This is a genomic window from Cupriavidus sp. CuC1 (genome assembly GCF_044627735.1).
Taxonomy (GTDB): domain Bacteria; phylum Pseudomonadota; class Gammaproteobacteria; order Burkholderiales; family Burkholderiaceae; genus Cupriavidus; species Cupriavidus ulmosensis.
In genome coordinates this window covers 1-92,118 of sequence record NZ_JBIUHC010000019.1, presented here as the reverse complement: position 1 = coordinate 92,118, position 92,118 = coordinate 1, and the positions used below count along the sequence as shown (strand labels likewise).

The window sequence follows — 92,118 nt, the reverse complement described above, 5'->3', positions numbered from 1 at the left end:
CCGCGCGGCTATTTGATGCGCAGCAAGCGGGCATTCGGCTTCCAGACCGGTGATATGGTGCGGGCCGATGTCCCGTCAGGAAAGAAGGTCGGTAGGCATATTGGGCGGCTGGCGATTCGCGCCACCGGATCCTTCAACATTCAGACCGTCGATGGGGTCGTCCAAGGCGTTTCTCACCGCTACTGCAAGATCATTCAGCGCGGCGATGGATATGGTTATTCACTCGTAGCGCAATCCACGAAGGAGAGCGGGCACAGGGGCGACGCTTCGCGTCGCGCGCTATCCCTCACCGGCCTGAAGGCCGATGTTTCCCGCGCGAACTGATGAAATAAACGAGATCAAGGAAAGCTAGGATTATTTCTTACACGGTCCTCGACTTGATTTAATTCTCAATGGCATCGGTCAATCTGTATTGATTCCGATGTGAATTTCCTATTTCCTTGAGATACAGGTACCTATATATCTCGCACGCCGGTTATAAGCGTGTCGCGAAATAGATAGCCCCGGCCATTTCCTCCATTTACCCCCATTTGATGGGAAAGCGCTCGCCAAAAACCGCTCGCACGCGCCGGCCGGCCAGCGACAAGGCATGGCACTACGAGTGCATTTCGATGCGATCCTGCTATCTCGCTGCGGAGCTATCAATGCGCCATTTCGGTTTCATTACTCCATGCGGGTAACCACCTAATTTTCCGAAAGCTATTTGCAATGCTCCGGAAGGGAAATTGAAAGCTTACCCTGTCATAACGGTTGCAAGTAGCGATGGGAGTGTTCATGATTAAAAAACCAACTAATAGAAAAGTTGGAGCAGCCGTCATCCTGGTCTTTTCGGCTCGGGTCGCATGGGGTGTTCAACTGAGCGGAGATACCGATCCGGTCCCGCTTGTTCCGCCTGTACAAAAGGCGCCTGCTGCCGGCAAAGCGCCAGCCAGCGGGTGGGATCAGGCAGCACCGCGCGGCGCTGGCGCAAGCGCCACGCCAGCGGCCACGCTCAGTGCCGAAGAAAAGACCAAGGGCCTCGTTGGCCCGGGGTTCTCCTTGTGGGAGCTGTCGGAGGAACTGCGCGCCAACAACCCGCAACTGATCCAGGCCCGCTCGCTCTATATGGCGGCCAAGGCCACCGTGCCGCAGATCGCCGCGCCCAACAACCCGCAGGTGGGCTTTATCTGGGGCAACCTGCCCAAGAACAGCCCGCTGGCGCTGGCGCGCGCCGAGAGTTTCAGCTACACGCTCACGCAGTCGATCCCGTTCCCGGGCAAGAAGGCGCTGGCCGCCGACATAGCCAACACGCAAGCCGAATCGATCGACGCGCAGCGCGACGCGCTGTACCTGCAGCTCTACGCGCAACTGAGCACGACCTACTTCCAGGCGCTGGCGCAGAAGGCGCAGCTCGATGTGCTGCGCCTGAACCTCAAGCGGCTGGAGCAGGTCAAGCAGGTCGCGCGCATCCGCTACGCCAACAACGCGGCGGGCTATGTGGACTACCTCAACGCCCAGGTTGCGCAGAGCAGCGCGCAGAACGATATGTTCAGCCTGGAGCGCCAGCATGACAACGCGCTCAAGACCATCAACACGCTGATCGGCAAGAACCCCGAGTTCCCGCTGGAGCTGCGCCCGGACGCCAGCGCGGTGCGCCTGCCGCCCACGCCGCTGCCCGAGCTGGAAGACATGGCGCTGCGCGAGCATCCCAATGTGCGGGCATCGCGCTTCCTGGTGGAGGCGGCCGAGAAGGGCGTGCGCCTGGCCCGCAAGGCCTACCTGCCGGACTTCCAGATCATCGGCACCTTCAACGGCAGCAACCCGCCGCTGGGCTTCAAGCCGGCCAGCTACGGCATCGAGTTCGACGTGATCATCCCGCTGTTCTTCTTCACCAAGGAGAAGTACGGCGTGGACGAGGCCGTGGCCAACAAGGTGGCCTCCGACGCCAATGACCAGTCAGTGCGCCAGCAGACGCTGCTGGCGGTGGATACCGCGCACAACAACCTGCGCCAGTCGGTGAACCAGGCCGAGTTCCTGCGCCAGCGGCAACTGCCGGAGGCGATGACGGCCTACAAGATGGCCTTCACCAACTACGCCAACAACAACGCCGATTTCACCGACCTGCTGACCGCCAGCTCCGCGCTCAAGAATGCCGAGCTGGCCGTGACCCAGGCCGAATCCGATGCGCGCCAGGCGTATTACACCCTCGCCGCCGCGGTGGGACATGAGAAATTCTGACGGTCGCGAGGCCTTGAACCTATGAACAAGAATCTGATGATCGGTGCCGGTTTTGTGGTCGTCCTCGCCGGCGGTATCTGGGGCGGGAAATACTGGGCCCAGGCACAACAGCTACAACAGCCACAGCAGGCGCAACAGGGGGAGCAAGCCGGCAAGGCTGGCATGGCCGCGCCCTACGCCAAGCCCGAAGCGGCGAAACCGCGCCGCGTGCCATCGCTGCTGACCCTGCCCGAAGGCGGCTTCGACCCGAACGCGGTCAAGTCCGCGGTGTTCAGCACGCAAGCCGTGACAGTCGACACGCCCACGCCCGGCAAGCTGGCCTACAACGTGCAGCAGGCCAAGCTGGCCTCGGCCCGCGTGGCTGGCCGCGTCGAGCGCATCCTGGTATTCGAGGGGGCCGTGGTGCGCGCCGGCCAGCCGCTGGCCGAGCTGTACTCGCCCGAGTACATCTCCGCGCAAAACGAGTTCCTGCTCTCGCATAACGCCTTCAAGACGCTCAACAACAGCGACCTGAAGGAACTGGTGGACGATGCCCGCCTGACCATGCAGTCGTCCGAGAACAAGCTGCGCGTGCTGGGCGCGACCACGGAGGACATCGCCCGCATCCGCGAGCGCGGCGTGGCCTCCGACACGCTGACCATCCGCGCGCCGATCGGCGGCACCATCGTCAAGCGCGACATGGATCCCGGCTCCTACCTCAATGTCGGCGACTCGCTGATGAGCATCATCGACACCCGCTCGATCTGGTTCACCGGCAACCTCTACGAGAACGACATCAAGAACGTGCGCCTGGGCCAGGTCATCGAGATCGAAACCCCGGCCTACCCGGGCCGCCACTACCGCGGGCGCGTCAGCTTCATCGCGCCCAATGTCGACGCCGATACGCACACGCTGCAGGTGCGCTGCGATGTGCCCAACCCCGACGGCACGCTCAAGCCGGAGATGTACGCCACGGCGCGCATCGTCACCGGCAGCACGCAGGCGCTGGTGGTGCCGCAATCGGCCGTCGTCAAGGACCAGGGCAAGCTCTACCTGATGACGCAGCCCGACGACAAGCACATCGAGCGCGTGGCGGTGCAGGGCACGCCGCGCAGCGACGGCACCTTCCAGGTCACCGAAGGCGTGCCGGCCGGCGCGTCGGTGCGGGTTGTGACGCAGGGCGGCATGCTGCTCAACGAAATGCTGCTCAAGCAGGAGGCCTGAGATGGTCTTCTCGCCAATCAGAAGCATCCTCAAGCGGCGCCTGGTCATCGTCTTCCTGGCCATTGGCCTGCTGGCGGCCGGCGTGCTGAGCTTCCTGCAGTTGCCGCTGCAGGCGTATCCCGGCGTGGCGCCGGTCACGGTGCAGGCCATTACGCAGTGGCCGGGCCGCAGCACGGTGGAGGTCGAGCAACAGATCACGATTCCGGTGGAGAACGCACTGGCCAGCGTGCCGGACGTGCAGTCCTTCCGCTCGGTGTCGCTGTTCGGGCTGTCTGTTGTGACCGTCAAGTTCAAGGAGGGCGTGGATAACTTCAAGGCCCGCCAGAACTTCGTCACTTACCTGTCGCAAGCCAGCCTGCCGCCGGGCGTGCAGCCCAACCTGTCGCCGGACGGCGACGCCACCGGCGAAATCCTGCGCTACCGGATCGAGGCCGACGGCATCGACGTGACCACGCTGAAGACCTACCAGGACTACAACGTCTACAAGGAGATCAAGCACGTCCCGGGCGTGGCCGATATCACTGCCTTCGGCGGCAAGGTCAAGCAATACCAGATCGTGCCGACGCCGGAGAAGCTGCAGGCCTATGGGCTCTCGCTCAAGCAGGTGGTGGATGCGGTATCGAACGCCAATGCCAACGCCGGCGGCGGCCTGATGAAGGCCGGCGAGCAGCAGTTCGTGGTGCGCGGCGTGGGCCTGTTGCAAACGCTCGACGACATCCGCAACGTCACCGTGTCGGTGTCCAGTGGCGTGCCGGTGCGGGTGCGCGATATTGCCGAGGTGCGGGTGGGCAACACGCCGCGCCTGGGCATGGTGCAGTTCGACCAGCACGACGACATCGTCGAAGGCATCGTGCTGATGAAGCGCGACGAGAATGCCACCGAGGTCCTGGCGCGGGTGCGCGACAAGATCGCCGACATCAACCAGAACGTGCTGCCGAAGGGTATCGAGGTCAAGACCTTCTACGACCGGCAGAACCTGCTCGACATCACCATGGGGACCGTCGAGCACGCGCTGTTCGTCGGCATCTCGCTGGTGCTGATCGTGCTGTTCATCTTCCTCGGCAGCTTCCGCGCCGCGGCGGTGGTGGCGGCGGTGATCCCGCTGGCCTTGTGCGTGTCGTTCATCAACATGGCCCACTTCAAGGTGCCGGCCAACCTGATCTCGCTCGGGGCAATCGACTTCGGGCTGATCGTGGATGCGGCGGTGATCGTGATGGAAAACATCATGCGCCACCTGGAGGAGGGCGAGACCAACGTCGAGGATGGCATCGTCAAGGCCACCAGCGAGGTCCAGCGCGCCATGATCTTCTCCACCGGCATCATCATCGTGGCCTACTCGCCGCTGTTCTTCATGGGCGGGGTGGAAGGCATCATCTTCAAGCCGATGGCCTTCACCATGGGCTTCGCGCTGCTGGCCTCGATCGTGCTGGCGCTGACCTTCGTGCCGGCGGTGACCTCCTTTGTGTTCCGCGGCTCGCTGCGGCCGCACTCGCCGAAATTCATCGCGGTGATCCTGCGCGGCTACAAGCCGCTGCTGCGCAAGCTGCTGAAGAAGCCCGGCCTGGTGTTCCTGGCCGCCTTCATCGGCCTGGCCGGCACGCTGTACAGCTCGCGCTACCTGGGCACCGAGTTCCTGCCCACGCTGGAGGAAAACAACCTGTGGCTGCGCATCACGCTGCCCAACACCGTCGATCTCGACTACTCGGCCTCCGTCGCACGCGACCTGCGCGGCTTCTTCCGCGAGCAGCCCGAGGTCAAGACCGTGTCGGTACAGATCGGGCGCCCGGATGACGGCACCGACTCCACCGGCGTGTTCAACCAGGAATACGCGCTGTACTTCAAGCCCCCGGCCGACTGGCCCAAGGGCGCCACCAAGCAGCAGGTGGTGGAGCGTTTGTCCAAGCACCTGAACCGCATCCCGGGCATCGAGTACAACTTCTCGCAGTACATCCAGGACAACGTCAACGAGGCGCTGTCCGGGGTCAAGGGCGAGAACTCCGTGAAGATCTACGGCTCCGACCTGGTGACGCTGCAGGACAAGGCCAAGGAGGTCGAATCGATCCTGAAGAAGGTACCGGGCCTGGCCGACGTCGGGATCTTCAAGGAGCTCGGCCAGCCCACGCTGAACATCACGGTGGATCGCGAGAAGAGCGCGCGCTTCGGCATGAACGTGAGCGACATCCAGTCCGCCGTGCAGTTCGCCATCGGCGGCGACGATGTGACCAACATACTGGAAGGCGAGAAGACCTTCGGGCTGTCGGTGCGGCTGCATGACCAGGCACGCAACAACCCGGACGTGATCGGCCGCCTGCTGGTGGATACGCCCGACGGCCAGCGCATCCCGCTGTCGATGGTGGCCAAGGTGGAGGCGACAGACGGGCCGTTCTTCGTCTACCGCGAGACGGGCAAGCGCTATATCGCCATCAAGTTCGGCGTGCGCGGGCGCGACCTGGGCAGCGCGGTGGCCGAGGCGCAGGACAAGGTCAACGGGGCGGTGACGCTACCGGCGGGCTACAGCATCTTCTGGGATGGCCAGTTCAACCAGATGAAGATCGCGCAGAAGAAGCTGGCGGTGATCGTGCCGCTGACCATCCTGGTGATCTTCCTGCTGCTGTACAGCACCTTCGGCAACTTCAAGGATGCGCTGATGGTGGTGCTCAACGTGCCGTTCGCCGCCATCGGTGGCTTGCTGGCGCTGCATATCGCGGGAGAGACCTTATCGATCTCGGCGGGCATCGGCTTCTTGTCGCTGTTCGGCATCGCGATCCAGGACGGGGTGATCCTGATCTCCTACGTCAACCGGCTCGCACAATCCGAGGATCTGCATGAAGCCGTGGTCGAGGGCGCGGCGCTGCGCCTGCGCCCGGTGGTGATGACGGCCATGCTGGCGGGCCTGGGGCTGTTGCCCGCGGCGCTGTCGCACGGCATCGGCTCGGAAGCACAACGGCCGCTGGCGCTGGTGATCGTGGGCGGCATGGTGACCACCACGCTGCTGACGCTGCTGGTGCTGCCGGTGGTGTTCGCCTGGGTCAACCGCAATCGCGGGCGCAAGGGCGGCCCGGACGCGGCCTCGCTGACGCCGGCCGAAGGTATTTGAACCTGAACCAACCAGTGGCTGGTCCGCCCGGAGGCGGACCAGCCACGCAACGGGAGTCAACCATGAGCATGCGAAAGAATGCACCGGCGGCACTACTCGCCATCCTGCTTTGCGCCAGCGTCGGGGCAGCCGGCGCCGCGTCGCAGAAGACGTCGGGTAGCGGCAAGGGACAGTCGGCGCAATCGGGCCAATCCGCCAAGCAGTCCAGCCGGAACTCGGTGCTGCCGTCCAACGTGCGGAAGTAACCAGCCGGCGCGCTTCAGGCGCCGAGGGGAATCAAGCCCTGGTTCCCGTCGGCGCCGGCCTCGAACACTTCGCGCAGCCACTGCGCGAACACCCGCACCCGCGACGATAGCTGGCGGTTCTGCGAATACAGCACGGACACCGGCATCGGCGGCGGCGGCAGGTCCGCCAGCACGACCTGCAAGCGGCCCTCCCGCAGCTCCCCCGCCACACGATAGCGCGGCACCTGGACCAGTCCCAGCCCGGCCACCGAGGCGCCGGTGTAGAGATCGGCGCCGGTGACCGAAATCGCCGCCGCCAGCTGCACGGTCGTCACGCGGCCGGCTACCGTAAATTCCAGCGGCACCGCCTTGCCGGTGCCGCTCGAGATGTAGTTGACCGCGCGATGCGCCGACAACGCCTCAAGGTCCGCCGGCTCGCCATATCGGGCCAGGTAGGCCGGGCTGGCCACGGTCACCTGCTCCAGCAGCGCAACCCGGCGCCCGACCATCGACGAATCCTGCAGGTTGCCCGCGCGCAGCACGCAATCCACCCCCTCCCGCACCAGGTCGACCAGCCGGTCGTCCTCGCCGATATGGATTTCCAGCTCGGGATAGAGCGCCAGGAAATCCGGCAGCACCGGCACCACGAAATGCCGGGCCAGCGTCCCCTGCAGGTTCACGCGCAGCAGGCCCTTGGGCGCGGTATCCCTGAATGATCCCTCAGCTTCTTCCAGGTCGGCTATCAGGCGCACGCAGCGCCGATAGTGCGCCTCGCCGTCGTGCGTCAGCCGCACCGTACGGGTGGTGCGCTCCAGCAGCCGGGCGCCGAGGCGCTGTTCCATGCGCTTGATCAGGTTGGTGATGGTGGCGCGCGGGATCTGGAGATCCTCGGAGGCCTGGGTAAAGCTCTGGCGCTCGGCGATGCGCACGAAAGCCTGCATTTCCTGGAAACGGTCCATGCGTAGCTGAACGGGGTGGGAGTGGGCAATGAAAGACGCAGGGGCGCCCTATTGTTAAAGTAAACGGAGCAATGATATCAAAATGCCACCAATTATCTTTGCTTAGGAATGGTCCATTATCCGTTTCACCAACCCACCACCTGAAAGGAAACGGATCATGAGCAACGCCCTCCACACCCAGGTCGCCATCGTCACCGGCGCATCCCGCGGCATCGGCGCCGCTGTCGCCAGGCGCCTGGCACAGGACGGTTTCGCCGTCGCCATCAACTATGCGGCCGGCGCGGCCCAGGCCGAGGCCCTCGTGGCCGAACTGAAGGCGGCCGGCGCATCGGCCATCGCGGTGCAGGCCGATGTGTCCAAGGCCGACGACGTGCGCCGCCTGTTCGAGACCACCGAGCAGCAACTGGGCAAGGTCGACGTGCTGGTCAACAACGCCGGCGCGCTCAAGACGGTGCCGCTGGCCGACACCAGCGACGCGCTCTACGACCAGACCTTCGACATCAATGTGCGCGGCACCTTCAACACCCTGCGCGAAGCCGCCGCGCGGCTTGCCGACGGCGGGCGCATCGTCAACTTCTCCAGCACCACGCTGGCGCTGAACATGCCCGGCTACGCCGTCTACAACGCCACCAAGGCAGCGGTGGAAGCCTTCACGCACGTGTTCGCCAAGGAACTGCGCGGCCGCAACATCACGGTCAATGCGGTGGCCCCCGGCCCGATTGCTACCTCGCTGTTCCTCGACGGCAAGACCGAAGAACAGATCCAGGCCTTCGCCAAGATGCCCCCGCTGCAACGCCTGGGCCAGCCGGAAGACATCGCCTCCGTCGTGGCCTTCCTCGCCGGCCCCGACGCCGGCTGGGTCAACGGCCAGATCCTGCGCGCCAACGGCGGCGTGGCCTGATCCCGATTCACCACGGAGTGCCATCCAACACGACGCAAGGGGACCATCATGCAGAACGCCAATCAACAAGTCATTGTCGTCACCGGCGCCGGCACGGGCATCGGCAAACTGAGCGCGCAGGCGCTGGCTGAAGCAGGCCACATCGTCTACGCCACGATGCGCGATGTGCAAGGCCGCAATCGCGACCGCGCGGACGAACTCCGCGCGCTTGCCAAGTCCAGGCACATCCAGTTGCATCCGCTCGAGCTCGATGTGCTGTCGCAGGAATCGGCCGACGCCGCCGCGGCTGCCATCGTCCGCGAACAAGGCCGCATCGACGTAGTGATGCAGAACGCGGGGCACCTGGTGGTCGGACCCGCCGAGGCCTTCACGCCCGAGGAGATGATGCGCGTGTTCGACACCAACCTGTTCGGCGCCCAGCGCGTGAACCGCGCTGCCCTGCCCTATCTGCGCAAGCAGGAAGCCGGGCTGATGCTGTGGGTCAGCAGCACTACCACCAAGGGCGGCTTCCCCCCGTTCATGGGGCCGTACGGCGCGGCCAAGGCGGCCATGGATTCGCTGGCGGTCACGCTGGCCTACGAGATCGCACGCTTTGGCATCGAGACCTCGATCGTGGTGCCGGGCGCGTTCACCCGCGGCACCGCGCACTTCCCGAGCGCCGGCAAGCCGGCCGATTCGGCAACGGCCGCCGCCTATCGCCGCTATGACGGGGTGATGGACCAGATCGGCGAACGCCTGAGCGCGCTGACACCGGACCACGCCGACCCGAGGGCCGTGGCCGATGAGATCGTGCGGATCGTGGGCCTGGCCGCCGGCACCCGCCCGATGCGTTCGGTGATCGATTTTGTGGGTGACGGCGCGCGCGAGGTGCTGGAAGTCTCGGAGCGCGTGCGGATCGAGTTTGCCAAGCGCATCGGCATGGCAGACCTGCTGCAGGCCAAGGTCACACGCTAATCACCAATCACCAATCACCAATCACCAGGCATGGGCCCAGCGCGGCCCTTGCTCACCGTCAGGAACGACGATGAAACGATGGATCCAACTTGCGTGCGCCGCAATGCTGCCGGCCTTGCTCCCCGCTTGCGAAGCGCAACCGCCGCGGCAAGGCGACGCCGCCATCAGCCAGGGCAAACCCATGAAAGCCTCTAAGACCTATCTTTACCTGCTGAAGAAGACCCCGTTCTTCACCGGCCTGAGCACCGCGCAGCTACGCTGGACCATCGATCATTCGCGCGAATGGGAGGTGGAGCCGGGCACCGTCATCACCCAATGCGCAGGCGCCGCCGCCGCCGATGCCTGGGTGCTGCTCGACGGCGGCTGGCAACTCGAACACGACGGCCGGGCCTACCCCGCCGGCCATGCCGATCCGGGCAAGTGGTTCAGCGCGCGCCAGGCCAGCGGTACCTGCCGCCTGGTGGCGACCGGGCATAGCTACGTGATGCAGATCGCCCGCGCCGAATTCGACGCGATGCTGGCCCAGGGCTTCGCCTTCGGCAAGCATCTGGACGCGGGCTACCGCTACTACGCCGAGATTTTCGGCAACGTGCCGTCCGGCGCGGCCAGCAGCCCCGGCGCGCCAGGCCCCCAGGCCGTGCCCTAGGCTGGCGCTGCCGCGAACGGCAACACGCCGCGCGCACAAAGGCCCGGGCCGCTGCCTACAATGGAAACAATAAAAACAATGACGGCGACCATCGGGCAATCGATCATGACCTCCCAACTGGCTTTGACGCATTCCACCCGCAAGATGGCGCCTCGCGCGCACGCGCTGGCCGGCCTGCTGGCCTGCGGCCTGCTGCTGGCGCACGCTGCGCCGGCCGCGGCGCAGGCATCGGCAGCATCGGCGCCGGCAGCCGCCGCCCCCGGCGCCGCCTTCTCCGCCGGCACGCCCGGCGGCCCGTTGCCGGCCGGATGGAAGAACCTGCCGGTGGCGCACGGCAAGACGTTGACCCACTACAGCCTGGTGGCGGACGACCACGCCACGGTGCTGGAAGCCGACGCGCCCGCCTCCGCCTCCGCGCTGATGCACAAGGGCAACAACCTGAACCTGGAGGCGACCCCGCAGGTCAGCTGGCGCTGGAAGGTGGAACACCCGATCGACGAAGCCGACAACAGCGTCGCCGCCAAGGAAGACGCGCCGGCGCGCCTGGTGTTCGTGTTCGATGGGGATACGGACAAGCTATCGCTGGGCGAGCGCACCGCCATGAAGCTGGCCAAGGCGCTGGCGGGCGAGGAGCTGCCCTATGCCACGCTCATGTACATCTGGTCCAATACCGCGCCGGTCGGCACGGTCATCGACAACCCCCACACCTCGCGGGTCAAGATGATCGTGGTGTCAGGCGGGTCCGACGCCACCGGCAAGTGGCTCACGTTGAGCCGCAACGTGGAGCAGGACTTCGAGCATGCCTTCAAGGAAAAGCCCGGCAAGCTGACCGCCTACGGCCTGCTCACCGATACCGACAACACGGGCGGGAACGCGCGCGCCTGGTATGGGGATATCCGGTTCGGGGCGGTGAAGTAGTGAAAACGAGGGCCACCGCGTCAGGTCCGCCTTGGCCCTCGCCGACGTCACTTCGCCACAATGTCTTCAGCTAGTCGGCTCAAGTGCAGCGCGCGAAATCGGCATCCTCACCAACGTCCGGCATGCTCGCAAGTACTTCGGCCAAACTATTTCGCGTTGTTTGTCTCAGCGCCTGAATGAGAATCTCGCGGTGTTCCGCCTCTTCGCTTCGCCCATTTGCAGCAGCCCGCTCGCGCAGTTTGTGCACCAGCAATTCGTCAACACCGCGAACCACAAGTTCGGCCATGCTCATATCCCCCTGATGCGTTGGCAAAACCATAGCAGATTTTGCCCAGCACACATCCTGCCAGGGTAGCGGGAGGAGATAGTTGAGTGGCCAGTCCTAGACCCGGCTGTCATGCTATCGGCGTTGCAATCGACGCGCGACTGCGTGAACGGCGTCCGGCAGGCCTCAGCCTGCCAAAAACCCGCAAACCGCTTGCGCAAACCCCTCCGGCTGCTCCCAGTTCGACAAGTGAGCCCCATCCAGCTCCACATAGCGCGCCCCGGCAATCCCTTGCGCCACTTCGCGGCCTTGCGCCGGCGTGGTGGCCAGGTCGTGCGTGCCGGCAATCACCAGCACCGGGCAGGAGATGCGCGGCAGCAGCGCGCGCAGGTCGGCGTCGCGCACGGCAGCGCAGTTGGCCGTGTAACCTTGGGGCGATGCGTCCAGCAGCATCTGGCGCACCGGCGCGATGCGCGCCGCGTCGCCGGCCAGCCAGGCGGCGCTGAACCAGCGCGCCAGCACGGCATCGACGATGGCGGCCATGCCCTGGCTGCGTACCGTCTGGATGCGCGTGTCCCAGGCGCTGGCCGGGCCGATCAGGGCGGCGGTATTGGCCAGCACGAAGCGATCGAACCGCTCGGGGTGGCTGGCCGCCAGCCACATGCCGGTCATGCCGCCCATCGACAGCCCGCAAAAGTGCGCGCGCTGGATGCCGGCGTGATCCATGATGGCCAGCACGTCCTGCCCGAGTTCGGCAAACCCGAATTGCGCCGAAACCGAAGCCGATAGCGGGGCCGGCAGGCCCGAGCCGCCGTGGCCGCGGGTGTCGTAGCGCAGCACGCGAAAGCGCGACAGCAGGCTATCGATCTGCGGCGCCCACATCTGCAGGTCGGTGCCCAGCGAGTTGGACAGGACCAGCACGGGCGCGTCCGGCGCCCCCGCGATCTCATAGTGCAGCGCGATGCCTTGGTGGAATACGGTGGCCATGGTGTTCTCAGTCAGCGCGGATGCCGCGTTCGCGGATCAGCTTGCCCCATTTGTCGGTTTCAGCAGCGAGGTGCTTGCCCAGTTGCGCGGGCGTGCTGCCGATCGGCTCGGCGCCGATGGCGGCCAGGCGGGTGCGCACCGACGGCTTGGCCAGCGCGTCCACCATGGCTTGGTTCAGGCGCGCGACCACGGCGGGCGGCGTCTTGGCGGGCACGAACGCGGCGAACCAAGGCGACAGGTCATAGCCCTTGACGCCGGCTTCGGCCAGGGTCGGCACATTCGGCAGCGTCGAGGAACGCTTGGCGGTGGTCACCGCGATGGGCGTGAGCTTGCCGGAATCGATATGCGGCTTGGCCGAGGTGATGCTGTCGAACATATAGTCGACCTGGCCGCCCAGCAGGTCCGTCATGGCCGGGCCGCTGCCCTTGTAGGGCACGTGCAGCATCTTGACCCCGGTGAGCGAGGTGAACAGCTCGCCGGCCAGGTGGATCGAGGTGCCGTTGCCGGCAGAGGCATAGGTGTACTTGTCCGGCGTGGCGCGCGCCGCGACGATCAGGTCGGGCACCGTGGCGGGCAGCTTCTTGGCCTTGCTGGTGACCAGCACGTTAGGCACCACCGCCAGCAGCGAGACCGGCGCGAAATCCTTCACCGGGTCGTAGCTGAGCCGGCCGTACAGCGCGGGGTTCACCGCCATGCCGTTGGCTACGATGATCAGCGTGTAGCCATCCGCGGGCGAACGCGCCACCATCTCGGCGCCGATATTGCCGCCGGCGCCGGGGCGGTTTTCCACCACGATGGACTGGCCCAGGCTGCGCGACATTTCCTCGCCCAGCGTGCGGGCGATATTGTCCATCGCGCCGCCCGCGGGGAACGGCACGACCCAGCGGATCGGGTGATCGGGATAGGTGTCGGCGTGGGCGGACGGCAGCACGGCCAGGGTGGCCAGCGCACAGGCGCAGGCGGCCCACGCGCGCAGGAATGGCAAGCGCATCAAAGTCTCCTCCAGTTGGATTCGGAGTTGGTGTTGGAGTTGGAACGCGGCAATCGGGGGCCGCGGCGGTATTCAGGTATTCAGGTATTCAGGTATCGGCGGGTCGGCCGGCTTACTTGATCGACGACGGGTGCCTGGCCAGCGGCGTGACATGGATCTCCATGTACGGGAACAGCGGCAAGCTGGAGAGCATGGTGTGCAGTTCGTCGTTGGACTCCACGTCGAACACGCTGTAGTTGGCGTATTCGCCCACCACGCGCCACAGGTGCGGCCACTTGCCCTGGCGCTGCAGGTCCTGCGAGTACGCCTTCTCGCGCGCCTTGATCTCGTCGGCCTGCGCGGCCGGCATGTCCGCGGGCATCTTTACGTCCATTCTCACCAGAAACAACATGCTTGATTCCTCGGGTTAATCTTGGGTCCAGGCCGGCCCGGGCGCGCCTCAGGCGGCGCGGCGGTAGTGGGCCAGCTTGTCTTCGTCCAGCGTCAGGCCAAGCCCCGGGCCAACCGGCAGGTGCAAGGCAAAGTCACGGTACTCGGGGCGCGCCGTGACCACATCATCCTTGAGAAGCAGCGGGCCGAACAGCTCGGTGCCCCAGGCCAGCCGCGGCAGCGTGGCAAAGCCGTGGGCGGCGGCAATGGTGCCCACGCTGCCTTCCAGCATGGTGCCGCCGTACAGCGCGATGCCGGCAGCGTCGCCTACCGCCGCGGTGCGCAGCATCTCGAAGATGCCGCCCGACTTGGAGATCTTCAGCGCGAACACGTCCGCACCGGCGATACGCGCCAGCTCCATCGCGTCCTCGGGACCGCACACGGACTCGTCGGCCATCACCGGCACGACGAAACGCGCCGCCAGCCGGGCCAGCGCACCACGCTGCTCGCGCGGCACCGGCTGCTCGATGAGGTCGATGCCGGCGGCTTCCAGCATGGCAATGCCGGTGGCGGCATCGGCTTCGTTCCAGGCCTGGTTGACGTCCACCGTCACGCGGGCACGGTCGCCCAGCGCGCGCTTGATGGCGGAGACATGGGCCACGTCGTCGCGCACGCTGCGCCGGCCGATCTTGAGCTTGAAGGTATTGTGGCGGCGTGCGGCGAGCAGGGATTCGGCCTCTTCGATATCGCGGCCGGTGTCGCCGCTGGCGAGCGTCCACAGGCAGGCCAGGTTCGGCCGCACCGCGCCGCCCAGCAGTTCGGACAGCGGCAGGCCCAGGCGCTTGCCCTGCGCGTCGAGCAGCGCGGACTCCAGCGCCGACTTGGCAAAGCGGTTGCCGCGCGCCACCGAAGCCAGACGCTGCATGGCGGCGTGGATATTGCACGCGTCGAGGCCGGCCAGCGCGGGCGCCAGGTAGGTATCGATGGTCAGCTTGATGCCCTCGGGGCTTTCGTCGCCGTAGCTCAGGCCGCCGATGGTGGTAGCTTCGCCAATCCCCTCGATGCCGTCGCTGCAACGCAGCCGCACGATCACCAGGGTCTGACGCTGCATGGTGGTCATGGCAAGCTGGTGTGCCCGGATGGTGGGCAGGTCGACCAGGATGGCTTCGACGGAGGTGACGGTTGCTTTCATGCTGGGTATCTGCCAAGTATGGAATACGTTGAGAGGGAGTATGTGGCTTGACATCCAGGGTGTCCAAGACCGAGTATGTCCCGATCAATACCTTTGAAGTATGAAAGGACGGACGTCATGGAGCTTCGTCACCTACGCTATTTCCAGGCGGTCGCGGCAGAACTCAACTTCACCCGCGCGGCAGAGCGCCTGCATATCGCCCAGCCGCCGCTGTCGCGCCAGGTCCGCCAGCTGGAGGACGAGCTTGGCACCGTGCTGCTGGACCGTTCCTCGCGCACGGTGCGGCTGACCGAGGCCGGCCGCTTCCTGCTGGAGCAATCGCTGCAGCTGAACCAGCGCATCGACGAGATCGTGGAAGGCACGCGGCGCATCGGCCGCAATGAAAAGCGCTGGTTTGGCATTGGCTTCGTGCCGTCGGTGCTCTACGGCTTCCTGCCCGAGCTGATCCGCCAGGTGCGCGGCTCCGACGCGGCGCTGGAGGTGGGCTTGTCGGAGCTCACCACCGTGCAGCAGATGGAAGCGCTGAAGGCCGGCCGCATCGATGTCGGCTTCGGCCGCATCGTGCTGGACGACCCGGCCATCACCCGCACGGTGGTCATGGCCGAGACGCTGGTGGCCGCCGTGCCCAGTGGCCACGCGGCGCTGAAGGGCCCGCCCATGACGCCGGCGCAACTGGCCGCCCACCCCTTCGTGCTCTATCCGGCGCGGCCCCGCCCCAGCTATGCCGACCATGTGCTGGCGCTGTTTCGCACCCAGGGCCTGCAGCTGCGCGTGGCGCAGGAAGCCAATGAGCTGCAGACCGCCATCGGCCTCGTGGCTGCCGGACTTGGCATCTGCCTGGTGCCGGCATCGGTGCAGCGCCTGCACCGGGACGACGTGGCCTACATGCCGATTGACGCACCCGGCTTTACCTCGCCGGTGATGATGAGCTATCGCAGCGACGACAGTTCGGCGCTGCTGGCCGAGGTGGTCAGGCGCGTCGGTGAACTGGCAGGCACATCCCCGCCCACGTGAAATCCCGCGCCAGACTTGAGAAAAACCCCCGGCATCCCATGATTGGGTGATGCGCGATCTCCCCTCGGTTTGTAGAGTGGACTGACAAATGGATACGGGGAAATCGTGCCACCGATGCACTCAGGGTCACTATCGGGCCATGCCGCGCCTGGCCGCGGCGGCAGACCAGCCAGGCAACGACCGGGCGGCCTGCTCATCGCGGTGCTTGAAGCGTGCGCCGACACGCTGCGCAAGGTCTGGAGCGGGGCGCAAGGTGAGGTAGCACTCACCTTGCGCCACCCTTCCATGTCGCGCAACACCCTCGCCAGCCAGGCGCCGGACTGCGCCTTCCGCCTGCAACTCACCTACGCCGACACGCCGCTGACACCCGGCGCGACCCGGGTCACCGCCACCGCCGCGGTGCTGCGGGCCGACGGCACCGACATCACCGCGTCCCTTCCCCCGTCCGCATGGACCTGGCGCCAGGCTTGCGGCCTGTCGATGCGGGCCGGCTACGGCGCGGTCACGGTCGATACCGAGGGCCAGGGGCGTGCCGTGTGCGTTTGCCCGCGGGGCGCCAGCGTGTCGCTCTCCGGCAACAGCCGCGCGGCCTGCCAGGCTATGGCATTGGGGGTGGAAGTGACCGTTGTGCTCGGCAACGGCGAGCGGTTGAGCCAGTGCTTCCAGCCGGGCCTGGCCGGGCTGGAGTAACTCCGGTAAGTCAGGTAAGTCAGGTAAGCCGGGACGGGGCAAGAGAGCAGGCTGCAAATCGGCAGCAGCCGGTCACCCCTTCAGGTACATGTTCAGCCGCTTGGCGGCGTTGCGCAGATGGGTTTCCGCTGCCTGCGCCGCGCGCTCGGGATCGCCCGCCGCGATCGCGTCGTAGATGGTCTTGTGCTCGTCCTGCACGGCCTCGACCATGTCCGCGTGATGACTCTTGGTATTGCTCCTCGCCTGCCGGATCACGCGCCGCGCGCCGTGCTCCAGGTGTTCGCTCAACGCCTGGAAGTGCGGATTGTGGGTGGCCTCGACAATGGCCTGGTGAAAGGCGAAGTCCTCTTCATCGCCCAGCCTGTCGTTGGCGATCTCGTACTCCATGCCGATCAATGCGCGCCGGATCCGCTTGAGGTCATCCGGCGTGCGGCGCATGGCCGCGAACCGGGTGGCCGCCACTTCGATCGTTACCAGCAACTCCATCACCATGGCCAGCGAGTCTTTCTCGTCGATGGCCACATCCTGCATGCGAAACGCCTGGCGCTGGCTGCGCTCGGTCACGAACACGCCGCTGCCCGCCTTGGGCGCAACCAATCCCTCCGACTTGAGCTGCGACAGGGCCTCGCGCACGACCGCGCGGCTGACCGAGAACTGCTCGCACAGCAGGCGCTCGCTGGGCAGGCGGTCGCCGACCGCGAACTCGCCCGTCTGGATCGACTGGATCAGGCGCCTGGCGATCTCGTCCGGCAGGTGTTTGGGCTCGGGATGGAACATGGTTCCCTCCGGGCGCGGCGTGGGCGGCGGCGCCGCGGCACCGGGCACTGTCTTGTTCAATACTGGCTCCCTGGCGCCAGACAGCCTCCGGCTGGCGCTCGATCTGAAAAGTGGTCTTACAGGTCAATGTAGCACGTCTGAGCGCGCATGAAACGTGTGGAATGTACCAGCACGAGACGGGGCCGACTCCCGTTATTCGTCCGTAAGCCAATCCCCACAAGGGTATAAGCCCCTCATTCCGATACGCGGATACACGTCCGATCGGGCTCTCGGTAGAAACCCTCATGGCGCGCAAGTCGCCGTTGACGATCGCTGTTCGTCTCCCTATAGTAAACCTGTCAGACCACTTTAACCACAGGTCAGACCACTATGACGGGCCAGTTCGGCGCCCGCCAGATGAATCCAAACAACAGCCAGGAGACACCCATGAGCGGTAGCCGCATTACCCGTCCCTTGTTCGCAGCCGCGGCACTCTCCGTGCTGGCCGGCACGGCATCGGCGGCGCCGGTAAAGATTGCGCTGGTCGAGACGCTGTCTGGCCCGCAGGCATCCACCGGCCTGATGTTCCGCGCGGCGGCGCGCTATGCAATCGACAAGATCAACGCCACCGGCGGCTGGAACGGCCAGCCGCTCCAGCTGGTCGAGTACGACAACCAGGGTGGCCCGGCAGGCGCGGCAGACAAGCTGAAGGCGGCCGTTGCCGATGGCGCCCAGATCGTCATGCAGGGCTCGTCGTCCGCCGTGTCCGGCCAGATCACCGAGGACGTGCGCAAATTCAACCTGCGCAACCCAGGCAAGGAAATCCTCTTCATGAACGTCGGCGGCGAAGCCATGGAGCTGACCGGCGAGAAGTGCCACTTCTACCATTTCAAGTTCGCCACCAATGCGCAGATCCGCGTCAAGGCACTGGTCGGCGCGATGAAGCCGCTCCATGCGCTGGGCACCCGCGCGTACTCGATCAACCAGAACTACTCCTGGGGCGTCGACATGGAAAAGGCGATTGGCGACTACGCCGGCACCGGCGGCTACACGGTGGTGGAAAAGACGCTGCATGACGTGAACAAGGTGCAGGACTTCTCGCCCTACGTGGCCAAGATCGCCGCGGCCAAGGCGGACAGCGTGATCACCGGCAACTGGTCCAACGACCTGCTCCTGTTGATGAAGGCCAGCAAGGCGGCCGGCCTGAAGACCCGTTTCGCCACCGTGTTCCTGGACCAGCCGGGCAATATCGGCAACGCCGCGGACGTGGCGCTCGGCCACTATGTCGCCCACCCCTTCAATGCCGAGGCGGGCGGCGCGGAAAGTGAGCGCTTCGCCAACGACTTCAAGGCCAGGCAGGGCCATATGCCCGCCTACATCGAGCCGCAGACGGTATTCGCCGTCGCGATGCTGGGCGAGGCGCTGAAGACCGTGAAGCCGGAAGGCGGCAAGCTCAACACCAGCGCACTGGCCAAGGCGCTCGAAAACGCCAAGGTCAAGTCGCCGCTGGGCGAGATGAGCATGCGCGCCGCCGATCACCAGGTACTGCTGCCGATGGTGGTGTCCGTCGTCGCCAAGGATGCCAGGTTCAAGGTCGACGGCACCGACATGGGCTTCAAGCCGGTCAAGACCTTCTCCGCCGCCGAGGCCGCCACCCCGGCCCAGGCCAGTTGCAGCATGCAGCGCCCCGGCTGACCCCCCTGCCATTGCCGTAGCAATACCAGCCAGGTCCTCGCCACGCCAGCGCGAACCTGGCAAGCGCGGCCACGCCCCGGCGGGCCGCGCGCCATATCGCCGCGCAGGCTCGTTCCAAGGAAGCCTTCATGGAATACCTCATCGTCTCACTGCTTAACGGCGCCATCTACGGCCTGCTGCTGTTCATGGTCTCCGCTGGCCTGACCCTCATCTTCGGCATGATGGGCGTGCTCAACTTTGCCCACGCGTCGTTCTACATGCTGGGCGCCTACTTTGCCTACACGCTGCAAGGCACCATCGGCTTCTGGCCGGCCATCGTGGTCTCACCGATCCTGGTCGGGCTGGCCGGCGTGGCGGTGGAGCGCTTCTTCCTGCGCCGCGTCCATCGTCACGGCCACGCGCACGAGCTGCTGCTGACCTTTGGCCTGTCTTTCATCATCGCCGAGCTGATCAAGCTGTTCTTCGGCAATTTCCCGGTGGACTACCGCATCCCGGCGTCGCTGGACTTCGCGGCCTTCCACCTGGGCGTGTCCTCGTATCCCTTCTATCGCGTGTTCATGGGCGGCGTCGCGGTTGCCATGTTCGCCGTGATCTACCTGCTGCTCACGCGCACCCGGGTCGGCATCGTGGTGCGCTCGGCCATCTACAAGCCGCGCATGGCCGAGGCGCTGGGCCACAACGTGCCGCTGGTCTTCATGGGCGTGTTCGGCATCGGCGCGGCGCTGGCGGGTCTGGCCGGCGCGGTGGCAGGCGCGTTCTACACCACCAACCCGAACATGGCGCTCGAGCTTGGCGTGATGGTCTTCGTGGTGGTGGTGGTGGGCGGCCTGGGCTCGCTGGAGGGCGCCATGCTTGCCTCGCTGCTGATCGGCCTGATTACCGCGTTCTCGGTCGGCATCGACCGCAGCCTTGCAGACTTGCTGGCCGTGTTCGGCGCGCGCGCCTGGGCCGAGGAAGTGGGCGGGCTGCTGACCCTGAAGCTGTCCAGCCTGGCCGGGACGATCCCGTTCGCGCTGATGCTGTTGATCTTGCTGGTCCGCCCCTCAGGCTTGATGGGCGAGAAGGAGTAACCATGACTAACCTCTCCAACACGCAAAAGACCTTGCTGCTGCTCGGCGTAGGCGCGCTGCTGGGATTGCCGCTGGTGCTGTCGCAATCGCTGGTCAATGCATCGATCCAGATGCTGATCGCGGTGCTGTTCGCGGCCTCGTTCAACCTGCTCAGCGGCCAGGGCGGCATGCTGTCGTTCGGCCATGCGGCGTACTTCGGCATCGGCAGCTTTGCCACCGTGCACGCGATGAACGCCTTCGGCGGCAACGGCCTGCTGCCCACGCCGCTGCTGCCGCTGGCCGGCGCCGCCCTGGGCCTCGTCGCCGGCCTTGCCGCCGGCTGGTTCGCCACCAAGCGCACCGGCGTCTACTTCGCCATGATCACGCTGGCGCTGGCCGAACTGCTGCACTCGCTGGCGCCGCACCTCAAGGGCTGGTTTGGCGGCGAGGCGGGCTTGTCCACCATGCGCATGCCGGCGTGGGGCCTGAGCTTCGGCGACAGCAACCAGGTGTACTACCTGACCTTGTTCTGGGTGCTGCTGTCGCTCGCCCTGCTGTATCTGTTCACGCTGACCCCGGTGGGCCGCCTGACCCTGGGCCTGCGCGAGAACGCCAACCGCCTGCGTTTTCTCGGCTATGACACGCACCGCCTCGGCGTGCTGGTGTTCGCCGTCTCGGCCATGTTCGCCGGCATCGCGGGCGCGCTGCAGGCGCTCAACATGGAAGCGGCCAACTATGTGGTGTTCGAGTCCTCGGCCTCCGCGGCGGTGGTGCTCAACAGCTATATCGGCGGCGTGAAGACCTTCCTCGGTCCCGCCCTGGGCGCGGCGGTGATGACCTTCTTCGGCTATGCCGTGTCCGACCTGACGCGTTCGTGGCTGCTGTACCAGGGCATCGTCTTCGTGCTGGTGATGATGTTCATGCCGACGGGCCTGGCCGGGCTGGTCAAGTCCTTCGCCACGCACAGCAAGACCTATGGCCTGCGTCCGTTGCTGCCTATCGCGCTGGCATTCGTCATCGGCACGCTGCTGCTGGCGGGCAGCACGGTGTTCACGGTGGAGATGCTGCAACGCGTCTTCTCGCAAGATTACCGCTCCATGGCGGCCTTGAACGGCGGCGGCTGGCCCCCGATACCGCTGTTCGGCCGCGACTGGGATCCCATCTCGCCGCTGACCTGGCTGGTGCCCGCCGCACTGCTGGTGGCCGGGATCTCGGCGGCGCGCCTGGCCAATGGCCGCTGGCTGCGCCTGAAGGATGCGGCACCGGCGGCAGAAGCCACCAACGCTGCCGTCACCACCAACGTCCGGAGGAACCCGGCATGAGCACGCAAGCGATTCTCTCCCTGCGCGGACTGCGCAAATCCTTCGGCGACGTCGACATCATCCGCGGCGTTGACCTCGATCTCGTGGCCGGCGAACGGCACGCGCTGATCGGCCCCAACGGCGCCGGCAAGTCCACGCTGTTCCACCTGATCTCCGGGCGCCTGCCGCTGACCAAAGGCGAGATCGTGCTGAACGGCGAGCCGATCCAGGGCCTGTCGCCGCAGAGAATCAACCATCGCGGCCTGGCGCGCTCATTCCAGATCACCAATATCTTCGCGGGCCTCACCGTCTTCGAAAACCTGCGCCTCGCCGTGATGCGGCGCCACGGCCTGCAATACACGCTGTGGAAATTCGCCCACAAGGTGCGCGTGGTGCGCGACGAAACCCAGCACCTGCTCGAGCAGGTGCGGCTGGCCGAGCGCGCGCAAACCATTGCCGGCGAGCTGTCGTACTCGGAGCAGCGCTCGCTGGAAATCGCCATGACGCTCGCCTCGGACCCGAAGGTCATCATGCTCGACGAGCCCATGGCCGGCATGTCGCAGGAAGAAACCGACTACACGGCGGGCCTGATCCGCGAGATCGCGCAGGGCCGCACGCTGATGATCGTGGAGCACGACATGGACGTGGTGTTCTCGCTCAGCGACCGCATCAGCGTGCTGGTCTACGGCGAAATCGTCGCCACCGGCACGCCCGACGAGATCCGCAACAACGCACGCGTCAAGGAAGCCTATCTGGGCGAGGAGGTCAGCGTATGAGCACACAGTCCATGCAAATTGCCGACCCACTGCTGAGCGTGCAAGGGCTGCATGCACACTACGGCAAGAGCCACATCCTGCATGGCGTGGATTTCCAAGTGGGCAAAGCCGAAGTGGTGAGCCTGCTGGGCCGCAACGGCTCGGGCCGCTCCACCACGCTCAAGGCCATCATGGGCCTGGTCCCGCCAAGCGCCGGCCATATCAGGCTGCGCGGGCGCGATCTGGCGGGCGCGCAATCGTATGCGATCTGCCGCAAGGGCATCGCCTACGTGCCGGAAGAGCGCGAGGTCTTCGCCAACCTGACGGTGGACGAAAACCTGCGCATGGGCGAGCAGCGCGCTACCGAAGGCGCGCCGCAATGGACGTTCGAGCAGATGTTCGACTACTTCCCGCGCCTGAAGGAGCGCCGCAACACCAAGGCCGGCAGCCTCTCCGGCGGCGAGCAGCAGATGCTGACGATGTGCCGCTCGCTGCTGGGCAACCCGCTGGTGATCCTGATCGACGAACCCACCGAAGGCCTCGCGCCCAAGATCGTGGCGGTGGTCGGCGAGGCCATCCAGGACATTCATCGCCGGGGCGTCTCGGTGGTGCTGGTGGAGCAGAAGCTCGCCATCGCGCTGAAGGTATCGAGCCGCGTCTGCGTGATGGGCCACGGCCGCATCGTCTTTGAAGGCACGCCCGAGCAACTCACTTCCAATACCCAACTTCTGAAGGACTGGTTAGCCGTATGAGCACCTCTTTGCCTATTGGATACCCGAACGCGCAACCGTTTGCGCGCGCCAGCTACCCCGGCCTGTCCGGCAAGGTCGTGCTCAACACCGGCGGCGCCAGTGGCATCGGCCGCGCAATGGCGCATGGCTTTGCCCGGCATGGCGCCCGCCTGATGCTGCTGGACCTGGATGCGGCGGGCCTCGCCGACACCAAGGCGGAGCTGGAAGCCGCCTACCCGGAAGTGGAAGTCGAAATCGTGAAGGCGTCGATCACCGATCCCGATGCCGTGGAGCAAGCCTGCGCCGCCACCGAGGCCCGCTTTGGCCGCATCGACATCCTGCTCAACAACGCCGGCATCTCGATGAACAAGCCCGCGCTGGAACTGACGCCCGACGACTGGCGCCGCGCCATCGACATCGACCTCTCCGGCGTGTTCTTCTGCACGCAGGCGGCGGCGCGCCGCATGGTGCGCCGTGGCGGCGGCTCCATCCTGAGCACCGCATCGATGTGGGGCCTGGCCTCGTCGGCCCGGCGCCTCGCCTACTGCGCCGCCAAGGCGGGCGTGGTCTCGCTGACCAAGTCGCTGGCGGCGGAATGGGCCGAGTACAACATCCGCGTCAACGCCGTCTGCCCGGGCTACACCAGCACCGCGCTGATGGAAACGCTGCTGGCCAGCAAAGCCATCGACGGCGAGGCGCTGCTGGCGCGCACGCCGCTGCGCCGCTTCGGCGCGCCGGACGAGATGGCGGAAGTCGCCCTCTTCCTGGCTTCGGATTCGGCCGCGTTCATCACCGGCCATGCGCTGGTCTCCGATGGCGGCTGGACCGCCGACGGATTCTGAGCACGCAGTACCCACCACGATTGAAAACACCATCGACCGGTCATCAAGGATTCTCAAATGTCTGAACGTAGCGCCCTGCGCCCCGCCGCCGAATGGGTGGAACTGCGCACCACCGATGAAGACTGGGCCAAGGCGGACCCGGCCCTGCTCGGCACCCTGCTGAGCCACCTGCACCTGATCCGCGGCTTCGAGGAAGCCGTGCTCGAACTCGCCGCCGAAGGCCTGGTCCACGGCCCGGCGCATTCCAGCATCGGGCAGGAAGGCGGCGCGGCCGGCTCCATCGTGCCGCTGACCGGCGCCGACCAGATCAATGGCTCGCACCGCGGACACCATCAATTTATCTCCAAGGCGCTGGGCTACCTCGCGCCCAACGGCATCGATCCGCGCGCGCCGCTGTCGGCGGATGTGCAGACCCTGCTGCAACGCACCCTCGCGGAAATCCTCGGGCTGGCGCAGGGCTATTGCAAAGGCCGTGGCGGCTCCATGCACTTGCAGTGGGCCGAGGCCGGCGCGCTGGGCACCAACGCCATCGTGGGCGGCGGCGTGCCGATGGCCGCGGGCGCAGCGTGGTCGCACCGGCATGCCGGCACGGATGCGGTCGCCATCACCTACTTCGGCGACGGCGCGGTCAATATCGGCTCGGTGCTGGAGACCATGAACCTGGCCGCCGCGTGGAAGCTGCCGCTGTGCTTCTTTATCGAGAACAACCGCTACGCCGTGTCCACCACGGTGGAAGAGTCCACCGCCGAGCCACGCCTGTCCGCGCGCGGCATGGGCTTCAACATCCCCAGCTGGAAGGTCGATGGCATGGACCCGCTGGCGGTGTACCTGGCCACGCAGGAAGCGCTGGCGCATATGCGCGCCGGCAAGGGGCCGACCGTGATCGAGGCGGACCTGTATCGCTTCTTCCACCAGAACGGCCCCTTCCCCGGCAGCGCCTTCGGCTACCGCACCAAGGAAGAAGAGCAGCAATGGCGCGCGCGCGATCCGCTCGAACTGATGGCGCGCCGCATGCAGGAGCGCGGCCTGATCAGTGCCGAGGAGATCGCCGCGCTACGCGAGCGCATCAAGCAAGGCATGCGCGACGCCATGGCCGCGCTGACCGAGGCCGATCCTTCCGGCAAAGCCGGCAAGCGCCGCATCCGCCCTGAACTGTGGCCGAGCCCGGACTTCCGCGACGTGGGCATCCGCGGCGACCTGAGCGAGCTGCAAGGCCTGCGCTGCGAGGACGAGGCCGGCTTCTCCGGCAAGCTGGACAAGCGCAAGTTCATCGACGTGGTGGCGGACGTCATGCACCGCCGCATGGAGACGGACGCGTCCGTGGTGGTGATGGGCGAGGACGTGCACCGCCTCAAGGGCGGCACCAACGGCGCCACGCGCGGCCTGCGCGACAGCTTCCCCGACCGCGTGCTGGGCACGCCGATCAGCGAGAACGCGTTCGTGGGCCTGGGCGGCGGGCTGGCGCTGGATGGTCGCTACAAGCCGGTGGTGGAGTTCATGTATCCCGACTTCATGTGGGTAGCTGCCGACCAGGTCTTCAACCAGATCGGCAAGGCGCGCCATATGTTCGGCGGCGAGAGCGATGTGCCGCTGGTGCTGCGCACCAAGGTGGCCATGGGCACGGGCTACGGCTCGCAGCACTCGATGGACCCGGCCGGCATCTTCGCCACCAACCCGGGCTGGCGCATCGTGGCGCCCTCCACGCCGTTCGACTACGTGGGCCTGATGAATACCGCGCTGGCCTGCAAGGACCCGGTGCTGGTGATCGAGCACGTGGACCTGTACAACGCCTCGGGCGTGGGTCCCGTGGATGACTTCGACTACCACCTGCCGGTCGGCAAGGCAGCGGTGCGCCGCAACGGCAACGATGTCACTGTCATTACGTACCTGTCGATGGTCGGCCATTCGCTCGAAGCGGTGGAGCAGACCGGCATCGACGCCGAGGTGATCGACCTGCGCTGGCTGGACCGCGCCAGCCTCGACTGGGACACCATCGAGGACAGCGTGAAGAAGACCAACAACGTGTTGATCGTGGAGCAAGGCGCGCGCGGCACCTCTTATGGCGGCTGGCTGGCCGACGAGATCCAGCGCCGCTGCTTCGACTGGCTGGACCAGCCCGTGCAGCGCGTGACCGGCGCGGAAGCCGCGCCGAGCATCTCCAAGGTGCTGGAGCGCGCCGCTGCCGCCCGCACCGAGGAAGTGGCGCAGGGCCTGCGCCAGGTGATGCGCGACAAGGGCGCGGCGTAAGCCCGGTGCTTACCCGACAAGCCAATTGAACGAATCCAAGGAAAACCAATGACCCTGAACATGATTGTTCCCCTGGAGGTCGGCATCGCCGTGCGCGACCTGCCGCGCATGCGCCGCTTCTACGAGCAGGTGCTGGGTTTCGCCTTTGTCAGCGAAGTGGCCGTGCCCGCCGCGAACGCCGTGCAGGCGGCGATGCACGCGGGCGGCTACACCGCCGTGCGCCTGCAGACCCCCTACGGCGAGCGCATCAAGCTGCTGGCCCCGGTGCAAGCGCCGGCTGCAGCGCCCGTGCCCGAGTACATTCTCGACAAGGCCAACGCCACCTACCTGACCTTTATCGTGGACGACATCCAGGCCGCGGTCGACAAGCTGCTCGCCGCCGACGTCGAATTCCTGACCGGCCCGGAACGCATCGAAGTGCGCCCGGGCACCTACCTGGCGTTCTGCCTCGATCCCGAAGGCAATGTGCTCGAGATCGTGCAGTACACGGATATCGCAGCCTATCGCCCCGACCTGCAACCGAGGACCGCCTGACATGGCCACCCTGCTACGCATGCCCGAGGTGGCCGCCAATGCCACCCAGGCCACGCTGCAAGCGTGGACCAAGAACGAAGGCGATACGATTGCCGTGGGCGACTGCATTGCCGAGATCGAGACCGACAAGGCCGTGGTCGAACTCAATGCCGACACGGCCGGCGTGCTCGGCCGCCGCCTGGTCGCGGCGGGCCAGGACGTGGAAGTGGGCGCGCCCATCGGCGTGCTGCTGGTCAATGGCGAAACCAGCGTGGATATCGATGCGCTGATCGCCGCGGCCGGTGGCAGCGTGCAAGCACCGCACGCTGAGGCGGCATCTGCTGGCGAAGCCGTGGTGGCTCCCAAGGCGGCCAGGCCGCAAGCCGCGCGCATCTTCGCCAGCCCGCTGGCGCGCCGCCTGGCGGCGCAGCGCGGGCTGGACCTGGCGGCATTGCGCGGCAGCGGCCCCAATGGCCGCATCGTCAAGCGCGATATCGAGCTAGCGGCCACGGTCGCTACTCCGGCTGCCGCCAGCACGCCTGCCGTGGCACGCCCATCCACACCGCAAGCGCAGGCCGCCGAGGCGTTCACCGAAGTACCGCACAGCAATATGCGCCGCACCATCGCGCGCCGCCTGAGCGAGAGCAAGTCCACCATCCCGCATTTCTACCTCACGGCGGATTGCCGCATGGAGCGGCTGCTGGCCCTGCGCGCGGAAATCAACGCCAATGCGCCGCGCAAGATCTCCGTCAACGATTTCATCGTGCGCGCCGTGGCCGTGGCCCTGCGCGAGGTCCCGGCAGCGAATGTCGGCTGGACGGACGCAGGGATGCGCCATTACCGCCAGGCCGATATCGCGGTAGCCGTCTCCACCGATGCCGGCCTGATTACGCCCATCGTGCGCGGGGCCGACCAGAAGCCACTGTCGTGCATCAGCGCCGAAATCGCCGACCTTGCCACGCGTGCGCGCGCTTCGCAACTGCGCCCCGAGGAGTACCAGGGCGGCAGCTTCAGCGTGAGCAACCTGGGCATGTTCGGCGTGTCCGAGTTCTCCGCCATCATCAATCCGCCCCAGGCCGCCATCCTTGCCGTGGGCGCCACGCAAGCCGTGCCGGTAGTGGAAGACGGCGAGCTGAAAGCCGGTCAGGTCATGCGCTGCACGCTGTCGGTGGACCACCGCGCCATCGACGGCGCGCTGGCCGCGCAATGGCTGGCCGCGTTCAAGCGCCTGCTTGAAAACCCCCTGTCGATGCTGATCTAAGGACCATGACGTGGCGAACTCCTCATTTGACCTGATCGTCGTCGGCGGCGGCCCGGGCGGCTACGTGGCCGCCATCCGCGCCTCGCAGCTCGGCATGAAGACCGCGCTGGTCGAGAAAGAGCACCTGGGCGGCATCTGCCTGAACTGGGGCTGCATTCCCACCAAGGCGCTGTTGCGCTCCGCCGATGTGCTGCGGCTGGTCAAGGATGCAGCTGCCTTTGGCGTGCGCGCCGCGGCGCCCACCGCCGACCTGCCGGCCATGGTGGCGCGCTCCCGCTCGGTGGCCGCGCAGCTTAACAAGGGCGTCGCGCACCTGATGAAGAAGAACGGCGTGACCGTGCTCAACGGCCACGGCAGGCTCGCCGGCAGGGGCAAGCTGGAAGTCACCGCGCCGGATGGCGAAACGAGCACCGTATCGTCGGCCCACATCCTGCTGGCCACCGGCGCGCGCGCCCGCCAGTTGCCCGCGCTGCCGGCGGACGGCAAGACGGTCTGGACGTACCGCGACGCGCTGGCGCCGCCACGGGTGCCAAAGCGCATGCTGATCGTTGGCGCCGGCGCCATCGGCATCGAATTTGCCAGCTTCTATCACGCGGTGGGCGTCGAGGTGACGGTGATCGAAATGGCGGAGCGCATCCTGCCGGTGGAGGATGCCGACATCTCCGCGCAGGTGGCGAGCAGCCTGACCCGGGATGGCATCGTGCTGCATACGGGCACCGGCATCCAGGGCGCCGAGCGCAACGGGTCGGGCTGGTCCGTCGCACTGCAAGGCGGCAGGTCCGGTGGCGCGAAGGTCGACGTCGACGTCGTGCTGGTGGCGGCGGGCATTGTCGGCAACGTGGAAGACCTCGGCCTTGAGAAGACCGCCATCAAGGTCGAGAAGACGCATATCGTGACCGATGGCTTTGGCCGCACCGGCGAGCCGGGCGTGTACGCGATCGGCGACGTGGCGGGCCCGCCTTGGCTGGCGCACAAAGCCAGCCACGAAGGCGTGATCTGCGTGGAGCGGATCGCCGGGCTGCAACCGCATGCGCTCGATGCCTCACGTATTCCGGCCTGCACCTACAGCCATCCGCAAGTGGCGAGCGTGGGGCTCACCGAGGCACAGGCCAGGGAGCGCGGCCATCAGGTCAAGGTCGGCAAGTTTCCTTTCGTCGGCAACGGCAAGGCCATTGCCATGGGCAGCACTGCCGGCCTGGTGAAGGTGGTGTTCGACGAAGGCAGCGGCGAACTGCTCGGCGCCCATATGGTGGGCGACGAAGTCACCGAGATGATCCAGGGCTACGCCATCGCGCAGACGCTGGAGACAACCGAAGCCGATTTGATGTCCGCCATCCTGCCCCACCCGACCATGTCCGAGGCCATGCACGAAGCGGTGCTCGCGGCCTACGGGCGCGCGTTGCATATCTGAACACTCCCGGAGAGAACATGTACAACTTCGATCAACGCACGCTGCTGCTGACGGGCGCCAATGGCGGCATCGGGCGCGAAACGGCCAAGCTGTTCCTGGCGCACGGCGCCAACCTAGTCCTGACCGATCTCGACGAAGCCGGCCTCTCCGGCTTTGCCCGGGAGCTGGACCCGAGCGGCGAGCGCACCGCCACGCTGCGCATGGACGCCGCCAACCCCGACGATTGCGCCCGCGCCGTGGCGCTCGCGCAGGACCGCTTCGGCGGCATCGATTTCCTGGTGCCGTCGGCGGGCTTGTACCAGGCCCAGCCGGTGGCTGAGATGAGCGACGCACAATGGCGGCAGACACTGTCCATCAATCTGGACGGCGTGTTCTATCTTGTGCGCCGCGCCATCCCCGCGCTGCGTGAGGGGAGCGCCATCGTCAACCTCACCTCGGTGGCCGCGCACCGGGGCGCTTACTACAATGCGCACTATTCGGCCTCCAAGGGCGGCCTGCTCAGCCTCACCCGCAGCCTGGCGCGGGAACTCGGGCCGCGCACCCGCGTCAATGCAGTATCGCCGGGCGTGATCGAAACCCCCATGACCACCGACCTGATCCAGAAGCGCGGCGCAGACTCCGTCGAGCAGACGCCGCTCAAGCGGCTCGGCCATCCGCGCGAGATCGCCACCGCCATCGGTTTTTTGTGCAGCGACGCGGCCAGCTTCGTGACCGGCGAGGTGCTGCACGTCAATGGCGGGCTGTATATCGCAGGCTGAACGGCTGGAACGCACGGCGCGGCGGCCAAACGAGATCGCCGGATCCTGCTAACCTGCCGTCAACGGCGCTGCGCCGACTCCCCCCAACATCGCTACGGAACCGGAACCAGATCATGTTGCAACTCCAAGACCCCTCCCTTCTGCGCCAGCAGTGCTTTGTCGATGGCCGCTGGATCGATGCAGAACGCCATATCGAAGTGACCAATCCCGCCACCGGCGAGCGCGTCGGCCAGGTACCTCTGCTCGGCGCCGACGAGACCCGCCAGGCCATCGAGGCCGCCAACCGCGCCCTGCCCGCCTGGCGCGCACGCACCGCCAAGGAACGCTCCGCGCTGCTGCGCAAGTGGTTCGAACTGCTGCTGGCCAACCAGGACGACCTGGCCCGCATCATGACCGCCGAGCAAGGCAAGCCCTTTGCCGAAGCGCGCGGCGAGATCGGCTACGCGGCCTCCTTCATTGAGTGGTTCGCCGAGGAAGGCAAGCGCGTGTACGGCGAGACCATTCCCGCGCCGGTGAGCAACCAGCGCATTGTCGTCACCAAGGAACCGGTGGGCGTTTGCGCGGCCATCACGCCGTGGAATTTCCCGGCGGCCATGATCACGCGCAAGGCCGGCCCGGCGCTGGCGGCCGGCTGCACCATGGTGGTCAAGCCCGCCTCGCAAACCCCACTGACCGCGCTGGCGATGGTGGTGCTGGCGGAGCGCGCCGGCATCCCGGCCGGCGTGCTGTCGGTGGTGACCGGCTCGGCCGCCGCCATCGGCGGCGAGCTCAGCACCAACCCCCTGGTGCGCAAGCTCACCTTCACCGGCTCCACGGAGGTCGGCCGCACGCTGATGGCGCAAACGGCATCCACCATCAAGAAGGTATCGATGGAACTCGGCGGCAACGCCCCCTTCATCGTGTTCGACGATGCCGACCTGGATGCCGCGGTGGAGGGCGCGATCGTGTCGAAGTACCGCAACGCCGGCCAGACCTGCGTCTGCGCCAACCGCCTCTATGTACACAGCAAGGTCTATGACGCCTTCGCCGAGAAACTGGTGGCAGCGGTGCGCGCGCTGAAGGTAGGCGACGGCATGGAAGACGGCGTGCGCATCGGACCGCTGATCGATGACAAGGCGGTGCTCAAGGTCGAGGAACACATCACCGATGCCATCTCCAAGGGCGCCCGCGTTCTGCAAGGCGGCAAGCGCCATGCGCTCGGCCAATCGTTCTTCGAGCCCACCGTGCTGGCCGACGTGAAGCCCAATATGCTGGTTGCGCGCGAAGAAACCTTCGGCCCGCTAGCGCCGCTGTTCCGCTTCGAGACCGAAGACGAAGTGGTGGCCATGGCCAACGACACCGAATTCGGCCTGGCGAGCTACTTCTATGCGCGCGATCTCGGCCGCGTGTGGCGCGTCTCCGAGCGGCTGGAGTACGGCATGGTGGGCGTCAACACCGGGCTGATCTCCAACGAAGTCGCACCCTTCGGCGGCGTCAAGCAATCGGGCGTGGGCCGCGAAGGTTCGCACTACGGCATCGAGGACTACCTGGTCATCAAGTACACCTGCATGGCCGGCATCTGAGCCATCGCCATGACTGGCGGGACGGAACGCATCCGTCCCGCCGTCTCACGCCCCCCTCCCGCATCCCTCTTTTACCTTACTCAGAATCCGCAATGCAGATCGACGGCAATACCCAGCTTGTCGGCATCATCGCCGCCCCCATCGCGCACGTGCGCACGCCGCAACTCTTCAACGCCTCGGTAGCCAGGCAAGGCCTGAACGCCGCCTGCGTGCCCTTCCATGTGGACTCGGCGCAACTCCAGGCATTCCTCGCCGGCGCGCCCGCCTCGCAAAACCTGCAAGGCCTGGTCGTTACCATCCCGCACAAGGAAGCCGTGGTCGCCGCCTGCGGCGAACTGACCGAAACCGCCCGCCTGGTCGGCTCCGTCAACGCCATGCGCTCCGACCGCGAGAAAGGCCACTGGACCGGCGGCAATTTCGATGGCGACGGCTTCGTCGCCGGCCTGCGCGAGCGCGGCCACAGCCTTGCCGGCAAGCGCGTGCTGCAGCTCGGCGCCGGCGGTGCCGGCAAGTCGATGGCCTACGCCATCGCCCGCGAGAACCCGGCCGAGCTGGTCATCTACAACCGCTCCGCCGACAAGGCGGCAGAATTGGCCGCGAGCCTGAAGAAAGCGCTGCCGTCCCTCTCGATCCGCGCCGGCGACGGCAACCCCGCCGGCTTCGACGTAGTCGTCAACGCCACCGCGCTCGGCCTGCGCGATACCGATGCAATGCCGGTGCCGGCACAACTGCTAAGCGCAGGCACCCTGGTCTGCGAGGCCGTGGTGCGGGATGGCGATACACCCCTGCTGAAAGCCGCGCGCGAGCAGGGCTGCACGGTGCACCACGGACAATGGATGCTGTACGGACAGATCGTAGAGATCTCGCGCTTCCTCGGGGTGCCGCTGGCGCCGGAGTTTGTCGAGCGGATTCTTGGGCCCGCGGGCTAAACACGGCAGAGGCTGGTGCGGCTTGCTCCCCTCTCCCACTTGCGGGCGAGGGGAGGCCACTGCTCGTACCCAACTTTTTCGGCAATCTGCGCTGCAGCGCAGGCTCAGATGGCTCCGCAGCTTCGCAACGTGTCGATCGCCTCGACGCCTATACCCCAGTCGCGCAGCACCGCTTCGCTGTGCGCGCCGGGTTCGGCCGGCGCCTGGGGCACGGCGGCCGGCGTACGGCTGAAACGCGGCGCCGGGGCCGGCTGCATGACGCCGTCGATTTCCAGGAAGGTTTCGCGCGCGCGGTTGTGCGGATGCTGCGGCGCCTCGTCCCAGTCCAGGATCGGGGCGAAGCAGGCATCGCTGCCTTCCAGCAGCTCGCACCACTCGGCGCGCGTACGGGTGAGGAACAGCGTGGTCATGCGGGCCTTGAGCTCGGGCCAGTGGCGCTTGTCGAGCTGCTTGTCGAAGAGCGGATCGTCCAGGCCGCAGCGCTCGCGCAGCAGCGCGTAGAACTGCGGCTCGATGGCGCCCACCGCCACGTACTTGCCATCGGCGCAGGCATAGGTGTCGTAGAAATGCGCCGCCCCATCCAGCAGGTTGTCGCCGCGCTGGTTGGTCCAGCGCCCGGCGGCCTTGAAGCCGTACATCATGGCCGACAGCAAAGCAGTGCCGTCAGTCATGGCCGCGTCCACCACCTGCCCCTCGCCCGAGTTGCGCGCCTCGTTGACCGCGCACATCACGCCAAACGCCAGCAGCATGCCGCCGCCGCCAAAGTCGCCGACGTAGTTGAGCGGCACCACGGGTGGCTGCCCCGGTCGGCCAATGGCGTGCAGCGCGCCACCGATGGCGATGTAGTTGATGTCGTGGCCGGCAGCCTGAGCCAGCGGCCCGTGCTGGCCCCAGCCGGTCATGCGGCCATATACCAGCGCCGGGTTGCGCGCCAGGCATACGTCCGGGCCCAGCCCCAGGCGTTCCATCACACCGGGGCGAAAGCCTTCGATCAGCACGTCGGCCTTGGCGATCAGGTCCAGCACGACCTCGGCCGCGCCGGGCTTGCGCAGGTCGATGGCCAGGGAGCGCCTGCCGCGCGCCGTCACGTCGCAGCGTGCCTTGCCCGCGCCGGTGGCCGGCGCTTCGCCGGGCTGGGCCGGGTGGGGCCGGTCGATGCGGATCACCTCGGCGCCCTGGTCGGCCAGCATCATCGCGCAGAACGGCGCCGGGCCGATCCCAACCATTTCCACCACTTTCAGTCCCGCCAACGGTCCCGCCATGTCTTGTCTCCGGTTGCTTGTTCGGTCCGGGGTGTCCCCGAAGCGTCTCGCCAGACAGTTTGCCACGCTCGCCCGGGCGTGGAATCGTCAATACCGACGAATCCACGCCCGCACTGTCTTACGGCCGATCGATACCAGGCACTGGCTTGCGCCGAGAGCCGATCCTTCGGTGGCGGCACTGTGCGAGCGGCCACCCCTGCTACGCGCTTCGACCCTCCGTTTTCGCCGCCTCCATTGCCGCTTGAAAACCTTGCAATGCCGGCAAGCCGCCACTGGCCACCAGTTCGAGCAGCCGAAGGTGCCGCAAGCGGAGAAAGCTCCCGGCATTGCGGCGATGGGAAGACATTTCAGTATTCACGATTTCGTAATGCTCACGCGGCTAGCGTGGCGCTAAGGGACAACCACAAGCTGGCTTACTACGTCGAAGTTGAGGAAGACGGCGTTGGCGGTGTCGGGTACATCAGTTCGCTGGTGGAGATTGCCGAGTAATTGAAACGGGTTCTTAAGGCTGGGGCGGTGCCGCGAATCGAGGCGGGGTTGCATCCAGCGCCCCACGAAGTGCTTGCGCGGTCAGGTTGGCCAGGCCCGCCGGCACCGGCTGCCCGCTTTGCGCCAGCGCCTGGGCCACGCTGACTACCTTGTCGGCACGGTACCGGCGAGCGCTGCCGATGGCATCCTCGAAATCGTTGGCGCGGCGGTTGATTTCCTGCGGATCGGCGCTGACCAGCAACACGGCGTGGGCCAGCACCACATGCAGGCTGGGGTCCCCGGCACCCGCCACGCGGCGCCAGTACTGCGCCGTGCCGGCAATCTTGCGGGCGTGTTCCAGCGGGCCCCAGGCCAGGTTGAATCGGCCATCGCAGAACGAGCCGTCCACGGCCTGCCAGTGTGTCTGCAGCCCTAGCGTCTCCAATGCGCCAGCCAGCACCTCGCACAGGTGCAGGTAGACCGCCTCTGCATAGGTGCCGGCACCGCCGCGCACGGGGTAGGCCAGGCTCAGGTTGAGGATGCCCGGGCCCTGCGGCACCAGGCCGCCGCCGGACAGGCGCAGCCAGACCGGGCAGCCGCGCGCGGCAAAGTCGGCGCGCGCGGCCTCCAGTTGCGCATGGCGCAGGTAGCTGCGCGGCACCACCAGCGAGACCGGCGCCTGCCACAGGTGCGCCAGCCAGCGGCCAGCGGATGCCTGCTCCAGCAGCGCCTGCTCGGCGTGCAGGGGGTCCGGGTCGGTGGGATCGGGAGAGAGGGTTTCAAATGGCATGGCATGGCCGGTAAGCGCCGGGGCGGGATGCGCGTATTCCGGGCCGCGCCGCGGCCCGGTGCCGGTCAATGGAAGGTGAAGCCACCGTCGACGTTGACCGACTGCCCGGTCACATTGTCCATGGTCGCGAAGAACAATGCCATCCGTCCCATGTCTTCCGGGGTCTGCGCCCGCCCCTGCGGGATCAGCGTGAGCTGGTGGCGGGCCCAGGAATCCTCCACCGACTCGCCTTGCGCCTTCCATTCGTCGGAGAGGCGATCCCACATATAGGTGCGCACGATGCCGGGGCAGATCGCGTTGACGGTGATGCCGTCACGCGCGACTTCCTTGGCTAGTGCGTTGGTGAAGCCGACCACCGCGAACTTGGAGGCGCTGTAGTGGGCGAGGTTGGGGAAGCCTTCCTTGCCGGCGATGGAGGCGACGTTGATGATGCGGCCCTTGCGCTGGGCTTTCATGTGTTCCAGCGCCGCCTGGCAGCCAAGGAAGGTGCCCTTGGCGTTGACGTCCATGACGAAATCCCAGTCGCGCTCGCTGAGGTCGTCGACCGGATGGATGCTGATGACGCCTGCGCAATTGACCAGGACGTCCAGGCCGCCTAGCTGGTCGAGTGCTTGCTTCACCATGGCGCGGTGCATCTCGGCCTTTGTCACGTCGACCTTGAGGGTGCTCACCCGACGGCCGAGCGCGCGCACTTCTTCCGCGGTTTCGCGCATGGCGTCTTCGAGCAGGTCGGCGATCAGGATGTCGGCGCCGGCTTTGGCAAGTGTGAGGGCGATGCCGCGGCCGATGCCGCGGGCGCCGCCGGTGATAATGGCGACTTGGCCGGATAGGGGTTCGGTCATATGGGTCTCCTTTTGAGTGTTTTTCTGGAAGTTGGGGCGGCTGGAGCTACAACTGCAGCTACAACTGCTTAACGTCAAAAGCTTAAAGTCAAAGGCAGTTTCACCACCCCTGCGGGGCGGCGACCTACTTTCTTGTCTTGCCAAGAAAGTAGGCAAAGAAGGCGCGCCGGATGGGGCGACACCCCCTCTGGATTTCACGAAAAGAGCGGCCGGGACCCAAACTCGCATCGCCTTAAGGCGATACTCAAACATGGGTCCCTCTTTTCCGCTCTTTTCGTGAAATCCAGAGGCGCCCCATACGGCCTGGTGAACCTTCACGGCTCGCTTCGCATCGCGCTTAGGTGTTTCCCGCCTTCTGGGCGGGAAACACGGCTAAGCCGAAGTGTCGAATCGGGGTTAGCCACTTACATGCCGCTTGAGCAGAGCATTGACTTCGTTGGCCTTCTCCATCTGGCTCATATGGCCCGCATCGTCGAACACCTTCACCGTGGCGCCGGCAGGTGCGTTGCCTGCGTGCGACGCGGGGATGATCCGGTCCTGCGCGCCCCAGATCACCAGCACTGGCTTGCCGGTGTCGGCGAGCTTGCGGCCAGGCAGTTCGGTTTGCCTGCCGCCGCCGAACAGGCTGGCGCCCAGCGCGCCAAGCGCCTCGGTTACGCCATCGAGCCGCTTGTACTTGAGCAGGTCGTCCAGCATCTGGCGGCTGACCAGCCCGGCATCGGCGAACAGCAGTTCCAACACCGGCTTGAGATCGCGGCGGGATTGCGCGTTGACGAAGCCTTCGGTGTATTGGCTGTTGACCTCCTCGCCAAGGCCGGCCGGCGATACGAGCGCCACCGAGCGCACGCGTTGCGGCGCGTCCACCGCCAGTTGCGCGGCTACGCCGCCGCCCATCGAATGGCCCACCAGGTGGGCCTGGCCGATGTCGAGCGCGTCCATGAAATGCGCGACGAATCCGGCAAGCGATGCAAGCGTGGTGCCCGGCAGCCTGGGCGTGGAGTGCCCGTGCGCCGGCAGGTCCAGCGCAATGACGGTGTGCGCGTCGGCCAGAGCGTCGAGGTTGAACAGCCAGTTGTCCAGGTCACCGCCGAAGCCGTGGATGAACAGCACCGTGTCCGCGCCCTCGCCGCGCTTTGCGTAGCGCACGCGGATGCCGTCGACCTCGATGAACTGGTAAGCCGAGGCAGCGGCGTCCTCATCGCCTTCATCAGCGGCGGGCGTTTCATAGGCGGCGACAAAGGCGTCGATGTCCGCGTCGCTGACCTCGGGCGGCGCCAGTACGCCGAGCAGCGCCTTGACCGGCAGGATGTCGCCCACGGCGGCTACCTTGCGGCGCAGGGTGCCGGCGTCCGGCGCTTCCACCGCATTGGCGATCTTGTCGGTCTCCACATCAAGGATCGGCATGCCTACCGTGATCTGCGCGCCCTCCTCGACCAGCCAGTCGTTGATCGTGCCTTCTTTCATCGACAGGCCCCATTTGGGCATGACGATAGGAGTGATCTCGGCCATCAGTGTTTCCCTCCTTTCACGGTCTTGCGCGCGGCTTCGGCGATGTGCGCCGCGCTGGGGATGTACAGGTCTTCCAGCGCGGGCGAGAACGGCACCGGCGTGTGCGGCGGGCAGACCATCTCGATGCCAGCCTTGAGCGCGCCGAACGCGCGCTGCGCCACCTGCGCGGAGATGTCGGTGGCGATATTGCAGCGCGGGCTGGCTTCGTCCACCACCACCAGGCGGCCAGTGTTTTCCACCGACTCCAGCACGGTGTCGATATCCAGCGGCGAGAGCGTGCGCAGGTCCACGATCTCCGCTTCGATGCCTTCCTTGGCCAGCGTGGCCGCCGCCTCCAGCGCACGGTGCACCATCAGGCCGTAGGTGACGATGGAGACGTCCTTGCCGTCGCGCACGATATTGGCTTCGCCGAAGGGGATTGCGTAAGAGTTCTCCGGCACCTCGCCTTCGAAGCCATAGAGATTCTTGTGCTCGCAGAAGATCACCGGATCGTTGTCGCGGATCGCCTGGATCAGCAGGCCCTTGGTGTCGTACGGCGTGCTGGGGCACACCACCTTGAGGCCGGGGATATGCGTGAACAGCGGCGTCAGCATCTGGCTGTGCTGGGCGGCTGCGCGAAAGCCAGCGCCCACCATGGCGCGGATCACCACCGGCGTCTCGGCCTTGCCGCCGAACATGTAGCGGAACTTGGCCGCCTGGTTGAAGATCTGGTCGAAGCACACGCCCATGAAGTCGATGAACATCAGCTCGGCAATCGGGCGCATGCCGCAAGCTGCCGCGCCGATGGCCGCGCCCACATAGGCGGATTCGGACAGTGGCGTGTCCAGCAGGCGGTCGCCGTGCTTGGCGTACAAGCCCTTGGTCACGCCGAGCACGCCGCCCCAGGCGTCTTTCTCGCCGTCCGCGCCGGCGCCGCCGACGATGTCTTCACCGAGCATGATCACGCTCGGGTCACGGGTCATTTCCTGGTCGATCGCTTCGTTGATCGCCAGCTTCATGCTTAATTTGCGGGACATGGTGTGGTCTCCTGATCGTGCTCTATTGGTGCTTGGTCTTCGTTATGCCGTGGGATTCGGGATGCCTGGCTGGCTGTGCTCAGTAGCTGACGTACACATCGGTCAGCAGGTCGGCGGGCGAGGGGAACGGCGCTGCCTTGGCCTGTTGCACCGCGTCCTCGATCAGTGCGGCAACCTGCTCGTCGATGGCCTTGAGTTCGTCCAGCGCGATCACGCCGGCCTGGGTCACGGTGGCGGTGAACTTCTTCAGGCAGTCCTTGTTGGCGCGGATGTCGTCGAGTTCGCCGGAGGCGCGATAGGTTTGCGCGTCGCCTTCGAAGTGGCCGTAGAAACGGACCATCTTGCATTCCAGCAGTGCCGGGCCGCCGCCTTCACGGGCCCGCTTGATGACTTCGCCTGCCGCCTCGTGCACCGCGAAGAAATCGGTGCCGTCCACCGTCACGCCGGGAATGCCGAAGCCGGCGGCGCGGTCCACATAGCTGTCCACGGCCGTGCCGTAGTCGCGCGCGGTGGATTCCGCATAGCCGTTGTTCTCGATCACGAAGATCACCGGCAGGTTCCATACCGCGGCCAGGTTCAGGCTCTCCAGGAACGTGCCCTGGTTGGAGGCGCCGTCGCCGGCAAATGTAATGCCGATCTCGCCCTTGCCGCGGAACTTGGCGGCCAGCGCGGCACCGCAGATCAGTGGCGCGCCTGCGCCCAGGATGCCGTTGGCACCCATCATGCCCTTGGACAGGTCGGCAATATGCATCGAGCCGCCCTTGCCATTGCAGGAACCGCCCTTGCGCCCGTAGATCTCCTTCATCATCGCCACCGGGTCCACGCCCTTGGCAATGCAGTGGCCGTGGCCGCGGTGCGTGCTGGCGATGCGGTCGCCGTCGCCCAGGTGGTGCAGGATGCCGACCCCGGCGGCTTCCTCGCCGGCGTAGAGGTGGACGAAGCCCGGGATGTCGCCGCGCCCGAAATCCACGTGCAAGCGCTCTTCGAAATCGCGGATGGTGCGCATCCTGCGATAGACGGCGAGCAGTTCCTGTTTGTCGAGGGGCAGCGTGTTCCCGGTGGTACCGGATGCGTTGGCTGTCATGTCTGTCTCCTTCAAGGTTTTGTGGTGGCGGTAAAAAGCTCGGTGAGTGGCTGGGGTGGGGGTTGCTGTTGCTGCGGCGGCGCACGCCCGCTGCGCATCAGCCCGGCGGCGGCGGCATAGCGCATGCAGGCCGCCACGTCGATGCTAAGGAAGGCGTGTTCGCGCAGCGTCACGGTGACTTCGTCGTGCGGGCCGAACACCAGCTCGCGCTCGCCGTCCAGCGCAACGATGCCGGCGCGCTGGCGCACGCGGTGCGCAACGCCGTCGGTCAGGCGCTCCCAGCCCGCGATGGGCACCGCGCGCAGCAGGCCGGGCGCAATCGGCGCGCGCAGCTCGAAGCGGCCTTCGCCGGGCGCGGCCAGCTCGATCGCCAGGCCGCCGGATTCATGCCTGCCCACTGGCTCCAGCAAGCCGCCGATGGCGGACAGGCCAATTGCCTGCGGGTCGGCAAAGGACACATAGACGGCGCCCAGCGTCTCGGTCTTCCACAAGGCGCGCGCGCCGATGAAATGCTCGTGCGAGATCACGGCGTCGACCAGCGCGATGTCGTGGCGCACCTCGCCTTCGCCGGCAATCGTGATGTCGAGCCGTTTGTTGCCGGCCAGCGCCTGCGTGGCGGGAATGCGGCCGCTGGCGAACAGGCCCGTGGCCAGCCCGGTGATGGTGGGCTCGCGCATTTCGGGATAGGCGTTGTTGGTGCCGGTGGAGATGCCGGCAATCGGCACGCTGCCGCATTCGCGCACCACCGCGCGGTGGGTGCCGTCGCCGCCCAGCACGATGATGGCGGCGACGCCCGCCTCGCGCAGCATGCGTGCAGCCAGGAAGGTGTCGTCGACGCGCGCGGTGACCGGCATGTCGAGGTACTCCACTTCCGGCAGCGCGGCATCCGGCCCCTGGCGGCGCGACAGGTGGCGCGCCAGCAGCACGCGCATGCCCTCCCGGTCCGGCATCATCAGCACGCGGCCCACGCCGCAGGCAGCCAGCGCGGCCAGCAGGCGCAGCACGATATTGACGCGATCGGCCAGTTGCAGCGTGTTGGCGTTGGCGATCACGCGGCGGATATCGCGCGCGGAAATCGGGTTGGCGATGATGCCGACCAGCGGCCGGTCGGCCAGCGCTTGCTCACCCATGCCTGTCTCCTGTCTTTCTGGTTATGACAGGCATATCGCAATGGGCGTGCCAACCCGCATAGGCACGTCGGAAGCGGGAAAAACTCGGGATTACCCCAAGAAAACGCGGGGCGCGCCGGGACATTGCAGGCTGTGCGCAGGCCGCAGCGTGACAGGTGTCACAGCATCAGGTGTACAGGGCGTGAACAGGTGTAGCGGGGAGCTTGAACCGGGTTGAGAAGGCGGCGCGGGCGAGCCGCGCCGCCATGTTCGCTGGCTTGCTAGTGCGCCGCGTCGCGCTGGTTGGGCGACGCGATGCCGTAGCGCGCCATGCGGCGGTACAGCGTCATCCGGCTCACGCCGATCTGGCGCGCCACCGCGCTCAGGTTCCAGCCGGCCGCGCGCAGGTATTGCATCAGCAGCATGCCTTCCGGCGGCAACTGATGCGGGTCGAAGCCCGAGGCCGGCAATGCCGGCGCGCAGGCGGCTTCGACGGCCGCGCTGCCCGGCGGGACGCTGGCGGAAACGGGAAGCAAACCCTGTTGGGGCATCCCCTCGCCAATGCCTTCCGGGAGATCCTCCACCTCGATGTGGCCGTCGTCACAGACCGCCCGCGCGTACTCCAGCGCATTGCGCAGCTCCCGCAGGTTGCCGGGCCAGCGATGCGCATGCAGCCGCGCGCGCGCCGCGGGCGACAGGGTCACGGTAGCTGGCTTGCCGCCAGCGTCCAGCATCTTGCCGATCAGCCAGTCCCGGTCCGTGCGCTCGCGCAGCGGCGGCAGCATCAACCGCGCGCCGTTGAGCCGGTAGTACAAGTCCTCGCGGAAGCGCCCGCTGCTCACCAATTGGTCCAGCGGATGGTGCGTGGCGGAAATCACGCGCAGGTTGACCGGCACCGGGCGCGCCGCGCCGATGGCAAGCACCTCGCCCTCGGCCAGCACGCGCAGCAGGCGCGACTGCAGCTCGCGCGGCATGTCGCCGATCTCGTCGAGGAACAACGTGCCGCCGTCCGCCTCCTGGATCAGCCCGCGCTTGGGCCGCGAGCCGGCGCCCGAGAAGCTGTTGGGCAGGTGGCCGAACAGCTCGCTCTCGATCAGGGATTCGGGAATCGCCGCGCAATTCACCGCCACGAAGGGGCCGTCGCGGCGCGAGCTGGCCTGGTGCAGGGCCTTGGCCAGGTACTCCTTGCCGCTGCCGGTCTCCCCGTTGATCAGCAGGTTGATGGGCGAATCGACCAGCTTGGCGGCCCGCAGCAATTGCTGCTGCAGTGCGGCATCGCCACCGCACAGCGCGGCCAGCGGCGCCTGCAGCGGCGTGGCCCGCTCGGTGGTGTCACGCGCGCGCTGCCAGCGCAGAGCCGGCGGCATCACGCTCAGGTAAAGCCGCGCGCCGGTGCGGGCCAGCGCCAGCGCGCGCTGCTCGCTGGGGCGCGAATGCATGAAGCGGCCCAGCTCGTCGAGCCGCGCCTCGAACAGCGACTCGAACGGCATGCCAAGCAGCGGCGCGCCGCCCGGGGCCACGCCCAGCTCGGCCTCCAGCATCTGCTGCGCGCGGCGGTTATGGCCAACGATGCGGCCCGACGCGTCAAGCGCGAGCAGGTATTCCGGGTTGACGTCGACAAACTCCGGGGCCGCATTGAGCTTGAGGATCCAGTCTTCGCGGTGACTGCGCACAAAGCTGGCGTTCTCGATCCGGCTGGCGTAGATGCGTACCATCTGCAGTGCCAGGCCCTGGCTGTCCTTGGCTTGCGGCGAGGTCAGCGCGGAAATGTCGAGGATGGCGCAGAGGCTGCCGTGCGAATCGAACAGCGGCGCGGCGGTGCAGGTCAGCGGGATATGGGTGGCGTCGAAATGATCCGCCTGGTGCACGGTCAACGCCTGGCCGGTGGCCAGCGCGGTGCCGACCGCGCAGGTGCCGGCGCCGGACTCGCTCCACTGCGCGCCCAGGTACAGCCCGGCGTGGCGCAGGCGGGCATCGGCGTTGGCGTCGCCCAGGTAATCCACCGTCACGCCCTGCGCGTCGGTCAGCAGCACGACATAGCCCATGCCGGCCACCTGGCTATAGAGCGTCTGCAGCCCGTGGCGCGCGATCCGCGCGAAATCGTCGATGCGCTGCTGGTGCTCGCGCAGCCGGGTCTGCGGCAGGATGTGCGCCTCTTGCATGCGCGCCGGATCCAGCCCGTACTGATGCACGCAGCGCCGCCACGAATTCTGGATGATGGTTTCCGGCGCACGCACCATCGGCGCGCTGGCGCGGGTGGTGAGCTGGACTACCGTGTCGATGTGCTCGCGTTGCCGCAGGTCCATCGTGGTCTCCTTGTCGTCTCCTGGCGCGCCGCCGTGCCGGCGCGCGCCAACTCCCGGCTCTGGCGTGGCCTCTGTTGCGCCGCAGGGTTGCGGTATGGGCGGCCGGGAGTCCTAATGTATCCGACAGGGAGTGGCTTGGGCAAACCCGATCGCACTGGCCGGACGCGCGCCATGTGCAGCGCAAGGCCGCAAAGGCAGGCTTTCCCAGGCCGATGTGCGCTAGTTAGCGCACGCAGGCGCTCAAACGCCCAGCCGCTGCGCCAGTTCCGTCAAGCTGCTCACCACCACATCCCAGTCCGACTCGGCCGCTAGATCCTTGGACTGGTTCGGGCCATACTCCGTAGGCCGGTTGACATAGGCGGTGCGCATCCCATGCGAGCGGCCATGCCGCAGGTCATTATTGTGCGCCGCCACCAGCATCACCTCCTGCGGCTCCAGGTCGAAGAAGGCAATCACGCCCCGGTAGATCTCCGCCTCCGGCTTGAAGTGGCGCACGATGTCCGCGCTGAACACCGCGTCCCACGGCAGGCCGGCATGCTTGGCCGTGTCGACCAGGCACTGCACGCTGCCGTTGGAGAAGGTGGAAATGATGTACCGCTGCTTTAGCCGCGTGAGGCCCGGCACGGCATCCGGCCATCCGGAAAGGCGGTGCCAGGCGCGGTTGAGGTAGTCCTTCTCCGCTTCGCTGAGCTCTTCGATGCCGAACTGGTCGAGCAGCGCATCGAGCCGCTCGCGATGCAGCACGTCGATATTGGCCCACGGCCGCTCGCCCTTGCGCACGCGCTCCATGCCGGGCACGTAGCCGGCGCGCCAGGCGTCGGCGAAGGCGGTCCAGTCGGCCTCGATGCCCTTCTCCTGCCCGAATGCGGCCAGGTCCGCGATCACGCTGGTGCGCCAGTCCACCACGGTGCCGAAGACATCGAACACCAGCGCCTTGACCGCGCTCAGGTCCGGCGTGTTGCCGCCCGCGCTGTTGCCGTGGCTCATTCTCTTCTCATGCATCCCTTGATTCCTCCAGGGTAAGCGCGCTCAGGCGCTGGCTTGATCCAGCAGCGCGATTTCGTCGGCGCTCAGCTGCAGGCGCGTAGCGGCGATCAGGTCGTCCAGCTGCGCCAGCGAGGTGGCGCTGGCAATCGGCGCGGTAATGCTGGGGCGCGCGATCTGCCAGGCCAGCGCTACCTGCGTCGGGTTGGTGGCGGTGCGCGCCGCGACCTCGTCCAGCGCCGCCAGGATGCGCAGGCCGCGCGCATCGAGATAGGCCTTGACGCTCTGGCCGCGCGCGCCGCTCTTGTCCAGGTCGGCCTCGCAGCGGTACTTGCCGCTCAGGAAACCGCTGGCCAGCGCATAGTAGTTGAACACGCCCAGGCCTTCGCGCAGCACCAGCGGCTCCAGCTCGGCCTCATACTCGCTGCGGGTATAGAGGTTGTAGTGCGGTTGCAGGCTTTCATAGCGCGGCAGGTTGTGGCGGCGGCTGGTTTCCAGCGCCTCGGCCAGGCGCGCCGCGCTGTAGTTGGAGGCGCCGATGGCGCGCACCTTGCCGGCCTTGATCAGGCGGGCGTAGGTGTCCAGCGTTTCTTCCAGGGGGGTATCCTGGTCGTCGGTATGCGACTGGTAGAGGTCGATGTAGTCGGTCTGCAGGCGCTGCAGCGACGCGTCGACGGCGCGTTCGATATAGGCGCGCGACAAGCCCTTGCGGCCCTCGCCCATGTCCATGCCCACCTTGGTGGCCAGCACCACCTCGGCACGCTTGCCGCTGCGCTTGAACCACTTGCCGAGGATGGCCTCGGACTCGCCGCCCTGGTTGCCCGGCACCCAGCGCGAGTACACGTCGGCCGTATCGATGAAGTTGAGCCCGGCGCCGACAAAGGCATCGAGCAGCTTGAAAGAGGTGGACTCGTCGGCACTCCAGCCGAACACGTTGCCGCCAAATGCCAGGGGCGAGACTTCCAGCCCGGACCTGCCCAGTTTGCGTGTGGTGATGCTTGAGGTCATGCGTTTTGCTCCGCGGGTTGCGTTGAGCCGCCCGTCATCCAGGCGCGGCTTAAAGCACATTGTAGGCAGAGATCGGAAACCTTGCCGATCCAGGGCTGGGTTTACCTTAGGTCACTTCATCTCCACCCATTCAAGTCCCAACGGTGGTGGGTCGTTAACCGGCTGTGGCCAGGCTATGCGCAGCGAGCGGAATCGTGTCGCCTGTGCCTGTCTGTCAACACCAAGGTCAGGCCGATGCCGCGCCGCCGGCGCGAACGGCTGCCCGTTCCCGGTAAGCATGATCATGAATCGAATTTCGTTGAACGCCAAACTCTGGGCCGCGCTGGTGGCAATGTGGCTGGCCCTGCTCGCGCTGGGCACCTGGAGCGCCGTGGACACCCGTGCCACCATGATGGCCGAGCGCCGCGCGAGCCTGCAGTCGCTGGTGGCGACCGCCGAAGGCATCGTCAAGCTTTATGTAGACCGCGCCGCCAAGGGCACCATGAGCACTGAGGACGCGCAGGTCGCGGCCAAGGATGCGCTGCGCGAGATGCGTTTCGGCGACAAGGGCTACCTGTTCCTGCTCAACTCCAAGCCGCAAGTGGTGCTCAACCCGGGGCTGCCGCAGATGGAAGGCAAGGTCGTGGGCGACTTCAAGGACCCCGACGGCAAGCTGGTGTACCAGAGCATCGTCGATGCCGGCAAAGCGGGCGCGCGCGCCGGCGCCAGCCCCGACAACAGCTTCACCACCTATCGCGGCCGCATCCCGGGCACCGAAACGCCCGCGCTCAAGCTGACTTACGTGCGCTACGTGCCGGCCTGGGACTGGCACGTGGCCACCGGCGTGTTCCTCAAGGACATCGAAAGCAGCTTCCGCGACAACCTGATCTCCGCGGCCATCAGCACCTTGCTGATCGGCGCGCTGGTATCGGCGTTCATGCTGGCCATCATGCGCACCGTGCGCAAGAGCCTGGGCGGCGAGCCGGCCTACGCCACCGAGGTGGTCACGCGCATCGCCGACGGCGACTTCACGGTGCCGGTACGCATCCGCGCTGGCGACGAGCACAGCCTGCTGGCGGCCATGCAGCGCATGCAGCAGCGCCTGTCCGGCACGCTCGGCGAGATCCGCGGCGCGGCGGATTCGATCGCCTCCGCCACGCAGCAGATTTCCGCGGGCAATACCGACCTGTCGCAACGCACCGAGGAACAGGCCTCGGCGCTGGAGCAGACCGCATCGAGCATGGAAGAGCTGACGGGCATCGTGCGCCAGAACGCGGACAATGCGCGCCAGGCCAGCTCCCTGGCGGTCAACGCCTCCGATATCGCGCATCGCGGCGGGCAGGTGGTCAACCAGGTGGTGACCACCATGGGCGAGATCAACGGCGCCTCGCGCCAGATCGTCGACATCATCGGCGTGATCGAAGGCATCGCCTTCCAGACCAATATCCTGGCGCTGAATGCCGCCGTGGAAGCAGCGCGCGCCGGCGAACAAGGCCGCGGCTTTGCCGTGGTGGCGGGCGAGGTGCGCAGCCTGGCCCAGCGCTCGGCCACCGCCGCCAAGGAGATCAAGGGCCTGATCGACAACTCGGTGGCCCAGGTGGACAACGGCTCCGCGCTGGTCGCCAAGGCCGGCCAGACCATGCAAGACATTGTTGGCGCGGTCAAACGCGTGACCGACATCATGGGCGAAATCAGCGCGGCATCGAACGAACAGAGCGCCGGCATCGAGCAGGTTGGCCAGGCGGTCAACCAGATGGACACGGTGACCCAGCAGAACGCGGCGCTGGTGGAACAGGCCGCCGCCGCGGCCGAAGCACTGGCCGAGCAGGCGCAATCGATGATGCGTTCGGTGGCGTCGTTCCGGCTGGCTGCTTAAGGTAGAGCGACTTCCAAGCGCCGAACGAAGCTGACAGGGATGGGCCAAAGCCGTTGGCCATGACGACGGCAGTCACTCCCCCAGCCCCTCTCCCACAAGTGGGAGAGGGGAGCAAACCGGCGGCAAGATCAACCAATTGTGGTAGCCGTGATTTCCGCCGCCCAGGCGGAAATCGCCCAAGCGCGATGCGAAGCGAGCCGTCAAGGTTTGAATCTCCCGTTATGCGGCGCCTCGTCGGCAAGCCAAAAGAGCGGAAAAGAGGGACCCATGTCTGAGCATCGCCCTAAGGCGATGTGAGTTTGGGTCCCGGCCGCTCTTTTGGCTTGCCGACGAGGAGTCTTTCGCCGCATCCGGGTCGCCTTCTTTGCCTACTTTCTTGGCGAGACAAGAAAGTAGGTCGCCTCCCCGCAGGAGAGGTGAAACTGCCTTTGACTTTAAGCAGTTGAGCTTTTGACCTTTTGACCTTTTGACGTCAAGCAGGCCAACACCACATCCAACGCCCGCCCTCTCCCCCGACCCCACTTGACACGGTTGCTCTCCCGCACGCGGGAGAGGGGAGCCACCCAGACAGCAAGAGTGAGCCCGCGCCACACCGGCAGCGGGCTTTTTTCTTTCATGCTGACGCCAAGGTTCTGATCGCCGCGGCATGCCTGAGCCCTTTGTTCAGCGAAGAAGGGCCGCTCCTGCTGACAAGGCAGCCCGTTGAAAGCCGGCCCCTTGACAGCCAAGTCCCTGTGCTGGAGCCTTGACCGGCACCGACCCAGCACCGACCCTCGCGCATGCGGGCACGCCGGCCTATCACCCGATGGCAAGTGTTCGCGTGGTGGCTCTTCTCCGATGAATCGGATGACCGGGATGACCGAACACATCACCGTGCGGCGTGCCGGCGCCGGTGAAGCCGCCGCTTGCATCGAGCCGCTGGCCGACGTGCTGATCGATTGCGTGGAGGGTGGCGCGTCGGTGAGCTTCATGCTGGCGCTGCCGCGCGAGAAGGCCACGCAGTTCTGGCGCGGCGTGGCCGATGGCGTCGCGCGTGGCGAGCGCGTGCTGCTGATCGCGCAGGACGGCGAAGGACAGATCCTTGGCACCGATTATTCTGTCGATGCCTGTCAACCAGCCTCACCGCGGCGACGTGTTCTTCTACAAGCACCTCTGAGAGGTTCCGCGCAATCCGCGCTTCAGATCGTGACCCTGGCCGGCAATTCCACCGCACGCATGGCCTGCGCCGCGATCTCGAAGGAGCGCAGGCGGGCTTCATGATCGTAGATCTGCGCGGTGAGCATCAGCTCATCGGGTTGCAGTTCCTCGACGAAGGCGCGCAAGCCGTTGCGCACGCCTTCCGGATCGCCCACCACCGAGCACGCCAGCGAGCGCCGGATATGCGTGGCTTCGGTTTCCGTCCACAGCAGCTCGATATTGTCCACCGGGGGCCGGATCGGGCCAGGGCTGCCGCGCACCAGTGCCAGGAATTGCTGCTGCAGCGACGTGAACAGACGCCGAGCCTGCGCATCCGAATCCGCCGCGAACACATTCAGGCCCAGCATCACATGCGGCTTGGACAGTTGCTCGGACGGCTGGAAGGTCTTGCGATACAGGTCCACCGCCTGGCGCATGAAGCCCGGCGCGAAGTGCGAGGCAAACGCGAAAGGCAGGCCCATCGCGGCCGACAACTGCGCGCTGAACAAGCTGGACCCGAGCAGCCACAACGGCACCTTCAGGCCCGCGCCGGGCACCGCACGCAGGCGCTGGCCGGGACGCGGATCGTCGAAGTACGCCTGCAACTCCTCCACGTCCTGCGGGAAGGCATCGGCCGTATCTTGCGTGGCGCTGCGGCGCAGCGCCCGCGCGGTGGACTGGTCGGTGCCCGGCGCGCGGCCCAGGCCAAGGTCGATGCGGCCGGGGAAGAGCGACGCCAGCGTGCCGAACTGCTCTGCCACCACCAGCGGTGAATGGTTGGGCAGCATGATGCCGCCCGAACCCACGCGGATGGTGGAAGTGCCGTTGGCGACATAGCCGATCAGCACCGCCGTGGCTGCGCTGGCGATGCCAGGCATGTTGTGATGCTCGGCCAGCCAGAAGCGGCGGTAGCCCATCCGCTCGGCGTGCTGGGCAAGCGCGAGCGAATTGCGCATGGCCTGGCCGGCGTCGCCGCCTTCCACGATGGGCGACAGGTCAAGCAGGGAATAAGGGATCATGGCGAGCGACTGCGGCGCAGCAATTTATTGAACGATCACTATACTAATCACCACTGGCGTCACTGGCAACGGAAAAATATAATGACCACTATGAAAAAGAGTGTTTCCGGTGCGGGCCGCGGGCGGCCCAGGCAGTTCGATCGCGACGAGGCGCTGGGCCAGGCCTTGTCGCTGTTCTGGCGCTATGGCTATAGCTCCACTTCGATCTCCGCGCTCACCGAGGCCATGGCAATCACCGCGCCCAGCCTGTATGCCGCGTTCGGCAGCAAGGAGCAATTGTTCTACGAAGCCGTGGACCGCTATGCGGATACCCACGGCGCGCTGCTCTACGCGCCGCTGCAAGGCGCTGGCAGCGCGCATGACGCCGTGCACGGCCTGCTCGCCGGCGCGGCCGCCTTGTTCAGCGCCAAGGGCAACCCCGCCGGCTGCTTCCTGATGACCGGTACCAGTTGCTCGGCCGACTGCGCCTATATCGAAGACACGCTGCGCGAGCGCCGCAAGGAAAAGGAGCAAGCCATGCAGGCCTGCATCCAGCAGGGCATCCAGCGCGGCGAACTGCCGGCCGGCACCGATGCGTCCGCGCTGGCCAAATTCTTCAACACGGTAATGCAGGGGATGTCGATGCAGGCGCGCGATGGCGCGTCGCGCGCCGCGCTGGAATCGCTGGCGGCTACCGCGATGCTGGCGTGGCCGGTGAAGGCGGCAAAGAAGGCCAGGCCGCGCGAAACACAGACCGCGTAGGGCGCTTGGGGCGCTTGGGGTGCATTGGGCGCGGCGCCCGTATCAAGCCACCGGCTCGGGCCGGCGCCACAGCCACACCAGCACGCAAGCCATGCAGGCAATCGCCCCGTAGGCCAGCCAGGGCCGATGCATGCCGAACAGCAGCACGGCGCTGCAGAGGCTCATGGCCACCGTGGCGCTCCACTTGGCGCGGCGGCTCACCATGCGGCCGTTGTGCCAGTTGTAGAGCATCGGGCCAAACACGCGATGGCCAAGCAGCCACGCATGCAGGCGCGGCGACCCCTTGGCCGCGGCCCAGGCGGACAGCAGGATGAATTCGGTACTGGGCAGGCCGGGCACGAACAGCCCGAGGATGGCTACGCCGAGGCTCAGCAGCGCCAGCGCGGTCAATAGCGCGCGTGCCGTGCGGGTGCGCGCCAGCCGCAGCGGCGGGTCGCTCGTGTTGGGACGAGGCATCGGCGAAGCAGCGTCGGCGTCATCCAAGATCGATATCCCGCTGGAGCAAGTACGGCGCCGCGACAAAGCTGGCATAGCCGGCCCGGCTGGCAAACGGCCTGGCGCGCTCCGTCAGGCCGTGCATGCGCTCGCGCTCAAGGCGCTGCGACAGGGAATGCTTGCCGGAGGTGGCGGCAACAGCTACGGCTACGGCAACGGCGCAAGGCATGCGGCAATTCTCTCGGTTCTGACAGAGGGCAAGGCTAGCCCCATTGTCCACGCGGGAGATGCAGGTGGTCAACGCCTCGATGAACGTGTCAACGCCCGGCGCACGGGCACGCGCCATGGCGCGGATCCCGGCAATGCCGGCTCGCCTTCAATTGCCTGCGAGGGGTTGCATGTACACGAACAGCAAGCCTGCCTTGCCGTTCAACGCGAGGGTATGCAGACTGACGTGGCCACGCAGGCGTGCCGCCGCGCTCCGGACAATAGCCAGCCCAAGCCCGCTTCCCGGCTGCCCCGACCCGACAACCCGATAGAACGGGTCAAACACGCGGGCAAGCTCCTCTTCGGGGATGCCCGGCCCCGTGTCTTCCACTTCGAATATGGCGGCGTCGGCCATTCGATACAGCCGTACATCAACCTTGCCACCAGGTGGTGTGTACAGGACCGCATTGTCGATGGCATTGCGGACCAGCACGCGAAAGTCTTCCTGATTCCCGCGAATCGTCAGCGCCTCACCGACCTCCAGGCCAAGGTCGATATCCTTGGAATCCGCGAACGGGAATATCTCCCCAAGCGCATCGATGACCACAGCCTTGGTGTCGATGTCGTGACTGACCGTTGGCGGCCCTGCATCCTGCTCAGCCAGCAACAACAATTGTTCGACCAGGGAGCGCATGCGCGAAATGCTCTTCCCCAGAGGCGCGAGGCGAGCCAGGGCTGCGTTGGTAGTGTCTTCGACAGTCAGCGCATTCTCAAGCTGGAGCGTCATCGCCGTCACCGGCGAGCGCAGTTCGTGCGCCGCGTCGGCGACGAACTGGCGTTGCTGCGCAATGGCCGACTGCAATCGCCCGAGCAGCCTGTTGGTCGCACTGACAAACGGCAGGATTTCCGATGGCACGGCCTGCGCGACCAGCGGCGCCAGATCCGTGTCGCCCTTCTTGTCGACCTCCGCAGCGAGTTGCTGCACTTTCCCTAGCAGGATCCGGATCAGGATTGCCGCCAGAAGTATCAGGACAGGGATCACGAATAACAGCGGAATCAGCGTGCGCAGCGCACTGTCGCGCGCAATCTCGTCTCGCGCCGAGGTTCGCTGCGCGACTGCCAGGCCATATTCCGCGCTCAGCGGCCTGACGTAGATGCGCCACGATTCCCCGTGCGAATCAATGGTGTGCAGACCATCGGATAGCTCGCCTGGCAGGGTCAGCGACAGGTCCGGCGTGACCACGCGGGTGGCTAGCTTGGATACCTTCAGCACCCAGATGCGCATCTCTGGCTCATCGGCCTGCGCAAACCCGCCTTGCGAAGACAGCGCCTTGGCATCGCCCGGCGAGACCAGCCAGGCGATCTCCCTGAGCTCGTCATCCTGCAGGTCGCGCGCCTCCTCTAAGGCGAACCAGAACGACGCCGCCGCCGCCACGAGCCCGATGACCAGGATCGTGCCGCAGATCGAGACGGACAACATCCATAGGAGTGAACGGTTCACCCCGCCTTTGGCACCATCCATCCCACCCCCCTGATATTCTTGATGACGCCCGCGTCGAGCTTTTTGCGGATCCCATGGATGAGGAATTCGATAGCGTTACTTTCGACTTCCTCGTTCCAGCCGTAGAGGCGCTCTTCGAGTTCATTGCGGGAGCGGATGACGCCGGGTCGGAGCAGGAACTCGCGCAGGAGCGCAAATTCGCGAGCCGACAGCTGGCGTTGGATCCCCTGGTACCAAACCTCGTGACTGGCCTGGTCCAGCGAGAGCGTGCCGTTGCAAAGGATTGGGGAGATCTCCTGGCCTTGCCGCCGCGTGAGGGCACGCAGCCGGGCCAGCAACTCGCCGATGTGAAACGGCTTGACCAGATAGTCATCCGCGCCGAGGTCCAGGCCGGCAATGCGGTCTTCTACCGCGCTGCGTGCCGTGATGACGAGGACCGGTACCGCATTTCCGTTCCTGCGTGCCTCGCGCAGTACCTCGAGGCCATCTTTTCCGGGAAGCCCCAGGTCCAGCAGAACCACCTCGTAGCGCTGGGTGCATAGCGCCGTAGCGGCCTGTCGGCCATCCGTCGTCCAGTCCACCGCATAGCCCGCGTCCCGCAGAGTCTGGCAAATGGCCTCTCCGATGAGGGGGTCATCTTCTACCAGTAGCGTTCGCATCCGCTCCCCATTTTCAATTGGTTGTCCATGCATGCCCGTGCGCAGCGTCTCAGTGCAGACTTAGCGGGGACTTAGCGGAGACTTAGCGGGCACTACCGCATAAGTCACTTCGATTTGCCCCCAGCTAAGTCCTCGCTAATTTTCGCTCCATATTCTCGCCCCCGCTTGTTGCCAACCACCATCCCGAGACCAACACCCGCTCACCTCATGGGGGTCTGAATCGGACGACCGAATCGACCAGAGGAGCCGAGGAATGAATGACGCAAATGCCACGCAGACGGCACGACCGGGCTCGATGCCCCGGATTCTAGCCTCGTCCCGGGCATGGCTCCTCCCGGTATGCTGCGCGATCCTTTCTGCTTGCGCGTTCGACCACTATGACGCACGCCCAATCTCTGCCAGCTCGATTGCCAACACAATTGACGAGCGTTCACTAGCATCGGCAGGCTTGCGCGACTTCATTGCGCGGCATTCCCCGCCCTCAAGCGCCGGCCGGCCATCACCCCGCTGGAACCTGGATACCCTGACTCTTGCCGCCTTCTACTACAACCCGGACCTGGACATCGCGCGTGCCAGGCTGGCGAGCACGGAAGCCAGCATGACGACCGCCGCGCAGCAGCCAAATCCGTCGCTGCAGCTGCCGTTGCAGGGCACCCTGAATCCCAAGGACGGGGACTCGCCATGGACGCTAGGCATTGCGCTGGACATCCCGATTCAGACTGCCGGCAAGCGCGGCTACCGGATGGACCAGGCGACGCACCTCGCAAGCGCGGCGCGCGACGACGTGGCAAATGTGGCCTGGAGCGTGCGAAGCCAGCTACGGACCCAGCTGTTGAACCTGTGGTTTGCGACTGCGCGCACGACGCTTCTCGAGCAGCAGCTGGCACAGTTCCAACGCATGAATGCCATCCTGGACAAGCGCGTCCATCTGGGCGAGGCCTCGGCATGGGAGCTGAATCAGCAGCGCCTGGCTCTTATCCAGGCCCAGGTGGACCTGCTGGACGCGCAGCGGCAGGCTGTCGCCGCCAGGATCCAGGTAGCCAATGTGCTTGGGTTGCGGCCGGGCGCGCTCAATGGCCTGGATATCGACCTTGCGGAGTTCGGGACACCTCATGCATCGGTCCCGGCCCCGGAAATCCGGCTGCAGGCGTTGCTGAACCGGGCCGACTTGCTATCCGGGCTAGCGCAATACGAGGCCAGTCAGGCCGCGTTGCAGCTGGAAATCGCCAGGCAATATCCGGACATCCATCTCGGCCCTGGCTATACCTTTGACCAAGGCCTGCACAAGCTTGGCTTCGACTTTGCCAATCTCGTGCTGCCAATCTTCAATCGCAACGAAGGGCCGATCGCAGAGGCGCGGGCGCGACGACTGGAAGCCGAAGCCCAGCTCAAGCGGCTTGAAGCCCGGGCGCTAGGCGAAACCGATGCCGCCATCGCAGCCTATCAAGCCACGCAGCGCATCGTGACAAGCAATGCGGAGCAGGTCAGTGCGCAAGGCCGCCAGCTCCGTGCAGCACGACGCGCCTTCGAAGCCGGACAGATTGACCGCATGGCGCTAACGCTTGCCGAACGGACTGAGCTTGCAGCGCGGCTTGCGCAGCAGGATGCCGAACTCCAGATGCAGCAGGCCATCGGCCGTCTGGAAGATGCTATCCAGCGTCCGCTCGCCGCTCCCGATGCGATCGCCAACCCGAACTACCAGGTCCAATGAGCATGACAAGAAAAACAATACTCAAGGGCATCCTGCTCTTGTCGCCGGCGATCCTGGCCGCGCTTGTGCTGGGTGGTTTCCTGCTGAGCAAGGGCGAGCAGGACAAGGAAGCGCAAAGCGAGGCGCCGGTCCCGAGCTCGGTCCGCGTCACGATGGCAGATGGCTTCACCACGCTGATGGTCGACGCTGCCATGCAGGCACGCAGCGGCTTCCAGGTGGATGCGCTGGCGCCCGCCGGCGCGACGACCGGACCCACTGCCTATGGCATTGCTCTCGACCTGCAACCCCTCATGGAAATGGCGAGCCGCTATGCCTCCGGCGTTGCCGAGCTGAACGCCGCCCAAGCTTCGCTCGACGCGTCGCGAGCTGACTATGAGCGTCTCCAGACGCTCAACGCAGACGCAAGCAATGTGTCGCTCAAGACAGTGCAAGCAGCGCGCGCAGTGCTTGCTTCGGCGACGGCAAGAGTCAATGCGGCACGCGCGGCAGTCGCCACCATTGCCAGCGCAGCTAGGCAGCAGTTCGGACCGGCACTTTCGGCCTGGGCATCGACGCCAGAATCTCCGGAGCTTGCCCCCTTCGTGGCACGCCGCCAAGTGTTGTTGCGCGTCGCCTTGCCGGCCGGGCCATCCGGAGCAGCCCCCGCGCTACTGAAAGTGACCACGGATGGCATGCCCGCGTTCGACGCTCGGCTGGTTTCGCCATCACCCCAGGCCGACCCCAGCATCCCGGGACAAGCTTACTTCTATCGCGCCGCCGTATCACTGGCTACCGGCATGCGCGTGACCGCAAACGCCCCGGCATCGTCGGCACAAAGAGACGGCCTGCTGGTGCCCGCTGGCGCCATCGTCTGGTATGGCGGTCAACCCTGGGCCTACGTCCAGTCCGACACTACGCACTTCCAGCGCCGGCCAGTCGACCCGCGCTCGCCGCAGGATGGGGACTTTGTCGTCACCGAAGGATTCAAGCCCGCCGACCGGGTCGTGGTCCGGGGCGCGCAACTATTGCTTTCCGAGGAATCCCGCGCACAGTTGGCGGGCCAGCAAGGTAACGACGCACGCTGACCCGATATGCTGACCTCCATTGCCAATTTCTCCGTCCGCCTGCGCGGCGTCATCTTTGCGCTCGCCTGCCTGCTCCTCGGCTACGGCATCTATGCCTTGCTCCAGAGCAAACTCGACGTCTTTCCGGAATTCACGCCACCGCTCGTTACCGTCCAGACGGAAGCCCCGGGGCTCTCGGCGGAGCAGGTCGAGCTGCTGGTCACCCAGCGCGTGGAGAACGCCTTGGGCGGCTCGATTGGGCTCGAATCCATGCGGTCCCAATCGATACAGGGCGTATCGGTCGTTACCCTGACGTTCAACGGCCAGACCGATATCCGCCGCGCCCGGCAGTTGGTGGCGGAGCATCTGGCAACCCTCACGGGCGAGCTGCCAGCGGGAGTACGCGCGCCGAAGATGACCCCTTTGAGCTCGGCGACCAGCATTGTGCTTGGGATAGGGCTGACGTCGGACACGCGTTCGCCCATGGAACTGCGCACTTTCGCCGAATGGACGCTAAAACCCCGGCTGTTGAGTCGCGCCGGGGTCTCGGACGTAAGTATCTACGGGGGCGAAATCAAGCAATACCAAGTCCAGGTCGACCCGCAAAAGCTGGTTCGGCTTGGATTGTCGCTGCACGACGTGGTCAGTGCGACGCAGCGCGCAACAGGCATCCGCGGTGCGGGCGTGCTCGAAACCCCGAACCAGCGCATTGTCCTCAACACCGTCGGCCAGACCACGACCGCCGAGCAGTTGGGCCAGGTTGTGCTGCTACAGAAGAACGGCGCCGTGGTCCGGCTCGCGGATGTCGGCAAGGTCGTACTTGGCCAGGAATTGCCGGTCAGCGGCGCCAACGTCCAGGGCAAGGCGGGCGTCGTGCTGATGGTCAGCAACCAGTACGGCGCGGATACCGTGTCGGTGACCAAGAACGTCGAGGCAGCGCTGGCAGCCTTACAGCCAATGCTGGCGGCCAATGGTATCCAACTGCACGCTGACATCTTCAGGCCCGCCAACTTCATCGTCGCCTCGACCGACCACTTGCGCACTGCGCTCGTTGTGGGAGCGGCGCTGGTGGTCATCGTCCTATTCCTATTTCTCTTCAACGTACGCACCGCCTTCATCTCAGCCACCGCCATCCCCCTCTCGCTGCTGGCCGCCGTCGTGGTACTGCACCACTTTGGCGTTGCACTGAATACGATGACGCTGGGAGGACTGGCCATCGCGCTGGGCGAGGTGGTGGACGATGCCATCATCGACGTCGAGAACATTTATCGTCGCCTGCGCGAAAACCGCCACTTGGCGACGCCGTTGCCCGCCATCACGGTTGTCGTCAACGCATCCACCGAGGTGCGAAGCGCGGTGATATACGCAACATTTACCGTCGCCACCGTCTTCCTGCCGGTGCTGAGCTTGTCCGGCGTTGCCGGCAAACTGTTCGCGCCACTCGGGATGGCCTACATCCTGGCCATCCTGTCGTCGCTGATCGTTGCGCTCACGCTGACTCCGGCGCTGTGTTACGCAATGCTGGCCAACCGGCCCAGCGACGCGCAGGAGCCCCACGTCTACCAATGGCTCAAGGCCCGTTACGCAGCCATCCTCATCCAGGTAGAGCAGCACTGGATTGCCGTCGTCGTGGCATTCTGCGGCCTGGTGCTGGCGACCCTGGCAACGCTTCCCTTCTTCAGCACGGAGTTTCTGCCGGAGCTGCGCGAAGGGCATTTCATCGCCCACATGCAGGCGACACCAGGCACGTCGTTGCAAGAATCTCTGCATATCGGGGAGCGCGTCAGTCATGCGCTACTGGAGGTGCCGAAAATACGGAGCGTGGCGCAGCGGGTTGGACGAACCGCGCGCGGCATCGATGTCTTCGGCCCGCAATATAGCGAGTTCGAAATCGACCTGAAGCCTGGCCTGGATGCGGAGGCACAGGAACAGACGCTGGCCGATTTACGGGACAAAATGGCGGGCTTTCCCGGCTTGACCTTTGCGACCGAAACCTTTCTGACCGAACGGGTCCAGGAAACCATTTCCGGCTACACGGCACCGGTCATCGTCAACGTGTTCGGCAATGACCTCGATATCCTGGACGGCCTGGCGCGACAGATGGCGCGCACGCTCAGCGCCACGCCGGGCGCGACCGGGGTGACGGTACAGTCTCCTCCCGAGATCCCCCAGCTAACCATCCGTCTGCGACAGGACCAGTTGACCCGCTGGGGCTTTGCACCGCTGGATGTGATGGAAGCCATCCAGACCGCTTACCAGGGCGCCGAAGTCGCCCAGGTCTATGAGGCAAACGCCGTCTTCAATGTGGCGGTGGTGCTCGCCAGCGAATCTCGCCGCACGCCGGCCCAGGTGGGCGGCTTGCCCCTGCGCAATGCCGACGGCATCATGGTGCCGCTAAGCCGCCTTGCGGACATCACGCAAACGACCGGCCGCTACCTCATTCTGCACGATGGCGGCCAACGGTTGCAGACCGTGACCGCGCATCTCAACGGTCCTTCGCTCGGTCAGTTTGTCGGTGAGGCTCAGCGACGCATTGCCGCCGACGTGAAGTTTCCGAAGGGCTATTACTTCGCCCTGTCGGGCGAGGCGCAGGCCCAGGCGCAAGCACAGCGGGACTTGCTGGTCTATTTCGTCATTGCGGCCGCCGGCATCGGCCTCCTTGTCTATCTGGCACTGCGCAGTTGGCGCGGCCTGGTCCTGGTCATGGCAAATCTGCCGTTCGCGCTGGTGGGTGGGGCGCTTACGGTGTTTGCCACGGGCGGATTGCTGTCACTGGGGTCGATGGTCGGCTTCGTGACCCTGTTCGGCATCACGCTGCGCAACTCAATCATGCTCATCTCCCACTACCAGCATCTGGTGCAGGTCGAGGGCCACACGTGGAATTTGGAGACGGCAACGTTGGGCGCGACTGAGCGGCTGGCCCCCATCCTGATGACTGCGCTCGTTACCGGGCTTGGACTGTTGCCACTGGCGCTCCAGTCCGGCGAGCCGGGTAACGAGGTCGAGGGACCGATGGCGATTGTCATTCTTGGCGGGCTCTTCACCTCGACCGTGCTGAACCTGCTGGTATTGCCAACCCTGGCGCTTCGCTTCGGCAGATTTGACCGCCAGGAGCATGATGGCCAAGGCCCTCGCAGCCGTGAGGAACGCGGCGCTCATCCGCAGGTGCGAGGTCAGGTGTAAAGCGCCAGGTCACCGCCGTGTCCGAAAATTGTCATAGAGGCTTGCTACAACCGTCTATGGACAACTCGGTTGCGAGGATAGCCATGCCTGTAAAAGTGAGGGGATACTTGTCGCCAACGCTGGTCTTGCTCGCCTTTGACTGGCCGGAGGGCAAGGATCGCGACGATTTTCTGGGGTTCGCCGTCAAACGCACACCTGGCTTCTGGTCGGCGGAGGGCACAACACGCGAAGCGGCGAGCTGGCTTCCAAATCGGAACACGTTTCACGGCCCTGTACCGGCAGGCCAGCCCGACGTGCCGTCCAAGGACGCACCCATCCAGAAGTTCATGTGGTGGGACAATCGCATCGAGTCCGGTAAGCAGGAAGACCGCGCCGGCACTTTTTCCTACGTGGTCTATCCGGTCGTCGGCACGCCGGCAGCGCCAATGCTGCTGGATGGCAGAAGCGCCATCTGCGAGCTTAAGCTGCCGGCGCATGTTGAAGACGGTGTGGGCACGTGGTTCAACCGCGCTGTCATGCGCTCCCAAGCATTCAGTCGCAAGGTCCTGGCCATGGGGTTGGCGTCAAATCAGCCTCCGCCGCCTGACAAAGACCTGGAACTCAGAACGTGGCTGGCGAACGGGATGGAAAGAGCGATTCCCTCCGTATTGGACGGCGCCACCGTCGCAGTGGGTGCTGCCTATCATCTGACCGACAAGCTCTGGATCATTCCCCAGCTCCGTCAGTTCTCGTCCGACCATGGTCATGAGGCAACGCTCGTCTACGATGCCCACCCGGTCAAGCAAGGGAATGCGCCGGCAAAACCGACGCCGAATGCGGATGCCGTCCGTGAGCTGGGCCACGATGTTGAGTTCTGCCCGCGGGACAAGACGAACATCATGCATGACAAGATTCTGGTCACGAACACAGGGGCCAGCAAGCCAGCCAGGGTACTGATGGGCTCTGCGAACTTTACGACCGAGGGTCTCACACAGCAGGCGAATCTATTACACACCTTCGCGTCGGAGGAGTTAGCTGCCCTCTACGACGAGCGGCTCGCGGCCATGGCTTCCAACCCTGGCCTTGCCGCAACTGCCAGTCTGACCCAGGATTGGTCGCCCTCCATCCAGGTAGGCAGCGTGACCAAAGTGCGAGCCATCTTCTCACCCGAGCCGACTGGCAGCCAGGTTCAGACCGAGACCATCATCGCGGCAATCGGCGCTGCGCAGCACTCGGTTCTCTTCTGTATGTTCTCCCCAACGGATGAACCACTCATCAACGCGTGTTTCAGGAAGGGCGACGAGGGCAAGATGATGTTCGGCCTCGTGAACCGCCTCAGCCGGAACACCGGTACCATACACTTGAAGGCAAACGCCTCTGGCAAGCCGGTTACGCAGGCACAACTGGCTGCGATCGAGCTCTACCATCGTTCGAAGACCAAGCGGGACGTGGTTGACGGCATGTACTTCACCAAGGACGCGGTACCGGACGGCTACGAGCCTGAGCTTCCGGTCTATCCGGGTGAACAGCCCCCGCCTTATCCGCCGGTCATCATCCACCACAAGTTCATCATCATCGACGCCGAGGGTGCCGACCCCATCGTCTACACCGGCTCGGCCAACATGAGCGAAAACTCACTGCACCACAATGACGAGAACTTGCTGGAGATCCGCAGTCCGAAAATTGCTGCCATCTACCTGGCCGAGTTCATGCGGCTGTATGAGCATTTTCGCGCGCGGGCCATCGCGATTGAAGTCGGCAAGGATCCCGCACGCAAGCTGGATTTGACCCTCGCGCCCGATGCAAGGTGGGCAAGGAAGTACTACATGGAAGGTAGTCCGGAATCCAAGGCGCGTAAGGCGATGGCCCAGTGACACAGGTCGGGGGTCGGGGGTCGGGGTAGACCTGACCGTGCGTGCGTCGAGACGCTAGAGCTCCACCTTCAGGAGTTCGTGCTGCTTCCAGCTGTCACGGAGAACTCCGCAGACGCTCGTAATTCCAGTGGTAAAGCAGCCAGCTCGACTGGCGCGAATCCAAGCCGCGAGAAGTAGCGATTCGCGTCGAGGACAAAGCGCGGCAAGCACGCCAGGCCCACTTCACGCAAGTCCACAACCAATACAAAAGAGCCATCCCTCAGGATGGCTCCGGCAACCCCGCGACAATACGTCCACCGAACCGAGCACCTGAAGCCGAACACTCTGTGGCATCCGTGCCGTCTTGAAGAAATGCCGCTGTTGGACGTGCAATCAAATCGGCGTGTGGCCCACCCCAATGGTCCAAACGCAGAAATGCTTCTTCAGAATTCTTTAGCTGCGATTTGATGCGGGCAAATGATAGTGCCCCTGTATTGCAGCAATAAGACATTGCGCAAGGCACCATTCGCGCAACCGCGCGAATACCAGCGGTCGCGCGTGCTTTATGCGATGCACTCTCAGCCACGTTCTGCGGCGAGCAAAATTGTGCGCATGACGCGACTTGTACAACCCGCTCCGGCTCTCGCCCTTTGCCGCGGACAAGACCCGGAGGCTTGCAAGGTCATCCTACCCTGCTCGGCAAATAACATATACTCCCCCATACTATCTTTGAGGAGAAGCCATGAGCCACACAATCCGCGAGAAACAAAAGCTGCTGAACCGGGTGCGTCGTATCCGTGGCCAGATCGATGCCATTGAACGCGCACTCGAGGAAGAGCAAGGTTGCGTGGGCGTGCTGCAGCAGATCACGAGCTGCCGTGGGGCCATGAACGGCCTCCTGGCGGTGGTACTGGAAGACCACATCCGCACGCACCTTGTCGAAGCCGAACCTGCCCATGGTGACGCCGAGGGCGACGCCAAGGAACAACTGATCGAGGTTGTGCATAGCTACTTTAAGTGAGCCTGCGATGAGCAATTTCTACGACGCCCCGTTTGGGGCAGGCCATGACCACGTGTTCCTGGGCGCCGGACACGAGAAGAACGAGCGCAAGACGTGGGCCGTGATTGTCCTCTGTGCCCTCATGATGATTGTCGAAATCGTCGGTGGCAGCGTGTTCGGTTCACTGGCCCTGGTTGCGGACGGGCTGCATATGTCGACGCATGCCGGCGCCATGCTGATCGCCGCGCTTGCCTACACCTACGCGCGCCGGCACGCCAATGACTCGCGTTTCGTTTTTGGCACCGGCAAGCTGGGCGACCTCGCTGGCTTCACCAGCGCCATCATCCTGGCCATGATTGCCTTGCTGATTGCCTATGAAGCCGTCGCACGATTCTTCTCACCCGTTCCGATTCACTTTGACGAAGCCATTCCCATTGCTGTCGTCGGATTGCTGGTGAATATCGCGAGTGCCTGGCTGTTGAGCGGCGGCGACCATCATGGGCACAGCCATGGCCATGGACACGCGCACGGCGACGAGCATGGCCATGATGATGAGGAGGTAAAGCATATCTCCACGCCGGCGGGCGACTTCGCGCTCGCCATCTTCGAAGATGGCGTGCCACCGGTATTTCGCCTCAGGGCAGAAACGGCAAGCGTGGCGCTACCGGTCAACGCGGTGACCGTGACCACCATCCGGCCAGACGGTAGCCGGCAGGAGTTTGCGTTATTGCGCAAGGCCGGCTACCTGGAGTCCGCGACTGAGATTGCCGAGCCGCATGTTTTCATCGCGGTGGTCGGCGTTGCCGGCAGTGAGCACACCGTAGAATTCGAAGAGCACGACCACGGCCACGAAGATGGGCACGGCGCACACCACCGAGACCACAACATGCGTGCCGCCTACATCCACGTTGTCGCCGATGCAGCCGTCTCCGTGCTGGCTATCATCGGCCTGCTGCTGGCCAAGACATTTGGCTGGCTCTGGATGGACCCGCTCGCCGGTGTCGTGGGCGCGCTGGTGATTGCCAACTGGTCCTATGGCCTTATCCGTGACACCGGCGGCATCCTGGTCGATCTCAACCCGGACCAGCGCATTGCGGGCAAGCTCAAGGCGGCAATCGAGGCCGATGGCGACAGGCTGGTCGACCTGCACGTCTGGCGCGTTGGCCCGGGCCATCTGAGTGCCGTGGTCTCCGTAGTCACCACCGCGCCCCAGCGCGGGCCGCAGTACTACCACGCCCGCCTAAGGCAATTCCGGAGCTTGTCGCACATCACCGTCGAAGTGAACGCTGCGGTTACTGCGTGATGAAACTGGCGCACAAGCCCGTGCTCGAACATCGCGGAACAACGCATCGAACGCCACCCGCCCACGCGCACGTGCTGCGTTCGATACCGCCAAGGCATGCATGACTATTTCGTATGACGGGCCAGTTCTTATGTCCACATCGGCACCCTATACTTCCTGCTGAGAAGGTGGGGGTTCTCTGGTGTGAATGCAGGAGAACAACATGAAACCGTTGAAGAAGGCAGTAGTAGCAGTTGCATCGTTTGCGGCGCTTGGTGCCGCCGCAGGTATTGCAAGCGCAGGGGTACGGCCGGTTGACCCATACACGGACGGCGCCAGGCTTGGGCAGATCCAGGCAAACGCAGGTTCCGTCCCCGCAGGCATGCACAGGCCGGACGGGTGCTCCGACGGGGCGTACACGTCCACGGGTCCGCACTCCCCTTTTACTGATGCTAGCAACGGGGCTTCGGTGAGCGCTGGCCGGGTGGCCGCAACCCTCCCCGAGCTGCTGGCAATAGCCAGGCCAAAAGACTGCGCCCCGAATTGTGGTGGTGAACGGCAAGTTGAAGGCACCGAAGGTACCTGAACACGGGCCGCGCACGGCACGGGGTCCCGGGGCAGGACCCGAGCGGAGCCGCACGCGCAAAAAACCCGCCGCGCGCGGCCCCACTCGGTATACTCCCAGGCACGTTTATCTCATGCCTGCAGACCGCCCATCGTGTCCAACTCCTCCGCGCGCAAGACCGCCGCGCAAAAACCCGCCGCCGCCGATTACGATTTCACCGAGCAAGTGGGGCACCTGCTGCGGCGCGCCTACCAGCGCCATGTGGCGATCTTCCAGCAGACCATTGCCGATTCGCAGCTGACCGCGGCGCAGTTCGTGGTGATGTGCGCGGTCAACGAGCGCGGCTCATGCTCGCTCAGCGAGATTGTGCGGGCCACCGCCATCGACCAGGCCACCGTGCGCGGCATCATCGAGCGCCTCAAGGCACGCGAGCTGGTGGCGGTTTCGCACGACACCAACGACCGCCGCAAGGTGGTGGTCACGGTGACGCCGGCCGGCCATGCGCTGATCGAGGAAACCGTGCCGTTCGCGCACAAGATCTCCGAGCAGACCTTTGGCGACCTCAATCCCGCCGAGCGGGTGGCCATCACCTACCTGCTGCGCAAGATGAGCGAGTTCGACGAGCGCGACGAGCGCGGCAATGCACCGGACGGCGAGCCGGAGTAGCCTGCCTCAAGCTGGCTGGCCGAGCTTGCCGGCCAATGCCGCGAGGACCGTCTCCGGCGTGAAGGGCGCGCGCCGCAGCCGCACCCCCGTGGCATCGAACAGCGCATTGGCAATCGCCGGCGCACCCGGCAGCGATGCGGATTCGCCCGCGCCCATCGGCGCCTCCTCCTGGCGCGGCATCAGCAGCACCTCAATGGGCGGCAGCTCGGGGAAAGTCAGCAGCGGATAGCTGCCCCATTCGCGGCTGGCCACGCCGGCGGCGTCAAAGCGCACCTGTTCCTTGAGCACGCGGCCAAGCGCCTGCACCACATTGCCCTGCACCTGGTGGCGCACGCCGTCGGGGTTGACCATCATGCCGGTGTCTTGCGCCACCACCAGCCGCTCCACCACGATCTGGCCGGTATCGGGTGCCACCGTCAGGTCCACCACCCAGGCGGCCCAGGCGGCGCCGAAGCCCGGGAATTTGCTGTGGATATAGCGGGCATAGGCCACGCCGCGCCCGCGCAGCAGCCCATCCGCATCCGGCTGGCCACGCGTGCCGCGCGCGCCTTCGCGCCAGCCGGCATGCGCCGCCAGCGCGCGCAGCAAGTCCGTGGCGCGCTCGTCGGGCAGGTGGCGCAGGCGGAAGGCCAGCGGATCGGCGTCGGCCTCATGCGCGAGCTCGTCGATAAAGGATTCGTGCGCGAACACGTTGGGCAAGGCCGAGACGCCGCGCAGCCAGGAGGCACGCACGATGGCGGGCGTGTCGTCGCAGCCGATCCGCGTGGCGGCGTAGCGATAAGGTGGCACTGCGGTGCGGTCGCCCATTTGCAGCATGCGTGGCGCGTTGTCGACCACGCCGGTCAGCAGCAGCGCCAGCGTGGGTGCGTCGTTGGACGGATAGCGACTGACAAAATCGTAGGCAAGCAACGCACCATCGGGGCCGATGGCGCCGCGCACGTCCATCAGCTGCGCCGCGCCCTTGGGCTCCCAGAGATGTTCCTGCTCGCGGCTGAGCTGCACGCGCACCGGGCGCCCCACCGCGCGCGACAGCAGCACGGCATCGGCACAAACGTCGTCGGCGCAATTGCGGCCATAGCAGCCGGCGGCTTCCATCCGCACGATCTCGATGCGGCCTTCGTCCAGGCCGGTCAGGCGCGCCAGGTCGATGCGCAGTACATGCGGGTTCTGCGTGCCGGACCAGACGGTGAGTCCCCCCTCCCGATAGTCCGCCACGGCGCAGGACGGGCCGATGGACCCGTGCATCTGGTAGGGCCACGCATAGCCGCGCGACAGCACGCGGCCCGCACTATCCGTGCTATCCGCGGCATCGAACGCGCCTTGCGCATCGCCCTCGTCCACCAGCGTGCGGCGTGTCGCCGGATTGGCGCGCAGCGCGGCCTCGGCGTCTTCCGGCTCGGTGAGCAGGGGCAGCGGCGGCACTGGCTTCCAGTCCACGCGCAGGCGGCGCGCCGCCTGCATGGCTTGCTCCTCGCGCTGCGCGACCACGCCGATGAAATCGCCCTGCACGACCACGTCGACGACACCGGGTACGTCGCGGATCGATGCGCGGTCGACGCCGCGCAGGCTGGTGCCCACAAAGACTCCGCTATCGCGCCCCGCGTAAGGCGGGCGCACCACGCGGCCGTGCAGCATGCCGGGCACGCGCACGTCGTGCACGAAGGTGAGTTGCGCCGTGGCCTTGGCGGGAATATCCACGCGCGGCGCGGCGCGCCCGACCACGCGGTATTCGCTGACCGGCTTGGTGGCGGTGGCGTCGGCCAGCGGCAGCTCGATATGCTCGCCGGCCAGCAGGTCGCCGTAGGCGAGGCCTTCGGCTTTGTCATTGCCTTCAATGCGCAAGCGCAGGCGGCCGTCTTCGGCGATCAGCGCTTCGGGCGACACGCCAAGACGCAGCGCCGCGCGCTCGCGCAGCCAGGCCATGGCCTGCGCCGCAGCGCGGCGCAGCGGCAGTGCGGAGATCTGGATGGTGGCGCTGGCAATGGTGGGGCCCTGATTGGGCGTTGCCTCGGTGTGGCCCAGCGTCATCGCCACGCGCGCCGCCGGCACCTCCAGTTCCTCGGCCACGATCTGCGCCAGCGAGGTGCGGATGCCGGTGCCCAGGTCAACGTGCCCGTTGAAGGCCAGGATCTCGCCGGTGTCCCGCACCGCCACGAAGATGTCCGGCTGCGCGGCGATGTAGTCGGAGGCCGCGCCGGGCTGGCCGGGCGCGGGCCGGGGCGCGGCCTGCGGCGAGCGCGTCACCAGCAGCACGCCGCGAGCCCGCAGCAGGGCGTCGCGCTGCGCGCGGGGGGAGATCGGCGCCGTTGCGGGAGGAGACGCGGACTGGGGTCCGTTGCCGGGGGTCGTTTCCATTCGTTCCATGTCTCAGGTGGGCACGCTGGCGGACTGCCGGATTCCGGTGCCGCCGGCCTTGGCCGTTATACTGCCAGCCTCGAACAAGCAATACGTATCAAACATATGAGCACCCCGACCGCTAAGAAAAGCGCGGCAGCCGGAACCCGGGCCCGGCAAGCTCAGGACACCCGAGCCAAGATCCTCAAGGCAGCCATCAAGGTCTTCGCCTTGCGCGGCTACGAAGGCGGGCGCGTGGAGAAAATCTCTTCGCTGGCCAAGACCTACGACCGCATGATCTATTACTACTTCGGCAGCAAGGAAAAGCTGTTCGTCGAAGTGCTCGAAACCATCTACATCCAGCTCAACGAGGCCGAGCAGGCGCTCAAGCTCGACCCCGAGGACCCGGTGCGCGCGCTGACCCAGCTGATCGACTTCGTCTGGGGCTATTACCTCGAGCACCCCGAGTTCGTCGCCATCCTGTCCAGCGAGAACATGAGCCAGGGCAAGCACGCCAAGAAGTCGAGCAGGCTGCGGGAGATCTCCAGCTACGCCCTCTCGGTACTCGATGGCATCCTGGCGCGCGGCAAGGCTGCCGGGCTGTTCCAGCCCGATGTGCTGGCCCGCGATATCTACCTGGTGATCGCGTCGCTGGGCTACTTCTACAACTCGAATCATCATACGCTCAGCGCATTCCTTGGCGAGCCCATGATGAGCAAGCCGGCGCTGGAGCACTGGCGCAATGTGATCCAGCGTACGGTGCTGAGCACGGTCTGCGTGCCGGGCACCGGCACCGCCCCGGCTGGCGAGACGCTGGCCGAAACCGACGCGGCGGCACCCGCCGCCCGCAAGAAGCCGGCGCGCGCCAAGCGCGCCTGAGCCTCGCATCCGGCGGTCATCGCGCATCGCCGGATGCCTTTCCATCAGGCGGTCGGCGCCCGCGCCAGCAACGCCAACGCTTCGTCACGCGGCATCACGGTGGCGTTCTTCTGCGCCATGTCGAACAAGTTGGCATCGTGCGGCCCGATGGCGCGGTCGCCCACGCAATCGGACAGCACCAGCGGCCGGAACCCGTACGACATGGCATCGACCACGCTGGCGCGCACGCAGCCGCTGGTCACGCAGCCTGCCACCAGCAGCGTCTGCACGCCGCGCTGGTTCAGCCACGCGGCCAGCGAGGTGCCGAAAAAGGCAGATGGCACGGTCTTGCGCACCACTAGTTCGCCGGCACGCGGCGCCAGTTGCGTGACGATGGCGCTGTTATCGCTGTCTTCCTTCAGGCCCAGCAGGCCGGGCACTTTCAGCGTGAAGATATTGTGGTCGCTGTCGTCGTCGGCAAACACGATGCGGCTGTGCGCCACCGGCCAGCCCTGCTCGCGCGCCGTGGCCAGCAGGGGCCCGGTATTGGCGATGGCCTCGGGGATATTGCCGCCGCCAAAGACGGCCGGGTCGGCGAAACCGTTGACGAAATCGATGATCAGCAGGCCGTAGGGCGCCTTGGGTTCCAGCGTGGCGCCGAAGCCCTGGCGCTGGTAGGTCTTCACTTCATCATGCATGGATGGCTCCCTTGGCATCTCGTTGCTGCTCTTGCTGGTACTCGCGATCCAGCACCTTCCCATGTTCAACCACCGCCTCGCCGTCCAGCCGCACCGTGCAATGGCGCACGGGGATATCGATATGGCACGCCGTGGTGCGGCTGCCGCCGGCTTCGTTATTGGGGCCGAAGGAACACAGGAAGTTGCCTTCGAACGCGCGCGCATCCATGCCGATGGTGGCCTCGCGGTCATACATGGCAAGCGTGGACCAGCGCGCGCGCGGCTGCAGCCCCCAGCCGATATGCGACATGGCGTAGGCCTCGGGATCGTTGAACGAGGCCATGTAGTCGCTCAGCAGCTCGGCATCCAGGCCGCCTTCGATGCTGGTGACGTAGCCCTTGTTCACCGTGATGTCGATCGGCTCCTGCACATAGGATTTCATCGGCAGCAGGATGTCGCCGCGATCCAGCACGATGCGCCCGCTGGTGCCGCCCTCGTCCGGCCAGGTCAGCACGAAGCCGCTCGGCCAATGGTCCCAGCGGCCCGGCTCATCGACAAAGCCGTACTCGCTGATGGCGGGAAACTCGCCCAGCGCGCAGCGCAGGTCGGTACCGGCATCCGAGGTGATGTGCATCTCCCGCGCGCGCGCCAGCCGCGCCGTGGCGGCTTTCACGCGAGTGCGGTCGGCTTCGGTGGGCACCAGCCGCACCAGCACCTCGGGCGGCTCCACTGCCAGCAGGATCTTGGTGCCGCCGGAGAGGATCTCGTGCTGCTCGGGCGAGAACAGCAGCGTCATCAGGTCCAGCACCAGGTCGCTGGCCTTGAGCGCGGCGATGGCAGCCGGGTTGCCCGTCAGTGGCGTGGTGCCGAGATATGCCAGCGCGTCGCGGCTCAGCGCCTTGTCGCCGTTGACGGGCGGCAGGTCCAGGCGATTGACGATGGCGCCCATCGCGGTGGCCGCCAGCTGCGCGGTGCGCAGCGTTTGCGGATGGGTGGCGGCGCCGGTCAGCACCGTGACGGTCTGCCCGGGCTGCAGCCTGGACAGCGTGAGCACCTGGCGCCAGGCCTGGGTCAGGTCGTGATCGCTTACTGGCATGTTCTCTCCTTTCTCATGAAGCAGGCGGATCAGGCCGCAGCCTGGTCCTGCAGCAGCGGCGCACCGAGGAAATCGCCGAAGGCGCGGTAGAAGCCCGCCTCGTCGTCCCACGGGATCATGTGGCCGGCGTCCGGCACGCGCGCTACCTGCACGGCGGGCAGCAAGCCGCGAATCTCTTCAATGTCTTCGGCGCGGATCACGTCACCGCGGCCGGCCACCATCAGCAGCGTGGGGACCTGCACCGACGGCATGTCCGCGTGCACGTCATCGCGGTGAAAGTCCTCGAAGCTCGTGACGATGGCGCGCTCATCACAGGTATGCAGCCACTCGGCGCGCAGGCGCAACTGCTCTTCCGTCCAGGTCGGGCAGAAGCGGCGCATGCCTTCGGCGTCGATGCCCTGGCGCGCCAGCCGGATCGAATCCACGTACCACGGCAGTTGCGAGGGATAGGCGCGCCGTCCCGGGCCGGAAACGGGCGGGTCCACCATCACCAGCCGGGTCAGCCCGGCGGGATTGCCGCGCGCGGCGCGGATGCCGATGCGCGCGCCCATGGAATGGCCGACGATGGCATAGCGCGCCAGGCCGAGCGCACGCGCGAAGGCGGTCACATCCGCCGCCTGCGCGTCCAGCCCGTAGTCCAGCGCATCGCCGGCCTCGGACAAGCCGCGTCCGCGAACATCCAGGATGTAGGTGTCGAAGTGCTTGCCGAACTGCTCGCCGACAAAGCCCCAGGTGACCGCCGGGCTGGTGATGCCGGGCACGATCACCACGGCGTCGCGCCGCGCGCGCGCGCCGGTGTCGCCGCCGTAGCGCAGGTAATGCTGGCGGATGCCGTTGGCGAACACATTGCCGCCGTGGAGAAACTGGCTCATTGCTGGACTCCCTTTGCCGAAGGCATGATCAATAAGCACCCGACAGCAGCGCGCCCGCGCCGGGCACGACCGGCTCCAGGTCGAGCTGCTTGAGGATCGCGTAGGTGGTGGCGATGGCGGCGGTGATCACGGGCTTGCCGGTCATGGCTTCCACCTTGGCCACCGCCGGCAACGACGGCATCTGCACGCAGGCGGACAGCACGATGGCGTCCACGTCCTTGGTGTTCATCTGCGCGACGATGCCGGGCAGCCTGGCGGGGTCGTGGCGGCCCACTTCGAGGTTGTCGGGGATTTCCAGCGCGCGCCAGTCCACCACCTCGTAGCCTTCATTGCGGATGTAGTCCACCACCAGCTCGGTGAGCGGCTTCATGTACGGCGCGACCACGGCGATGCGCTTGGCGCCGATCACCTTGAGCGCGTCGATCAGCGCACCGGCGCTGGTGATCACGGGCGCGTCCGCGCCGTTGGCGGCGGTATGGGCCTGCAAGCGCTTTTCGGAGACGCGGTGGTAGCCGTGGCCCATGGCCATGATGGCCACCAGGCAGGCGTAGCCCAGCACGTCGACGCGGGCGTCGCTCAGCTCCAGCGCGCAGCGGTCGGACTCGGCGTCCATGGCCGCCAGTTCTTCCTTGACCACCTTCTTCATGCGCATGCGGCTGGAATGGAAGGTGAAGCGTTCGGGGCGGACCTGCTGGCGCAACGTCAGCATCGCCGGGATCTCGGTTTCCATGGTGGTGTTCGAGCTCGGCACGATCTGGCCGATACGGAAAATTTTCTGCACTGTCGACTCCGTCATCTGTCTGTTTTTGTCCACCCGCCCTGGCGCCCGTCCTAGCGGCAAGCACCCTGCACGGCCGGACCGGAGCCTTCAGCGGTCTCCGTGTCCTGCGAACGATTGTAGTGTACACATGCTATTTTCACAATAAGGCACTGGACGGCGGACGGCGCACCATTTCAGTGCCTACTTAATGAATAAACTCATCATATGGTGCATATTTTCACGGTTTATGAGCATTAAATCGAGTCAGTCACTTTGATATCAGGGTTTTCCATAGGAGTGCAACGTCATTTCTTTACAAGCAAATTTCTCGTGTGTACACTCGATTTACCGATTGGCCAGACGGCCTCTTCAGACCCACATCACACCGCCAGGAGAAATATCGTGCAAGGCAAACCACGGATCGCAGTGATCGGCGCCGGACTGGGGGGGACGGTTGCGGCCGCCCTGCTGCAGCGCGCCGGATTCCAAGTCAAGCTGTATGAGCAGGCACCGGCGTTCTCGCGCCTGGGCGCCGGCATCCACGTCGGGCCGAATGTGATGAAGATCATGCGCCGCCTCGGCATCGAAGATGCGCTCAACGACATGGGCTGCCACCCGGACTTCTGGTACAGCCGCGACTGGGAAAGCGGCGAAGTGGTTGCCAAGATCCCGCTTGGGGATTACGCGTTGTCGCACTACGGCGCCAGCTACCTGACCGTGCACCGTGGAGATTTCCACGCCCTGCTGACCGAGGCGGTGGCCCCCGGCACGCTGCTGTTCGACAAGAAGCTGGCCAGCGTGGAGGACCTGGGCCACGTGGTGCGCCTGAGCTTTGCCGACGGCACGGTGGATGAAGCCGATATCGTGATCGGCGCGGATGGCGTGAACTCCCGCATCCGCGAGACCCTGCTGGGCGCCGAGCCGCCCAAGTACACCGGCTATGTGGCGCACCGCGCCGTGTTCCCGATCTCGCGTGTCAAAGGCTTCACCCACGACCGCTGTACCAAGTGGTGGTCCGACGATCGCCATATGATGGTGTACTTCGACACCAGCAAGCTCGACGAGATCTACTACGTCACCGGCGTGCCCGAGCCCACCTGGGACATGGCCAAGAGCTGGCTGCCCAGCAGCATCGAGGAAATGCGCGCCGCGTTCGACGGCTGGCACGAAGGCGTGCAATCGCTGATCGAAGGCACGGTGGAAGTGACCAAGTGGCCGCTGCTGGAGCGCGATCCGCTGCCGGTGTGGAGCCGCGGCCGCCTGGTGCTGCTGGGCGATGCCTGCCACCCGATGAAGCCGCACATGGCGCAGGGCGCGGCCATGGCCATCGAAGACGCCGCCATGTTGACCCGCTGCCTGCAGCAAACCGGGCTGTCGGACTTCAGCGCCGCGTTCTCGCTGTATGAAGCCAACCGCGCCGAGCGTGCCGGCAAGGTGCAACTGGTTTCGCACAACAACACGTGGCTGCGCACCAACGAGAACCCGGACTGGTGCTTCGGTTACGATGTGTTCAACGAGCCGCTGGTGGAAGCCGGGCGCGTGGCCGTCGCAGCCTGAGCCACGCCCCAGCCAGACCGCCGGGTGCCTTTGGGCTCCCGGCCAAGCGAGTGATGTTCTAAAACGCCCCAGCCCCCGATGAACACGCCCCGCCCCCTGTGCCTCCGGGTCAACCGGACTACATACCAGCTCGATGCCGAGGTCGATCCCGACACGCCGCTGCTCTATGTCCTGCGCAATGACCTCGCCTGCAACGGGCCGAAGTACGGCTGCGGGCTGGGCCAGTGCGGCGCATGCACGGTGCTGGTGGACGGGGTGGCGGCGCGCTCCTGCGTGATTCCCGTGAAAGCGGTGGCGCAACGCGCCATCACCACGCTCGACGGGCTGGGCGCGGCCGGGCAGCCCGACCCGGTGCAGCAAGCCTTTATCGATGCGCAGGCCGCGCAGTGCGGCTACTGCCTGAACGGCATGATCATGACCGCCAAGGCACTCCTGGCGGAAAACCCCGACCCCGATGAAGCGCAGATCCGCGAGGCCTTGCGCTTCAACCTTTGCCGCTGCGGCACGCACGTGGAGATCCTGCGCGCGGTGCAACGCGCCGCCGTGCTGCTGCGCCAGGCCGCCGGCCAGGATGGCGCGGCATGAGCGGGCGCGACGACCTCGTCATGGCGCAGGCCGGCCCAGCCGCATGGCAACCGCCGCCCGAGCGGGAGCGGCTGGCAGGGCACGTCATCCGCCCGCCCGTGCTGGCATGGCAAACAGGCACGCTGCGCAGTGCCCGCCTGATCGATTGCGATGAGGCGGCCGCGCGCGCCCTGCCAGGCATTGCCACGGTATTGCGCCGTGGCGACTTTCTCGGCGTTGCGGCCGATACCGCGCCGCAGGCGCTGCAAGCCGCCAGCGCGCTGCGCGCCCGCTGGCAGGCGCCGCCGAAAGCAGCATCCTCGCGCATGCCGCTTACCCGCCGCATCCTTGCCGAATACGGCGACACCGCGCAGGCCATGGCGAATGCTGCTGGCCAGAACGCGCAGGACTATCGATGGCCACTTGCCGGCCTGCAAGCCGCCGGCTGCACCGCGATAGCCGACTGGCGCGGCGGTACGCTGCGCGTGTGGCTGCCCAGCCGCAGCCCCGGCGCGCTGCGGGCGGAGCTGGCCGCCTTGCTCGGCATCGGCGAAGACCGCGTCGCATTGATCTGCTGGCAAGGCGCCAGCCGCGTTGAGGATCCCCTGTACGCCCACCACGCCGCCGCCGATGCCGCCCTGCTGGCGCATGCGGCCGCGCGCCCGGTGCAGGTCCGCGTGGAGGCCTTTGAGCTTGGCGCCACGCAAGCGGTGGTCAACACGCATATCGAAAGCGCATGGACGCGCGATGGCGATATCGCCGCCCATGCCGTCAACGCGGCAGTGGATGCACGCGGCAGCGCGGCGCTCAGGCACGCGCCGCCGCTGGCCTTGTGGCTCACCCGCACCACAGCGCCGGTCAGCGAGATCGAGCCCCAGGCAAGCGCCCCGCACGACGCGGCCGATGCTGCCATGCTGCCACCCTACCGCTTTGACAGCCTGAGCGTGACGCAGGCCGACCTGCCGGGCCAGCCACGCGCGCCTGGCACGCCAGCGCAGACGGCGCGTGCCTACGTCTTCGCACATGAGTCGCACCTGGACGAGGTGGCAGCTGCCAGCGCGCAAGATCCCGTGGCCTTGCGGCTGCGCCATCTCGACGACGCGCGCGGCGCAGGCCTCGTGCGCCGGGTCGCGGCGCAGGCCAACTGGCAGCCGCGCGGCGAACGCCCGCTGGCGCAACAGAACGTAAAGCGCGGACGGGGCTTTGCGTACGCCAGCACCATCGAAGCCGGCCAGGCCGATGGCGGCCAGCCCGTGCAGAGCTGGTCCGCATGGGTGGCGGAAGTCGAGGTGGATGCGAGCACCGGCGAAGTCCGCGTCACCGGCGTCACGCTGGGACACGACAGCGATGCGGGCGAACAAGGCGGGGCCGATGCCCTGGCCTTGCAGCAGGAAGCCGCGCACGCCGCACAGCAACTCACCGTCGACGCCAGCCGCTTCGATAGCTGGCCCGCCGCCAGCGTGCCAGCCCTGCGCGATGCGAGCCTGCCGGCACTTGCCACCGCGCAGTTGCCGGAAGTGCGCATTGCCGGCGCGCTGGGCCCCGCCAACGCCACGCTCGGCACGAGCGCGGCAGCCACCCTGCCCGCCGCGCCGGCCGTGGCCAATGCCATCTTCGACGCCACCGGCGTGCGCCTGCGCGAGCCGCCCTTCAGCGGCGACCGCATCCGGCTTGCGCTGGCCGCGCAGGCCAATCCCGAAGGCACGCTCAAGCGCGGCGCCGCCCGCAAGCGCAACTGGCTGCTGGCCGGCGCCACCGCAGCGGCCGGCTTGCTTGCCACGGCCATGCCGTGGCGCGCGCCCATTGCGCCCGTGGCCCCGCCCGAAGCCGGCTTCTACTCGGCCGCCACCATCGAGCGCGGCCGGCTGGTAGCGGCCGCCGGCGATTGCGCGGTCTGCCACACGGCGCCCAACGGCGTGCGCAATGCCGGCGGGCTGGCGCTGGACACGCCATTCGGCACCATCTACAGCACCAACATCACGCCCGATGTCGAGACCGGCATCGGCAACTGGTCCTACGCGGCTTTCGAGCGCGCCATGCGCCAGGGCATCCATCGCGATGGCCGGCATCTCTACCCGGCATTCCCCTACACCGCCTTCGCCAAGACCAGCGATGGCGACCTGCAAGCGCTCTACGCTTACCTGATGGCCGCCGAGCCAGTGCGCGCCAAGGCGCCCGAAACCGCGCTGGCCTTCCCCTACAACCTGCGCCCGCTGATGGCCGGATGGAACCTGCTGTTCCACAGCCCCAAGCCCTTCGAGGCCAATCCGGCCCGCTCGGCGCAGTGGAACCGCGGCGCCTACCTGGCCGAGGGCCTGGGCCACTGCAGCGCCTGCCATTCGCCGCGCAACGCGCTGGGCGCCGAACAGGGCGGCCGGCGCTATCTTGGCGGCGGCGAGGCCGAGGGTTGGGAAGCGCCCGCGCTGGGCAAGCTGTCGCACGCACCGGTGCCGTGGACAGAACAATCGCTGTTCTCCTATTTGCGCACCGGCTACGCCCCGCATCACGGCGCGGCGGCCGGGCCGATGGCGCCGGTGATCGAAGAACTGGCGCTGCTGCCCGAGGACGATGTGCGTGCCATCGCGCACTATGTGGCGTCGCTTGGCGACACGCAGCCCGACGCGGCGGCGGCCAGTGAGCAGGCGCGGCAGCTTGAGCAACGCAGCGCCGATGCCGCGCGTACGCTTGGCGGGCCCGCCGCGCGCCTCTACCAGAATGCCTGCGCGGTCTGCCACCAGGGCGACCAAGGCATCAAGCAATTCGGCATCAAGCCGTCGCTCGCGCTCAATACCAACCTGCACGGCGACAAGCCCGACAACCTGATCCGTGTGCTGCTGGACGGCATTCCCGCACCGGCGGCGAGCGACCTGGGCTATATGCCGGCCTTTGGCGAGAGCCTGGACGACCGTCAACTGGCGCAGCTGGTGCATTACCTGCGCGCCCGCTTCGCCCCCGACAAACCCGCCTGGGGCAACGTGGACGACACCCTCGCACGGCTGCGCGCGGCTTCCACGCATTAAGCAGGCACTGAACAAAACCAGGCCGGCCTGAAGCCATCGGGCCGCCATTTTTCCGGCAAGCCACCTTGCCGCCGCCCCTTGCCGCACATACCCCTCGCGGCAAGGGGAAAACCCCGAGGAGAAAACCGCCGCCACGCTCTTGCTAGCTCGTTTTATGTAGCTTACGCTGAACGATCATGTAGCAGGCACTACATGAGTGCCGGATGAAGGATAGCGGTGCCGCCCCTGCACAAGGACAGCGCGCGGCACCCCGGAGAGCCGGCCTGAAACCATAAAAAACAGCCCATCCATCACTGAACAGGCCTGGCCCGCTGCTTGCATAAGAAACAGCACAAGCCAGCCGCCCGCAGCGGTGGCAAAGACACACACACGGTAGACAACGGTAAACAGTAAAGGAGTGAACATGTCGTATCAGTATCAAGACGGCGCGGCGGGGGTACTACCCGCGGCGGCCGAGCCAGACATCTACCGCAAGGTGACCTGGCGCCTGATCCCGTTCTTCTGCGCCTGCTATCTCGCCGCCTATCTCGACCGCATCAACGTCGGGCTGGCCAAGCTGCAGATGCTGAACGACCTGCACTTCAGCGAGACGGTCTACGGGCTGGGCGCGGGCCTGTTCTTCGTGGGCTACATCCTGTTCGAGGTGCCCAGCAACCTGGTGCTGCAAAAGGTGGGCGCGCGGATCTGGATCGCCCGCATCATGGTGACGTGGGGCCTGCTGTCCGGGGCGACCATGTTCGTCAACACGCCAACCCAGTTCTACGTGCTGCGCTTCCTGCTGGGCGCGGCCGAGGCCGGCTTCCTGCCCGGCGTGCTGCTGTACCTGACCTACTGGTTCCCCACCCACAAGCGCAGCAAGATCATCGCGCTGTTCATGATGGGCCTGCCGCTTGCCAGCATGATCGGCAGCCCGGTGTCCGGCTGGATCATGACCGCGTTCGCCGGCATGCATGGCTGGGCCGGCTGGCAGTGGCTGTTCTTCCTGGAAGCCATTCCCTCGGTGCTGCTGGGCGTGATGGTGTTCTTCTACCTGCCCAACGGCATCAAGGACGCCAAGTGGCTGCAGGCTGACGAAAAGCGCACGTTGCAACGCAACCTGGATACGGACGTGCTGGTGGAAAGCAGCCACTCGCTCAAGGCGGCCTTTACCGACCGCCGCGTGTGGATGCTGGGCCTGATCGACATGTGCCTGCTGATGGGCACGTACTCCATCGGCTTCTGGATGCCCACCATCATCCGCGACTCCGGCGTGGCCAGCCCGCTGCACATCGGCCTGCTCACCGCCATCCCGCACGCCGCGGCGGTGATCGGGATGCTGCTCAACGGTGCGCACTCCGACAAGACGCGCGAGCGCCGCTGGCACATCGTGCTGCCCATCCTGGCTGGCGCCGCCGGACTGGTCGGCAGCACCTTCGTCACCGGCTCCACCTCCGCCACCTTGCTGATGCTGACGGTGGCCAACGTGGGCATCGTGGCGACCTTCCCGGTGTTCTGGTGCCTGCCATCCACCTTCCTGAGCGGCACCGCGGCCGCCGCCGGCATTGCGCTGGCCTGCTCCATCGCCAACCTGGGCGGCTTTGCGGCCACCTACCTGCTGGGCTGGCTGAAGGACACCTTCCACAGCCCGAGCGCCGGCCTGATCCTGTTCGCCGGCTGCCTGGTGGCCAGCTGCTTCCTGGTGCTGGCCATGCCGGCCAAGGTGGTCAACCGCTAGCGTATGGCCAGGCCATCCGGCTTTCGTGCGCTGAGGGCACGGCCGGCTTAAGCGAAGAGGCAAAGGGCTCTCGAGGTATCGGGAGCCCTTTTTTTTGTGGGTTTTAACGCACCTCACCACTTAGCTCGTCCGCAAAAACTTCTCGTCAATGAGCAGATTCTGAAAGCCATTTCCCTGATGGTTAAGCCGGTTACCGGCATTTCCTGTGATAGAGTCACTCTCAGTACAAATCTGACCCGGCAGGTAAGCCATGAAACTGGAAGATCGAATCAACCGCTCGCTTTCGCGGCGCGCGGCGACTGTCGTCCTGCGCTCTGAGCTTGCCAAGATGGGAAGCACCGCGCAGGTTGGCCGTGTGCTAGCCCGTCTCGTGGACGAGGGCAAGCTGGTCCGCGTGAGCAAAGGTGCGTTCGCCAAGACGCGCATCAACAAGTTCACTGGAAAGCCGACGCCCGCCGGCACGTTGGAGGACATTGCAGCCGAGCTTTTCCAAAAGCTCGGTATCGCGGTCTCCCCGAGCCAGCTCGCTGAGGAATACAACAGCGGCAGGAGCACCCAGATCCCGATGGGAACCATTGTCAACACCGGGCGCCGGCGCATCAGCCGGCAAATCACGGTAGGCGATCGGACCATCCAATATGAAAGCCATCACCGCTGAGCTCAAGTCTGACATTGAAGACGCTGCCACCGCAGGCCTGTTGAGCAGCTTGCCGCCCGCGGTGGCGGAAAAGGACATCCACATTACGGATGCGCTGATTGCACTTTCCAAAATCCGGATTACGCACATCGCGCATCGGCAAGAGCGCAGGAAAGGCGACACGCGCCCGGCCCAGGTAGTACTGAAGAGCCAGCTCGTCTTCGCTGGCGGCACGTGCCTGTCGAAGGCCCACGGCCTCATCGAGCGGATGTCGGAAGACATCGACATCAAGGTTCTGCTGGAGGACGTCCCGGATGGCTATGCGCTGCCCAAAGGACATTCGACTCGCAAGCGTCTAGGCGACATCCAGGCCGAGCTGGAGGAGCGCCTGACCCAGGCTGGTTTCGTCTTTGCGAAAATCAAGGACGAGAACAATCCCTTCTCCAACGACAACCGTCGCTACTACAGGCTCGCGGTTGAGTATGGTCCGCAGTTCAAGGATGTATCGGGCGTCTTGCGTCCAGAGCTGAAAGTCGAGCTCATCCATCGTCCGCCGAAGCTCCCGGTCGAAGCGCTCGAGATGGGCTACTGGCTGGACAGCGTCATTTCCCGTGCAGCGCCGGTCCGCTTTGAGATGGTCACGATCTCGGTCGCCGAAACCCTCGCGGAGAAGGTGCTTTCGCTCTTGCGACGCTGCGCCTGGAAGTGGGATGGGCACCAGCGTGGCGAGTCCGATCCGGCGCTGGTTCGCCACGTTTATGACGTCTGGCGTATCCACGCGGCACGACCCGACGCGATCGAGCCCGCTCGCGATGTCTTTGCTTCACTCGTGGCAAAAGACCTTGAAGAGTTCAGGGGCCAGCATCCTGGGTTCGATGCCACGCCCTACGTCGTCCTCAGCGGCGCCCTGGAGCGCGCCCGTAGCGACGAAGGCCTGCGGCAAGATTTCTCGCAGCGTCTGCTTCCTCTCCTGTTCGCCAAAGAGAGGCCTGACTTCGAGGCCTGCTTTGCGTCTTTCGCCGCAATCGCGGAGCACTTCCTGACAACGGCGAGTGTGACCAAGCCCGGCTAGCGCCCCCCGACACCGGGCCTTCTCGACAACAAAGATTGAGCCGCGCGCCGCTTATCCGTACCATGCTGCCCATGCAAAGCAGGATATCGGTATGACTCTCAAGACTCTGGACGGCGCGCTCGCCTTGCTGACCTACTTCACGGTGCGCCAGCCCACCTGGGGTGTGCGCGAGCTGGCCAAGCACAGCGGCGTGCATCACGCGGTGGTGCACCGCGTGCTGGCCACCTTCGCCGCCAACGGTTTCCTGGTGCAGGATGCGGCCAGCGGCAAGTACTCGCTCGGGCTGCGGCTGTTCGAGCTGGGCCAGGTGGTGCGCAAGACCTTCTCGCCGGCCGAGGTTGTGCAGCCCGTGCTGGAAAAGCTGGCCGCGCAAAGCGGCGAGACTGTCTTCCTGTCGTGGCTGGACGGCCATGAAGGGCTGTGCGTCGGCATGGTCCAGAGCCAGCATCAGCTGCGCTTCTCGATTGAACTTGGACAGCGCTTTGCGCTGCACGCGGGCGCGCACGCCAAGGCCATCCTGGCCTTCCAGGACGACGCTTTCCGGGCCCGGGTGCTGGAAAACGCCAGGGCGCACGCGCAGGACCAGCCCACGCTGGCCGCGCCCGATCCCGCCGTCATCGAGCCCCAGCTTGCCGAGATCCGCGAGCAGGGCTGGGCCCACACGCGCGGCGAGGCCGCCGCCAGCGTGGCGGGGCTGGCCCTGCCGCTCTGGTCGCGCGACCAGACCGAGGTGGTCGGCTCGCTGGCCATCGCCGGCCCGCAGCAACGCCTGAATGAGGAATCGGTCCCGCGCATGCTTGAAGCCCTGCGCGAGGCCAGCCGCCGGCTGGAAGAGGTGGTGGGCTTCGGGCGCTAGTGCCGCTAGCGCGCCCACAAGGCCCGCGCCACGGCATCGCCGCTGGCGCCGCCGCCGAACACAAGCTGGCCGATGGCGAACCCCAACTCGCGGTAGCTCTCCCACTGCGCTTCATTGAAGAACTGCTCGATGGTGGGCTCCTGCGGAAAGTCCGGATGGCCGGCGCCGTATTGCTGCACGTCGACCGGTGCCGGGGCAATCTGGCAAGGCTTGAGCAGCACGATGCGCGATACGGGGCGACGCATGGCGGCGGGTTCGTCAGCGCGGAACACGTTCAGCAGCATCGCGCACTTGTTGCCCGCCGACGGGTTCTCGCTCTGGCGAGCCGCCGGCAGGAAATCCTCCTGCGTGCCGAACACGCTGCCGAGCACCGCATCGCCGGCGGCCGCGGCATCGACCACGATCTCCAGCCCCATGTCGATGCGGGCCAGCCGGATCAGGTTGGCGAGGTCGCCGAACCGGTAGTCCGGGTCCGCCCCGCAATCGCACAGCACGATCAGCCCCACCCCGCGCTCGGGCCGCAGCAGCTCGTACACCGCGGTGTTCTCGAAATGCCCGCCGTCCGATAGGTATTGCCAGCCACGCCGCGTGCCGTGAAAGCGCGCGCTCAGTTCGCAGGCCAGGTAATACTGCGTGCGCAAGAGCGTGATGAATCCGCCCAGCCAGGGCGACCCGGCAAGATCCGCCTGCACGCGGTTGCGGTCGGCGCCGCCGGCACGCGGGGCGCTGCCGGCGTCCAGCGGATACGACGGCCACCACGTGCCCAGCCGCAGGTTGGCCAACCCCAGCAAGAGCGACGTGCCCAACGTGGTGGAGCGCCCCAGCCCGGTGGAGACCGCCGCGCCCGAGGTCGCGATCCAGTCGCCCAGCGTGCGCGATTGCGAGAGCTCGCTGCCGCCCGCCTTGTGCGTCTCCGGAAAATAGTGCTGCCCGTCCACGGTGAAGCGCACGAAGGAGTCCTCGGGCAGGGTGCGCGTGGCCGTCGCGGGCAGCATGAACGGGCCCGGTGCCACGCACAGCGGCTTGCCCTTGCGGTCACGCTGCACCAGTTGCTCGGCGGGATCCACGGTGAGGTTGAGCGTGACGTTGATGAGGTGCAGCGGCGCCAGCATGGCGGGATCGAAGTAGGTGTTCAGGCTGAGCGCGTCGCCCTGCGCGGGCTCGGCCACGCTGAGCCTGGCGCGCTGGCTGGCATGCTGCTGCGCCGGCCCCGTGCCGCTGCCGGGCATGAAGCGCTTGCCGTTGGAGCCGCCGAGGTAAGCGCGGGTCAGGCGGGCCGAGTAGAACGGCTGCAGCGTCGACAGATTCAGGAAGCCGGCGAAACGCCCGGCGATCAGCGTAAGCCCGAGCGCCAGCACGATCAGCGTGCACAGCACCGGCGTGGTGTAGGCATTGCCGAACGTGAACCAGTCGAGCGGCTCGCCGCCGTTCCAGCGCACCCACAGCACCAGCCACGACCACAGCACGAAGACCAGCAGCGCCACCACAGCGGCGGCAATGCCCGCCAGCAGCGACAGCGGCAGGCGCGAGCGCCACGTACCGCCCTTGCCATTGCCATTGCCATTGCCACCATTGCCGCCCTTGCCATCGACCAGCCCAGCGCCATAGCGGATCAGCCAGACCAGGGCGCCCAGCGTGCCCGCCGGCACCAGCGTGCTCCATGGCAGGTGCGAGGCCTGCGTGTAGAGATAGAAGGTGCGCGCCGCGGTGTCCGCCACGCCCAGGGCTGCGAGCCACAGCGCGACGCCGATGGCCTGGCTCAGCATGCGCGTGGCGCGCACCCGGTAATCCTGCACGGTGGCGGGCGGCACCCGGCACAAGGCAAAGCAGCAAGCCACGCCCAATAGCGTCAGCACCGCCATCGCCAGCAGCAGGCAGGACAACACCAGCCCCGGCCCCAAGTGGTGCAGGGCCGCGGCCAGGACCAGCATCGCCACGCCGGCCAGTGCGGCCAGGCGCGTGGCGAGGCTGTCGAAGCGCAAGACCGGCTTGTCATCGCCGCGCGGATAGACCAGCCAGTAGGCCAAGCCCGGCGGTACGGCAAACAGCAGCAGCGCCGCCAGCGGCAGCCACAGCAGTTCGCTCCACCAGATCGCCAGGCCGCCCTCGTTGAACACCTGGCGAGCATCGTGCAGCAGGTCCATCTCATGCCGGCCCAGGTCGAGCCAGGTACCGATGGCGAGATGGCGCAGCAGCGCCAGCACCGCCAGCAGCAACAGCAGCGCGCTGCCAATCACGTATTGCATGGCAAACCAGTTGCGCACCACCAGCGAAGCCGCATAGAGCGAATCGCCGGCGCCGGTCGGGGTCAGGTAGCGGCCGTTCTCGCGCAGCCACGCCACCGCGGCGCGCCCCGGGTCGGCAGCGTAGGACGCCGAGGAGTGGATGCGCCCCGGCGGCTCATGCTGCAGCGTGCGGTAGGCGAGCGCCGCGGCCTCCGGCGGCGTGGTGCCGGGCTTCAGCCGGCCCGGCACGAACAGGCTGCAGAAGAAGGCGCCGATGTAGCCGCCGCCGCTGACGGTGGAGAGGTAATCGAACTGGCCGAGCAGGGATGTCGTGGCTGGCGCAGGGGCGGGAGTGATGGCATCCGGTCCATCGCCTTCCTGCACAGTGCCCGGCGGCGCCTCTTTGGCAACCTCGTGTAGCGCGGGACCGGCCACCGGCGGCGTGGGCGCCTTGGCCAGCGCCTGCATCACGCCCAGGCAGAAGGTAGCGCTGCGGATCCCGCCGCCGGATAGCGCCAGCGCCCAGTGGCTGTCGCCATCGCGCACGCGCCTGGCGATCCCGAGTTGCCGGCGCCGGCGCGCAATGCGGGCCAGCTCGTCATCCGAAGGCTGCTCTTGGACTGGCATGCGGGCCCTCCCTTTGCACATTCCCGCCCAAGTATAGGCGGCGCCACGGCGTGGCGAAGCGGGCACGCGTGCGCCGTTGCGCCGCAGCGTTCGGTGTTTACCCTGATTGTTGGATGCCATGGCGAGGCCTAGCATTTTACCAATACAGAGACAGTGTCTCTTATATAGAGACAAAAAACGCCAAGCCCCGACGATTCCATGCTCAAGACCCTCAACGGCGCCCTCGGCCTGCTGACGCATTTCACCGTGCGCCAGCCGAGCTGGGGCGTGCGCGAACTCGCCAAGCACGCCGGCATTCACCATGCCGTGGTGCACCGCGTGCTCGCCACCTTCGCCGCCAACGGCTTCCTGGTGCAGGACGCGGCCGGCCGCTATGGCCTGGGCCTGCGCTGGCTGGAGATGGGGGAGGCCACGCGCAAGACCTTCTCGCCGAGCGAAATCGTGCAGCCCGCGCTGCAAGCGCTGGCCGCGCAGAGCGGCGAGACCGTCTTCCTGTCGTGGCGCGAGGGCTTTGAGGGCTTGTGCACGGACATTGCGCAGAGCCAGCACCAACTGCGCTTTTCCATCGAAGTGGGCCAGCGCTTCCCGCTGTTTGCGGGTGCGCATGCCAAGGCCATCCTGGCCTTCCAGGACGAGGCCTTGCGCCGCGATGTGTACCACGCGGGCGGCTGGCAGGACGCGGCGGTGGACGCGCTGGAGGCGCAGCTCGCGCGCATCCGCGCCGACGGCTGGGCGCATACCCGCGAGGAAGCCGCCGCCACGGTGGCCGGGCTGGCGGTGCCGCTGTGGTCGCGCGACGGGCGCGCGGTGGTGGGCTCGCTGGGCATCGCCGGGCCGCTGCAAAGACTGGACATACAGGCCGTTCCCCGCCTGCTGGACGCGATGCGCCGGGCCAAGGGGCCAATCGAGGAGGTTGCCGGCTTCATCCGCTAACAAATAACGTGCGGAGAACAGTGGCAGGACAGATGATGAAAGGTAGAACCATGAAAGCCCCGGCAGCAATGAACCCATCCCTGGTGGCCAAGCCCGCCACACGAGCGCGCATCACCGAACCCTTCCTGCTGCTGGTATCGGTGGGGCTGTCGGTCTTCGGCGCGATGATCGGCATGCAGCTGATCGTGTCGCTCGGCATCTCGGCCAATACGTCCATCATCGGCGCGCTGATCGCCATCGTGTTCTCGCGCATCCCGCTGGAGATCACGCGGCGCTTTCGCGTGCTGGAGCGGCAGAACCTGGTGCAGACGGCGATTTCCTCGGCCACCTTCGGCGCCGCCAATTCGCTGATGATCCCGCTCGGCGTGCCCTACGCCATGGGCATGCCGGAGCTGGCCACGCCCATGCTGATCGGCGCGGTGATCGCCATGTTCGTCGATGGCGCCATGCTGTATTTCCTGTTCGGCAGCAAGATCTTCCCGGCCACCGGGACCTGGCCGGCGGGCATCGCCACGGCTGAAGCGATCTGGGCGGGCGACCGCGGCGGGCGCAAGGCGGCCTTTCTGGGCCTGGGCATCGCGGTAGGCGTGGGCGGGGCATGGCTGGGCATCCCGATGTCGGCGTTCGGCGCCGCCTTCCTCGGCAACCTGGCGGCGCTGACCATGTTCGGCGTGGGGCTGCTGACGCGCGGCTATTCGCTGCCGCTGCTTGGCATCGACATCGCCAAGGCGTATATCCCGCACGGCCTGATGATCGGCGCCGGGCTGGTGGCACTGTTCCAGGTGGCACGCGAGATTCACAAGTCGCGCAACGCCCCGGCCGCCGACGCACGCACCATCGAAGTCCCGGCGTCGCGCGCCAGCCGCATTCTCTCAGGTGGCTTCCTCGTCTACCTGGCCATCGCGTTGCTGATCTCCGTGCTGGCCGGCCACGTCTCCGACATGTCCCCGGGCATGCTGGTGGCGTTCGTGCTGTACGCGGCGTTTGCCGCCTATGTGCATGAGCTGATCGTGGGCATCGCCGCCATGCACTCGGGCTGGTTCCCGGCCTTTGCGGTGGCGCTGATCACGCTGACCATCGGTATCCTTATCGGCTTTCCGCCGACGGCCCTGGCGGTGCTGGTGGGCTTCTCCGCTGTCACCGGACCGGCCTTTGCCGACATGGGCTACGACCTCAAGACCGGCTACCTGCTGCGTGGCGAAGGCCGCGACATGGAGGCCGAGCTCGCCGGGCGCAAGCAACAGTTCTTCGCCGCGATGATCGGCTTTGCCGTGGCGGCCGTGGTGGTGCTGGTGTTCCACGGCACCTTCTTCTCGCAGGGCCTGCTGCCGCCGGTGGACCGCGTCTATGCCGCGTCGATCAAGGCCGGCTCGTCCGCCGAGATCGCGCGCAACCTGGTGATCTGGGCCATTCCGGGCGCGCTGCTGCAGTTGCTGGGCGGCTCCAAGCGCCAGCTCGGCATCCTGCTGTCCACCGGCATGCTGATCGCTTCGCCGTTGGCCGGCTGGGCCGTGCTCGCCGGGCTGCTGATCCGTTTCGTGCTGCTGCGCCTGCGTGGCGAGCGCGATATCGCGGAGATGAGCGCCTTCGCCGGCGGCGTGATCGCGGGCGATGCGCTGTTCAGCTTCTTCGGCTCCGTCACCAAGCTGCGCAAGTAAGCGCTACCGAAGCACCCTCTTTCCTGCCTCACCCCGAGAAGTTCCATGGATATCCAAGCAATCCGCGCCGACACCCCGCTGACGGCCACAACCATCTACCTCGATACCGCGGCGGCCTCGCTGCCGCCGGACGCCGTGCTCGACGAAGTGCGCGCCTACCTGCTCGATACCGGCCACGTCGGCATCTACCTGCCGGCCTTCCGCAAGGCCACCTATGCCCGCGTGGAAGCCGTGCGCGCACAACTGGCCGGCCTGCTGGGCGCTGCCGCCGACGAGATCGCCTTTACCAAGAACGCCACCGAGAGCATCTCCATCGTGGCGCGCGGCATCGCCTGGCAAGCGGGCGACGAGGTGCTGGTGGCGGACACCGAAATGCTCAGCAACCTGCTGCCGTGGAAGCGCCTGGAGCAAACCCACGGCATCGTGGTGAAGATGGTCGCGGCCGATGCACAGGGCCTGTTGTCCCCCGAAAGCTTTGCCGCCGCCGTGACGCCGCGCACGCGCCTGCTGACGTTCTCGCACCTGCCCAACTCCACCGGCGCGGTGCAGCCCGCCGCCGCCATCTGCGCTGTGGCGCGCGCGCACGGCGTGCTGTCGCTGGTGAATGCCGCGCAAAGCGTGGGCATGCTGCGCTCGGACGTGCAGGCGCTGGATTGCGATTTCCTGGCGGGTTGCGGGCGCAAGGCGCTGCGCGCTACCGAAGGCTCGGGCTTCCTCTATGTGCGCCGCGCGCATATCGAGGCGATCGAGCCGGCCCTGGTGGGCTGGTGGAACGGCAGCTATGACCGCGCCACCGGCGCGCTGTCGCTGGTGCCGGGCGCGCGCCGCTTCGAGGCGGGCTGTCCGATCGTGCCGGCCATCCTTGGGCTGGGCAGCGCCATCGGCTATGCCGAGCGCATCGGCATCGATGCCATCGAGGCCCGCGTGCGGGATCTCACCGCCTACGCGGTAGCGAAGCTGTCCGCCATCGCCGGCTTCGAGCTCTACGGGCCGGCCAACGCCACCGAGCGCATCGGCATCGTGCCCTTCAATGTGCGCGGCGTGGATCCGGCAAAGATCGTCGCCGCGCTGGAACAGCAGCAGTGCATCATCGAAGCCGGCAACTTCATGGCCGATGCCATCCTGGCGCGCTACGGCGTGTCCACCATGGCGCGGGTCTCGCTGCACTACTTCAACACGCATGAGGAAATCGACCGCGTGGCCGCGCTGATCGCCGCCGCCGTCGCCTGAGCCTCGATATTCGACTGCACTACCGGAACCCCAGACATGAACCAACGCATCCTGCTGATGAGCAGCTCCCGCAAGGACAACCTCGGCTACCTCGAACACGCTGACGCGCAGATCCATACCCTGCTCAAGCACGAGCCGCGCAAGGTCCTGTTCATCCCCTTCGCCGGCGTGACCTTCAGCTTCGATACCTATGAAGGCATGGTCAAGCCGGTGTTCGAGCGCCTGGGCTACGCGCTGGAATCCATCCACCGCAGCGCCGACCCGCGCCGCGCGGTGGACGAGGCCGATGCCATCGCGGTAGGCGGCGGCAATACCTTCGCGCTGCTCAAGCGCATGTACGACGCCAATCTCGTCGACGCGATCCGCGCCAAGGTGCAGGCAGGCACGCCGTACGTGGGCTGGAGCGCCGGCAGCAACGTGGCCTGCCCGACCATCCGCACCACCAACGACATGCCCATCGTGCAGCCGCCCTCGTTGCGCGCGCTGCGCCTGGTACCGTTCCAGATCAACCCGCATTTCATCAGCGGCAAGCCTGCCGGCCATAACGGCGAGAGCCGCGAAGAGCGCCTGGCCGAGTTCCTGCACATCAACGCGCCGGAGCAGGTCCTCGCGCTGCCGGAAGGCTCCGCGCTGTTCTCCGATGGCAGCAACGGCACGGTGCTGGGCGAGCGCCACGCGCTGCACTTCACCGCCGAGGGGCAGGTAGAGACGCTGCGCGAGGGCGAGACCTTCCCCTTGTCGCGCATCTCCGGGCCGGCCGGCATGGACGGCTGGCAAGACTTCCGGGCCTGACTCCGGGATTGATTCCGGGCTTGATTCCGGGCACTACCCCCGGCGCCTCGCGGCGCTAAACCACCCACGCCATACCCCCGACGCAGGGCGAAAGACCCCTGCGCAGGCCCCCTATTACCCTTGGAGGAGGAAACACCATGACCAACAAGCACTGGCTTGGCGCGCTCGCATTGAGCCTGCCCGCCGCCGCCATGGCGCAGAGCGGCGTCACGCTGTACGGCGTGCTCGACACCGCGCTCACCTACCAGACCCATTCGGACCCTAACGGCAACGCGCAGGTTGGCCTGCAACAGGGCGGCGAAGGCTTCTTGTCCGGCAGCCGCTTCGGCTTCAAGGGCAGCGAAGACCTGGGCGGCGACCTGTCGGCGGGCTTCGTGCTGGAAAACGGCCTGCTGGCGGATACCGGCAAGCTCGACCAGCAGGGCCAGCTGTTCGGCCGCCAGGCCTATGTGAAGATCGGCAGCAAGCGCTATGGCGAAGTGGCGCTGGGCCGGCAGTACACCACGGCCAACACCATGCTGTACCACGTGGACCCGCTCGGCGTGGGCGCCGCGCCGTCCAATGCGTGGATGGTCTTCCTGACCGGCCAGCGCTACGACAACGCGGTGAGCTACACCGGCAACTACGGCCCGGTGGCGGTGATTGCCGAGTACGCGCAGGGCGAGACCGCCGGCAAGGGCTCCGCGCTGTCATCGATCTCGCTGGGCGTGAAATACGCCTCGGGCCCGCTCGTGGCCGTGGGCGACTTCCAGCAAACCCGCGACAGCATGAGCCGCGCCGCGCGCATCTACCTGGCCGGGCTGAAAGCCTCGGTGGGCCGCGCCAGCCTGTTCGCCAACTATATCTACAGCGACCGCGACGCTGGCTTCGATTCGTCCAAGGGCGGCACCGATACCGCCACCATCACCAGCATGTCGACCGCCGCCACCGCCACCAACCGAGCCGCTTTCAACTCGGTGTTCGGCAGCAGCCGACGCGACGACTTCTTCACCGTGGGCGCCAACTACACGGTCACCCCCGCCGTGACGCTGACCGCCAGCGTGATGCACGACCGCACCCGCGCCGACGCCTTCAGCGGCAACCGCACCACCGCCTACGGCTTGGCCGACTACGCCTTCAGCAAGCGCACCGACGTGTATCTGGCGCTGGCGTACGACTGGGTACATGGCGACTGGTCCGGCCTGTTCGGCAACGGCACGACCAACTGGACCGGCGACAGCGGCAAGAAGCTGGACGGCCGCAATAACCAGACGACCGTGATGCTGGGCATGCGCCATCTGTTTTGAAGGTGCGGCAGGCCAATGCGGATTGGAATGACGGCGGCATATCGGTCGCCCGCCCTCTCCCCCAGCCCCTCTCCCGCAAGCGGGAGAGGGGAGCAAACCGGCAGGAGAATTGAAGCATCGATCCGGTTCGGCCGTGATTCGCGCCCCCAGGCGGGAATCACCCCAGCGCGATGCGAAGCGAGCCGTGAAGGTGTGCCAAGGCCGTATGGCGCGCCTTCTTTGCCTACTTTCTTGGCAAGACAAGAAAGTAGGTCGCCGCCCCGCAGGGGTGGTGAAACTGCCTTTGACTTTAAGCCTTTGACCTTAGGCCTTTGAAGTTGACTTTGAAGTTGGCTTCAACCCAACCCATCCAAGGAGAACCCCATGGCCCTGCAGCAAACGCTGGTCATCCACGAAGCCCTCGACACCCCCAACGCCAACGGCGCAGTAGTACGCGAACTGTTCGACGCCTACGCCGCCTCCGGCGTAACGGTGGAAGTCGTCACCATCAATAACGCCCCGCCGGAACCCACCGCGAACACGACCGACTTCATCACCATCGTCATCCCCGGCACACAAGGCAAGCGCAGCGGCGGTAAAGCCCCCACGCTGGGCGTGATCGGCCGCAACGGCGCCATCGGCGCGCGCCCGGAGCTGGTAGGCCTGGTGTCCGACGCGGATGGCCCGATCGGCAGCCTGGCCGTGGCGCTCAAACTGGCGCAGATGAAGCACAAGGGCGACCACCTGGCCGGCGACGTCATCGTGACCACGCACTTGTCCACCAACGTATCGATGCAGCCGCACGATCCGGTGCCCTTCATGGGCATGCCGGTATCGTCCGACACCATGAACGACTACCAGGTGCTGCCGGAGATGGATGCGATCCTGTCGCTGGATGCATCCAAGGGCAACAGCATCATCAAGCACCGTGGCTTTGCCATCTCGCCCACCGCCATGCAGGGCTATATCCTGCGCGTGAGCCCGGACCTGGTGGCGACGATGGAATCCACCACCGGCTGCCCGGCAGTGACCTTCCCGATCTCGCAGCAGGACATCACGCCCTACCATAACGGCCTGTACCACTTCAACAGCATCATGCAGCCGCATGTGGCCACCGCCGCCCCGGTGGTAGGCGTGGCGCTGACGGCGCAGTCGGTGGTCTCGGGCAGCGCCACCAGCGCCAACCACGAGATCGACATTGCCGAGGCGGTGCGCTTCTGCGTGGAAGTGGCCAAGCGCTTCGGCGCTGGCAAGTGCCAGTTCTTCAACGCGTTGGAATGGGGCAAGATCCGCGCGATCTATCCCGACATGACAGGTTTCCAGCGCGCCGGCACGGCGCACTAAGACGAGGCGCAGCCGTGCCCGGACGTGCGGCAAGCCACACGCGGGCATTTTCAGCGGGCGCGCTTCGGTGTATGGTTGCGCTCCTGACGCAGTCCCCGCCTTAGCGGCTATTCTTGCAACATGCTCCGCCAAAACGACACCGACAGCCCCGCGCTGTCCCGCTGCCTGTCCGCCCTCGCCGCCTGCGCCGCGCTCGCAGCGCTGCCTGGCTGCGAACGCAATGAACCGGCTCCGGCCGCCCCCGCCGCTGCCGCATCGGATGCGCAGGCGGCGCGCGCCGAAGGCGCTAGCGCGCCGGACGACGGGCCCAGCTTCGCACCCGCGCCGCTGGCCCGCCCGCTGGTGGCCTTGCGCGGGCTGACCAGCATGGCGGACGTGCGGGCAGCGTGGGGCAAGCCGCCCGACATCACGCCCAACCAGGATGAATGCGGCACGGCGCTCGACGAAGAGCACCTGATGGACTACCACTACCCCGATGCGCTGATCGAAGTAGGCCGCAGCGGCGACGCCGTGATCCGCGCCCTGCACGGCATCCCCGCCGGGCTGACGCTCAAGCTGGAAAGCCAGGACGTGACCGCGGCCTCCACGCTGACGCAGCTCAACGCGGCCCTGCGCAAGAACCCGCACTGGAAGATGGCCGAGGCGCCGGGCAAGGTGCGCAGCCCGGCCGACCGCGACGAGGGCGACCCGCTCGAACAACTCGCCTACACCACGCTCTACACGCTGGATGGCGACGGCGACCAGTACCGCCTGTACTTCCTCGGCGACCGGCTGGTGGGCTACGCCTACTGGGTCGGCTGCTGATCCCCCGGGGCCTGGCGCGCAATGCCTGCGCCGGCTGCCATGCTGGCGCAGAAGAGCCAGGCTCCGGATAGCGCCAAGGTTTAGCGCAGCGCGCCAGGACCGCCCGCGTGTGGCGCAAGCGCCGCTGCGGTAACGTCCTCTGTGGCAGCGGCCGGCAACGTCTCGCCGTGCTGGCGCTTCCATTCGTCGAAGCCGCCGGCCAGCGCCCAGGTATTGGCGTAGCCGGCAGCCTTCAGGCGCTCCGCCAGCACCGCGGCCGACACCTCATGCGGGCAAGCGCAGTAGACAACAATATCGATGCTGGTCGGATGCTCGGAGAGTAATTCCAGCGGCGCATTCAGGTCGATGGTCATCGCGCCGGGGATCCGCTCCACCGCGTCGCTGCGCACATCGAGCACCAGCGGGAAGCGATCGCCTAGCCGGCGCGCCTCCAGTTCCCCCACCGACATGCGGGGCACACGGCGGGTGCGGCGCAACAGGCGCACGCGCCGCCAGAACTTCCACGCGACGAAGGCGGCGAAGGCGCCCAACACCACCATGACGGCCACCGGGCCATAGGTGCTGAAGGCGCTCAGGATGACTTCGACAAAATCGGTGAACACCACGCCAACCAGCAGCGCGCCGCCGGCCCACACCAGCGCCCCGATGGCGTCGTAGAACAGGAATACCGCGAACGGCGTGGACGTCATGCCGGCCATGGCGGTGGACAACGCGCCGGCGCCCGGCAGCAGCTTGGCGAACACCAGCGAGCGCGGGCCCACGCGCAGGTACAGCGACTGGGTCTGGCGGATGCAGCTATCGGGCGAGATGGAAACGCGGCAGATGGTGCGCAGCATGGGTTGCCCGAGCCGCTTGCCGGCGAAGTACCAGGCCGTATCGGCAATCAGGCAGGCCAGGATAACGGCCGCCAGCACGGCCCCCAGCGCCGGGCCGCCCTCGCGCATGCCAAGCGCGCCGGCAACGAACAGCATGGGAACGGCCGGCACCGGCAGCCCGGCCTGCTCGGCCAGCACATTGAGAAACACAAGCATCACGCCGTGGCTCTCCAGCAAGGACTGCAATTCACCCACACCGATCTCCCGCGCTATTGCCGTTTTCGCCCCGTCAAGGTAATCGGCGCGAGCGAGGATGCTCGCGCCGACGGGCATAGGCAGTAGTGTGCCACCAAGGCGGCGCGGTTGCCGTGCGTTGACTTGCATGCCAGCTTCAAAAACCCTGAACGAAGCGCCCGCCGGGCCGGGCCGGGGGCGATCCGCTCCGGCTATCGCTCCACTATTGCTCCGATAGTCAGGCGTGGGCGCCGTCCTGATAGGTATCGAACTTACGCGCGGGATCCGCGGAAGGGCCGCTACGGTCCATGCCGGCCAGCTTCTGGGCACCGTCCTGGAAAGGATCGGCCTTGCGCGCCGGATCCGAGGAAACGCCGCTACGGTCCATGCCGGCCAGCTTCTGCGCGCCGTCCTGGAAAGGATCGGCCTTGCGCGCCGGATCCGAGGAAACGCCGCTACGGTCCATGCCGGCCAGCTTCTGCGC

The 92,118-nt window shown here is 66.4% G+C and carries 76 protein-coding genes and 3 pseudogenes; 49 read left to right on the top strand and 30 right to left on the bottom strand.

The genetic code is table 11. The features are described from left to right. The 5 genes and pseudogenes from ACGLHR_RS11185 to ACGLHR_RS11165 form a co-directional block, all read left to right on the top strand. Positions 1-324, top strand: a pseudogene (locus ACGLHR_RS11185) (HNH endonuclease); the annotation flags it as partial. A gap of 714 nt (positions 325-1,038) precedes the next feature. Next, the gene (locus ACGLHR_RS11180; protein ID WP_400093822.1) at positions 1,039-2,217 is read left to right on the top strand and encodes a TolC family protein; all 1,179 of its coding nucleotides are present in this window, start codon (positions 1,039-1,041) and stop codon (positions 2,215-2,217) included. A gap of 21 nt (positions 2,218-2,238) precedes the next feature. After that, positions 2,239-3,420 carry an efflux RND transporter periplasmic adaptor subunit gene (locus ACGLHR_RS11175; protein ID WP_400093821.1) on the top strand — a complete coding sequence of 394 codons (1,182 nt, stop codon included), beginning with the start codon at positions 2,239-2,241 and terminating at the stop codon, positions 3,418-3,420. A gap of 1 nt (position 3,421) precedes the next feature. Then, positions 3,422-6,517 (top strand): efflux RND transporter permease subunit, encoded by a 3,096-nt coding sequence (locus ACGLHR_RS11170; RefSeq protein ID WP_400093819.1) that lies wholly within the window; start codon positions 3,422-3,424, stop codon positions 6,515-6,517. A gap of 62 nt (positions 6,518-6,579) precedes the next feature. Continuing rightward, positions 6,580-6,762, top strand: coding sequence for a hypothetical protein (locus ACGLHR_RS11165; protein ID WP_400093817.1), 183 nt, complete (start codon positions 6,580-6,582; stop codon positions 6,760-6,762). Positions 6,763-6,776: 14 nt separating this feature from the next. Here ACGLHR_RS11165 and ACGLHR_RS11160 read toward each other — a convergent pair whose 3' ends face one another. Continuing rightward, the gene (locus tag ACGLHR_RS11160) at positions 6,777-7,700 is read right to left on the bottom strand and encodes a LysR family transcriptional regulator (protein ID WP_400093816.1); all 924 of its coding nucleotides are present in this window, start codon (positions 7,698-7,700) and stop codon (positions 6,777-6,779) included. Positions 7,701-7,857: 157 nt separating this feature from the next. On the opposite strand from ACGLHR_RS11160, the gene ACGLHR_RS11155 reads away from it, so the two are divergent. From ACGLHR_RS11155 to ACGLHR_RS11140, 4 genes are all read left to right on the top strand, one after another. Beyond that, on the top strand, positions 7,858-8,601 hold the full coding sequence (locus ACGLHR_RS11155; protein WP_400093814.1) for an SDR family oxidoreductase: 744 nt from the start codon (positions 7,858-7,860) through the stop codon (positions 8,599-8,601). 48 nt (positions 8,602-8,649) lie between these two features. Next, a complete protein-coding gene (locus ACGLHR_RS11150; protein ID WP_400093813.1) occupies positions 8,650-9,555 on the top strand; it encodes an SDR family oxidoreductase in 906 nt (301 codons plus the stop codon). Positions 9,556-9,625: 70 nt separating this feature from the next. Continuing rightward, entirely contained in the window at positions 9,626-10,201 is a 576-nt protein-coding gene (locus tag ACGLHR_RS11145) for a hypothetical protein (protein WP_400093812.1), read from the top strand. A gap of 78 nt (positions 10,202-10,279) precedes the next feature. Next, positions 10,280-11,119 (top strand): DUF3047 domain-containing protein, encoded by an 840-nt coding sequence (locus ACGLHR_RS11140; RefSeq protein ID WP_400093811.1) that lies wholly within the window; start codon positions 10,280-10,282, stop codon positions 11,117-11,119. A 79-nt stretch (positions 11,120-11,198) separates the two neighbouring features. Here ACGLHR_RS11140 and ACGLHR_RS11135 read toward each other — a convergent pair whose 3' ends face one another. From ACGLHR_RS11135 to ACGLHR_RS11115, 5 genes are all read right to left on the bottom strand, one after another. Then, a complete protein-coding gene (locus tag ACGLHR_RS11135) occupies positions 11,199-11,405 on the bottom strand; it encodes a FitA-like ribbon-helix-helix domain-containing protein (RefSeq protein ID WP_400093810.1) in 207 nt (68 codons plus the stop codon). Between the two features lie 165 nt (positions 11,406-11,570). Then, positions 11,571-12,371 carry a 3-oxoadipate enol-lactonase gene (gene pcaD / locus ACGLHR_RS11130; protein WP_400093809.1) on the bottom strand — a complete coding sequence of 267 codons (801 nt, stop codon included), beginning with the start codon at positions 12,369-12,371 and terminating at the stop codon, positions 11,571-11,573. A gap of 7 nt (positions 12,372-12,378) precedes the next feature. Beyond that, entirely contained in the window at positions 12,379-13,362 is a 984-nt protein-coding gene (locus ACGLHR_RS11125) for a tripartite tricarboxylate transporter substrate binding protein (RefSeq protein ID WP_400093807.1), read from the bottom strand. Between the two features lie 112 nt (positions 13,363-13,474). Beyond that, complete coding sequence (gene catC / locus ACGLHR_RS11120) at positions 13,475-13,753, bottom strand: muconolactone Delta-isomerase (RefSeq protein ID WP_318235707.1); 279 nt, start codon at positions 13,751-13,753, stop codon at positions 13,475-13,477. Positions 13,754-13,801: 48 nt separating this feature from the next. Then, complete coding sequence (locus ACGLHR_RS11115) at positions 13,802-14,923, bottom strand: muconate/chloromuconate family cycloisomerase (RefSeq protein ID WP_318235706.1); 1,122 nt, start codon at positions 14,921-14,923, stop codon at positions 13,802-13,804. Between the two features lie 117 nt (positions 14,924-15,040). Between ACGLHR_RS11115 and ACGLHR_RS11110 the strand changes: the two genes are divergently transcribed. Both ACGLHR_RS11110 and ACGLHR_RS11105 read left to right on the top strand, forming a co-directional pair. Then, a complete protein-coding gene (locus ACGLHR_RS11110; RefSeq protein ID WP_400093806.1) occupies positions 15,041-15,937 on the top strand; it encodes a LysR family transcriptional regulator in 897 nt (298 codons plus the stop codon). A 114-nt stretch (positions 15,938-16,051) separates the two neighbouring features. After that, a complete protein-coding gene (locus ACGLHR_RS11105; protein WP_400093804.1) occupies positions 16,052-16,627 on the top strand; it encodes a hypothetical protein in 576 nt (191 codons plus the stop codon). A gap of 72 nt (positions 16,628-16,699) precedes the next feature. Here the strand turns inward: ACGLHR_RS11105 and ACGLHR_RS11100 are convergent, their stop codons facing one another. Then, complete coding sequence (locus tag ACGLHR_RS11100) at positions 16,700-17,404, bottom strand: FadR/GntR family transcriptional regulator (protein WP_318235716.1); 705 nt, start codon at positions 17,402-17,404, stop codon at positions 16,700-16,702. A gap of 426 nt (positions 17,405-17,830) precedes the next feature. Here ACGLHR_RS11100 and ACGLHR_RS11095 point away from each other — a divergent pair, with 426 nt between their 5' ends. From ACGLHR_RS11095 to ACGLHR_RS11035, 13 genes are all read left to right on the top strand, one after another. Continuing rightward, positions 17,831-19,078: a branched-chain amino acid ABC transporter substrate-binding protein gene (locus tag ACGLHR_RS11095; RefSeq protein ID WP_318235703.1), complete on the top strand. Its 1,248-nt coding sequence runs from the start codon at positions 17,831-17,833 to the stop codon at positions 19,076-19,078. Positions 19,079-19,206: 128 nt separating this feature from the next. After that, entirely contained in the window at positions 19,207-20,148 is a 942-nt protein-coding gene (locus tag ACGLHR_RS11090) for a branched-chain amino acid ABC transporter permease (RefSeq protein WP_400093802.1), read from the top strand. Between the two features lie 2 nt (positions 20,149-20,150). Next, positions 20,151-21,449 carry a branched-chain amino acid ABC transporter permease gene (locus ACGLHR_RS11085; RefSeq protein WP_400093800.1) on the top strand — a complete coding sequence of 433 codons (1,299 nt, stop codon included), beginning with the start codon at positions 20,151-20,153 and terminating at the stop codon, positions 21,447-21,449. After that, positions 21,446-22,204, top strand: coding sequence for an ABC transporter ATP-binding protein (locus tag ACGLHR_RS11080; RefSeq protein WP_400093799.1), 759 nt, complete (start codon positions 21,446-21,448; stop codon positions 22,202-22,204). Before ACGLHR_RS11085 ends, ACGLHR_RS11080 begins: the two co-directional genes overlap by 4 nt. An 11-nt stretch (positions 22,205-22,215) precedes the next feature. Continuing rightward, the gene (locus ACGLHR_RS11075) at positions 22,216-22,935 is read left to right on the top strand and encodes an ABC transporter ATP-binding protein (protein WP_400093823.1); all 720 of its coding nucleotides are present in this window, start codon (positions 22,216-22,218) and stop codon (positions 22,933-22,935) included. Then, positions 22,932-23,756, top strand: a complete 825-nt coding sequence (locus tag ACGLHR_RS11070; RefSeq protein WP_400093797.1) for an SDR family NAD(P)-dependent oxidoreductase — start codon at positions 22,932-22,934, stop codon at positions 23,754-23,756. Before ACGLHR_RS11075 ends, ACGLHR_RS11070 begins: the two co-directional genes overlap by 4 nt. Positions 23,757-23,813: 57 nt before the next feature. After that, a complete protein-coding gene (locus tag ACGLHR_RS11065) occupies positions 23,814-26,003 on the top strand; it encodes a thiamine pyrophosphate-dependent enzyme (RefSeq protein WP_400093796.1) in 2,190 nt (729 codons plus the stop codon). Between the two features lie 48 nt (positions 26,004-26,051). Then, positions 26,052-26,537, top strand: coding sequence for a VOC family protein (locus ACGLHR_RS11060; protein ID WP_400093795.1), 486 nt, complete (start codon positions 26,052-26,054; stop codon positions 26,535-26,537). A 1-nt stretch (position 26,538) separates the two neighbouring features. Then, positions 26,539-27,777: a pyruvate dehydrogenase complex dihydrolipoamide acetyltransferase gene (locus ACGLHR_RS11055; RefSeq protein WP_400093794.1), complete on the top strand. Its 1,239-nt coding sequence runs from the start codon at positions 26,539-26,541 to the stop codon at positions 27,775-27,777. Positions 27,778-27,787: 10 nt separating this feature from the next. Then, positions 27,788-29,188: a dihydrolipoyl dehydrogenase gene (gene lpdA / locus ACGLHR_RS11050; protein WP_400093793.1), complete on the top strand. Its 1,401-nt coding sequence runs from the start codon at positions 27,788-27,790 to the stop codon at positions 29,186-29,188. A 17-nt stretch (positions 29,189-29,205) separates the two neighbouring features. Beyond that, complete coding sequence (locus ACGLHR_RS11045; RefSeq protein WP_400093792.1) at positions 29,206-29,946, top strand: SDR family NAD(P)-dependent oxidoreductase; 741 nt, start codon at positions 29,206-29,208, stop codon at positions 29,944-29,946. Between the two features lie 113 nt (positions 29,947-30,059). After that, complete coding sequence (gene gabD / locus ACGLHR_RS11040; RefSeq protein ID WP_318235693.1) at positions 30,060-31,508, top strand: NADP-dependent succinate-semialdehyde dehydrogenase; 1,449 nt, start codon at positions 30,060-30,062, stop codon at positions 31,506-31,508. A 92-nt stretch (positions 31,509-31,600) separates the two neighbouring features. Further along, positions 31,601-32,437, top strand: coding sequence for a shikimate dehydrogenase family protein (locus ACGLHR_RS11035; protein WP_400093790.1), 837 nt, complete (start codon positions 31,601-31,603; stop codon positions 32,435-32,437). Between the two features lie 104 nt (positions 32,438-32,541). Here the strand turns inward: ACGLHR_RS11035 and ACGLHR_RS11030 are convergent, their stop codons facing one another. From ACGLHR_RS11030 to ACGLHR_RS10985, 10 genes are all read right to left on the bottom strand, one after another. Continuing rightward, a complete protein-coding gene (locus ACGLHR_RS11030) occupies positions 32,542-33,699 on the bottom strand; it encodes a CaiB/BaiF CoA transferase family protein (protein WP_400093788.1) in 1,158 nt (385 codons plus the stop codon). A 502-nt stretch (positions 33,700-34,201) separates the two neighbouring features. Then, positions 34,202-34,957, bottom strand: coding sequence for a lipoate--protein ligase family protein (locus ACGLHR_RS11025; RefSeq protein WP_400093786.1), 756 nt, complete (start codon positions 34,955-34,957; stop codon positions 34,202-34,204). A 65-nt stretch (positions 34,958-35,022) separates the two neighbouring features. Further along, the gene (locus tag ACGLHR_RS11020) at positions 35,023-35,799 is read right to left on the bottom strand and encodes an SDR family NAD(P)-dependent oxidoreductase (protein ID WP_400093784.1); all 777 of its coding nucleotides are present in this window, start codon (positions 35,797-35,799) and stop codon (positions 35,023-35,025) included. A 396-nt stretch (positions 35,800-36,195) separates the two neighbouring features. Further along, positions 36,196-37,308 carry an acetoin dehydrogenase dihydrolipoyllysine-residue acetyltransferase subunit gene (locus ACGLHR_RS11015; RefSeq protein ID WP_400093783.1) on the bottom strand — a complete coding sequence of 371 codons (1,113 nt, stop codon included), beginning with the start codon at positions 37,306-37,308 and terminating at the stop codon, positions 36,196-36,198. Continuing rightward, on the bottom strand, positions 37,308-38,324 hold the full coding sequence (locus ACGLHR_RS11010; RefSeq protein ID WP_318235684.1) for an alpha-ketoacid dehydrogenase subunit beta: 1,017 nt from the start codon (positions 38,322-38,324) through the stop codon (positions 37,308-37,310). The genes ACGLHR_RS11015 and ACGLHR_RS11010 overlap by 1 nt, the downstream gene beginning before the upstream one ends. Positions 38,325-38,403: 79 nt before the next feature. Then, the gene (locus ACGLHR_RS11005) at positions 38,404-39,408 is read right to left on the bottom strand and encodes a thiamine pyrophosphate-dependent dehydrogenase E1 component subunit alpha (RefSeq protein WP_400093781.1); all 1,005 of its coding nucleotides are present in this window, start codon (positions 39,406-39,408) and stop codon (positions 38,404-38,406) included. An 11-nt stretch (positions 39,409-39,419) separates the two neighbouring features. After that, positions 39,420-40,538: an ATP-NAD kinase family protein gene (locus tag ACGLHR_RS11000; RefSeq protein WP_400093780.1), complete on the bottom strand. Its 1,119-nt coding sequence runs from the start codon at positions 40,536-40,538 to the stop codon at positions 39,420-39,422. A 260-nt stretch (positions 40,539-40,798) separates the two neighbouring features. Continuing rightward, on the bottom strand, positions 40,799-42,823 hold the full coding sequence (locus ACGLHR_RS10995; protein WP_400093779.1) for a sigma-54-dependent Fis family transcriptional regulator: 2,025 nt from the start codon (positions 42,821-42,823) through the stop codon (positions 40,799-40,801). A 240-nt stretch (positions 42,824-43,063) separates the two neighbouring features. Beyond that, on the bottom strand, positions 43,064-43,825 hold the full coding sequence (locus ACGLHR_RS10990; protein ID WP_400093777.1) for a haloacid dehalogenase type II: 762 nt from the start codon (positions 43,823-43,825) through the stop codon (positions 43,064-43,066). A gap of 27 nt (positions 43,826-43,852) precedes the next feature. Next, a complete protein-coding gene (locus tag ACGLHR_RS10985) occupies positions 43,853-44,815 on the bottom strand; it encodes an aldo/keto reductase (protein WP_400093776.1) in 963 nt (320 codons plus the stop codon). A 283-nt stretch (positions 44,816-45,098) separates the two neighbouring features. Here ACGLHR_RS10985 and ACGLHR_RS10980 point away from each other — a divergent pair, with 283 nt between their 5' ends. Further along, entirely contained in the window at positions 45,099-46,670 is a 1,572-nt protein-coding gene (locus ACGLHR_RS10980) for a methyl-accepting chemotaxis protein (RefSeq protein ID WP_400093775.1), read from the top strand. Positions 46,671-47,525: 855 nt separating this feature from the next. Continuing rightward, positions 47,526-47,805, top strand: a pseudogene (locus tag ACGLHR_RS10975) (GNAT family N-acetyltransferase); the annotation flags it as partial. Positions 47,806-47,848: 43 nt separating this feature from the next. Here the strand turns inward: ACGLHR_RS10975 and ACGLHR_RS10970 are convergent. After that, complete coding sequence (locus ACGLHR_RS10970) at positions 47,849-48,865, bottom strand: LLM class flavin-dependent oxidoreductase (protein ID WP_400093773.1); 1,017 nt, start codon at positions 48,863-48,865, stop codon at positions 47,849-47,851. A gap of 81 nt (positions 48,866-48,946) precedes the next feature. On the opposite strand from ACGLHR_RS10970, the gene ACGLHR_RS10965 reads away from it, so the two are divergent. Then, positions 48,947-49,606, top strand: coding sequence for a TetR/AcrR family transcriptional regulator (locus tag ACGLHR_RS10965; protein WP_318236791.1), 660 nt, complete (start codon positions 48,947-48,949; stop codon positions 49,604-49,606). Between the two features lie 42 nt (positions 49,607-49,648). Here ACGLHR_RS10965 and ACGLHR_RS10960 read toward each other — a convergent pair whose 3' ends face one another. Genes ACGLHR_RS10960 through ACGLHR_RS10945 form a run of 4 tightly spaced genes read right to left on the bottom strand, consistent with a single transcriptional unit; the run spans position 49,649 to position 52,408 of the window. Continuing rightward, positions 49,649-50,089, bottom strand: a complete 441-nt coding sequence (locus ACGLHR_RS10960; RefSeq protein ID WP_400093772.1) for a YbaN family protein — start codon at positions 50,087-50,089, stop codon at positions 49,649-49,651. Further along, positions 50,082-50,387 (bottom strand): hypothetical protein, encoded by a 306-nt coding sequence (locus ACGLHR_RS10955; RefSeq protein WP_400093771.1) that lies wholly within the window; start codon positions 50,385-50,387, stop codon positions 50,082-50,084. Before ACGLHR_RS10955 ends, ACGLHR_RS10960 begins: the two co-directional genes overlap by 8 nt. 30 nt (positions 50,388-50,417) lie before the next feature. Next, entirely contained in the window at positions 50,418-51,770 is a 1,353-nt protein-coding gene (locus ACGLHR_RS10950; RefSeq protein ID WP_400093769.1) for an ATP-binding protein, read from the bottom strand. Next, on the bottom strand, positions 51,746-52,408 hold the full coding sequence (locus ACGLHR_RS10945) for a response regulator transcription factor (RefSeq protein ID WP_400093768.1): 663 nt from the start codon (positions 52,406-52,408) through the stop codon (positions 51,746-51,748). The genes ACGLHR_RS10950 and ACGLHR_RS10945 overlap by 25 nt, the downstream gene beginning before the upstream one ends. A 448-nt stretch (positions 52,409-52,856) precedes the next feature. On the opposite strand from ACGLHR_RS10945, the gene ACGLHR_RS10940 reads away from it, so the two are divergent. The 7 genes from ACGLHR_RS10940 (at position 52,857) to ACGLHR_RS10910 (ending at position 63,690) form a co-directional block, all read left to right on the top strand. Continuing rightward, positions 52,857-54,119, top strand: a complete 1,263-nt coding sequence (locus ACGLHR_RS10940) for a TolC family protein (RefSeq protein WP_400093767.1) — start codon at positions 52,857-52,859, stop codon at positions 54,117-54,119. 2 nt (positions 54,120-54,121) lie between these two features. Further along, on the top strand, positions 54,122-55,183 hold the full coding sequence (locus ACGLHR_RS10935) for a metal transporter (RefSeq protein ID WP_400093765.1): 1,062 nt from the start codon (positions 54,122-54,124) through the stop codon (positions 55,181-55,183). A gap of 6 nt (positions 55,184-55,189) precedes the next feature. Continuing rightward, positions 55,190-58,345, top strand: a complete 3,156-nt coding sequence (locus tag ACGLHR_RS10930; protein ID WP_400093763.1) for an efflux RND transporter permease subunit — start codon at positions 55,190-55,192, stop codon at positions 58,343-58,345. Positions 58,346-58,428: 83 nt separating this feature from the next. Next, positions 58,429-60,198 (top strand): phospholipase D-like domain-containing protein, encoded by a 1,770-nt coding sequence (locus ACGLHR_RS10925; RefSeq protein ID WP_400093762.1) that lies wholly within the window; start codon positions 58,429-58,431, stop codon positions 60,196-60,198. 721 nt (positions 60,199-60,919) lie between these two features. Next, positions 60,920-61,198: a metal/formaldehyde-sensitive transcriptional repressor gene (locus tag ACGLHR_RS10920; RefSeq protein WP_318236800.1), complete on the top strand. Its 279-nt coding sequence runs from the start codon at positions 60,920-60,922 to the stop codon at positions 61,196-61,198. A gap of 7 nt (positions 61,199-61,205) precedes the next feature. Beyond that, a complete protein-coding gene (dmeF, locus tag ACGLHR_RS10915) occupies positions 61,206-62,480 on the top strand; it encodes a CDF family Co(II)/Ni(II) efflux transporter DmeF (protein ID WP_400093761.1) in 1,275 nt (424 codons plus the stop codon). 697 nt (positions 62,481-63,177) lie between these two features. Further along, entirely contained in the window at positions 63,178-63,690 is a 513-nt protein-coding gene (locus ACGLHR_RS10910) for a MarR family winged helix-turn-helix transcriptional regulator (protein WP_150992356.1), read from the top strand. Between the two features lie 6 nt (positions 63,691-63,696). Here ACGLHR_RS10910 and ACGLHR_RS10905 read toward each other — a convergent pair whose 3' ends face one another. Then, the gene (locus tag ACGLHR_RS10905) at positions 63,697-66,045 is read right to left on the bottom strand and encodes a molybdopterin cofactor-binding domain-containing protein (RefSeq protein WP_400093759.1); all 2,349 of its coding nucleotides are present in this window, start codon (positions 66,043-66,045) and stop codon (positions 63,697-63,699) included. 105 nt (positions 66,046-66,150) lie between these two features. Between ACGLHR_RS10905 and ACGLHR_RS10900 the strand changes: the two genes are divergently transcribed. Further along, a complete protein-coding gene (locus tag ACGLHR_RS10900) occupies positions 66,151-66,903 on the top strand; it encodes a TetR/AcrR family transcriptional regulator (RefSeq protein WP_318236804.1) in 753 nt (250 codons plus the stop codon). Between the two features lie 44 nt (positions 66,904-66,947). Here ACGLHR_RS10900 and ACGLHR_RS10895 read toward each other — a convergent pair whose 3' ends face one another. From ACGLHR_RS10895 to ACGLHR_RS10880, 4 genes are read right to left on the bottom strand one after another with little or no spacing between them, the layout of a single operon-like run. Beyond that, complete coding sequence (locus tag ACGLHR_RS10895) at positions 66,948-67,580, bottom strand: N-carbamoylsarcosine amidohydrolase (RefSeq protein ID WP_400093758.1); 633 nt, start codon at positions 67,578-67,580, stop codon at positions 66,948-66,950. Then, a complete protein-coding gene (locus tag ACGLHR_RS10890; protein ID WP_400093757.1) occupies positions 67,573-68,655 on the bottom strand; it encodes a 2,5-dihydroxypyridine 5,6-dioxygenase in 1,083 nt (360 codons plus the stop codon). Before ACGLHR_RS10890 ends, ACGLHR_RS10895 begins: the two co-directional genes overlap by 8 nt. A 29-nt stretch (positions 68,656-68,684) precedes the next feature. Further along, the gene (locus tag ACGLHR_RS10885; RefSeq protein ID WP_400093756.1) at positions 68,685-69,527 is read right to left on the bottom strand and encodes an alpha/beta fold hydrolase; all 843 of its coding nucleotides are present in this window, start codon (positions 69,525-69,527) and stop codon (positions 68,685-68,687) included. Between the two features lie 28 nt (positions 69,528-69,555). Beyond that, positions 69,556-70,308, bottom strand: a complete 753-nt coding sequence (locus ACGLHR_RS10880; protein WP_043352885.1) for an Asp/Glu racemase — start codon at positions 70,306-70,308, stop codon at positions 69,556-69,558. Between the two features lie 381 nt (positions 70,309-70,689). Between ACGLHR_RS10880 and ACGLHR_RS10875 the strand changes: the two genes are divergently transcribed. From ACGLHR_RS10875 to ACGLHR_RS10845, 7 genes are all read left to right on the top strand, one after another. Beyond that, a complete protein-coding gene (locus ACGLHR_RS10875; RefSeq protein ID WP_318236808.1) occupies positions 70,690-71,844 on the top strand; it encodes an FAD-dependent monooxygenase in 1,155 nt (384 codons plus the stop codon). Positions 71,845-71,922: 78 nt separating this feature from the next. Beyond that, positions 71,923-72,429 carry a (2Fe-2S)-binding protein gene (locus ACGLHR_RS10870; RefSeq protein ID WP_400093754.1) on the top strand — a complete coding sequence of 169 codons (507 nt, stop codon included), beginning with the start codon at positions 71,923-71,925 and terminating at the stop codon, positions 72,427-72,429. Further along, positions 72,426-75,428 carry a c-type cytochrome gene (locus ACGLHR_RS10865; protein WP_400093752.1) on the top strand — a complete coding sequence of 1,001 codons (3,003 nt, stop codon included), beginning with the start codon at positions 72,426-72,428 and terminating at the stop codon, positions 75,426-75,428. The genes ACGLHR_RS10870 and ACGLHR_RS10865 overlap by 4 nt, the downstream gene beginning before the upstream one ends. 403 nt (positions 75,429-75,831) lie before the next feature. Continuing rightward, positions 75,832-77,142, top strand: a complete 1,311-nt coding sequence (locus ACGLHR_RS10860) for an MFS transporter (protein WP_400093751.1) — start codon at positions 75,832-75,834, stop codon at positions 77,140-77,142. Between the two features lie 250 nt (positions 77,143-77,392). After that, positions 77,393-77,800, top strand: coding sequence for a DUF6088 family protein (locus ACGLHR_RS10855; RefSeq protein WP_400093749.1), 408 nt, complete (start codon positions 77,393-77,395; stop codon positions 77,798-77,800). Next, positions 77,781-78,851 (top strand): nucleotidyl transferase AbiEii/AbiGii toxin family protein, encoded by a 1,071-nt coding sequence (locus ACGLHR_RS10850; protein WP_400093747.1) that lies wholly within the window; start codon positions 77,781-77,783, stop codon positions 78,849-78,851. The genes ACGLHR_RS10855 and ACGLHR_RS10850 overlap by 20 nt, the downstream gene beginning before the upstream one ends. A 91-nt stretch (positions 78,852-78,942) precedes the next feature. Further along, the gene (locus ACGLHR_RS10845; RefSeq protein WP_318237205.1) at positions 78,943-79,707 is read left to right on the top strand and encodes an IclR family transcriptional regulator; all 765 of its coding nucleotides are present in this window, start codon (positions 78,943-78,945) and stop codon (positions 79,705-79,707) included. Positions 79,708-79,712: 5 nt separating this feature from the next. On the opposite strand, the gene ACGLHR_RS10840 is transcribed toward ACGLHR_RS10845, so the two are convergent. Beyond that, a complete protein-coding gene (locus ACGLHR_RS10840) occupies positions 79,713-82,559 on the bottom strand; it encodes a hypothetical protein (protein WP_400093745.1) in 2,847 nt (948 codons plus the stop codon). A 198-nt stretch (positions 82,560-82,757) separates the two neighbouring features. Between ACGLHR_RS10840 and ACGLHR_RS10835 the strand changes: the two genes are divergently transcribed. The 7 genes from ACGLHR_RS10835 (at position 82,758) to ACGLHR_RS10805 (ending at position 90,585) form a co-directional block, all read left to right on the top strand. Continuing rightward, positions 82,758-83,492 (top strand): IclR family transcriptional regulator, encoded by a 735-nt coding sequence (locus ACGLHR_RS10835; RefSeq protein ID WP_318237207.1) that lies wholly within the window; start codon positions 82,758-82,760, stop codon positions 83,490-83,492. Between the two features lie 50 nt (positions 83,493-83,542). Next, the gene (locus ACGLHR_RS10830; RefSeq protein ID WP_400093743.1) at positions 83,543-85,150 is read left to right on the top strand and encodes an OPT/YSL family transporter; all 1,608 of its coding nucleotides are present in this window, start codon (positions 83,543-83,545) and stop codon (positions 85,148-85,150) included. A 45-nt stretch (positions 85,151-85,195) separates the two neighbouring features. Then, entirely contained in the window at positions 85,196-86,380 is a 1,185-nt protein-coding gene (locus tag ACGLHR_RS10825) for an aminotransferase class V-fold PLP-dependent enzyme (RefSeq protein ID WP_400093742.1), read from the top strand. Between the two features lie 36 nt (positions 86,381-86,416). Beyond that, the gene (gene pepE, locus ACGLHR_RS10820) at positions 86,417-87,172 is read left to right on the top strand and encodes a dipeptidase PepE (protein WP_400093740.1); all 756 of its coding nucleotides are present in this window, start codon (positions 86,417-86,419) and stop codon (positions 87,170-87,172) included. Positions 87,173-87,309: 137 nt separating this feature from the next. Beyond that, a complete protein-coding gene (locus tag ACGLHR_RS10815) occupies positions 87,310-88,458 on the top strand; it encodes a porin (RefSeq protein WP_400093739.1) in 1,149 nt (382 codons plus the stop codon). 363 nt (positions 88,459-88,821) lie between these two features. Then, complete coding sequence (locus ACGLHR_RS10810; RefSeq protein WP_400093737.1) at positions 88,822-89,781, top strand: DUF1177 domain-containing protein; 960 nt, start codon at positions 88,822-88,824, stop codon at positions 89,779-89,781. Between the two features lie 120 nt (positions 89,782-89,901). Further along, positions 89,902-90,585 (top strand): hypothetical protein, encoded by a 684-nt coding sequence (locus ACGLHR_RS10805; RefSeq protein WP_400093735.1) that lies wholly within the window; start codon positions 89,902-89,904, stop codon positions 90,583-90,585. Positions 90,586-90,665: 80 nt separating this feature from the next. Here the strand turns inward: ACGLHR_RS10805 and ACGLHR_RS10800 are convergent, their stop codons facing one another. Continuing rightward, positions 90,666-91,655, bottom strand: coding sequence for a VTT domain-containing protein (locus ACGLHR_RS10800; RefSeq protein WP_400093733.1), 990 nt, complete (start codon positions 91,653-91,655; stop codon positions 90,666-90,668). A gap of 217 nt (positions 91,656-91,872) precedes the next feature. After that, positions 91,873-92,118: pseudogene (locus ACGLHR_RS10795) on the bottom strand (copper resistance protein CopQ); the annotation flags it as partial.

Excerpts from the sequence above, each read along its gene's own strand:
- ACGLHR_RS11085 (WP_400093800.1), top strand. The coding sequence starts at position 20,151 with ATGACTAACCTCTCCAACACGCAAAAGACCTTGCTGCTGCTCGGCGTA.
- ACGLHR_RS11045 (WP_400093792.1), top strand. The coding sequence starts at position 29,206 with ATGTACAACTTCGATCAACGCACGCTGCTGCTGACGGGCGCCAATGGC.
- ACGLHR_RS11030 (WP_400093788.1), bottom strand. The coding sequence starts at position 33,699 with ATGGCGGGACCGTTGGCGGGACTGAAAGTGGTGGAAATGGTTGGGATC.
- ACGLHR_RS11095 (WP_318235703.1), top strand. The coding sequence starts at position 17,831 with ATGAGCGGTAGCCGCATTACCCGTCCCTTGTTCGCAGCCGCGGCACTC.
- ACGLHR_RS10830 (WP_400093743.1), top strand. The coding sequence starts at position 83,543 with ATGAAAGCCCCGGCAGCAATGAACCCATCCCTGGTGGCCAAGCCCGCC.
- ACGLHR_RS10935 (WP_400093765.1), top strand. The coding sequence starts at position 54,122 with ATGACAAGAAAAACAATACTCAAGGGCATCCTGCTCTTGTCGCCGGCG.
- ACGLHR_RS10955 (WP_400093771.1), bottom strand. The coding sequence starts at position 50,387 with ATGGCGCGTGCCCGTGCGCCGGGCGTTGACACGTTCATCGAGGCGTTG.
- dmeF (WP_400093761.1), top strand. The coding sequence starts at position 61,206 with ATGAGCAATTTCTACGACGCCCCGTTTGGGGCAGGCCATGACCACGTG.
- ACGLHR_RS11175 (WP_400093821.1), top strand. The coding sequence starts at position 2,239 with ATGAACAAGAATCTGATGATCGGTGCCGGTTTTGTGGTCGTCCTCGCC.
- ACGLHR_RS11080 (WP_400093799.1), top strand. The coding sequence starts at position 21,446 with ATGAGCACGCAAGCGATTCTCTCCCTGCGCGGACTGCGCAAATCCTTC.
- ACGLHR_RS10945 (WP_400093768.1), bottom strand. The coding sequence starts at position 52,408 with ATGCGAACGCTACTGGTAGAAGATGACCCCCTCATCGGAGAGGCCATT.
- ACGLHR_RS11160 (WP_400093816.1), bottom strand. The coding sequence starts at position 7,700 with ATGGACCGTTTCCAGGAAATGCAGGCTTTCGTGCGCATCGCCGAGCGC.
- ACGLHR_RS11010 (WP_318235684.1), bottom strand. The coding sequence starts at position 38,324 with ATGTCCCGCAAATTAAGCATGAAGCTGGCGATCAACGAAGCGATCGAC.
- ACGLHR_RS10865 (WP_400093752.1), top strand. The coding sequence starts at position 72,426 with ATGAGCGGGCGCGACGACCTCGTCATGGCGCAGGCCGGCCCAGCCGCA.
- ACGLHR_RS11165 (WP_400093817.1), top strand. The coding sequence starts at position 6,580 with ATGAGCATGCGAAAGAATGCACCGGCGGCACTACTCGCCATCCTGCTT.
- ACGLHR_RS11005 (WP_400093781.1), bottom strand. The coding sequence starts at position 39,408 with ATGACAGCCAACGCATCCGGTACCACCGGGAACACGCTGCCCCTCGAC.
- ACGLHR_RS10835 (WP_318237207.1), top strand. The coding sequence starts at position 82,758 with ATGCTCAAGACCCTCAACGGCGCCCTCGGCCTGCTGACGCATTTCACC.
- catC (WP_318235707.1), bottom strand. The coding sequence starts at position 13,753 with ATGTTGTTTCTGGTGAGAATGGACGTAAAGATGCCCGCGGACATGCCG.
- ACGLHR_RS11000 (WP_400093780.1), bottom strand. The coding sequence starts at position 40,538 with ATGGGTGAGCAAGCGCTGGCCGACCGGCCGCTGGTCGGCATCATCGCC.
- ACGLHR_RS10855 (WP_400093749.1), top strand. The coding sequence starts at position 77,393 with ATGAAACTGGAAGATCGAATCAACCGCTCGCTTTCGCGGCGCGCGGCG.
- ACGLHR_RS10850 (WP_400093747.1), top strand. The coding sequence starts at position 77,781 with ATGAAAGCCATCACCGCTGAGCTCAAGTCTGACATTGAAGACGCTGCC.
- ACGLHR_RS11145 (WP_400093812.1), top strand. The coding sequence starts at position 9,626 with ATGAAACGATGGATCCAACTTGCGTGCGCCGCAATGCTGCCGGCCTTG.
- ACGLHR_RS11055 (WP_400093794.1), top strand. The coding sequence starts at position 26,539 with ATGGCCACCCTGCTACGCATGCCCGAGGTGGCCGCCAATGCCACCCAG.
- ACGLHR_RS10860 (WP_400093751.1), top strand. The coding sequence starts at position 75,832 with ATGTCGTATCAGTATCAAGACGGCGCGGCGGGGGTACTACCCGCGGCG.
- ACGLHR_RS11135 (WP_400093810.1), bottom strand. The coding sequence starts at position 11,405 with ATGGCCGAACTTGTGGTTCGCGGTGTTGACGAATTGCTGGTGCACAAA.
- ACGLHR_RS11155 (WP_400093814.1), top strand. The coding sequence starts at position 7,858 with ATGAGCAACGCCCTCCACACCCAGGTCGCCATCGTCACCGGCGCATCC.
- ACGLHR_RS11105 (WP_400093804.1), top strand. The coding sequence starts at position 16,052 with ATGCACTCAGGGTCACTATCGGGCCATGCCGCGCCTGGCCGCGGCGGC.
- pepE (WP_400093740.1), top strand. The coding sequence starts at position 86,417 with ATGAACCAACGCATCCTGCTGATGAGCAGCTCCCGCAAGGACAACCTC.
- ACGLHR_RS10845 (WP_318237205.1), top strand. The coding sequence starts at position 78,943 with ATGACTCTCAAGACTCTGGACGGCGCGCTCGCCTTGCTGACCTACTTC.
- ACGLHR_RS10895 (WP_400093758.1), bottom strand. The coding sequence starts at position 67,580 with ATGCATGATGAAGTGAAGACCTACCAGCGCCAGGGCTTCGGCGCCACG.
- ACGLHR_RS10890 (WP_400093757.1), bottom strand. The coding sequence starts at position 68,655 with ATGCCAGTAAGCGATCACGACCTGACCCAGGCCTGGCGCCAGGTGCTC.
- ACGLHR_RS11070 (WP_400093797.1), top strand. The coding sequence starts at position 22,932 with ATGAGCACCTCTTTGCCTATTGGATACCCGAACGCGCAACCGTTTGCG.
- ACGLHR_RS11020 (WP_400093784.1), bottom strand. The coding sequence starts at position 35,799 with ATGACCGAACCCCTATCCGGCCAAGTCGCCATTATCACCGGCGGCGCC.
- ACGLHR_RS10870 (WP_400093754.1), top strand. The coding sequence starts at position 71,923 with ATGAACACGCCCCGCCCCCTGTGCCTCCGGGTCAACCGGACTACATAC.
- ACGLHR_RS10920 (WP_318236800.1), top strand. The coding sequence starts at position 60,920 with ATGAGCCACACAATCCGCGAGAAACAAAAGCTGCTGAACCGGGTGCGT.
- ACGLHR_RS11115 (WP_318235706.1), bottom strand. The coding sequence starts at position 14,923 with ATGAAAGCAACCGTCACCTCCGTCGAAGCCATCCTGGTCGACCTGCCC.
- pcaD (WP_400093809.1), bottom strand. The coding sequence starts at position 12,371 with ATGGCCACCGTATTCCACCAAGGCATCGCGCTGCACTATGAGATCGCG.
- ACGLHR_RS10840 (WP_400093745.1), bottom strand. The coding sequence starts at position 82,559 with ATGCCAGTCCAAGAGCAGCCTTCGGATGACGAGCTGGCCCGCATTGCG.
- ACGLHR_RS10905 (WP_400093759.1), bottom strand. The coding sequence starts at position 66,045 with ATGGAAACGACCCCCGGCAACGGACCCCAGTCCGCGTCTCCTCCCGCA.
- ACGLHR_RS10810 (WP_400093737.1), top strand. The coding sequence starts at position 88,822 with ATGGCCCTGCAGCAAACGCTGGTCATCCACGAAGCCCTCGACACCCCC.
- ACGLHR_RS11025 (WP_400093786.1), bottom strand. The coding sequence starts at position 34,957 with ATGCCATTTGAAACCCTCTCTCCCGATCCCACCGACCCGGACCCCCTG.
- ACGLHR_RS11075 (WP_400093823.1), top strand. The coding sequence starts at position 22,216 with ATGCAAATTGCCGACCCACTGCTGAGCGTGCAAGGGCTGCATGCACAC.
- ACGLHR_RS11150 (WP_400093813.1), top strand. The coding sequence starts at position 8,650 with ATGCAGAACGCCAATCAACAAGTCATTGTCGTCACCGGCGCCGGCACG.
- ACGLHR_RS11170 (WP_400093819.1), top strand. The coding sequence starts at position 3,422 with ATGGTCTTCTCGCCAATCAGAAGCATCCTCAAGCGGCGCCTGGTCATC.
- ACGLHR_RS10900 (WP_318236804.1), top strand. The coding sequence starts at position 66,151 with ATGAGCACCCCGACCGCTAAGAAAAGCGCGGCAGCCGGAACCCGGGCC.
- ACGLHR_RS10825 (WP_400093742.1), top strand. The coding sequence starts at position 85,196 with ATGGATATCCAAGCAATCCGCGCCGACACCCCGCTGACGGCCACAACC.
- ACGLHR_RS11065 (WP_400093796.1), top strand. The coding sequence starts at position 23,814 with ATGTCTGAACGTAGCGCCCTGCGCCCCGCCGCCGAATGGGTGGAACTG.
- ACGLHR_RS11125 (WP_400093807.1), bottom strand. The coding sequence starts at position 13,362 with ATGCGCTTGCCATTCCTGCGCGCGTGGGCCGCCTGCGCCTGTGCGCTG.
- ACGLHR_RS10885 (WP_400093756.1), bottom strand. The coding sequence starts at position 69,527 with ATGAGCCAGTTTCTCCACGGCGGCAATGTGTTCGCCAACGGCATCCGC.
- ACGLHR_RS11015 (WP_400093783.1), bottom strand. The coding sequence starts at position 37,308 with ATGGCCGAGATCACTCCTATCGTCATGCCCAAATGGGGCCTGTCGATG.
- ACGLHR_RS10965 (WP_318236791.1), top strand. The coding sequence starts at position 48,947 with ATGACCACTATGAAAAAGAGTGTTTCCGGTGCGGGCCGCGGGCGGCCC.
- ACGLHR_RS11100 (WP_318235716.1), bottom strand. The coding sequence starts at position 17,404 with ATGTTCCATCCCGAGCCCAAACACCTGCCGGACGAGATCGCCAGGCGC.
- ACGLHR_RS11060 (WP_400093795.1), top strand. The coding sequence starts at position 26,052 with ATGACCCTGAACATGATTGTTCCCCTGGAGGTCGGCATCGCCGTGCGC.
- ACGLHR_RS11090 (WP_400093802.1), top strand. The coding sequence starts at position 19,207 with ATGGAATACCTCATCGTCTCACTGCTTAACGGCGCCATCTACGGCCTG.
- ACGLHR_RS10925 (WP_400093762.1), top strand. The coding sequence starts at position 58,429 with ATGCCTGTAAAAGTGAGGGGATACTTGTCGCCAACGCTGGTCTTGCTC.
- ACGLHR_RS10950 (WP_400093769.1), bottom strand. The coding sequence starts at position 51,770 with ATGGATGGTGCCAAAGGCGGGGTGAACCGTTCACTCCTATGGATGTTG.
- ACGLHR_RS10930 (WP_400093763.1), top strand. The coding sequence starts at position 55,190 with ATGCTGACCTCCATTGCCAATTTCTCCGTCCGCCTGCGCGGCGTCATC.
- ACGLHR_RS11035 (WP_400093790.1), top strand. The coding sequence starts at position 31,601 with ATGCAGATCGACGGCAATACCCAGCTTGTCGGCATCATCGCCGCCCCC.
- ACGLHR_RS10995 (WP_400093779.1), bottom strand. The coding sequence starts at position 42,823 with ATGGACCTGCGGCAACGCGAGCACATCGACACGGTAGTCCAGCTCACC.
- gabD (WP_318235693.1), top strand. The coding sequence starts at position 30,060 with ATGTTGCAACTCCAAGACCCCTCCCTTCTGCGCCAGCAGTGCTTTGTC.
- ACGLHR_RS10970 (WP_400093773.1), bottom strand. The coding sequence starts at position 48,865 with ATGATCCCTTATTCCCTGCTTGACCTGTCGCCCATCGTGGAAGGCGGC.
- ACGLHR_RS10985 (WP_400093776.1), bottom strand. The coding sequence starts at position 44,815 with ATGACCTCAAGCATCACCACACGCAAACTGGGCAGGTCCGGGCTGGAA.
- ACGLHR_RS10980 (WP_400093775.1), top strand. The coding sequence starts at position 45,099 with ATGAATCGAATTTCGTTGAACGCCAAACTCTGGGCCGCGCTGGTGGCA.
- ACGLHR_RS10815 (WP_400093739.1), top strand. The coding sequence starts at position 87,310 with ATGACCAACAAGCACTGGCTTGGCGCGCTCGCATTGAGCCTGCCCGCC.
- ACGLHR_RS10990 (WP_400093777.1), bottom strand. The coding sequence starts at position 43,825 with ATGCATGAGAAGAGAATGAGCCACGGCAACAGCGCGGGCGGCAACACG.
- ACGLHR_RS11110 (WP_400093806.1), top strand. The coding sequence starts at position 15,041 with ATGGAGCTTCGTCACCTACGCTATTTCCAGGCGGTCGCGGCAGAACTC.
- ACGLHR_RS10805 (WP_400093735.1), top strand. The coding sequence starts at position 89,902 with ATGCTCCGCCAAAACGACACCGACAGCCCCGCGCTGTCCCGCTGCCTG.
- ACGLHR_RS11140 (WP_400093811.1), top strand. The coding sequence starts at position 10,280 with ATGACGGCGACCATCGGGCAATCGATCATGACCTCCCAACTGGCTTTG.